The organism is Streptomyces sp. NPDC048718 (genome assembly GCF_043198875.1).
Classification (GTDB): Bacteria; Actinomycetota; Actinomycetes; order Streptomycetales; family Streptomycetaceae; genus Streptomyces.
Genome location: NZ_JBICVG010000002.1, coordinates 172,200 through 285,809, shown reverse-complemented (window position 1 = coordinate 285,809; position 113,610 = coordinate 172,200). Strand labels below are relative to the sequence as shown.

The window sequence follows — 113,610 nt, the reverse complement described above, 5'->3', positions numbered from 1 at the left end:
GCACGGAGAGCATCCGGTTGTCGCCGTTGCTGCGCAGATTCGCCAGATAGCGCACCCGGGCCGCGCTGACCTGGGCCAGGGCCTGCGGGAGGCTGGCCGCGACCAGGAGCGGCAGGAGGACCCAGTGGACCCCGGCCAGTACCACCGCCCCGGCGAGGAAGGACGCCGCCGAGGCGATCAGGTCCTGGCCCTCGTTGATCAGATCGCCGGTGACCCCCGCGCCGCGGTCCGCGGCTTCGCGGTCACGGTTGAACTCGGGTTCGTCGTACGCGCACAGCTCGGCCTCGGCGCAGCCGGTGAGCAGCATCTGCTGGGCCTCGCGCGACATCAGCGGACCCAGTCGGGAGGACAGCCAGTTGACGGTGATCCCCAGGACGGAACGCAGCCCGGCGGCGCCGGCCAGCAAGGCCACGGACGGCCATGCCTGGAGCAGCCGGTGGTAGACGTCCGCGCTGCCCAGCAGCGCGGTGAGGGTGCCGCTGATCGCGACCAGCCCCAGGGCCTGCATCACCCCGGAGACGGCCTGGCACAGCAGCAGACCGAAGGTGGCCCGCCGGTCCACCTTCCAGGCCAGGACGAGGGAGCGGCGCACCAGTTGGGGCAGGCGCCGCGCCATGTCCCGCATCCGGATGGAACGGCCCGCCGCCTCGCGGCTGCCGGTCAGATCGACGTACCGCATCCGCTGTTCGGGTGCGGCGCTCTTCGGGACGTCCTCCGAGACCGGGTCCTTCGTGGTGTTCCCGGACCCGGTCTCGGGGGAGGCAAGGGGCCGGACGGGAGATCCGGCCGTCTGCTGCGCCGGGGTGGCGCGCGGGCCGGGGACGGCGTCGGCTGTCGCATCGGTGGGTTCGGTCATGCCGCCCTCCCCGTATCCGGACGTGTCGCGTGGACGACGGCGGAGGTTCGCGGGGCGGGCGCCGGGGCGGTCCCGGCGCGGCCGGGCACGGTGGCAGGAAGAAGGGGTACGGGGAGCAGGGGCACGGGGCGGGGCCGGGGGTACATGGCGTTCTCCAAGAGGGAGGGGGTGTGGTCTCGGAGAAGTCAACGACGCCGGGCAGGGGAGCGAGCACACTCGATTCGGACGACGTTCGAACCCCGGAACCGAGCGAAAACCCGTTCGTGCGGGGTGCATCGATCCATGGGGCACAGGGGTACCGGCCGATCGCAAGAATGGCCGAAACGCCGCTGGAGCCACGCCTCGCCGGACTGCTCCGGTCGCCGGGCCCGGGGAGGGTCGGCGTGGTCGTGGACACGGGCGTTCCCTCGATGGCCAACTCGGCTGCACCTGGATGAGACGGCCCTGCTCGTCGATTTCGGTCTTGGTTCACCTACACCAAGCAGGACAGGGGAGTTGCCAGCAGCGTCGATGCGCGGGTGGGGCCGAAGCTCGTCGCTGGGCTGAAGACCCAGTTCAGCGTCGGAGCAGGCGGGACGACCCGGGGGCCGGATGGCGCAGCGTGGTCTGCCCGGATGTACGAGTACGGTGCCAAGCAGCGTGAGGGCATCGGCCGGCTCACCGCGGGCGGCTACGACAAGAAGTGGAGGGAGTCCAGCCCTGCCCGGTCGGAATCCCGCGTTACCCGTCCGCGGGCCGCACCCACCGGACGGTCCATTCGGAGCAACTCCCGCCGTACCGGAGTGGCCGGACCAGTGCCGGGACAGGAAGAAGAAGGCCACGGACGTGCCGTCCCAGCGGCGACGCGTCCCGCCCGCACCCGAGCGAGACGGTCTGACAGATGCCGATGCCAACCGCGACCGAGCCGTCCCGGAAGCCGGGTCTCCGGCGGGACATCGGCCTGATCGGGCTGATCTGGACCTCCGTGGGGTCCATCATCGGCTCCGGCTGGCTGTTCGGCGCGCTCTTCGCCGCGCAGGCGGCCGGTACGGCAGCCCTCGTCTCCTGGGGGATCGGGGCCCTCGCCATCACCGTCCTGGCGTTCGTCCACGCGGAACTGGGGGCCATGTACCCGGTCGCGGGCGGCACCGCACGCTTCCCCCACTACGCCTTCGGCAGCGCCGCCGGGGCCTCCTTCGGCTGGTTCTCCTGGCTCCAGACGGTCTCCACGGCACCGATCGAGGTCATGGCCTCGCTGAACTACCTCAGCGTTCACTCCGACTGGGTGCAGACGGAGAAGAACCATCTGACCCCCGCCGGATACGCGCTCGCCGTCGCCTTCATGGCCTTCTTCGTCCTGGTGAACTTCTTCGGCATCCGCTGGCTCGCCCACACCAACAGCGCCGCCACCTGGTGGAAGATCCTCGTCCCCCTGATCACCATCGCCGTCCTGGCGGCGACCACCTTCCACGGCGACAACTTCGGCCACCAGGGTTTCAGCCCGTTCGGGGTCCAGGGCGTGCTCTCCGCCGTCAGCACCAGCGGAATCATCTTCGCGCTCCTCGGCTTCGAACAGGCGGACCAGCTGGCGGGCGAGAGCCGCAATCCGGCGCGGGACATCCCCTACGCGGTGATCGGCTCGATCGTCATCGGCGCGCTCCTCTATCTGGCGCTCCAGGTCGTCTTCATCGGAGCGCTGCCACCCGGCTCCTTCGCCCACGGCTGGGCCGACCTCACCTTCACCGACAAGGCGGGCCCCTTCGCCGGACTCGCCCTGTCCGCCGGACTCGGCTGGCTCGCCGCGCTGATCTACATCGACGCGGTCGTCTCACCGACCGGAACCGGCCTGATCTACACCACCGCCGCCTCCCGTGTGTCGTACGGGCTCTCCCGCAACGGCTACGTTCCCGTCGTCTTCGAACGGACGACGGCGCGCGGGGTTCCCTGGTTCAGCCTGCTCTTCGCCTTCGCGGTCGGGCTCGTCATCTTCCTGCCGTTCCCCACCTGGCAGAAGCTGGTCGGTTTCGTCACCTCCGCGAGCGTGCTGATGTACGCGGGCGCGCCGCTCGCCCTCGGGTGCCTGCGCAAGCAGGACCCGGACCGCCATCGCCCGTACCGGCTCCCCGGCGGCCTGTTCTGGGCTCCCGTCGCCTTCATCGTGTCCAACCTGATCATCTACTGGGTCGGCTGGGACACGCTGTGGCGCCTCGGGCTCGCGATCGTCCTCGGGTATCTGCTGCTGGGAGGCTCGGCGCTGCTCCGGCTCAACCCGCGGACCCCGCACCTGGACTGGCGGTCCGCGCAGTGGCTGCCGGTGTATCTGGTGGGGCTGGGGCTGATCTCCTGGCAGGGCGGCTATTGCAGCGGCGGGCCGGTCCCGACGGTGTCCTGCGGTGCGACCGGCGCCATCCCGCTGTGGTGGGATATGGCGATCATCGCCGTGTTCAGCCTGCTGATCTACTTCTGGGCGCAGTCCGTCCGCCTTCCGGACGCGGCGGCCCAGGCGTACATCGACCCGGTCGACGTACCGGACGGCCCCTGACGACCGACCGGACGGGCGACCGGATGACCGGACGACTGGATGACCGGACGACCGGATGACCGAACGGACGACCGGGGTGAACCGGCCGTCTCGGCCTGTCCGACTCGGCCCGTCCGCGGGGACTCCCGCACCGAGCCGGTCTACAGTCAGTCCCTGTGTCCCTGGGAATGATATGCGCGCTCGCCTCCGCGGTCTGCTTCGGCACCGCCTCCGTCCTCCAGGCCGTCGCGACCCGCGCCGCGGAGCCGGGCACCGGCTCCGACGGAGATACCCCCGCGGGCTCCGCCATCGACCCCGGACTGCTGCTGCGCGCCCTGGCGCAGTGGCGCTTCCTGGCCGGCCTCGCCCTCGACGGCCTCGGGTTCCTGCTCCAAGTCGTCGCCCTGCGGTCCATCCCCCTCTACGCGGTGGGCGCGGCGCTCGCCGCCAGTCTCGCGGTCACCGCCCTGGTCGCCGTCCGGCTCCTCGGCACCCGGCTGAGCGCCGCCGAGTGGTCCGCGGTGGGCACGGTCTGCGCGGGGCTGATGATGATCGCCTTCGCCTCCGGACCGGAAGGGCACGACGCCGGGCCGCCCGCCCTGCGCTGGAGCCTGCTGGTGACCGCCGTGGCCGCGCTTCTCGCCGGCGTGCTCGCAGGCCGGCTGTCAGGGCGGCCGCGCGCGCTGGCACTGGGGCTCGGCGCGGGCGTGGGCTTCGGCGTGGTCGAGGTCGCGGTGCGGCTGATCGACTCCGTCGCGATTCCCCGGATCCTCGGCAACCCGGCCCTGTACGCCCTGGCGTTCGGCGCGGCGACCGGGTTCCTCCTGCTCACCTCGGCGTTCCAACGCGGCTCGGTCACGGTGGCGACGGCGGGCATGGTGCTCGGCGAGACGGCGGGCCCGGCGCTGGTGGGCATCGTCTGGCTGGGCGACCGGCCCCGCGAGGGCCTGCAGTGGCTGGCGGCCGTCGGCTTTCTGGCGGCGGTGGCGGGAGCGCTGGCGCTGACCCGGTTCGGTGAGGCACCGGCACCGGCAGCGGCGCCCGGACCGGAGCCGTCCGAGCCGCTGCGGCGCCGGTAGCGCGCGGGCCGGGGCCCGCGTCAGCGGTACGGCGCTGCCGCGGGCGCGGGCGCCGGTACCGCGTCAAGCACGGTGAACGGACTGCCGGCGTGCGGCAATCGACGCATGCGCCCTTCCTCCCCTCCAGCCATCACCCACCGGGCCGGCCTCCTGGCCGCAAGGTTCCGCAGGTCAGCGCATTGTGACGCCATGTCGGCCTGTTGCGACAGACCGCGCATTTACCGCAACAGCGGCTGTGGTGACCTGCGGAAACGCGACTCCCGGACAAGATCAGGTACCCGCATTTACTGCGGTTGCCTGATCCGGCCGTATTCCGGCTGAGCCCAGGTTGCTGCCGCCTTGCGCGTACGCCAGGACGATGCGTGCCCGCAGGGCCAGACCCTGCGCGGTCGTACGACGCTTCGCCCACCCCTGCGACACCACCCGCTCGTTCTCCGAGAGCACGAGCGGGACCAGTCTGCTGTCGCCCGCACACAGCAGACCGCCGAACCGTCCCGATGCCACCGTCCCCGACCTGATCCGGGGCAGAAGACAACTCACGTGGCGACGCCGAGACTCACGACCGGCTCACTGGGGTTTGGCAACGCGGTTGCTCCGGAGCGCTTACGCGTTCTGCGCTCCGTTGAAGACCTGCCAGGCGGCGTCCCGGTAGTACGCCCAGTAGGCGTCGCCCCAGGACCCGAAGTAGCTGCCGGTCTGGACCGCCGAGCCGTCGTTCTGGTAGTTGACAAGGAACGGGCCGCCACTGGCGCCGCCGCTGAGGCCGTTGCAGTTGCGCAGGCTGACGCCGCCCTGGTTCGAGTCGTACGGCATGCCCTCGCACCAGACGGCGTAGTCCTTGTCGCCCGGTATGCCGATGGCGTGCGCGTAGTTGTTGGTGGCCCAGTTGAAGCCGATGCCCGAGCCGCCGACCACGTCCTGGACGTGCTGCCCGGTGTTGCCGCCGGTGCTCAGGACGATGAAGGCGTTGTCGCCGCCGGGGGAGGTGTCGTCCTCGCGCCAGCCCATGGAGCGCCAGTTCCACCAGCCGTGCGGGGCGTTGCCCCGGTCGTAGCCGGGCGCGAAGCGGAAGTTGGTGAACGTCCGGTGGGTGCCGATGTCGATGACGCAGTGCCGGCCGGTGGAGATCACGTCGTGGTTGTTGCTGGTGACAACGTTGGCGGTGCAGATGTAGTCGCCCTGGCCGGGGACGGTGAACACCAGACGCCCCGTGGTGCCCCAAACGCTGGCGGCTGCGGTGGAGTTGACCGCCTTCGTCGACGGCTTGGTGGCCGGGATGAGTGTCGGCTTGCCGTGAGCGGTGTCGGAACTGCGCGGCGCCTTGGCGGACGGTGCCTTCGCCGGGGCATCGAGCGGCTTGGCCTTGGCGAGGCGCTGCGGGGTCCAATAGGCGTCGAGCTTCGCCTCGGAGGTGTGGTTGACGGCGGTGCCGGCCGTGGATGGCGGGGTGGGGGTGGGGGTGGCGGCCAGGGCGGTGGTCTGGGCGCAGGCGATGAGCGCGGCGGCGGCCGCGGTTGCGGCGAGTGCGGTTCGGCGCACGAGGGTTCCCCTTGGTGGTCGGAAGTCCCGGTGAGGGAGGAGGACCTCGCAATCGTGTGGGGAACCGATCACCAGGCGATAAACGAGTGATGCGCCGCCGCTGCCGGGCCGCTTATCGTGGCGTGCATGAGATGTGGGTGGTTACGTCCGCCGTATGCCGGTGGAGTTTCCATCTGATGAGCAGGGCGTTATCTGTACCTCGTGCGCTCAGTAAGCACGATGGGCCGGGCTCTTGTGTGACTGACAGTGTCAGCCATGAGCTCAAGCAGTGGCGCGGCCTGGCCACCCGCTACGACAAGACCGCCACCATCTACCTCGCCTGTCTCCACCTCGCTGCCAAATTCATCTGGCCAGCAAGGTGATCCGAAGGAGGCGACCTCCCACCTCGTACCAGGGCACCGCGGCCCGCCCCCGACTTCCGTCATTACGCAGAAGTGACGTTCTCCGCCGGCTCCGGCTCCGGCAGCCCAAGGCGCCCCGCCAGGTCCCGATAGGTCGGCTCGTACTCGCGCAGCTCCTCCAAGTACGAGCGCCACAAGAGGTTCCGCTTGGCTCCGAGGTCAGCAGTCGCCTGGTACAGCTTCTCCAAGAGACTGGTCATTGCCCGTCCCCAGCACTGGCTGTTGTCCCACCACGCCCGCAGGACGGAGTTCAGAGATTGGGAATCGAGGAATGAGGCACACGGAAGCACCGCCATAAGTCCACCACCTCGCCTGGGGCGCCCCGGGCCAGGTCGTCCAGCAGGGCGTCGGTCGGCTCCTCCACCCGCGCGGTCATGGCGACGACCGGGCGGGGCGTGAAGGCGCTGCTCACCAGTCGGCGCAGCCGCCGGTGCTCGGCGCCGTGGGCGTTGAACATGTTGCGCACGCTCACCCACAGCGCCGGCGGCCAGGTCCGCACTGCCCGGTCGTAGTCGGGCCAGTGCCGCGGGCCGTCCTTGGACACCCGCGGGTCCTTGAGCAGTTCCTCCAGCAGCAGCGGGTCGGACACCGCCCAGGCCCGGACGCCCAGGATGTCGACCGGGGTGGCCGGACCGCGTGCGAACAGCTCGGCGGTCTCGGCTTCGCGGGCACGCCCGGTCGGGTCGAGCACGATCGGGTCCCGCCCGGTCGGGTCCAATGCGGGACGCTCCACAGGGATCCTCCAGTCGATGCGGTACGAGGGCGCGGTCGTCAGCCGCCGGGGACCCGGCGCGACCCCGCCGGGGCACGGGAAGCCGACCCCGCCGACTTCCCGTGCCCGGCGGGGTCGCCGGGGGCAGGCGGTCAGTAGTCCCAGACCACCGGCACGAAGCGGAAGGTGCCGCTGCCGGCATCCGCCACGTGGCAGACGGAAGGGAAGGGCAGGTGGGTGGCCACCAGTTGCTCGCCGGTCGCCGCCATCTCCCGCAGGAGGCGGGTCCGGACACGGGCCGACTCCTCGGGGTCGTGATCGAAGCCGTTGTGCCAATCGGGCTTGTCGAACCCGCACTGGAACACGGCGTCGCCCGCGAACGTCAGCCGGTCACCGCCGGACTCCAGACGCACGACGCTGTGGCCGGGCGTGTGACCGCCGGTGCGGCGGACCAGGACGCCCGGCGCCACCTCGTACTCCTTCTCGAACGGCCGCAACTGGCCGCGGTACAAGTCCAGGAATTGCGAGGCGGTCCTGCGGAGCACGTCCGGGACCGGTGCGGGCATGTCGGTGCGGGAGAAGTCGGGCGCTGCCCAGAACTCGGCCTCGGCCGCGGCCAGGTGGACCCGCAGGTCCGCGCGCAGCCGACCCCGGAACCCCTCGACGAGCAGCCCGCCGATGTGGTCCATGTGCAGGTGGGTGAGCACCACGTCGGTCACCGACGCGGGGTCGATCCCGGCTGCGGCCAGTCGCGTGGCCAGCTGCCCGGCCCGCGGGAAGCCCGGGAACTCCGTCCCCAGTCCGGAGTCGATGAGCACGGTCCGGCCGCCGCTGCGCACCACGGCCACGTTCAGCGGCCAGTTCATCGACTCCAAAGGCAGGTACATGTCGCCGAGCCAGGCCTTCAGGTCGGCCGTGGGGGCGTTGGTGGCCATGGTCACCGGGGAGATCGGCAGCACCCCGTCGCTGATCACCAGCACGTCGATGTCGCCGACCTTCAACGCGTAGCGCGACGGGACCGGTTCGTCGCGTCCCGGCGCATCGGGACGGGCGAGGTAGAGCTGGGTCATGGGGTTCTCCTATCGAAGGGCGTCAACCGGAGGCTTCGATGGCGCCGCCGCGGGCTGCGCCGTCCGGTCATCCGTATAGACAGACGGGCGGTCCGGTTCGTGACAGTCGCCCCGGCCCGAAGCCGCCACAGCACACGGTCGGCCGGCCCGAGCCATCGACCGGCTGTCTCGCGGCCGGAAGCGAGGAGGCGTCGGAGAGGTGCCGACGAGGTGCCGGGACGAAGTGCCGACGGAATGTCACAGATGCCGTCCGAAGCCGGTCTTCCCGCAGGGGAGCGGACGCCCGGTTCCCGGTACGGATCCGCCGGGCGGGCGGAGCGGGGTCGGGCGGTGCGCTCCCGGCGGTGACCGGGGCGGCCGCCCCGGTCACCGCACGGCCAGCAGCGACTCCAGTGCGGCGGTGTCCCCGGCCCGGGCGGCCGCGACGAAGGCCGCCAGCAGCCGCCGGTGCTCCGTCGGGTCGACGGCCCGCCGATGCTCGGCGGCCAGGCGGCGGCGGGCCCGGCTGGAGATCTGGCGGATGTTGACGACGCTGAGCCCGAGCATTCCGGCGATGTCGCCGTAGGCGTACTCGAAGGCCTCGCGCAGGATGTACACCGCCCGCTCCGCGGGCGTCAGCCGCTCCAGGACCACGAGCAGCGCGGACGCCAGCTCCTCCACCCGCTGCATGCCGGCCTCGGGGTCGGTGCCGGGGTCGACGAGCTCGGGCAGCCAGGGGCCCAGCGGGGTCTGGTAGCGAGACCGGGCGGACCGGGCCACGTTCAGGGCCAGCCGGGCGGTGGCGCGGGACAGGAAAGCCACGGGGCTGATCACCACCGAGCGGTCGGTCAACTGCCAGCGCAGCCATATGTCCTGGACCACATCCTCCGCCTCGACCCTGCTGCCCACGATCCGGTACGCGGTGCCGAAGAGGCGCGGCCGCAGTCCCTCGAAGGCGGCGGCGGTCGCCTCCAGGGTGCCGTCCCCGGCGGTCGGCCGGGTGCCCGGACTCCTGCCGGGCAGGTCTGTCAACACGCTCATCACGGCTCCGATTCGCCTGCGGCATCCGTCGATGCCCTCGGGAACACGCTCCCGCCGCAGCCCCCGCCATGGCGCCCCGGAGTGTGCCTGGTCCGCCGCCCCAGGTGCCCCTGGTCCTCTGCCCCCAGGGCCCCGGGGAGGAAGCCGTCCCACTGGCCGGTACCGCGGCTCAGGCCGTGGCCGCCGTGTCCTCGCGCAGGGCGCCGCCGAGCTGCTTGCGGGAGGTGAGGCCGAGCTTCGTGTACACCTTGCGCAGGTGCCACTCCACCGTGTGCGGGCTGAGGAACAGCTGGGCCCCGATCTCGGGGTTGGTCATCCCGTCCCCGGCCAGGCGCGCGATCTGCGTCTCCTGGGCGGTGAGGGCAGTTCGGGACTCGGCCGGGCGTCGGGGCGCTGTCGCGCCGGTGGCGCGCAGCTCCCGCCCCGCGCGCTCCGCGAAGCCCTCGACCCCGATCCGGCTCAGCGTCCGGTAGGCGGTGCCCAGGTGCTCGCGGGCGTCGGACCGGCGGTTCTCCCGGCGCAGCCACTCGCCGTAGAGCAGGTGGGCGCGGGCGTGGGTGATCCGGACCCCGGTGCGGCCCAGGCGTTCGACGGCCTCCTGGTGGAGGGCCTCGGCGGCCGCTCCCGCGTTCACCTGGGCGCGGACCATGGCGGAGGTGCCGAGGGCCCAGTCGGTGCCGCTGGCCCGGGCCGGCCGGCCGCTGCGGGCGGCGGCCTCGACGAGCTCGACCGTCGACCTGATCGCGAGGCCGAACTCCTGGAGGCCGTCCGCGCCCCGCTCGGCAGCCACGCAGGCCTCCTCGTAGCGGCCGAGCCCGTTGTACAGCACGGCCTTCGCCCACTCGCCGGAACCGGGGGACGTCACTCGGCCCACCGCGGTGCGGGCCGGCGTCCCGGGACATGGCGTCGGCCGCCCTGAGCACCTCGGCCTCCCGGCCCTTCCAGGGTTCCGTCACCAGGGAGGCGTAGTGGGCGAGGTAGCGGCTGCCGGTGGCCTCGCCGATCGCCTGCGCCTCGGCGATGAGCACGTCGGCGTGGTCGAGTTCGCCGGCCAGGACGCGGTTGGAGACGAGTTGCAGCAGGGCCGACGGCAGCACCGACAGCGCGCCCGTCCCGCGCGCCGGCTCGACCAGGCGCGAGGAGAGCACGGTGTTGCTGTCGAAGTCCCAGACGTTGAAGGCCATCCGGGCGGCGAGCGGGAACCAGCCGAGGCCCTCCTCCGCGGAGACCTCCTCGGTGCACAGGGCACCCAGGGCGCGCAGGACCGTGGGCGCGCCCGCTCGGTAGCCGTCGACGGTCATCGCGGCCAGGCCGCGCAGCAGCAGGTCGTTGCGTTCCGGGGGCGGCCCGGGCGGCCCGGGCGGCGCGGCGAGCGCGGCCCGGGCGATATCGGCCAGCGCGGCGCCGCTCGGCGGCCGGTCGACGAGGAGGGCGGCGTGCAGCGCGTCACGGTAGGTCCGCTGGGCGAGTCCGCTGTCCAGCGCATCCAGGCGGCCGGCGGCCCGCACCAGCACCGGCAGGGCGCTGCCGGCGTTCTGGGAGGCGAAGACGATCCGCCCGCGCAGGAGGTCCGCCTGGGCGAGCCGGCGCTCGTCCAGCGGGCCGAGGGCGGCGGCGTCCAGCAGTTCGCGCGCGGTGTCGTAGCCACCGCACCGGTACTTGGCCCGGGCCCCTGCCAGGGCCCCGGCAGCGCGGATGGCCGGGTCGGGGGTGAGTTCGGCCGCCCGTTCCAGGAACGTGGCGACGGCCGCCGCCCCGCCGCGGGCCTGCGCCCGGTCGGCGGAGCGTTCCGGTTCGGCGGCGACATCCTCGTCGGGCCCGGCGGTGGCGTTGGCGAGGTGCCAGGCCCGGCGGTCGGGGTCGGTGGCCGGGGCGGTCGCCTCGGCCAGGGCCCGGTGCACCCGCTGCCGGGCCTCGGGCTCGGCGGCCCGGTAGGCCGCCGAGCGCACCGCGGGGTGCCGGAACCGCACCCTGGTGCCGATCGTGACCAGGCCCGCGGCTTCGGCCGCCGCGGCGGCGCTCCTCGATGCCCAGCCGCGCGGCCGCCGCGGCCAGCAGGGCGATGTCACCGACCGGTTCGGCCGCGGCGAGGAGCAGCAGCTGCCGGGCGGCGGGCGGCAGGGCCTGGATCCGGTGCAGGAAGCTCTGCTCGATCTGCCCGGCCGGCGGCCGCGCGTCGGGGCGTCCGAAGCCGCCGGCCAGCTCCTCGGGGCCGAGCCCGCAGGGCAGTTCGAGCAGGGCCCGCGGGTTGTCCTGGGACTCGGCGACGATGCGGTCCCGGACCCGCTCGTCCAGCCGCCCGGGTACCACGATTCCAGCAGCGCCCGCGCGTCGTCGTCGCGCAGGCCCCGGACCGCGGTCTCGGGCAGCCCCCCGAAGGGGCCGCCGCCCGCACAGGGCGCCGTCGTGCGCGCCGCGAACACCAGCGCCACCCGCTCCGCCGGCAGCCGTCGGGCGACGAAGGCCAGCGGCTGGGCGGAGACCCGGTCGAGCCAGTGGGCGTCGTCCACGACGCAGACCAGCGGCTGCTCCTCCGCCCCCTCGGCCGGCAGGCTGAGCACCGCCAGGCCGACCAGGAAGCGGTCCGGCGCGCTGCCCGCGCTCGACGCGCTCAGGCCGAACGCGACGGACAGGGCGTCGCGCTGGGGGCCGGGAATGCGCTTCAGCCGCCCCAGTAGGGGTACGCAGAACCGGTGCAGTCCGGCGAACGCCGGTTCCATCTCGGACTCGGCGCCGACCGCCCGCAGGACCCGGCACCTGCTCGCCCGCTCCACCGGATACTCCACGAGGGCGGACTTGCCGCCCCCGGTTCGCCGCGCAGCACGAGGACCTGGCCCCGGCCCTCGCGGGCCCCGGCGATCACCTGGTCCAGCGCTCCGCACTCTGCGCCGGCCGCGCAGCCCGCGCCCCGAGCGCCGCCCGCCATCCGCCACCAACCACACAGGTCAAGGTCCGGACCCTGATCGTTCCGGGCCGAACCCATCTCATACACCAGCCCGCGCGGGGCGGACAAACCCCTGCGGGGAGCGGCAGCAGCAGTCCTGGCAGACCGTCACCACTACTGGTGGCCCGTCGCACGCGGCTCACCGGCCCGGGCTCCGGTGCGCCGTCCAGTGCGCCTCCACGGCCGCGGCCACCTCCGCCGGCCGCTGGAGCAGCGGCCAGTGGTTGCAGTCGAGCGCGACGACGCCCGGGGCACGCAGAGCGGCGGCCAGCCGCCGGCCGGACGTGAGCGGGCAGGCGGGATCGCGAACCCCCCAGAACACCAGGCAGGGCGCGGTCACCCGGGCAAGGCCCGGCTCCCACTCGGCCCCCACGGTCACGGCCGAGCGGTAGAGCCCCAGGATGCTGTCCTTCATGGACTCGTCCACCCGGGAGGCCGCCTCCCCGGCCAGGTCGGCCGGCACCTCGAAGCCGGCCGCGAGGTCGGCCGCGAACGCTTCCGGCCGCAGCTCACGCATGAAGCGGTCGCCGTCGGCGGGGTGCTGCCAGACCTTGGCGAGCGGGTGCCACGTGTACGCCGCGTCGACCGGGCCGTTGCCGCCGGCCCAGGTGCGAACGAGGTCGGGCCGCAGGGAGGAGACGCGCGCGGTGAGGATGCAGCCCCAGTCGTGGCCGACCAGGTCGACGGGTTCGCCGACACGCTCCAGCCGGGCGATCAGCCAGTCGACGTACTCCTCCTTGGTGGAGCGGAAGCCGTCCGGGCGCGGGGCGCCGAACCCGGGCAGGTCCCAGGCCTCGACGTCGGTGCGGGTCAGGTGGCGGCGCACGCCGTCCCACACCCGATGGGTGTCGGGAACGCCGTGGACGAGGATGGCGGGCATGCGGCGGGCTCCTCCTTCGTGCGAGGGGGTCGGCGGGGTGGGGCGGGGCCGTCCGACGAGGGGTCGGTGGCCGGGCGAGGCGTGCTCAGCCGGCGTGGCGCGGGGCCCGCAGGTGGGCGCGCCGGGCGAGCTCCTCCTCGGGGACGAGTTCGAGCATGGGCCTCCCGGGGGCACACAGCATGGTCACCACGAACCGGGTCCGCGCGTCGGCCAGCGCGTTGCCGTCCTGGTAATGGATCACGTCGCCACCCGGCTCCCAGAACGTGCCGCCGGCCTCCACGACCCGCTCCGGCTCGCCCTCCAGTTCGAAGCGGACCGCGCCCTCGACGACGTACCCGAACGCGGGCCCGGAGTGGCGGTGCGGCGGGGTACCAGGGTCGCCCGGCGCCCACTCGATGTGGACGGTCATCGCGGAGGCACCCTCGGGGACGGTGAACGGTCCGGCGTCCTGCAGCACCTGCGCCGCGGTCATCCAGCCCGCCGGAGCCGCCGGGTCGCCTCCGGCTCCGTGCACGTGTCCTGCGTGGTGGTTCGACACTGTGGTGCCCCTTCCTCGGGTGTCCGGGTGATCGGCGGGGGCCGTCGCCCCGCTCCCGTCCGCAGTATTGACCGGACGCCCCGCCGATCTGTGACACCCCGGGCCCGGCGTGCTCACCGTGCTGCACATCGGCACCGGCAAGGGGCGCCGCCAGGCTGCCCACTTCCTCCTCGGCCACCTGGCCGGCGACCTCATGTGGGCCCCGCTCGCCCTGATCGCCCTGCGCTGGGTACAGCTCCTGTTCCCCGCAGTTTTCCCTGCCCTGACCGTCGCCGGCGCCCTGTACCTGGTCTACCTCGGCATCCGGGCGCCGGCGGCGGCCTCCGCACTCGACAGCGGCTCCTCCGTCCATGCGCGCCGCCCCCTCGCTCACGGCGCCGTTTTCGGCCTGATCAACCCCAAGAGCCACCCCGTCACCCTGGCCATCTTCACGTCTGTCATCGCCGGGAACACCGGCATGCTCACAGCCGCCACTGTGCCCGTCTTCCTCCCCGCCGGCGCCCTGGGCCGCATCACAGCCGACGCCCTGCTGGCCTGGATCGTCGGTCTGCAAGCCGTCCGTACGCTCTACAGCCGCGCAGCACCCTGGATCACCCGAGGCGTCGCCTTCCTCTTCTTCGGTTTCGCCGCCTCCTCGCTCCTCCATCTCGGGTAGCCCGCTACGGCCCGCGGACGCGAGGTGCCGTGGCAGGTGGTGCTCTGGCCCGCCGCGAGGGTGTGGAGTCGCAGGTCACGTCGCCGACTCGGTCCCGGACAGTCGAGAGGGGTCCGTACGACTCGGCGTACGGGCCCCTCTGTGGGCACCGTCAGAACTGGTTGTCAGTCCAGGAGTCCCGCTTCCAGTCGGCCCGGCCCAGGCCGGTCGGCGTCCACCTCGCCTCCATGGCACGGTCGACCACTTCGTGAACGAGTGCCCTGTCTCCGGGGCGCAGCGGCTCGCTTACGCCGGCGGCCGTACCGTCGGCGGCCGGCCTGGAGGCGAGCCGGGTGACTCAGCGGCAGATGACGTACAGCAGCCACGGGCCGTAGTCCACGCCCCAGGTGCCGCAGGGGACACCAGCGTTGAGCCAGCCGCCGCCCGGGATCTGCGGGTCAGGGACGCAAGAGCTGCCGTCGGCACTGGTCCGGCCGGGGTACTCGTAGCCGACCCAGCCATTCTGCAGGATGATGGTGCAGCTGCCGCTGACAGCGTGAGCCGGCGCGGCGGCGGCGATCATCCCGCAGACCATCGCAGCGGCGGTGAGCAGGTACTTGACCTTACGCATCGGGTGCTCGTCCTCTCGTCGAGTGATGTACCGAACAGGATCGATATCACCCGAAAAAGGCGCGGTAACACCGGCCCGTCGAGAACTCGCCGTCACACCTCGGCCTGGATCACACGGACGGTGCCCGACCACGGTGGCGGTGTTGGTGATCGGACGGGTGGTGCCGTGATTGTCGTGCCCGTCACCGTTCCCGGCGCCCCTTGCCGGCGCGCGGGCCGCAGGTGGTGTGGGCGAGGCAGACAACGTGCGACCCACGCGCGCAGGGGCCATCGATGCCGAGGCGCAGGCCCCACGACGTCCACACCGTTGACACGAGCGGATCCGGCGAGTCTTATACCGGCCGGTATCTTCGGCTCAGCGCACGCCGTCATTCGCTTCTCCGCTCTGCGAACGGCGCCGGCCGGTCCGTTGCGGGGCGCCGCCGTTAGCTCGTACAACTGCGCCGAGGGCTCGCAAGGTGCGCAACACCGGCCCAGCCGGGGCCAACGCCCGACCGTGACGCGCGGGGCGGCCTACGGTGCGCCGGGTGCAAGGCGCAGAGCGGGTTGCCGACTCGGGGGCCGGGACGACGGGGGCCTGCCTCGGCGCGGACCATCTGCGGCTGGCTCCGGCCCTTTCGCCTCGGCCTGCCTTCCAGGGGCGTGTCCATGTCGGACATGGCCGAGTGGCTGGGACACCGTGACCCGCGCATCACGCTCGAGACGTGCGCGCACCGACGCGCCCGAGTGGCTCAGGCCGGGCAGACGGAGCCGACCCTGCCTCTGGAGTTCGACGCGCTCGCCGCAGTGGCCTGACGCCAGTCGATGAGACGTGCGGCCGACAGCCCCCGGGGAGGGCTGTCGGCCGCACGCATTCGCTCCATGGGTGATCATGGAGTCCTTGCCGCCCATCCAGTACATCCGGAAGAACGTCAGCGGATTGGCCGCGACGACCTCCTCGGCCGGCTTGCTCGCGAACGAACTCAGTCCCATGGCCGTGCCCCGGGCAGCCGAGGCCCGGGCCATCGCGACCTCGCCGTTCTGGCACCCCGATTACGACCCGGAGCATTCCGTTCTCGTTCCACGGTTTTCGACGGCTCCAGACTTCAGCAGGGCCGTCGAGATGCTGACAGAGATTTCGCGGCACGAGAAGGCCGGTTGATCAAATCGCCCTGGAGATCTCACGGCAGTTCATCGACATGACTGATTTCAGGGCTGAAGACGACGACATCACCGAGGGAACCATTCCCCTTGTTTCTGGTATCGGTCTATTTGCCTCGTCTCAGCGGCTGATGGTCTCTGCCGCTGCTGCAAAGATTCGCCGGCAAGGCGATTACGGAAAATCGATTCCACGTGCGGCTCACAAGCATGCTCGAAGGCCACGACTCGGCCAGGCCCGACCTGGTTCTTACATCGTTCCTGTCATCAGCAGTGCTCGATTTGGTCAGCTGGTAGGCGAGGGTGTCGATGAGTCGCAGTTGGAGGTTGGGGCCGACGAGTCCTACTTCGAACGACGAATGCTGACAACGCTCTCTCACGCACTAGTGACACCCGCCGAGATGACACTGGTAAGCGGCCGCGCGCCTACTCGGGATGAGATGCGAACTGCCGTGGACGAGGGTGTTTCAAGCGAGCTGTGCGCTGTTGTGCTTGACGTGGTCGGCAAGGGGGGGGCGGAGGCAACGTCCACCAGGCCACCCACGGACCTGCGCTGGTCTGGGGTGGTGGGTCCCAGAGCTCGGGGCCGGTGGTGGTCGTGCCGGGCACCCTGGCGTAGTAGGCGATCGCTTGGCCGCCGGGGGAGGCCTCCGAGCGGTATGGGCTCGCGGCGGCGCCGGATGCCGGCGGCTGCGCGACCGGATGGGCCTGGTGCCGCTGCTTGCGGGTCTGCTCGCGGCGGCCTTGGTGGAGCCGGGCGCACCGGCTGTCCGACGACGGCTCACAGCGGCACCTGGACCACCACGCCCTCCGCCTGGTACTGAGGCGGTCCATCCACAGCGCTGTGAGCAGCGTGCGGCCGACCTGGTGCCACTTCACCAGCACCGTGCCCGGCTCGACCGCGAAGGCCTCCCAGGAGTCGTCGGCCGGAGTCGCCGGCTGCACGTGGCGGACCGGCGAGCCGTCGCTGTAGCCGATGTGCAGTTGCCGGGTGACCGGCAGCGGCTGGCTCAGCCGTACCGTGCCGAAGTTGATCACTCCCGGTTCGACCACCACCTCCGGAGGCGATGTCGGCGGTTCTGGTGCCATGGAGGAGCCGAGGTCGCGCTCGGGTTGGGTTGCGAGCCCTCCGGGGCTGATGACTACCCGCCCGTGAGGCGTACGGGGATTCCCACTGGGTGTTGCGAGCCGTCCAGGGTTGATGCGACCGGCCTCGGCGGCCGGTCGGTGGCCAGGGCCTGCTCAACCGCGTTGGGGTGCGGCTTTCCCGGTCGGCCTTTGATCGGCTTGGTTGAGGTGTCGTCAAGGGCGGGTCGACATCGCCGCGTGGGCCCCGGGTGGGCTGACGCCTGCGCCCCGGACCCGTGCATGTCCCAGAAAATTTCCTGAGCATGACAGGGTGGGCGCAGGCGTCCGCGACGTTGTGCAGCCTGGATCGGGTGCTCAGCTGGCCTTGGCGGTCGGCCGGGCGCCGCTGTGTGGCGGCCAGGCGATCGTCTGGTCCAGCAGCCCGACCTGGTGGATGATGAAACCCGCGTGGAAGCGGTTGCGGGCGCCCAGGTAGTCCATGATCTCCGCGACATGGCGCTGGCACGTGCGCAGCGAAATGCCGAGGCGGCGGGCGATGACCTTGTCCTCCAGGCCCTCGGTGAGGAGGCGGACGATGGTTGCCTTGGTGGCATCCGGGGCCCAGGATGACACGTTGGGCCCAGAGTCGACCAGGAACGGCCGGGCGTAGCTCCATATGTGCTCGAACGCGTCTGCGGCGAACTGGATCAGGCTCGGGTCGCGGATCAGGACGACGCCACTGGACTTGCCCGCCAGCTCGATGACGGCCATGGCGCGGTCGAAGACCAGGAGCCGGCTGAAGTAGTCGCTGACCGTGCGGACCTGGGCGCCCAGGTCGGTAATCCGTTCCACGTAGGCGAGGGTCGAAAGGCTGTACTGTGCGGCGTGCTGGTAGAGGCAGCGCACCTGCACCCCACGTCCGAGCAGTTCGTCGGCCATGGTCAGGCAGCCGTTGACGGTAGCGGCGGGATGGGCACCGCCGGGCTGGCAGACCAGCACCTCGGATTCGGCGTAGGTGATGGCGTTTTTGACGGCGAGGCGGATGTTCTCGGCCGTGTCCAGTGGCTCGACGGCATACTGCTGCAATCGCCGTCGCTCACTCATCTCGAAGATGTCACGCAGGGAGTCGAAGTCCGACCGGATCAGGTCCACTTCCTGCTGCCGTGACATCAGGTCGCGGACGGTGCGGTCGAGCAGCTTCGCCTTGGCGCTGTCCGGTGATATCGCGGTGAAGCGCATCGGTTCTTCGAACAGTCGACTCACCAGTCTGAGCCTTATTAATCGGTCGACGGCGTCCGCGGCCTGCTCGAACCCGAGCCCGGTGTCCGTGCAGACCTGCGCGAGTCCGACCGCGTCGCTCTCGGCTATATGGCGATACACGCTCACATCAACGTCGGTGAGAGCCGGTACTCCGATGGCGTCATAAAAGTCCGGATTGGGCATAGTTGTCTCCCCCTCGTATCCCCGTCATGCGGTGATCGATCATCTACGAAGTTGGCCCTCGAGATCAACCTCGGGGCAGGATGTTTCGAGGGGGCTGTCAAGTTCGAAAACAGGCTCTGACTGGGGGATGTGTCCTGAAGGGGTCGGTTGTGAACGCTGATTGGAGGGCGTCTGTCGGTATTGCGACAGCGTTGTCGCGCCGTCACCCGTGCGGGTCTCGGTCAACCGTCCGCGGCACTTCCCCCAGTGACCGATTCGGTGTTGTCGCACCGGTGCGACGAAACGAGGGATGGATCAATGGCAATCCGGTCGACGGACGAAATAGCCGAGACCGACCTGGTAGGGATCGGATTCGGTCCCGCCAACCTGGCCCTGGCGGTGGCGCTGCGGGAACAGGGCATTGGCGCGAATGCCGAGGGCCCGGTGCGGGCGCGGTTCTTCGAGCGGCAGCCGCAGTTCGGCTGGCACCGGGGCATGCTGATCGAGGGCGCGACCATGCAGGTGTCGTTCCTCAAGGACCTGGCCACCGTGCGCAATCCCACCAGCGAGTACGGGTACCTCTCCTATCTGAAGGAGAAGGGTCGGCTGCTCGACTTCATCAACCACAAGACCTTCTTCCCGCTGCGGGTCGAGTTCCATGACTACCTCGACTGGGCGGCGGCCCGGTTCACCGACGTGGTGGACTACCGCTCCGAGGTGGTGGAGATCCGGCCCGTCACCGACGAGCAGGGCGTCACCAGCCTGCTCGACGTGGTGGTGCGCCAGGACGGGGAGTTGGTCACCCACCGCACCCGCAATGTGGTGGTCGCCACCGGCCTGGTGCCGGTGCTGCCGCCAGGCGCCACGAACGGCGAGCGGACGTGGCACAGCTCCGAAACGCTCACCCGGGTCGAGGAGATCGCCGCGAGGGATCCCCGCCGGTTTGTGGTGGTGGGGGCGGGCCAGAGCGCCGCCGAGGTGGTCGCCTACCTGCACGGGCGGTTCCCCGAGGCCGAGGTGCACGCGGTGCTGTCCCGCTACGGGTACAGCGTCGCGGACGACAGCGCCTTCGCCAATCGGATCTTCGACCCGGCGGCCGTGGACGACTACTTCGAGGCGTCCGGCGAGGTGAAGAACCAACTCCTCGGCTACCACGCCAACACCAACTACTCGGTGGTCGACATGGACCTCATCCAGGACCTCTACAATCGCTCGTACCTGGAGAACGTGACCGGGCGTCAGCGCCTGCACATCCGCAACATCTCCCGCCTGTGCGACGTCGAGTCGACCATCGACGGCGTGCGGGCGCTGATCGAGTACCTGCCGACCGGCGAGGTCTCCGCGCTCGACGCCGACGCCGTGGTCTATGCCACCGGCTACCGGCCGGGCCACCCGGCGGAGCTGCTCGGCGGGCTCGTCACCTCCTGCAAGACCGACGAGCACGGCAGGCTCGAGGTCGGCCGGGACTACCGGGTGGTGACCGAGGAGACCCTGAGGGCGGGGATCTACCTCCAGGGCCCGACCGAACACAGCCACGGCATCTCCTCCGGCCTGCTGTCGAACATCGCGGTGCGGGCAGGCGAGATTGTCGACACGATCACCCTCGGCCTGTCCGGCGCCGCAGTCCCGGAGAGTGCCGAGTGATCAGCCGGATCGACCACATCGGCATCGTCTGCCGGGACCTCGACGACACGGTCGAGTTCTACCGGGCCACCCACGGTTTCGAGCTCTGCCACGTCGAGGTGATCGACAGTCAGGGCGTGCGCGAGGCGATGCTCAAGGTGGGGGCCACCGACGACGGCGCCGCCTCGTACATTCAGCTGTTGGAGCCGGTACGCGACGACTCGGCGGTCTCCGCCTGGCTGGCCGAAAACGGGCCGGGTGTCCACCATATCGCCTTCGGGACGGACGACGTGGAAGCCGAGTCCGAGCGCCTCAAGGCACGCGGCATCCGGCCGATCTTCGACCCGCCCGGTACCGGCTCGCGCGGCACGCGCGTGACCTTCCTGCATCCCAGGGACTGCCACGGGGTGCTGACCGAACTCGTCACCCTGCCCTGAACCCGGCCGGTCGGCCGGCGACCGCGACTCCAGGAGTCCGGCCGGCCGACGACCACCCCAACCCACTGGAGAAGCACATGTTTGTTCCCGACCTCTACCAGGCCGACGGCGAGGCGTGGCCGCGGCGGATCATGCGTGACCACCCGCTCGCCACCCTGACCAGCGGCGGCGGCCAGGCCGCCCCCTTCGCGACCCACGTCCCCTCGCTGCTCACCCCGGGCACGTCCGAGGACGCGCCGCTGGTCGGCCTGGAGCTTATCGGCCACATGAACCGGGCCAACCCTCATTGGTCGGCCCTCAGCGACGGCACCCCCGCCCGGATGATGTTCGACGGGCCGTACGGCTACGTCACCCCGGCGGTCTACCACACCGACCCCGCCGCGCCGACCTGGAACTTCACCTCGGTGCACGTGCAGGGCCGGCTGCGCCTGGTGCAGGACCCCGAGGAGACGCTGCAGATCGTCCGCTGGACCGTGGAGACCCTGGAGCGGCTGTTCGGCGACAAGTGGGACGCCGGCACCTCCATGGACTACTTCCGCAGTATTCTCCCCGGGGTCGGCGCGTTCTACCTGGAGATAGAGTCCGTGGACGCGACGTTCAAGCTCAGCCAGGAGAAGTCAGCCGAGATCCAGGAGCGGGTGATCCAGCGCTTCGAGCAGGACACCGCAGGCGGCCACCGTCAGCTCGCGCGCGTCATGCGCGAGTTCGGGCTCGGCGAGACCGCCAGTCCGACCGCCTCCTGACCGGCGCGGGGCAGCTGGGAATGCGAGGCAACGACGGCCGGAAGATCGACCGGCGCACGCTGGAGGCAATACGGTTGCGGGCCGTCCAGCAGGTGGAGAGCGGGGTCCGGGTCGAGGAGGTGGCCGCTGCGCTGGGGTTTTCCCGGGCCGCGGTGTTTGCCTGGGTGGCCAAGTACAGGTCGGAAGGCGAGCAGTCGCTGCACCGGCGTCCGGCCCCGGGGCGGGCACCGATCCTGGGCGCCCGACAGTTGACCGAACTAGCCCGGCTGGTCGTCGGCGGCCAGCCGCGGCAGTACGGACTCGACGGGGCGCTGTGGACGCGGGAGACGGTCGGCTCACTCGCGGCCGACGCCTTCGGCGTGGCGCTGTCCACAGCCGCTCTCGGCCGAGCGCTGGACCGGCTCGGCCTCGCCCCCCGGCACCCGCTGCACCAGGCACCGGACGCCGACGCCGAGTGGCTCGCCGCCTGGAGGCGGGACCGGCTGCCGGAGCTGCGGGCCGAGTCGGCGCGGCGCGGTGCGGTGTGCTACCTCGTGGGCGGCGGCTCCGTCCTCGGTGCCGAGCCGGTCACCCTGATCTCCGCCGTGACCGGCCGGGCGGGGCTGCGCTTCGCGGCCCTGCCCGGCGCGCCGGGCCTGAGGCTCGCCCAGGAGTTCTCCGCCAGACTGCTGAGCGACGCGGGCGGCCCGGTGACCATGCTCGTCCACGGCGAACTCGCCCCGCTCTTCTCGTGGGCGGCGGCCCTCGAACCGCAGAACCGGCTATGGGTGGTGACCACCCATCCGGTCGTCGAACCGGAGCCTTGCCCGGCGGCCGGCCGCAACTCCGCCACACGCTGGCGGCACCGCGGTGCCGTGCAGGCCCCTGCTCTGCCGGCCACCCGCTTCATTCGCTGTCAAGCCGCGGCCCGACCGGTCCTCACCGCCGAGGGCGGCCGCCGCCGGCCGCTACCGAACATCTAGCCCGAAGGCACGCCGATGACCGAGCCCGCCCGAAACCCCATGAGCGTCCCCGGACTCCCCAGCCTCTTCGAGGACCTGGTCCAGGGAGTCCTCCGCTGGGACCTGCTCTTCCCCTGGCCGCGGCAGGACGAGCAGGACCTCCATCAGGGCGAGCAGACCGCCCGAGTCCTGCGTGAACTGCTCGACGACTGCGCCGACCCGCGGACCGTCGAGGAGACCGGCGCCCTGCCGGACGGACTGGTGGACCGGCTGCGCGAGGCCGGGCTGCTGCACCTCGCGGTCGACCCCGAGCACGGCGGCGCCGGCCTGTCGCCGCGCAATGTCCTGCGGGTGATCGAGGCGGCGGCCGACTGGGCCCCTGCCGCCGGCCTGCTGCTCGCCTTCCACAACGGTCTCGGCGTGCCCGCCTACCTTCCGGTGCTCGCGGAAGGGCCGCTCTTGGACCACCTGCGCAAGGCGATCGCCGCCGGGGCGCTGACCGGAGCCGCGGATACCGAACCCGAGGGGGCCGCCAACGCGGCCCGCCATGTGACCGCCACCCCTGTCGAGGACGGCGCCGCCTACCTGCTGAACGGCCGTAAGATCTTCATCGGCAACGGGCCCATTGCCGATCTGCTGACCGTCACGGCCACCGTCGAGGAGCCGGACGGCAAGCGGATCCGGCAGTTCTTCGTCCACACCACGACCCCCGGGTTCTCCGTCGCCGCGCGCCATGATTACCTGGGCCTGCGCGGGATGCCCAGCGGCCTGCTGGTGTTCGAGGACGTGCGCGTCCCCGCCGAGCTGGTGCTGTCCGAGGAGCAGCCCGGCGTTTGGCGGACCCCGCATCGGAGCTACCCGCTCGCCCGTGGCCGGCTCCAGATCATCGCCCCGCCGTCGGCCGCGATTATTCGGCAGTGCCTGGAGTACGCGCGGGACTTCCTCGCGCGGCGGCGCGTGAACGGACGGCCGCTGGCCGACTATGACGAGATCCAGCGCGGTCTGGCGACCAGCCTGGCCGAGTTGTACGCCCTGGAAAGCGTGGTGGAGTGGACCACGCTCGCCGACGCGGACGGCCGGGAGATCAACCTGGTCTTCGACCGCTTCGCCGCCAAGAACATCACCTCGCTGCTCGCTTGGCGGACCGTCGAGCGCACCCTGACCCTGCTCGCGGGCGAGGGGTACGAGACCGCGCGCAGCAAGGAGCGGCGGCAGGCCGCGGCGCTGCCGCTGGAGCGGATGTACCGCGACGCCCGCGGGCTGCGGATCGCCGGAGGGGTGGAGTCGCTGCTCCAGGCCCGGCTCGGACTCATCGCCCTGAGCTACTTCCCCGTCTCCCCGGCCGAGCCCGCCGGGGGGACGCCGACCGACCCGACCGACCTGGCCGGTCTGTCCGAACGCAACCTCGCGAACTGGCGGGCCGTGGCCGATGGCTCCCGCGAACTGGCCAGGCTCTGCGCCCGGCTGACCGAGCGGTGGCCCGACCGCCGGGAGCTGGCGGCCCAGGACCACCTGCTCGTCCAGCTGGGCTTGATCATCGAGGAACTGCTCACCATGGGGCTCGTGCTGGCCCGCACCGCCGACGGCGCGTGCCCGGAGGGGGCCCGGGACGGGCAGGCCCTGGCGGACCTCTTCTGCGCCGGGGCCGGGCACCGCATCGCCGACGCGCGCCGCCGGATCGACGCGCTGGTGGAGGGCACCGAGCCGGACTGCGCCGCGGTCGCGGCGGGGTGGCTCGCCGAGCGGGGGAGCGGGCAGGCATGAGCACGGCCGAGACCACCGCGGTCGTCGCGGAGCTCAGCAGCCACCAGCGCCGCATGTGGTTCAGCGAGCAGCTCGCCCCGGGAAACATCGGGTACCTGATCCAGCGTGCGCTCCGACTGACCGGTCCGCTGGACATCACCGCTCTCCGGCGGGCGGTCGCCCGGCTGGTGGAGCGGCATGAGAGCCTGCGCACCACCTACCGGCAGACCGGCGACGGCGTCCGGCAGGTGGTCCGGGACAGCGGTCCGGAGGTCTTCGAGCTGCGCGAGCCACTCACGCTCCCGCCGGGTGGCGAGCGGGACGAGGAGCTCCGGGAGCTGATCGAGCGGGCCCGGGAGCGACGATTCGACTTGGCCGCCGGGCCGTTGCTGCGGGTCGAGCTGGTCCCGCTCGGCGAGCAGGAGCACCTGCTGCTGCTGACCATCCACCACATCGCTTTCGACGGCTGGTCGATGGGCGTCTTCTTCCATGAACTCGCGCTCTGCTACAGGGCGTTCGCGGATGGAGCCGAGCCCGGGCTGGACCCCGCGCCCGGCTTCCTGGCGCACCTCGAGCGGGTCGCGGCGCGGCCGAAGGACCCGGCGGCCGCTGAATACTGGCGGCGCACGCTGGCGGGCGCCCCGGCGGACTCCGGGCTCCCGCTCGACTTCCCGCCGGGCCGCCACAGCAGCGGCCGGGCGCACCTGGCGAGGTTCGAGTTGTCTGAGCCGGTGCGGCAGCGGTTGGCCGGCCTCGGCCGGGCCCATCGCTCCACCGCGTTCATCACGGCGCTGGCGCTGTACGCCGGCATGCTCTGCCGGTGCGCGGGCACCGAGGAGATCATCGTCGCGGTGCCGAGCGCCGGGCGCGCCGCCGGGACGGAGGCGGCCGGTCTGGTCGGCTTCCTCGTCAACGTCGTTCCGGTCCGGGTGCGGTGCACGGCGGAGACCACCTTGGACACACTGGTCGACGAGACCCGGCAGGCCCTGCTCGACGCTTTGGAACACCTGCTCCCGTTCGATCGCGTCGTGGCGCTGAGCGACGTACCGCGCCAGGCACACCGCCCGGCGCTTGCCCAGGTCGGCTTCGATCTGCACGCCCCGGCGGCCGTACCCGAGTTCGGCGGTCCGACCGCCGTCGAGTGGCCGATCCCGCCGCTGGTCACCCGGTTCGAGGTGGAACTGCACCTGGAGCACCGGCGGGACCGAACGACCGGGCAACTGCTGCTCTCTGCAGACCTGTTCGAGGCGGACGCGGCCGAGACGCTGGTCGAGGAGCTCACCGCCCTGGCCGACCGGTGGACCCGCGCGCCCGGGCTGGCGCTCGGCGACCTCGACGATTAGCGGGCCGCGGGCCGGCCGGCCCCACCGCGAGAGCCGGCCTGCCGCGCGCCCTGGACGAACCACTAGAGAGGCGCAAGCAATGACAACGCAGTCCGGTACCGGCCTGGTCGAAGTGCTGATCGGCATATGGGAGGAGGCACTCGGGATGGCCGACATCGGTATGGAGGAGAACTTCTTCGACCTCGGCGGTGACTCGATGGCCGCGACCACCATCGCCACCCGCATCCAGCGCGAGCTCGGCCAAGAGGTGCCGATCCGGCTGATTTTCAACCACCCCACCGTGGCCGAACTGGCCGCCGCACTGACCGTGGAGGCCGTGGCATGACCGGGATCTCGCTCTGGGGCGGTGACGCCGACCCCCGCTGCCTCCTGGAGGCCCTGCTGGAGACCGCGGCGACCAGACCCGACGCGATCGCGGTCGTCGACGGGGACCGCGAATTCAGCTACGCCCACCTGGTCGGCTGGGCCAGGGACATCGCGGACCTGCTGGCCAAGCACGGGGTCGCGGCCGAGGACCGGGTCGGAGTGACCGGGCCGCGCGGTGCCGAGGTGGTGGCCGCGATGCTCGGCGCCGCCTTCCTGGGCGCCGCCTATGTGCCGTTGGACCCGGAATACCCGGTGCGCCGCCTGGCCCACATGCTGGCGGACAGCGGGGCGTCCGTGCTACTGCACACCGGCGAGGTGGCGGACCTGGAATCCTCCGCCGTCCGCGTGCCCATCCCGGGGCCGGAGGACTCGCAGCCCCACCGGCCCGGCGACGGCTGGCAGCCGGTCGCATGCCGTCCCGACCTTCCTTTCTACGTCATCTACACCTCGGGCTCCACCGGCTGGCCGAAGGGCGTCGCGATCCCGCACAGCTGCCTGGACAACATGGTTGAGTGGCAGGCCGCCCACTCGCCCGCGCCCGACCTCCGCACCGGCCAGTTCGCCCCGTTGAACTTCGACGTCTCCTTCCAGGAGGTGCTCGGCTCGCTGCGCGGCGCCGGGACGGTGGTGATCGTGCCCGAGCGGCTGCGCCGCGAGCCGGTCCAGTTGCTCGCCTGGCTGGCCGAGAACCGGATCGAACGGCTCTTCCTGCCGTACGTGGCGCTGCAGATGCTGGCCGTCGCGGTCGCGGCCGAGCCGGATCTGGACGGGCTGCGGCTGCGCGAGCTGAACACCGCCGGCGAGCAGGTGGTCTGCAGCCAGCAGATCCGTGCGATGTTCGAGCGGCTGCCGCAGGCCCGATTGGTCAACCACTACGGGCAGAGCGAGTCCGCGATGGTGACCTCGCACATCCTGCCCGCCGCCGTCCAGGACTGGCCGACCCTGCCGCCGATCGGCGTGCCCCTGCCCGGGTGCGAACTCCTGATCGACCCGACCGGCAAGGAGGAGTCGAACGTCGGCGAGCTGCTGGTCGCGGGTCTTCCGGTCTCGCTCGGCTACCTCAACCGGCCGGAGCTGAACGAGGAGCGCTACCGGACCGTCGAGCCCACCCCGTACGGGCACGAGCGGGTGTTCCGCACGGGCGACCTGGTCCGGATCGAGGACGGCGTGGTGCAGTTCCTCTCCCGGCTGGACAGCGACGTGAAGATCCGCGGCATCCGGGTGAACCTGTTGGAGGTAGACGTCCAGCTGCTCGGCCGGCCCGGCGTCGACGGTGCCGCCTGCGTCGTGGTGGAGAGCGCCTCCGGTCTCAAGAGCCTCCGGGCGGCCGTGACGGCCTCGACCGACGGTCCGGAGCCCGATCTGCCGGCGATCCTCGCCCACCTGCGCGAGGTGCTGCCCGAGGTGTCGGTGCCGCTGACGATCACCGTGCTGCCCGCACTGCCCCGCACCCCGAGCGGCAAGACCGACCGGGACGCCGTGGCGAACCTGATCACCGAGGACATCGCACGCCGACGGGCGACCGAGGCGGCGAACCGGGCCGGGGGATCGCGGGCATGACCGTGCTCACGGGGGATCGGGCGGCCGGGTTACCGCCGACCGCCGCGCAGCAGGTGCTGTGGGCGGAGGAACAGGTGGCCGAACTCGGAAGCAACTCCGGGTACTTGGCGGTCACCATCACCGGCTCGGTGACCGAACGGGAGCTGCGCGCCGCCGCCGAGGCGGTCCTGCATCGCCACGAGCCGGTGCGTACCGTCCTGCGCCTGGTCGACGGCGTGCTGCGCGGATTCGTCCTGCCCGCCGCGGAACTCCTGCGCTTCCGTACCGCCGCGCTGCCCTGTTCACCGGGGGAGGAACGGAAGTCGGTACGCGCGTGGATGGCCAGGCACGAGGCACCGCGCCGCTGGGACCTGGCTGAAGAGGGCTGTCTGCAGTTCCTCCTGCTTGACCACGGTGGCGGCCGCCGGACCCTGGCGATGCCGGCCCACCACGCCGGCTTCGACGGCCGCAGCAAGTTCCTGGTCGCGGCCGACTTCACCCGGTTCCTCAGCTCTGTGCGGGCCGGCGAGCCGCTGGACCGCGAGGTCCTGAGTGAGGCGGAGGCCCCGGAGGCGGCGGAGGACGTCTGCGCGGAGGCCGTTGCCCACTGGACCGGGGCCATGGCCGACATCCGGGAGCCGATGGCGCTGCCCGGCACGGTGACCGGGAGGCAAGGGCCCGTGGCGGGGACCAGGATGGTCGACATCGACCCCGCCCACGTTGCCGGGCTGCGCGATCTGGCCGAGCGCCAGGGGGTCAGCACCTTCACCACACTGGTGGCGGCGCTCGGCCTTCAGCTGGCCCGGTACGGCAACCGGCGCTCCGTGCTCGGCATCGCCGCGGACGTCAGCGACACCCGCACGGCCAGGGTCGCCAGTGCACAGATCAATGTGGTGCCGATGCTTCTTGAGACCGATCCGGACGCCTCGGGCGAGACGCTGGTGGCGGAGGCCGCCGCTGCGCTCGGCCGGGTCCGCCGGTACCGCCGGGTGCCCTTCCAGCAACTGGTGAAGGCCCTGCCGTCGGGCAGCGCGGCGCGGTTGATGACCCAGGTCGGCGTCTCCTTCCCGCGCCCGCCGCGCGGGCTGCGGCTGGAGGTCCCCGGGCTCGCGCTGGACTGGGACTTCTTCACTCCCAACCGGGCCTCGACCTTCGAACGGACGCTGCAGATCCGGGCGGACTGGCCGAACTGCCGGGTCCGGCTGGACTACCGGGTGGAGAACACCGGGGAGCACGAGGCCGCGGCCTTCAACGAGCACTTCTGCCGGGCCGTTGAGGCGCTTGTCGAGCGGACCGGCTCGAATGGGCGCGCGCTGCGGCTGCCACTGACGTACGACCGGTCCGCCGAACCGGCGGACGGCCGTGCCGCGCTCACCGCGCTGCTCGGTCGGCTCGCGGCGGAGCGGCCGGCTGCGGCCGCGCTGCGCGGCGAGCGATGGCGGCTCACCTTCGCCGAGCTGGTGCCGCTGCTGCGGTCGGCCACCGCGTCGGACCACGGGGAGACGGCCGAGGTTCTAGCCGCCCTACGCGAGGTGCTGACCGGCCCGGTGAGCGGTGCCGACGCTCTGTGGGCGGCCGCCGACCTCGCGGTTCCGGCCGGACCGGGAGAAGGGACGGCGACGGCCGCGTACCTGCCCGCGCCGGTTCCGGTGCTCGCGGTGGAGGCGGTCGCGGCCTGGCGGCGCGGCGCGGCGCTGGAACTACTGCGCGACCCGGCGGCCGAACCTGGCGAGCGCGTCGCTCGGCTGTACGGGCCGCTCGCGGTCCTCCGGGAGCTCGCGGGCCGACGGCTGTCGCCGGGACCATCCGGCGAGCCGGACGCCCTGGTGGTTCCGCTGGACCAGCTGTGCCCCGCGGCCGAGCTGCTCGACTGGACCGCGTCGGGGCGGGTTCTGCAGGCGCCCTGCCTTGCCGCGGGCCAGGTGGTCGGTTGGGCGGGGCTCGGTGCGCGGCCGTTCGACCCGCCGCGGATCACCGCCGTGCCCGGGCTGCGTCTGGAGGTCCGAAGCGAGGACGGCGAGCCGCTGCCCGAAGGCGTGCCGGGGCGGATCACCGCCGTAGTGAACGGGATGGAGCGGCCGGTGACCGACGGACGGCACGGTGCCGGGCAAGGCCGGGTCACGGCCGAAGGACGGATCGACTACCTGGGAGCCGACGGCCGACGCTGGCTCAGCCACCACGGGTTGATCGACGTTCCGCTGGTCGAGCGGGTGCTGTACGGACTGCCGGGAGTCCACGAGGCGGCTGTGGTGCTGCGGGAGACCCGGCGGGGCTCGGCCGCGGTGCTGGTCGTAGCGGTGGCCGACGCGGTGGAGCCCGTGGATGCGGGCACGATCCGCGCGGCACTGCGCGAGCGGCTGCCGGGGCAGGACCTGCCCGGCCGGATCGAGATCACGCGCGTGCTGCCGCGTGACGACCACGGATCGGTGGACACCGTCGCACTCGGTGCCGCCGGTTCCAGGGAATACGGAAAGAGCTAAGGAGATCGAACCCATGACGGATGTACTCGCCGAGGCTGTGGTGAACGGAGCGGGCCGGGAGGAGCTGGAGAGCCTGCCCGTGCCGAAGGAGTTCACGGCCCTGCACACCAGGATCGAGGACGTGGATCTCTTCCGCGGGGAGAGAGACAGGGATGTCCGCCGCTCTCTCCGCCTGGGCGCGGTGCCGATGCCGGAGCTGGCGCCGGACGAGGTGCTGATCGCCGTGATGGCCAGCGGCATCAACTACAACACCGTGTGGTCGGCCACCTTCGAGCCCGTGCCGACCTATGCCTTCCTGCGCCAGCTCGGCAAGCAGGGCGGCTGGCAGGCCCGGCACGACCAGCCGTACCACGTCATGGGCTCGGACGCGGCGGGTGTCATCGTGCGCACGGGCAGCGGTGTGCGCCGCTGGGACGTCGGTGACCACGTGGTGGTCACCACCGCCTACGTGGACGACCAGGACCCGCTCACCCACCAGGACGGCATGCTGGGCTCGGACCAGCGCGCCTGGGGCTTCGAGACGAACTTCGGCGGGCTCGCCCACTACACGGTCGTCCGGGCCAACCAGCTGCTGCCGAAGCCGGAGGCGCTCACCTGGGAGGAGGCCGCCGCCAACCCGCTGTGCGCCGGAACCGCCTACCGCATGCTGGTCGGCGACCGCGGTGCTCGGATCAAGCAGGGCGACGTCGTCCTGATCTGGGGCGCGGCTGGTGGCCTGGGTGCGTACGCCTCGCAGTTCGTCCGCAACGGCGGCGGGATCGCCGTCGGTGTCGTGAGTTCCGAGGAGAAGGCCGCGCAGGCCAGGTCGCTCGGCTGCCACGCGGTGATCAACCGTCAGGAGATCGGACTCGCCGGCAGTGAGCCGGCCGACCCGAGCGTCGTCGGCAAGAGCCTTGGGAGACTCATCCGCAAGGCGGTCGGCGAGGACCCGAACGTGGTCTTCGAGCACGTCGGACGGGCCACCTTCGGCGTATCTGTCTTCGTCGCCCGCCGCGGCGGCACGGTGGTGACCTGCGGTTCGAGCACCGGGTACCAGCACGAGTTTGACAACCGCTACCTGTGGATGCGGTTGAAGAAGGTGATCGGCAGCCACGGCGCCAACCTGCAGGAGCAGTCGGAGACCAACCGGCTGATCTCGCAGGGGGCGATCAAGACCGCCCTGTCCGTCACCTACCCGATGGAGGAGGCGGCCGAGGCGGCCCGGCTGGTGCAGCAGAACGGCCACATCGGCAAGGTCGGTGTTCTCGGGCTGGCCCCCAAGCCGGGGTTGGGCGTGACCGACCAGGCGCTGCGCGAGCGGATCGGTGAGCTGAACATCGCGCCGCTGCGGCGGTAGTACTGCGTGGGGCCGGGCGCTCGGCCCGGCCCCACGCACCGGTCAGCCGCCGACGGAGAGGTACTCCGCACCCATGGCCTCGGCCCGGGTGCGGCGCTCGGCGAAGACGCCCTCTTTCACCTCGGCCATCTCCTGGAGCACCGAGCGGCGCTGCCGCTTGGAGAGCCGGTCGATGTAGAGCATGCCGTTCAGGTGGTCAGTCTCGTGTTGGAGGCAGCGGGCGAAGTAACCGGTGCCTTCGATGGCCAGTGGGTTTCCGTCCTTGTCGAAGCCGCGGACGACCGTGCGCTCCTCGCGGCCGAGGTCGTGGCGGGGGCCGGGGACGGAGAGGCAGCCCTCGCCGGCCTCGAGCAGGCGCCGACGGCCGGCCGGGTCGTCGATGACCGGGTTCAGGATGTGGCCGACGTGGCGGACGCCGTCGTCGTCGCCGCAGTCGTAGACGAACAGGCGCAGGTCCACGTCCACCTGGTTGGCCGCCAGGCCCGCGCCCTCGGCGACGTACATGGTGAGGAACATGTCGTCGATGAGCTGCGACAGCTCAGGTGTGCCGAACTCCACGGCCTCCTTGCAGGGGCGGTGCAGGATGTCCTCGCCGACCACGGTGACGCGCAGGACCCGGCCGCGCTTGGACTCGGGCGCGAACTCGGGGTAGTCGTCCACGGGTTGCCCCTGGACACGAACCCGGTGGTCCACGGTGGCAGGCTGGAGCTTGGACATGGGCGCGAGAACCTTTCGCGAAACGGTGGGCGCTCGACCTCGACGCCGCACGCGCCCGGTGGGAATGGGCGGCAGCTGGAGTCGGCGGAAGGGTCGGTCAACTGGGCCACTTGACACGTTACTTTGCAAAGGGCGACCCTGGCAACATGAACTCCAGCCATGCAGCAGGTAACTCGGACAGCTCCGCCGTTCCGCTCTTGAACCATCCGGTGCGGGCCGCGCTGATCGAGCTGCTCGGGCAGGTGGAGTCGCTGACGGCCAACGAGGCCGGGCGGCGGCTGGGTCACAGTTCTGGGCTCTGCTCCTTCCATCTGCGTCAGCTGGGCCGGGCCGGGCTGATCGAGGAGGTCCCGCAGAGCGGTGGCCGGGCACGGCCGTGGCGGCTGCGCGGCGGCGCGGCCCGGACCGACGAGGGTGCGGAGCAGACGGAGAGTCCCGAGACCTTCTCGTGCTTCACCCGTGGGCTGGAGGACGAGAGCTTCCGGCGCTGGCTCGCCGAGCGCGACCAGGCGCCCGAGCAGTGGCGGCGGGACGATGCATTCAGCTCCGTCCTGTACCTGACGCCCGATGAGATCGCCGCGCTCGGCGAGAAGGTGCGCCGACTGCTGGCGCCGTACCAGGCGCGGGAGTGGCTGCCTTCCACGCGGCCGGCGGAGGCCGCGCCGGTGGCCGTGATCAGCCGGATCTTCCCGATCCTGCCCTCGACGCCCAGCGAGGACCGGCCTGAGGGTCGCTGACGCCACCTCACTTCCTGCCCGCGGACGCGCCTTCTCCGAGGCGTGCCCGCTGGCATGGCCGTGTGCTCGTGCGGCGATTGACGGCAGGTCAGGCCTTGACAAGGTCTTTTGCAAACCACAATGCTTTGCAAAACTACGTATCACGTCACAGCAGTGGCGGCCGTCGGCCGCCGCCCATCAGGGAGTCCCCATGATTGCCGCCGAATCCGGCGCTGCGGCCGCTACGCCGCCGCCTTCCCCCCTCGCGAAACTGGCCCTCTTCGGTGCCGCCTTCCTCGCCATGCTCGACCTGTCGATCAGTATGGTCGCGCTCCCGGCCCTTCGGGACGGCCTGCAGGCTTCGCTCTCCGGTCTCCAGTGGACCGTCGACGCCTACACGCTCTGCTTCGCCGGCCTCCTCCTGGTCGGCGGCCTCATCTCCGACCGGCTCGGGCACCGGACGGCACTCCTGTTGAGCGTCACGCTCTTCGTGGTGGGCTCCGCCGTCTGCACCGGCGCCCCGAACCTCGGGGTTTTGATCACTGGCCGGGCCATCCAGGGCGCGGCCGCGGCCGTCCTGGTGCCGGGCTGCATGGCCCTGATTGCCCACCTCTTCCCGGACCCGGCCCAGCGGGTGAAGATGCTCGGCCTTTGGAGTGCGCTCTCCGGCATCGCGGTCGCCCTCGGCCCTGTGATCGGCGGCACGTTAGTCGACCTCGCCGGCTGGCGGACCATCTTTGGGATCAACCTGCCGCTCGGCGCCGTGGTCCTGTTCTGCGCCGCGAAGGCTCTCCCCGTCACCCAGGCCCAGCGCGGCCGCCGCCTCGACGTGGCCGGAGTGGTCCTGGGCATCGTCTGGGCCTTCTCGCTGGCGTTCGCGGTGATCGAGGGTGGCTCCCGAGGCTGGGGCTCGCCGCTGATCATCGGCGCGTTCGCGGTCGCCGCCCTCGGCCTGGCAGCGTTCCTGGTGGTCGAGAGCCGTGCCGAGCATGCCATGCTGCCGCTGTCGCTGTTCCGCCTGCCGGTCTTCGCCGCCGCCGGAGCCACCGCCTTCGTGCTGGGCTGCTCGCTCTCCACTGCCTTCTACTTCCTGTCGCTGTACCTGCAGCAGGTGCTCGACTACTCGCCGATGAAGGCCGGTCTGGGCTTCCTGCCCGCGGCCGCGGCCATGGCCCTGGCGGCGCGCTACGCCGCCAAGCTCGCGGCCACGTTCAAGCCCCGAACGATCACTGTGACCGGCCTCGGCGCCGGCATGATCGGCCTGGCGGGCCTCGCCTTCACTGGTCCTGACACCCCGTTCGCCTTGGTGGGCGTCGCCTTGGTGCTGATCGGCGCCGGCCTCGGCATCGCGATCCCGCACAACAACAGCACCGCGCTGGGCTCCGTCCCGCCCACCTCGGCGGGCGCGGCCTCCGGCACCATCCAGACCCTGATGCAGTTCGGCACGGTGATCGGCATCGCCGTCCTCGGCGCGGTGCAGGCGGGTGGCTTCCACGACGCCCTGCGGGAACGGCTCGCCGGCCTCGGCGTGGGCGCCGACGCGGCCCGGCAAGCGGTGGACGCCATCTCCGAGGGGACCGTCCCCGCGCTCGAAGGGGTCCAGCCGAAGACGCTGGTGGAGGCCGTCTCCGACACCTTCGCGCACGGTCTGCAGCACTCCTGGGCTGTAGCGGCCGTGATCGCGGCCGTCGGCGCGCTCGCCGTTCTGCTGGTGCGTCCGGCGCCCGCACCTCCGGCCGCCGCCCCGGCCACCGCGGCCGAGCCCACCAAGGCTGGTGCCGCCAACTAGCACCTCGCGCCGCCCTGTCCGGCGACCTACCCCAAAGCCGCCTCCCCGACCTCGCGCTTCCCCCGTCGCGAGTTCGGGGAGGCGTTTTTTCGCGTGCGCCGGGGAAAGGCCCGAACGGCTGTGATCGCTATCACTTCCCAGCTCGACGGGCCCTCGCTATATTGAATTCCTGATGCCGACTCATGGCATTCGATCTGCTATTTAGAAATCTCGATCGATGATTAGTGGACTCGATTCGGGAGAAGTTTGGGGGAATTGTGGTCGACGCGCATCCGATCGACCGGGGGGACGCGGCCGATCCCGTGCACCGCAGGTTCGAGCATTGGGCCGCCCGGACGCCCGAGGCTCCCGCGCTGTCTCAGGGCGGCCGGGTGACCAGCTACCGCGAGCTCAACGAACGGGCCAACCGGCTGGCAGCGTGGCTGGCCGAGCGCGGCGCCGGTCCAGAAATCATCGTCGGCGTTTGTCTGCCCCGCGGCCCCGAGCTGGCGATGGCCGCGCTCGCCGTACTGAAGTCGGGCGCCGCCTATCTCCCGCTCGACCCGGAGCACCTCTCGCAGCGTTCGGTACGCGCCTTGAATGCGGCCGATTCCCCGCTGGTGCTGACCACCGCAGAATTCGCCGGCGCGCTCTCCGGGGCCCGGGCCGAGGTGGTCGACATAGCTGCCGTGGAGCTGTCCGGATACTCGCCGATGAATTCCGAACGGGAATTCCGGCCGGGCGACCTGGCCTACGTCGTATTCACCTCCGGATCGACCGGTGAGCCCAAGGGCGTCCTGGTGGAGCACGGCTCGCTGGCCAATCTGGCGGCCTGGGACCGCGAGGCCGCGACGCTGGGCCCGGAGGATCGCGGCACCCTGATCGCCTCGCCGGGCTTCGACGCTTCGGTCTGGGAGCTTTGGCCACCGCTGGCCTGCGGCGCGTCGCTCGCGGTACCCGACCGCGAGACGCTGCTGGTGCCGGCGCGGCTGCGGGACTGGCTGCTGCGCGAGGGGATCACCGTCGCCTTCCTGCCCACGCCGTTGGCCGAGCGGCTGATCGGCCTCACCTGGCCGGCCGACGCGCCGCTGCGCGTCCTGCGTACCGGCGGCGACCGCCTGCACCTGCGCCCGGCCGCCGACCTGCCGTTCGTCCTGGTCAACAACTATGGACCGTCCGAGAACACCGTCGTCGCGACCGCCGGCGCGGTCGCCCCGGACGCGGCGGGTGACGCGCTCCCGTCGATCGGCTGGCCCATCGCGGGCACCGAACTGCGCATCCTGGACGCCGAGATGGCGCCTGTCGCGGACGGGGTCGTGGGGGAGATCTTCCTGAGCGGCCCCGGCCTGGCCCGCGGGTACCTGGGCCGACCGGACCTCACGGCCGAGCGCTTCGTCCCGGACCCGCGCCCGGTGATGCCGGGCGCCAGGCTCTACCGCACCGGTGACCTCGGGCGCCGACTCCCGGACGGCTCGGTAGAGTTCGCCGGCCGGGGCGACGACCAGGTCAAGATCCGCGGCCGCCGGATCGAGCCCGGTGAGGTCACCGGAGTGCTGCTCGGTCTGCCCGGGGTGGCCGCCGCGCACGTGGGCGTGCACGTTCCCAGGCCGTCCGCCGACCCGGAGTTGGTCGCGTACGTGGTGCCGGCCGGTGGACCGGGCGACCCGGCCACGCTGCGGGCCGAGCTGGCAAGAGCCCTGCCTGACTACTTGGTGCCGCGTCACCTGGTGCTGCTGGGGGCCCTGCCGACCAACGCCAGCGGGAAGGTCGACCGCCGGGCGCTGCCGCCCGTCGACCGTTCGGCCGCCCCCGCCGCGGCCGAGCGGCCCGGCGGATCGCCGAGCACCGACCTAGAACGGAAGATCGTCGCGATCTGGCAGGAACTGCTGCATCTGGACGCCGTTGGCCTGGACGATGGCTTCTTCGAGCTCGGCGGCCACTCGCTGCTGCTGGCCGACGTGCACAGCCGCCTCTGCGTCGAATACGGGCCCGGCCTGCCGCTGGTTGCGCTGTTCGAGCACCCCACGCCGCGCAGCCTCGCCGGCTACCTCCTCATCCGCGGTTCGGCCGGGGAGGCCGACCCGGCCGCGCCCCCGGCACAGCCCGCCGCCGACACCGGGAGCGTGGCCGGCCAGTCCCGGCTCGGCGGCCGTTCCCGGCTGCGCAGCGCGGCCCAGGCCCGCCGCCGCAGCCTGGCCGAAGCCCCGACGGAACAGTGATGGAGAACAGCATGACCGAACTGACAGCCGCCGAACCGACAGCCGAGTACGACAGCCCGTTCCTCGCCGTCGTCGGCATGGCAGGCCGGTTCCCGGGCGCGGCCGACGTGGCGGAGTTCTGGACGAACCTGTGCGGCGGCGTCGAGTCGATCACCCGGATCGGCCGGGACCCGGACAACGGCCCCGGCGGCGCGGACGGGTACGTCCCGGCCTACGGACTGCTGGACGACGCGGACCTCTTTGACCCGGAGTTCTTCGGCTTCTCCCAGCGGGAGGCCTTGATCACCGACCCGCAGCACCGGCTGTTCCTGGAGTGCGTGCACCAGGCGCTGGAGAACGCCGGGTACGACCCCGCGGCCTACCCGGGCGAAATCGGCCTGTTCGCTGGCGGCAGCACTACCCGCTACCAGGCGGCCCTGGAAGCCCAGCGTGAGGCGATGCCGTTCCTGGACGACTGGCAGATCCGGCTGGCCACCGCACCCGACTTCCTGGCCACCCGGGTCGCGCACAAGCTCCGGTTACGGGGCCCGGTGGCGACCGTGCAGAGCGCCTGCTCGACCTCGCTGGTCGCGATCCACCTGGCCGCCCAGGCCCTGCTGGCGGGGGAGTGCACCATCGCCTTGGCCGGTGGCGCCGCCGTGCACCCGCAGGCCCCGCGCGGCTCGTACACCGAGGGCGGCATCGTCACCAGCGACGGCAAAGTCCGGGCGTTCGACGCGGCCGGTGCCGGCACGGTCGGAGCAAGCGCCGTGGGCGTGGTCGTGCTCAAGACGCTGAGCGACGCGCTCGCGGACGGCGACCGCATCCACGCGGTGCTGCGCGGCACCGCGGTCAACAACGACGGCGGCGACAAGATCGGCTTCACCGCGCCGAGCGTGGAGGGCCAGGCTAAGGCCATCCGCGCCGCGCACGTGGTGGCCGAGGTCGACCCCGCCACGATCACCTACGTCGAGGCGCACGGTACCGGTACGCCGCTCGGCGACCCGATCGAGGTCGCCGCACTGACCAAGGCGTTCCGGGCCGGCGGCGCCGAGGGCCGGGGCTTCTGCGCGCTCGGCTCGGTGAAGACCAACATCGGCCACGCCGACGCCGCGGCGGGCGTCACTGGCTTCATCAAAGCCGTCCTGTGCGTGGAGCATGGTGTCCTGCCACCGAGCCTCAACTTCGAGCACCCCAACCCGCAGATCGACTGGGCGGACAGCCCGTTCAGCGTGGTGACCGAGCGGACCGAGTGGAAGCCGGCCGGGCTGCCCCGCCGTGCCGGGGTGAGCGCGCTGGGGCTGGGCGGCACCAATGTGCACGCCGTCCTGGAACAGCCGCCGGCCCGGCCGGAGCGCGCGCCGGACGGTCGTCCGCAGCTCGTCCCGCTATCCGCCCGCAGCGAGGCCACCCTGAAGACCGCGGTCGGGCTGCTCGGTGCCCGGCTCGCCGCGCGGCCCACCCTGCCGCTGGGCGACGTCGCCTGGACGCTCCAGCAGGGCCGCGCGGCCCATCGGGTGCGCGGGTTCGCCGTTGCCCGGGACACCGCGGACGCGGCGCGGATCCTCTCCGGCGGCGAACCGGGCCGCCTGGTCCGCGGCACCGCCCCGGCCGAGGTGTCGGTGCCGGTCTTCCTGTTCCCCGGGCAGGGTAGCCAGCACGTCGGCATGGCGCGCGAACTCTACGCCCGGGAGCCCGAGTTCCGCCGCCGGCTGGACGAGGGCTGCGAACTGGCCGCCCGGACCCTCGGGTTGGACCTGCGGGACGTGTTCTTCCCGCAGGAGCGCGGGAGCGACTCCGACGAGGCGGAACAGCTGCTCGGCACCATCCGGGTGAGCCAGCCCGCGGTGTTCGTGGTCGAGTACGCGCTGGCCATGCTCTGGCGCTCGTGGGGCATCCGTCCCGGTGCCGTCGTGGGCCACAGCCTTGGCGCCTGGGCCGCCGCCTGCGTGGCCGGGGTCTTCACCCTGCCGGACGCCGTCCGCCTGGTGGTCGAGCGCGGCCGACTGCTGCAGGGCCTGCCGCAGGGCACCATGCTGGCGCTCGAATTGCCCGAGCACGAGGCCGCCGTACTACTGCCGGAGGGCCTTTCGGTCGCGGCGGTCAACGGGCCGGGCCGGTGCACCATCTCCGGGCGCAGGGAGTTGATCGAGCAGTTCGCGACCGACCTCAAGGAGCAGGGCATCGAGGGGCGCCTGCTGCACATCGCGACCGCCGGGCACTCGCCGCTGGTCGAGCCGATCATGGCGGAGTTCGAGGCTGCAGTCGCCGCAGTGCCTCGGCAGCGGCCGCAGGTCCCCTTCCTCTCTGACACCACCGGCGACTGGGTCACCGACGAGGTCACCAACCCGTCCTACTGGTCCGCGCACCTGCGGCGGCCGGTACGCTTCGGTCAGGCGCTCACCACCCTGTTCGACGGCCCGGACCGGATCCTCTTGGAGGTCGGACCGGGCCGGACGCTGGCCTCGTTGGCGCGGCAGCACCCAGGCATCGGCGCCGGCCACCGGGTGATCCAGTCCCTGCCCCACCCCAACGACGAGTCCTCCGACCACGAGGCGTTCCTCACCGCGGTCGGACGGCTGTGGCTCGCGGGCGTCGCCGTCGACTGGGCCCGTATGCAGGGGGGCCGCGGTCACCACCGGGTCGAGCTTCCCGGCTACCCGTTCGAGCGGCGGCGGTTCCTGGTGGAGCCGGCCCGGCCTGGGCGCTCGGCGGCGGGCGCCGTCCACCTGGGCGAGGCCGAGCCTGGTCCGGCGCAGGTCGGGGCCGACCCGGCGGACGGCTCCGAGGCGCTCTCCGCGCTCGCCGGGGACGGTCCGGAGAGCCGGATCTCCGGCGCGTTCGCCGAGATCCTCGGGCTGTCACACCTCGACCGCCACGAGAACTTCTTCGACCTGGGCGGGGACTCGCTGATCGCTACCCGGCTCGCCGGGTGGATCAGGGACGAGTTCGCCGTCGAGCTGTCCGTCCGGGACGTGTTCCTGGCACCGACGGTCGCCGGTCTCGCCGCAGCCGTCGAGGAACGCCTGGCCGGCTGACCTGATGCCCAGACCCGCCCAATTCACCGATCGGAAAACCATGTTCGACGACAACCCCGACCGCCGGTTCCGGGTGCTCCGCAATGCCGAGGACCAGTACTCGCTCTGGCCGGAGGACCGGACCGCGCCCGACGGCTGGGCGGACGCGGGCCCACGAGGCACCCGTGACGAGTGCCTCACCGCAATCACCGGGCTCTGGACAGACCTGCGCCCGCTGAGCCGGCGAGAGGCGGCGGCGCGATGACCGACGTCCGGCCCGGCGCCCGTCGCGTTGGCTCACCCTGGCTGATCGGCCGCAAGTGGCCCGACGGTACGCCGGTGCGGCTGTACTTCTTCCCGCACAGCGGCGGCTCACCGGGGGAGTACATCCGCTGGGCCGGGCAGCTGCCGGAGGCCGAGGTCTGGGGGATCCAGGCCCCCGGCCGCGGCTCGCGGATCGCTGAGGCGCCGCTGACCGCGATGCCCGAGCTGGTGGAGGACCTGGTCCGGTCCGCCGAGTTCGGGACGCCCGCGGTCTTCTTCGGGCACAGCCTGGGCGCGCTGACGGCCTTCGAGACCGCCCGGGCGCTGCGCGCGGCAGGGCTGCCCGGTCCATCGGCGCTCGTGGTGTCGGCCTGCCCGGCCCCCGATCGCAAGCGGGGCCGTGCGTCGGTGCGCGACCTGCCTGACAGTGAACTGCTGGAGATCATCAACCAGCGGTATGGCGGCTTGCCCCCGGAGGTCACCCGGGACCAGGCCCTGCTGGAGTTGATCATGCCCTACTACCGGGCCGACTTCACCGTCTACGAAACCTACCAGTACGCACCGGGTGAGCCGCTGGGCGTGCCGCTGCACGTGGTCGGCGGCGATCAGGACATCCCCACCGAACTCCTGTCCGCCTGGGCCGGGTTCACCACCAGTGACTCGTCCCTCACCATCCTGCCCGGCGGCCACTTCTACTTCCGCGACCCCGCCCAGCACGCCCGGCTGCTCCGGCTGCTGACGGACGTCACCGACGCCGCGCGCCGCTGACGGCGGCGGGCCCGGACCCGCCCACGGACAACACCCCCCCGGTTACCCGGTCGGGCACTACCCGTGCCCGACCGGTCGCCGGGCTGCTCGCGCGGCTGCGCACCCGCGCCGCGCCGAGCGCACATTCCGCTGACACATGGAGGAATCGACCATGCCCCTCACCGACGTCATCAGCGGCATGCACCGGGAGATCGGGGCCCGCAAGGCCGTCCCGCGCCGCCTGCTGATGTGCCGCCCGCAGTACTACGGCGTGACCTACCGCATCAACCCCTGGATGCACCCGGACAAGCCGGTCGACACCGACCTCGCCCTGCTCCAGTGGGAGCAGCTGCGCGAGCTGTACGAGTCGCTCGGCCACACCATCGAGGTGATCGACCCGATCGACGGCCTCCCGGACATGGTGTTCGCGGCCAACGGCGCCACCGTTGTGGACGGCAAGGTCCTTGGCGCCCGGTTCCGGCACGCGGAGCGGACCGCCGAAGGGCCCGCGTACCTGGACTGGTTCGTCCGCAACGGCTACCAGGACGTCCTGTGGCCGGAGTACATCAACGAGGGCGAGGGCGACCTGCTTCTGGTCGGCCGCCGCATCTTGGCCGGCGCAGGCTTCCGTACGGACCAACGCGCGCACGCCGAGGCGCAGGAGTTCTTCGGCCTGCCGGTGACCAGCCTCACGCTGGTGAACCCGAACCACTACCACCTGGACACCGCACTCGCGGTGCTCTCGCCGGACGAGGTCATGTACTGGCCGGAGGCCTTCACATCCGGCAGCCAGGCGGTCCTGCGTGAGCTGTTCCCCGATGCCGTGCTGGCCTCCGAGGAGGACGCTGCGGTGTTTGGTCTGAACGCGTTCTCGGACGGCCGGAACGTCCTGCTGCCGTCGGCCGCCACCGGCCTGATCGACTCCCTGCGCAAGCGCGGCTTCAATCCGATCGGGGTGGAGCTCGGCGAGCTGCTCAAGGCCGGGGGCAGCGTCAAGTGCTGCACGCTGGAGCTGCGTTCCGCCTGACCGGCATCCCGGCGACGGTACGGGGCTCCCGCTGTCCTTGGCGTCCTCGCCAGCCTACTCGGACGGCGTCTCGGCCCACTCGGCCGAGGCGCTCCCTGACCCCGTCGACCATGGAGGCGGCGGGGTGCCCGGGCCGAAGATCTCGGCCACGCCCAGTTCCTTGAACGGCGGGATGTCGTCCTCGGGGACGATCCCGCCGCCGAACACCCCGATGTCCTCGGCCTGCTGCTCCTTGAAGAGTTCGGTGACCCCTTGAACAGCGGCAGGTGGGCGCCGGAGAGGATGGACAGGCCGATCCCCGCCGCGTCCTCCTGGACGGCCGCGTCCACGATCGACTCCGGGGTCTGCTTGAGCCCGGTGAGGATGACCTCCATGCCGGCGTCCCGCGGTGCCCGGGCGATCACCTTCGCGCCGCGGTCGTGGCCCTCCAGGCCGGGTTTGCCGATCACCACACGGATCGGCTCGCCGCGGACGGAGGGGTCAGTGGTCGTGGTGCCTCCGGAGTCGTGTCTGCCGTGATCAAGCTTCACCAGGCCGGCGACGGTTGGCGGGGGCGCCCGGCGGAATAGGCATGGAAGACTGGATTGTCAGAAATACCCTGCCGTCGCATCGCTGCAGTGCGGCGAAACGACGGCTCCCGGCGGTGATCATCGACGAGCCGGTGGGAGAGCATGGGACACACGACGGTTCCCCGTCGTCCTCGGCCCGACCCGCTGCACCGCCCGTATCCCGGGTGTTCGACGGCAGCCGGTCGTCGTGGGCCACCCAGCAGCGGTCAACCGAAGGAGCAACCATGGGCGTGCCGGGTCGGTACCCGTTCGATGCCGGTATCCACCCGACCGGCTACACCACCAAAGTGTGGACCATGCGTCAGCTCGCGGGCCTGCGCAGCGCGACCACCACCAATGAGCGTTTCAAGTACCTGCTGGGGCTGGGTGAGACGGGCCTGTCGCTCGCCTTCGACCTGCCCACCCAACTCGGGCTCGACCCGGACGACCCGCAGGCCTACGGCGAGGTCGGCCGCACCGGTGTGTCCATCGCCACCGTCGACGACTTGGCGGAGGTGTTCCGCGAGATCCCGCTCGATCAGGTGTCGGTGTCGATGACCATCAACGCCACCGCGCCGATGCTGTTGGCGATGTGGATCGTCGTTGCCCAGGAATCGGGTGTAGACCCGGCGAAACTGCGCGGCACGCTGCAGAACGAGATGCTGAAGGAGTTCCTTGCCCGCAAGGCCTTCGTCTTCGACATCGACACCAGTATGCGCTACTCGCTGGACGTGCTGGAGCACTGCATCCACCGGCTGCCCGGAGTCAACGGCGTCTCACTGTCGGGCGGGCACGCCCGTGAGGCCGGCGCCAATCGCAGCCTCGAAGTGGCCTGCGGCATCGCCGACGCGGAGACCTACCTCGAGGGCATGATGGCCCGGGGGCTGTCCGCCGACGCGGTGGCCCGGCGGTTCAGCTTCATCTTCGGCGCCCACATGGAACTCCTGGCCGAGGCGGCGAAGTTCCGCGTCGCCCGGTCGGTGTACGCGCGCCGGCTGAACGAGCGCTACGGCGTCACCGACGAGCGGGCGATGAAGATGCGCATCCAGGTCAACACCTTCGGCTCGACGCTCGCCCACCAAGAGCCGCTCAACAACGTGGTCCGGGCCGCCCTGCAGGGGCTGGCCGCGGTGCTCGGAGGCGTCCAGTCGCTGCACATCTGCAGCTTCGACGAGGCCCACCAGACGCCCGGCGAGCTCGGTGCCCGGATCGCCCTGCGGACCCATCAGATCCTCGCGCAGGAGACCGACGTCGCCCAGTACGTGGACCCGCTTGGCGGCTCTGAGGTGATCGAGCGGATCACCACAGAGCTGACTGTGGAGGTCGAGGACTGGCTGAAGCGGATCGAGGACCGCGGCGGCATGCTGGGCTGCATCCGCAGCGGCTGGCTGGAGGGCGAGGTCGAGGAGCTCGCGTACCGGGACACTGGTCCGAAGGTCGGCGTCCAGGACGAGCTCAGGTCTGAGCTGGAGCAGGAGATTCTTCGCCGCGAGCGTCACGAGGCGCCGCAGGCCGTCCAGAGGACCGTCGTGCGCCGTGAGTGCGGTCCCGAGCTCGCCCGGCTCCGAGAGGCCGCACTGGCCGGGGTCAATGTGCTGCCGGCGCTGATCGACGCCGCCCGTGCCCGCGCCACGATCGGGCAGATGCGCGAGGCGATGGCGCCGGAGGATTGAGACGTCGTTTCTTATGGCGTGATCGTTCTTTGATTCTTTCATGGCGGATCTGGTCGAGCGGTTGGTGCCGGACGAGTTGCGGGCTGTTCCGGCGGGTGGTGCCGCCGACAGTGGTGATACGTCGCAGGGCGGGGGCCGACGTCGAGCAGGTGACCGCGAGGTTCTGGCCGCGATCATCTTCGTGGCGACCTCGGGTCGCACCCGGCGGCAACTGCCGCCGGTGTTCGGCCCGGCCTGGCACACGGTCTACCGGCGATTCGCCCAGTGGAGCCGGGACCGGGTCTGGGCCCGGCTCCATCGCGTGATCCTCGACGAACTCGGAGCGCGAGGCGAGCTGGACTGGTCGCGGTGCACGATCGACTCGGTCAGTCCGAGGGCAGCAAAAGGGGGCCTTTGACTGGACCGAATCCGACCGACCGCGGCAAACTCGGATCGAAGATCCACCTGATCACCGACCGGAACGGACTGCCGCTGTCCCTGGGCATCTCCGGTCCGAACACGCACGACAGTCAGGGTTCGGAGCCGCATGTCCGGGGCATCCCGCCCATCCGTTCCCGCCCGCGGCCCTCGGCGCCGGAAGCCGGCGAAACTGCACGGCGAAAAGGGATACGACTACGACCACCTGCGCCGGCGGCTCCGCGAGCACCGCATCGCGCGCAAGGGCATCGAGTCCTCACAACGGTTGGGCCGTCACCGCTGGGTGGTGGAGAGAACCGTGTCCTGAAGCGGCACGCCGTATGTCGGTTCAGTTCCGCGTGAGCGGAGCGGACCCTTCCATCAGGCACTCCCAGACCTGATTGAGCGGACGACGATGTCGGCCGTGTAGAGCCGCACGAGATCGTACGACCCACGCGCGCAGGGGCCACCGATGCCGAGGCGCAGGCCCCACGATGTCCACGCCGTTGACGCGAGCGGTTCCGGCGAGTCTTTTGCAGGCCGGTATCTTCGGCTCAGCGCACGCCGTCATTCGCTTCTCCGCTCTGCGAACGGCGCCGGCCGGTCCGTTGCGGGGCGCCGCCGTTAGCTCGTACAACTGCGCCGAGGGCTCGCAAGGTGCGCAACACCGGCCCAGCCGGGGCCAACGCCCGACCGTGACGCGCGGGGCGGCCTACGGTGCGCCGGGTGCAAGGTGCGGAGCGGGTTGCCGACTCGAGGTCCGGGACGACGGGGGCCTGCCTCGGCGCGGACCATCTGCGGCTGGCTCCGGCACTTCTTCGCCTCGGCCAGCCTTTCCAGGGGCGTGTCCATGTCGGACATGGCCGAGTGGCTGGGACACCGCGACCCGCGCATCACGCTCGAGACGTGCGCGCACCGACGCGCCCGAGTGGCTCAGGCCGGGCAGACGGAGCTGACCCTGCCTCTGGAGTTCGACGCGCTCGCCGCAGTGGCCTGACGCCAGTCGATGAGACGTGCGGCCGGCAGCCCCCGGGGAGGGTTGTCGGCCGCACGCATTCGATCACCCATCGCCATCCGGTCCGTGTCTGAATGCCCGAGTTCAAATGCTCCGTAGTCAGCACCAAGACAGCACGGGAGAGGTGGGCAGGGGTGCTGACATGGGCTTTCAGGTCAGCACCCAACCAGCACGGGAGCCGGAACCCCACCGTCAAAACAGGGCACCCACTGCCATACCTGACATGAGTCTGTGGGGGCTGTCGACCGACATTCAGGAGGCTCTCGACCGGATCGGAAGGCTTCCGCCGCGCCCCACATGGTGCCCGCCCGCACCCCCGTACCCCGAACTATGGTGTCCCGCCACATACGCGGTCGACCTGGGCGTTCCTACGGTGTGGCGACACGCAAACGTCCCCCCGTATCCGCTCGGAAGTGGTGCACATGGCCGCCGCAACACACGCTCCCACGCCGCCCGGCTCGCTCAAGCGCATCGTCGCCGCGAGCCTCATCGGCACCACCATCGAGTGGTATGACTTTTTCTTGTACGGGTCGGCCGCGGCGCTGGTGTTCAACAAGCTGTTCTTCCCCGACTCCGATCCGCTCGTCGGCACGCTGCTGTCGTTCCTCACCTACGCGGTGGGGTTCGCCGCGCGGCCGCTCGGGGCGCTGGTGTTCGGGCACTACGGGGACCGGCTCGGGCGCAAGAAGCTGCTGGTGCTGAGCCTGCTGATGATGGGCGGGGCGACGTTCGCGATCGGGCTGCTGCCGACGCACGCGACCGTGGGTTCCGCCGCGCCGCTGCTGCTGACGGCGCTGCGGCTCGTACAGGGCTTCGCGCTCGGCGGCGAGTGGGGCGGCGCCGTGCTGCTCGTCTCCGAGCATGGCGACGCGAAGCGGCGCGGGTTCTGGGCGTCGTGGCCGCAGACCGGCGCGCCGGCCGGGCAGTTGCTCGCCACCGGTGTGCTGTCCGCGCTGACCGCGCTGCTCTCCGACGAGGCGTTCGGGGCGTGGGGCTGGCGCGTGCCGTTCCTGCTCTCCGGCGTCCTCGTGATGGTCGGCCTGTGGATCCGGCTGTCCGTCGACGAGTCGCCCGTCTTCAAGGCCGCGCTCGCCGCCGCCGAGGAGCGCAAGACAGGCGCCGCCGAGGCCGAGAAGATGCCGCTGGTCGCCGTGCTCCGGGACCACTGGCGCGATGTGCTCATCGCGATGGGCGCCCGGATGGCCGAGAACATCTCGTACTACGTCATCACCGCGTTCATCCTCGTCTACGCGACCGCCCACACCGGCCTGTCCAAGCAGACCGCCCTCAACGCCGTCCTCATCGGCTCCGCCGTCCACTTCGCCGTCATCCCGGCGTGGGGCGCGCTGTCCGACCGGATCGGGCGGCGGCCCGTCTATCTGATCGGCGCGGTCGGCGTCGGCCTGTGGATGTTCCCGTTCTTCGCGCTCATCGACCACGGCGCCTTCGGCAGCCTGCTGCTCGCCGTCACCGTCGGCCTGGTCCTGCACGGTGCGATGTACGCCCCGCAGGCGGCCTTCTTCTCCGAGATGTTCGCGACCCGGATGCGTTACTCCGGCGCCTCCATCGGCGCCCAGTTCTCCTCGGTCGCCGCCGGTGCCCCCGCCCCGCTGATCGCGACCGCGCTCCTCGACGGCTACGACGACTCCACCCCGATCGCGCTGTACGTGATCGCCGCCTCGCTCCTCACGATCGTCGCCCTCGTCTGTGCCCGCGAGACCCGCCACCGCGACCTCGCCGACGTCGCCGACGACCGGACCTCCGCCGCCAAGGCCCACGCCGAGGTCTGACCCCCAGGCGGCCCCACGCGGCCCCACGCCTCCACAACGCGGGTACGACGGCGCGGCCAGGACCGACGGAAGGGCCCCTCATCCTCCCGAGGGGCCCTTCCGTCATGCCGTCACGCCGTCATGCGGCCGTGCCGTCACGCGGTTCCACCGGCGCGCGGCCCGCGGCGCGCACTCCGGTCCGCTCCGGCGGCGAACCGGCGTACGGTCACTCGCACGTCACCTTGTCCCGTGGTGTGTAGTGCGTCGCGAACGTCTCGCGCTTCACCTCGGTGCCGCCGTTCTTGAACACCCGGTCCACCGTGATGTCGAAGCCCTCCAGTGGATCCTGTGCCTGGCACGTGGCGCCGCTGCCGGTCCGGACCCCCGGCGCCGTGATGTGGGTGCGCGGGCCCGCGACCGCCTCCACCGAGTCGTACTTCTTCGTCCCGAGGAAGGTCACCGTCACCGACGAATCCGTCGAACTCGCCTTGATGTAGAGCGGCTTGCCCGTGTCGTTGCGGAACCTCAGGTCCAGCGAGCCCCAGGCCACCGTCGCCTCCCGGCCCGCCGGGTAGCGCTCGATGTAGAAGGAGTGGGCGCCGTGCTCGACCGGCTGGACGCCGGCGAAGAAGAGCGCGTTGTAGACGGTCGTCGCCACCGCCGAGACACCGCCGCCCGGCGCCAGCTGGTAGCGGCCGTCGAGGATCATGGTGCCGTCGACGAAGCCGTTGGCCGGGGTGCGTTCGCCGACCGTCCGGTTGAAGCTCCACTCCTCGCCCGGCTGGACCAGTGAACCGTTGATCAGCTCGACCGCGCGGCCGATGTTGGTCGTCCGGTACGGGGCGGTCGGGAAGTTCACCGTGAACGTCGACATCTGCTCGGTGATCCCAAGCTGCGCCAGGCTTCCCGAGGACAGCCGCGGCGGGGTGGCGGTGGTCGTGACCGGGCCGGTACGGGCGGCGTCGCCCTTCTTCGTGAGCAGCGGTTCCACCGCCGCGCCGAGGGCCTCGGCGCTCACCTGGCGACCGGACCGGCCCTCCTGCTCCACGACCACCTTGCCGTCCCGCACACCGAGCCGGGCCTCGACGGGGCTGCCGGTGAAGGAGTCCAGTCGGCGGGCCACGGCGGGGTCCTTCATCAGACCGGAGGCGTCGAGCGACGAGCCGAGCCGGCCTTTTTCCGCCGTCACCTTCAGATGGGCGGAGAGCGTGGCCGGCGAGATCGACAGCCGCTGGTCGCCCGAGGTGAGGGTGACCGGCCCCGACACGGCGGGCTCGGCGAAGTCCTTCACGAACCGGGCGATCTCGGCGGCCCGCACCTTCGGGTGGGTGACCGACACCGGCAGCAGGACGGGAGAGGCGCCCGCGCCGACCGGGGGGTAGGCGGTACGCAGGGCGTCGACCGCCTTGTCCGCGTCCAGGCTCTGCCCGTCGCGCGGCCGGGTCACCACGGTCTTGCCGTTCTCGAAGGCCACCGCACCCTCGCGCACCGTGCGATCCGTCTTCTTCGCAACGGCCGCGACCGCCGCGTGCGCCTTCGGGACGTCGAAGGACACGACCGGCTCGATGTCGCGGCTGCCCGGCGAGAAGAGCCGGCCGATCACCGTGACCGGGTCGCGGGACGGGTCGGCGGCCCGCTGCGCCGTGGCCGCGGCGTCGATGGCGAGCCCGACGGACTCCGGGGCCACCGTGGTCGTCGTGTCGCCGATGGCGACCTTGATCGGATCGTTCCAGGCGGCGGGGGCGGCCGAGGCCAGCCGGGCGGCGGCCTCGGCGCGGCTCAGGCCGCCGATGTCGATCCCGCTCACCCGGGTGCCCGCGGATATGTCGTCCCCGGTGGCGACGAGACCCGCCACGTACAGTCCGCCGGCCGCGGCGGCGACCACACCGGTCGCGAGGGCCGTCTTGCGCAGAGGGCGGCGGCGTCCGTGCCGGCCTCTGGCGGCGGTACGGACGTTGGTCGTGGAGCGGTGCACACACCCTCCCGGTGCGAAATGGGATCGGAAGGAACCGGCCGCCGCACGAACCGGGCGCACTCCGGCCTTGAGGAGCCGAAGAGAGCGAGGAGACCAAGAGGCAGAGGCGGCCGAGGAGGCCGGGCCGAGCCAAGGGGAATCCGGGCGTGCGCGAGCGGAGCCGGGGCAGGTTCCGTGCGGGGGCAACCCGGCCACGATACGCCGAATGGGGTAAACGGTCTATATGATCTCTTTCTTCCGTCGGCGACTCCGGTCTCGCCGCCTCTCGATCTAAGGTGGATCGGTGTCCACGTCTCCGATCGGTCCCCAGTCAGTCGATCGCGCGCTCGCTCTGCTCGATGCCGTCGCCGACGCCGAGCGACCCGTCGGAGCCAAGACCCTGGCCCGTACCCTCGGCTGCGCGTTGTCGACCGTCTACCACCTGGCCGGCCCCCTGATCGCCCGCGGTCACCTCGTCCGCACCCCCGAGGGCTACGCGCCCGGACCGCGCGTCCCCGCCCTGCACCGCGCCTACCAGCGCCACCACGGCCTCGGCGGCCCGGTCGCCACCCTCCTCGGCCATCTGCGCCGCACCGCCGGCGCCGAGGCGTACTTCACCACCTACCGGGACGGCCGCATCACCGTCCTCGACACCACCGCGCCCGTCACCGACACCGGCCACCCCTTCACCCCCGGCCCCGAGTCCCGCGCCCACGCCACCGCCCACGGCAAGGTCCTGCTCGCCGGACTGCCTCGCGCCGCGCGCCGCCGCTACCTCGACGAGCACGGCATGGCCCGGTTCACCGACCGTACGATCACCAGCCCCGAACGCTTCGAGGCGGAACTGGCCCGGGTACGCGAGAGCGGCGTCGCCGTCTCGGTGGGGGAGGCGGACCCCGCGTACACCTGCCTCGCCACCGTGCTCCCCGAGCGCGCGGACGGCATCACGCACGCGCTGTCCGTGTCCCTCCCCACCGCCGACTTCCGACGGCGGCACGGCGAGGTACGGGCCGCCCTGGCCCGGGCCGTCCCGCTCTTCGTGCCGTTCCTCGACGCGGGCGGGGATCAGGCCCCGCCGGAACCGTGCGGGATTCCGACCCTGCCGGAATCCTGAGCCGCCCGGCTGGCGGCGGGCCCGGGCAGGCCGCACCGTGGAGGCATGATCTTCATCGCCGTACGATTCACCGCCCGCCCCGACGTCGCCGACGCCTGGCTGGAGCACGTCGCCGACTTCACCAACTCCACCCGCGCCGAGCCCGGCAACCTCTTCTTCGACTGGTCGCGCGGTGTCGAAGACCCGAACCAGTGGGTTCTCCTGGAGGGCTTCGCCGACGACGAAGCCGGTGCGACGCACGTCGCCTCCGACCACTTCAAGGCCGGTCTCGAGACCATGGGCGCCCTGATCGCCTCCACCCCCGAGATCATCCACGTGAACTCGCCGGAGCTGCAGGGCTGGGGCCCCATGGGCGAACTCGCCCGCTGAGTCCGCTGAGTCCGCGACTCGGCCGGGTCCGTCGAGTGCGCTGGTCCGCCGGGCCGGCCGAGCCGCCTGAGCAGGTAGTGCCCGCCGCCCCCCGGCGTACTCGCCGAACCCGCCGGAGTTCCCCGGGCGGTTGCCGCACACGGCGACCGCCCGTCTCCGTTTTCCGGGCCCCGAGGCTTCCGACGGGCCGACGGGCCGACGGGCCGACGGGTCGGCGGGTCGACGGGTCGACGCGTCGCCCGGCGGGTTCGCGAGCTGGGAAGACCCCCTGCCGACCCCGGCGAAATCCGAGTGCGTCCGTCGTGCCGGCCGTGCCACGATGACGCCGGAAGGCGAGGTCCCGTGGGCGGATTGATGCGATTCGAGGAGGCACTGGTCACCTGGGTGGCCGGTGGACCCGAGGCGGAGCGGGCGGCGACGGCCGCCCGTGAACTGGCCGGCGGGGTACGCGCGGCGGTGCTGGTCGAGGGGGACAGCGACCGGGCCGCCATCGAGACGCTCGCCGCCCGCCACGGCCGCGACCTCGGCGCGGAAGGAGTCGCCGTCGTTCCGCTCGGCGGCGCCACGAACATCGGGCACTACCTCGACGTATGCGGCCCGCCCGGGCTCGGCCTCCCGCTCGCCGGGCTCTGCGACCTCGGCGAGGAGCGGCACTTCCGGCGTCATCTGGAGCGGGTCGGACTCGCGGAGCCGGGGCTCACCCCGGACGGCCTGGAAGACCTCGGCTTCCAGGTGTGCGACGCCGACCTGGAGGACGAGCTGATCCGCGCGCTCGGCGCCGACGGCGTACGCGACGTGATCGACGGCCAGGGCGAGACCCGCCCGTTCCGTACGTTCCAGGGCCAGCCCGCCCAGCGGGACCGGCCCGTCGCCCATCAGCTGCGACGCTTCATGGGTACCCACAGCGGACGCAAGGAACAGTACGCGCGGGCGCTCGTCGCCCACCTCGACCTGGCCGTCGGCGTCCCCCGCCCGCTGGAGCGGTTGCTCGCTCGCGTCTGACCCGGCCGGGCCGCCGCGGTGACCCGGACCCTCCCGGCCCCGTTCGCTGCGGCGTGCCATGCCATGATCACCCCAAACGGGCGGAAGCGTCCGGACGGAGGGGCGGTATGCGGTACCTGATGATCTTCGTCATCGCGGCTCTGGGTGTCGTGCTCGGCGCCGGCGGCATCGCCGCCCTGCGCACCGGCTGGATCCTTCCCTGGCACCGGCGCCACGTCCGGCGCCCCGTGCTCCACGGCTGGGCTCTGCTGGTCATGGGCGTGGCGTTCGCCGCCCAGGCGGCGGTTCTCCTGATCTCGTTCGAGTCCGGGCGCCTCCCGCAGACACTGCCCCTGGCCGCCTCCGGCATCCTCGTGGCAGGCGTACTGTTGCTCGGCCTCGCGCAGCGTGGCCCTTCCCGCCGCTGACCCGGGAAGGCACCGCCCGCCGCGCCGGGCTCACACCGTCCGGCCAGGAAGCGGCGCGCCGCCGGGCGATGACGTAGCACCGCGCGATGTCGTCCCGCCCCGTGGTGCCGCACCGTCACCCGGCGCCGTACCACCACGCGGTGCCGCACCGACTCCGCCCAGAGGAGGGACCGAGCCGGGCGGCCGTGCCCCGCCCTCCGAGCCGTTCGGGTGTCTCCAGCGGGCGCGCCGGCGCGCCGCGCGGTCGAATCGAGGCATGGCCCCCTTCGACAGGACCCGTACCGGCGGCTCCGTGCCGAGCGTCGCCGCCCAGGGCACATGGTGGTACGCCGCCATAGCCGGCGAGGCCGCCGACTCGTTCAGAGCCCGTGTCCGGATACGCATGCGGCGGGCCTGCCTCGCCGCGATCCTGCTGCTCACCCTCGCCTACGCCGGGCTCGTGCTCACCGCCACCGGCCGGCGCTGGGGCGACGCCGCGGTGGCCGGCCGGCTCGCCGATCCGATCGTCGCCCGCCTGCTGCGCGAGCATCCCTCGGCCCAGGGCCTGTCCACCCTCACCCTGATCCTCGCCGTCCTGCTGCTCGCGGCGACCGGCCTCCTGCGCAAGCGGTACGCGCACACCGGCGCCGCCCTCGGAACCCTCGCCGCCGCCCTCCTGGTCGCCGAACTCCTGAGGCGTTACGCGCCCGGCCCCCGCCTCGCCGGCGCCTCCGGCGCCACCGTCCCCAGCGGCTTTCCCAGCGTCTCCGGCGTGATCGCGGCGGGCGTCGCCCTCGGGCTCCTCCTCGTCGTCCCGTACCGGCTGCGCTCCGTCGCCGTCGGCCTCGGCGCCCTGTGGGCCGCCGCCCTCGGCGCGTACGGCATCGCGGCCGGCCACCACCGCCCCGGCGACGTCATCGCCGCCGATCTGCTCGTCCTCGCCGCCTACGCCGCGGCCGTCGGGGTGCTCGCCCGGGGCGGCAAGGTACGCCCGGCGCCCCGGCGCGGACTGCCCCCGCAGCGGCTCCTGGTCACCCTCCCGCTCGCCGCCCTCGCCGTCGCGGGGCTCGCCGCGGGCGGGTACCTCCTCGGCGCGAGCCTCCCCGGCTCCGGCCCCGGGCCCCTGCCCGCCGAACTGCCCCGGATCGCCCACCGCTGCGGCCAGGCCCTCGCCGCCGGAACGGGCGCCGCCGTCGCCCTCGCCCTACTGGGGATGCTGCGCCGCGTGGAACTCGACCCGGAGCCCGTCCCGTACCGGCACGCGCCCTCCGAGGCCGACCCCGACGCGGAGTTCGACCCCGACGCGGAGACCGACCCCGGCCTGGGCTCCGGCCTCGGCACCGGCCTCGCCTCCCGCCTCGGCACCGACTCCGGCCTCGGCACCGACTCCGGTCGCGGATCCGGTCTCGCCTCCCGCCGCGATACCCACCTCGATGCTCGCCACGGCGCGGGCCCCGGCACCGACGCCCCGCGTCCCGTCGATCCGCTCCGCCGGATTCCCTGGATTCCCCGGATTCCCAGGTACCCCTTTTCCCGGGGACGGGATCACGAGATATCTTGATGTCGAGCAATCTTGTAGACGCAGACACAGACGCAGACGTGGAGCGGAGCACACCCGGTGACTGACTCGACCATCATCTACACGCACACCGACGAGGCGCCCGCCCTGGCGACGTACTCGTTCCTGCCCGTGATCCAGGCGTACGCCTCGACCGCCGGCATCAACGTCGAGACGCGTGACATCTCCCTGGCCGGGCGCATCATCGCCAGCTTCCCCGAGCGTCTCGAGGAGGGTCAGCGCATCGAGGACGCCCTCGCCGAGCTGGGCCGCCTGGCCAAGACGCCCGAGGCCAACATCATCAAGCTGCCGAACATCTCGGCCTCGATCCCGCAGCTGAAGGCCGCGATCGCCGAGCTCCAGGCCCAGGGCTACGCGCTTCCGGACTACCCGGACGACCCGCGGACCGACGAGGACAAGGACGTCCGCGCCCGTTACGACAAGATCAAGGGCTCGGCCGTCAACCCGGTCCTGCGCGAGGGCAACTCCGACCGCCGCGCCCCCGGCGCCGTCAAGAACTACGCCAAGACCCACCCGCACCGCATGGGCGCCTGGACCGCCGAGTCCAAGACCAACGTGGCCACGATGGGGCAGAACGACTTCGCCTCCACCGAGAAGTCGACCGTCATCGCCGAGGACACCACCCTCCGCTTCGAGCACGTCGCCGCCGACGGCACCGTCACCGAGCTGCGCGCGCCGCTGAAGGTCATCGCCGGCGAGGTCGTCGACGCCTCCGTGATGCGCGCCGCCGCGCTCAACACCTTCCTGTCCGAGCAGGTCGCCCGTGCCAAGGCCGAGGGTGTGCTGTTCTCCGTGCACCTCAAGGCCACGATGATGAAGGTCTCCGACCCGATCGTCTTCGGTCACGTCGTGCGCGCCTTCTTCCCGGCCACCTTCGCCAAGTACGGCGAGGTACTGGCGGCCGCCGGCCTGTCCCCGAACGACGGCCTCGGCACCATCCTGGGCGGCCTGGAGGCCATCCCGCACGGTCTCGGCGCCGAGATCAAGGCCTCCTTCGACGCCGAGATGGCCGAGGGCCCGGCCCTCGCCATGGTCGACTCCGACAAGGGCATCACCAACCTGCACGTGCCGTCCGACGTCATCGTCGACGCCTCGATGCCGGCCATGATCCGTACCTCCGGCCACATGTGGGGCCCGGACGGCCAGGAGGCCGACACCCTCGCCGTCCTCCCGGACAGCTCCTACTCCGGCGTCTACCAGGCCGTCATCGAGGACTGCCGCGCCCACGGCGCCTTCGACCCGGCCACCATGGGCTCCGTCCCGAACGTCGGCCTGATGGCGCAGAAGGCCGAGGAGTACGGCTCCCACGACAAGACCTTCGAGATCGAGACGGCCGGTACCGTCCGCCTCGTCGACCCGGCCGGCAACGTCGTCCTGGAGCAGGAGGTCGCCGAGGGCGACATCTTCCGCGCCTGCCAGACCAAGGACCTGCCGATCCAGGACTGGGTCAAGCTCGCCGTCACCCGCGCCCGCGCCACCGGCGCCCCGGCCGTCTTCTGGCTGGACGAGAACCGCGCCCACGACGCCCGCCTGATCGCCAAGGTCGGCACGTACCTCGCGGACCACGACACCGAGGGCCTGGACATCAAGATCCTGTCCCCGGTCGAGGCCACGAAGTTCTCCCTGGAGCGCATCCGCCGCGGCGAGGACACCATCTCGGTCACCGGCAATGTCCTGCGCGACTACCTGACCGACCTCTTCCCGATCCTGGAGCTGGGCACCAGCGCCAAGATGCTCTCCGTGGTCCCGCTGATGGCGGGCGGCGGCCTCTTCGAGACGGGCGCCGGCGGCTCCGCCCCGAAGCACGTCCAGCAGCTGGTCAAGGAGAACTACCTGCGCTGGGACTCGCTCGGCGAGTTCTTCGCGCTGGCCGCCTCCTTCGAGCACCTGGCCACCACCGCGGGCAACACCCGCGCCCAGGTCCTGGCCGACACGCTGGACCGCGCCACCGGCACCTTCCTCAACGAGGACAAGTCGCCGACCCGTCGCCTCGGCGGCATCGACAACCGCGGCAGCCACTTCTACCTGGCCCTCTACTGGGCCCAGGAGCTGGCCAAGCAGACCGCCGACGCGGAGCTGGCCAAGGCCTTCGCCCCGCTCGCCGAGACGCTCTCCGCCAACGAGGCGAAGATCGTCGACGAGCTGATCGCCGTCCAGGGCGCCCCGGCCGAGCTGGGCGGCTACTACCAGCCCGACCCGGCCAAGGCCGCGGCCGTGATGCGTCCGTCCGCGACCTTCAACGAGGCCATCGCCTCCCTGGCCTGAGGCCAGGGCCGGTGTCCGCGCGGACACCGGCGGTGACACCGTGACACCGGGGCCGCCCCGGCCGGGACCCTTCCGGCCGGGGCGGCCCTGTCGGTGGCGCATCCGCCGTTCGGGTGTGAGTCTGGATGGATGAGTTGGGCATCATGGACGACCACTGGTGTGTACACCGGTGGGGGCGGGGTGCTGACCGACGAGGTGGGTGTCCTCACGGGTGACGTGACGGTGCACACCACCTTCGCCGACGGAGAAGCACGCGTGGCCGTGCAGTACAGCGGAGCGTCCGACTGGTTCACCATGTCGGGCAGCCCCGTTCCCTGCGGATCGGAGTCCGAGAGCCGAGATCTGCACGACGCTGTGGTGGAGGCCGTACGGGAAGCCGTACGGGAAGGAGGCGGAGCGATCGTGCCGAGCATGCCGCATCTGTCCGGATAGGGTCCGCCCGTGCCGAGGCCGCATGCGCGGGCCTCGGCGGCGAGCGCGGTCCCGGGTTCCCTGTCAGGGCCCCGGGCCTTTGGCGACCCTTGGCGGCGCCCCGGAGCCGCCGGTGAGAAACCGAGGGGTGGGGGGGGGGGGGGGGGGGGGGGGGGGGGGGGGGGGGGGCGGGGCGGGCCGGGGGCGGGGGGGGGCGCGGGCGCGGGGGGGGGCGGGCGGCGGGGCGGCCCCGCGCCCGGGCGGGGCGCCGGCGCCGGCCCCGCGCCCCCCCGCCCGCGCCCCCGCCCCCCCCGGCGCCCCCCCCCCCCCCCCCCCCCCCCCCCCACCCCTCGGTCATGCCGATACGGTCGACGAGCGCCGACAGGGCCGAGACCGCCGGTTTTCCGGGGCACCCGGGAAACCGGCGGTCTTGTCGCTCGTCGGCCGTCAGGCCGTCAGGCCTGGGAGTTGTCTTCCCCGTGCGGCGCCACCACCACCGGGCACGGCGCCAGGTGCAGCGCCGCGTGCGCCACCGACCCGATCCGCCGGCCCAGCGCCCCGCGCCGGGACCGCCGCCCCACCACGAGCAGCTGCGCCGCCCCGGCCTGCGACAGCAGCACCTCACCGGCGCTGCCCATCTCCACGTGCTCGGTCACCGGCACGTCCGGGAACCGCTCCCGCCACGGTGCCAGGGCCTCGCGCAGCGCCTTCTCCTCGTACGGGACGAGCCCGCCGGCCTCGTCGGCGACCCGCAGCGACCCCGGGCTGAACGCGAACAGCGGCGGCAGGCTCCAGGCCCGTACGGCCCGCACCGCCGCGCCGCGCGCCGCCGCCGTCTCGAAGGCGACCTTCAGCGCGGGCGCGCTGTCCTCGCCGGTGCCGGTCTGGCCCACCACGATCTCGCCGCCGGCCGGTTCGGGCGCCTCGCCGTCGCGGGAACGGACGGCGACGACCGGGACGGGGGAGGCCGCGATGAGCTGCTGTCCGTACGAGCCGAGGATGAAGCCGACCAGCGCGCTGTGTCCGCGCGAGCCGATGACGAGGAGGTCGGCGTCCTTGACGGTGTCGAGCAGCGCGGCCACCGGGGTGTCGCCGAGGACCTGCGCGGACAGCGGACGGTCGGGGTGACGGGCGGCGATCTCGGCCTCGGCCTGGTGCAGCAGATCGCTCGCGGCTTTCTGCTGGACCGCCGGGTCCTGGGCGAGCGGCAGGTCGAGGGGCTCCCAGCGCCAGGCGTGCACCAGCCGCAGCGGCAGGCCCCGGTACGCGGCTTCCCGGGCGGCCCAGTCGGCCGCGGCCAGGCTTTCGGGGGATCCGTCGACTCCCGCGACGATCTCACGACTCATCAGGATGCCTCCGTCGGTTCGGCGCGGGGCCCGCCGGGCGGCGGACCCTCTTGCTGTGACCAGCTTGATCGTATCGGCGGCGAAAGAAGAGGGACCTACGTCCCGAGCTGCCTCGCCGACCGGCCTGAACTGGCCATTCGCGGAATCCGACGGTGTTGCGGCGGGTCGGTTGGCGGTGCGAATCGAGGGACGGACTAGACCGGGAGGGTGAGCCGGGCGTGGGTGCCGTGCAGATAGTGGTCGCCGATGTCGCGCAGCCGGTGGTCGGGGGAGACGGGGGCGGTGAGCGCCCGGACGTTGCGCCAGAAGCGGTCGAAGCCGGGGTCCGCGCCGAGGGGGTCGGCGGGGGAGTGCGGGGCGACGAGTTCCAGGACCCGGGTGGTGATGTCGCCCGCCGCGCGGTGGGCGACGGTCTCGGCGGCGGCGACGAGGACGGCGATGTCGGAGCGTTCCGTGACACCGAGGCCGTGCGCGGCGAGCAGGCCGTGCGCCAGGGCCTCGGTGGCCCGGTCGGCCACGGCGGCCGCGGTGTGCGCGGCCGTCGCCGACTCCCCGTAGGCGAGCAGCAGATACGGATCGTCCTCGGGCGCGGGGCCGACGGGCGAGGTCGGCTCCTTTGGCCCGGTGGGCGGGGGCGGCGCGCACCGGGAGGCCCGACTGACGTCCCGCGCCTCGGCGAGCGCCCCTTCGGCGATGCCCAGCGTGACATGGACGAGCAGCAGACGCAGGACGAGCGGGGCGAGGGTGGCGTACGGGGTGACGGCGTGTTCGTCGTACGGCAGGACGCCGAGGATCCGTTCCGCGGCGACGGGCAGCCGGTCGAAGGTCACCGTGCCCGCCCCGGCGAGGCGTTGGCCCAGCCGCTCGGTGTACGGCTCGGTGGAGACGGCCGGGTGCGCCGGGTCGGCCAGGACGACGAGGACGTCCCCGCTCGCGGTGTCGCGGGCGCCCACCAGGAGGCGGTCGGCGACGGCGACGCCGGAGGTGAAGAAGCGCCGTCCGGTGAGGTGGTACGTGCCGTCGCCGGCGGGGGTCAGGGCGAGTCCGGCCGGGCCGCTCTCCGCGCGCGGAGGCTCGGCCGATCCGGCGAGCAGCCCAGGCTCCCCGATATCGTGCGCGGCGAGGCCGGGGGACAGGAGCCGTACGGTCCAGGACAACGCGCAGTGATGGGCGAGGAGTTCACCGATCGAACCGTCCGCCGCCGAGATCTCGCGGATCACCCGGCAGGCGGTGTGCCAGTCGGCGCCGGGCCCGCCGGGGCCGGGAGCGGTGAGCAGACCGGGCAGGCCCGCCTCCCGGAGCCGGGCGGCCTCGTCGAAGGGCACCTTGCCGGCGCGGTCGCGGTCCCGGGCATCGGCGGCGAGGTCGTCGGCCAGCTCCCGGACGACCAGCGGCCAGACCGTGTCGTCCGCGAGGCGGTCGGGCGGTGTGACGGAGTCGGGTCGTCGCCTCGCCTGCTTCCGGGTCCTCATGTCACCTCACCGGCCTTTCCGCGACTATCCCCACTGGACTGGTAGGGATAGTCGCAGAGAGGGCTTTCCGCGCCCAAGAGGCGCCCGCATGGCGGACGGTGCCGTATCAGGGTGTGGAAGGGCCTTGCCCGGAAGGTGAGTTGGCGTACGCCGGACGGTCAGGGGTTGGCCCAGGCCTCCGGGGCCTCGGCGAGTGCCGTGATCTCCGACGGCAGCCGCCCGGCGGCCACTTCGGCGAGCGAGACACCTTCGAGCACCTGGCGCACATTCGCGCGCAGCGCGACCCAGACCGTCAGGAGCGAGGCGGCGGGGCCGGTGTACGACAGCTCCGGGGGCCGCTCGCCCCGCACCGACACCAGCGGACCCTCGACACAGCGGATCACGTCGGCCAGCGAGATCTCCCCGGCGGGCCTGGCCAGCCAGTACCCGCCGTTGCCGCCGCGCTGGCTCAGCACCAGACCGCCCTTGCGCATGTCGCCGAGGATGCCTTCGAGGAACTTGTGCGAGATGCCCTGGTGTTCGGCGATGGCCTCCGCCTTCAGCGGGCCGGCGTCCCGGGCGGCGGCGAGCTGAAGGGCGGCGCGCACGGCGTAGTCGGCCTTGGCTGAAATGCGCATACGCGCATTATGCACAGCCGCCCGGGGCCCCGGACGCCGGGGAAACCCATGCCGGGGGAGGGAGTGCCGCAGCCGTTGCACGAGGCGGCAGCGGGCGGGTGGGCAGGGGGCGAGCCCGGGGAGACAGGCATGACAGGCAGGGGCGTGGACGCGGCGGGCGGACCGCGACGGGGGCGGCCCCCGCTGGTGCCGCCGCCCCCGTACCGATCCGCCACGACAGGCGCCGCCCGCACCGCTGCGGCCACGACCCGGTACGGCTCCCGCCACCAGTCGGGCGCCCACCGCGGCAGCGGCCCGGCGCGTGGCCCGGCCGGTCGGCCGAAGCACCCGCCGGTCAGCCGAAGCGCCCGCCGGACAGCGGCGCGGTGGCGTCGCCGCCGCCCGCGCGCACCCCGCGCAGGAACGCCCCCAGTGCCTCCAGCGAGGTCCGGGACGGCTCCCAGTCCAGTTCCCGGTGCGCCCGCCCGGTCGCCATCACCGGCAGCCGCAGCACCGCGTCGAGCAGGTCGGGCGAGGCGTGGGCCACCCGCATCCGCCAGGCCGCGGCCAGCGCCGCGCGGATCGCGGGCACCGGCACCGTCACCGGCCGCGCGTCGAAGAACCGTGCGAGCAGCTCCCCGTCCACCACCGGCTCGGCCGCCAGGTTGAACGCGCCGCGGACATCGCGCAGGACCGCCCGCGCGTAGCCGTCGGCCGCGTCGTCCGTGTGCAGGAACTGCAGGCGCAGCCCCGGGAGTCCGGGCAGCAGCGGCAGCAGATCCGGCCGGATGAGCTGCCCCGGGAACCAGCGGCCCGCGAAGATGCGCCGCTGCCCGCTCGCCGACTCCTCCTTGAACTGGAACGCCGGCCGCATCCGCACCACCCGGGTCTGCGGATGATCGCGTTCGAAGGTGTCGAGGACCCGCTCCAGATAAGCCTTCTCCCGGGTGTAAGCGGCTCCCGGCCAGCCGTGCGCGGGCCAGGACTCCGACACCGGCCCCCCGCCGGCCGGGCCGGGCGAGTAGGCGCCCACCGACGAGGCGTGCACCAGGGCCGGGACACGTGCGGCGGCGACCGCGTCGAAGACCCGGAGCGAACCGAGCACATTGGTCCGCCAGGTCGTCACCGGATCGCGGACCGGCTGGAACCGCCAGGCCAGATGGACGACCGCGTCGGCGTCCGCCACGTACCGGGCGAGCCGTCCGGCGTCCCCCTCCATGGACAGATCGACCTCCGCCCACTCGGTTTTCGCCAGGGACAGCCGGGGCCGGCGTCGGGCCAGGCCCAGGATCGAACCGACCCGGGGCTCCCGCGCCAGGGCCCGTACCACGCTCGTGCCGACGTTCCCGGTGGCGCCGGTGATCACGACCCGCAGTCGCTCGCTCGCGTTCATGTACCGACCTTCCGCCATCGCGCCGGTGCCCGCACGCGGACCGCGCCGGTGACGGACGGTGAAGCCGTCGGACGCGGGGTGGACGACAGCGGCTCCGGGGGCCGTGCAGTGCCGGGAACAGTGCCGGGAAGACCGGAAGACCGGAAGGCCGTATGCGGCCCCCGGCCGAACCGCCGTGCTGCCCCGCCTGCTGTGGGCCTCCCGGACTCAGGAGTGGGTGGGGCCCGCCTCCGGCGGTTCGAGGGCGCCGCGCCCGTGCCCGCTCTTACGGCCGTGGCCCGTGGCCGTGGTGCTCCGGCCCCTGCTCGCCAGGCGTCCGCTGTCCCGCAGGCCCCACGCAGACCTCCGCTCTCCCCTCCCCCTCCTCGGGTCTTCGCCCGGGCCCCGGCCTCCCGTCCGGCATGCCCCGGAACCGTGCGTGAGCGGTTCGACGCACCCGAGCGGGGGTACCCGCCGAGTAGCCACCGGCTTGGCCACAGGCCGCATGGGCATGCCCCGACGGGAGGTGTCGACATGGACGGCTCACGGCTCTCGCCGCGCGAGCGGCGGATCCTCGACGAGATCGAGCACGACCTGGCCGAGGACGCCTCCCTCGCCCGCCTGCTCGGCACACCCGCGCCGGAGGCTCCTCGTCACGGGGGAAGGCCGCGGCGCCCTTCGTTGCGGCGGCCACTCCGCCCCGCCGCGGTCGCCGCCGTCCTGGCGCCCGTCGTCCTCGCGCTCCTCGTCGTCGCCGTGGTCACCGGGGCCCCGGGCCTCGTGTGGGCGTTCGCCGCCGTCTGGGCGCTGAGCCTGGTCCTCCTGACGCGGCTGCTCCTGCGCTGGTCGCGCCGCCATTTCACCGGTGACGAACGCCCCCGTCCCGACCAGGGGGAGATCCGCTGACCTCAGTCGGCGCCTCGCCGCCCCGGCCCCCGCCCCCGGACCGCCGCCCCAGGCCCCTGACCGACTGCCCCCGCGAGCCCTCGTGGCCCGTCCCCGACCTCGTACCCCTACGGGTTCAGTTCCCCCGCGTCCCGAACCGCCGCCACAGCCACAGCGAGAGCGCTGCCCCGAACGCCGCCCCGATCAGGGCGAGCGGCAGCCGGGCGGTCGATCCCGACGGCACCCCGTCCCTCGGCGCCTCACGCGGCCCCGTCGCCGCCGCCTCACGCGGATTTCGCCGGCTGTCGCCGCCGTCCTCGGGACCAGCCTGGGCCTGTGTCCGGTCCTGTCCCTCCTCCGGCTGCTTGTGCGGCTGCTGCTCGGCGGGCTTGAGGGACCCCACCGGTGTCACCCGGCCCCAGGCGCCGAACCCCCAGTCGAGCAGCTCGCGGGTCTCCTCGTACACCGCGAAGCCGTCGCCGCCCTGCGGGTTCATCACCGAGACCACCAGAGTTCTGTCGCCGTGCCGGGCCGCCGCGACGAGGGTGTTGCCCGCACCGCTGGTGTATCCGTTCTTCACCCCGATCAGGCCGGGATAGGGGGCCACCCCGTCCGCACCGGTCAGCAGCCGGTTGGTGTTGACGATGCCGTACGACCAGGAGCCGGCCGGGAAGTCGGCGTACGGCGTCGAGCAGTAGCGGACGAACCGGGGGTCCTGGAGTCCCGCCCGGCCGAAGACCGCCAGGTCGTACGCCGAGGAGACCTGGCCCGGCGCGTCGTAGCCGTCCGGGGAGACCACCTGGGTGTCGCGGGCGCCGAGCTCGCGGGCCTTTCGCTGCATCTTCGCGGACATCGCGTCCCAGCCGCCGTTCATCGCGGCGAGCACATGCACGGCGTCGTTGCCGGAACTGAGGAAGACTCCGTTCCACAGGTCCGACACCTTGTAGGTGTAGCCCTCCTTCACCCCCACCAGGCTGCTGCCGTCGCCGATGTTGTACAGCTCCTCGTCGAGGACGGTGTGCTGTTCCTCCGGGTCGTGGCCCGGCAGCGCCGTCAGCGCGAACAGCGTCTTGAGGGTGCTGGCGGGCGGCAGCGGCTCGTGGGCGTTGCGGGCCGCGAGCACCTCGCCCGTCGACGCGTCGGCCACCACCCAGGACAGCGCCGAGACGGCGGGCGGCTCCGGGGCTCCGCGCAGCGGCTGCACCTGGGTGCCGGAGCGGTCGAGCCGGGCGGGATCGACGGCATGGCGCGCGGGCGGGGTGGGCTCCGCGACGGAGGCGGCCGAGGCCGCCGTGACCGGCAGGGCGAGCAGCAGCGCCGCGGCACCGGCGGCGGTGTGACGGACAGCGGGCGTGACGATCATTCAGCCACCGTAGAAACGGCGCCGGGGCCGCGCAGAACGGAGTGCGCCGTCCGGCGTAGCCGCCGCGGCGGGCCGAAGAGCCGTCCCCGGACCCTCTCCGCACCGCCTACGGCCCCCGACCGCGGTGGCCGCCCCCGTCGCCCCGGGGCATCGGGGCCGCCGTCCGCGCCCCGCTCCGGGCGGAGTACTCCGCCCGCGCCCCGGTCGGCTGTCGGAGTGACAGGGCATCCTGGTGACGTGTCCTCATTTCCGTATCAGAGCAGGTCCGTTGGGCCAGCCGGCGCTGCCGCCCCCATGTCCGAACATATGGTCGTCTGTGGTGACGACGTCCTTGCCCAGCGCCTCGCGGCCGAGCTGCACGAGATGTACGGGGAGCCCGTCACCCTGATCGTTCCGCCGCCCGACGACGGACCGGACGGGCGGCCCGCCTCGCGGACCGGACGGGCGATGGCACTCTTCGGACGGGTGACGGCGGCGGTCACCCGCACCACGGGAGCCGGGACCCCGTCCGGACCCGGAACGGGGGCCGGAACCGGCGGCCCCGGCGGCGGGCCGGGGCAGTCGCGGCCGGCCGTCCGGCTCATCGAGGCCGCCGACGCCGACGACACCGTGCTGCGCGACGCCGACGTGGCGCGGGCCACCGCGCTCGCCCTCGTCTACGAGGACGACGAGCGCAACATCCGCGCCGCGCTGACCGCCCGCCGGCTCAACCCGCGGCTGCGTCTGGTCATCCGGCTCTACAACCGCAAGCTCGGCCAGCATCTCGCCACCCTTCTCGACCAGGCCGCGACCATCGCCGACCCTGGTCTGGACCCCGAGAAGCCGGACGCGGCGACCACCGTGCTGTCCGACGCCGCCACCGCCGCGCCCGCGCTCGCCGCCACCGCCGTCGTCGGCAGCAAGAAGGTCATCCAGGCCGGCGGCCTGCTGCTGCACGCCGTCGACCGCAACCCGCCCGGCCCCGGCGAACTCGCCGCCCCCGGCCTGTGCACCCTCGCCCTGCTCTCCGCGACCAGCACCGACCCGGCCGGCAGCGAGGGATCCGACCTCAGCGGCGACCAGGCGCCCCGGCTGCTGCCCGGCGACGACGAGGTGGCCGCCGCCACCGGGCGGGCCACCCTCACCCTCGAACGGGTCGGCTACGAGGGCCCGTCGCGGGCGGGCGGCTGGCTGCGCGCCGTCCGGCTGCCGGTCGGCTCGCTGTTCTCGCCGCGGGTGCGCTGGTCGGTCGCCGGGGTCGTCGCGGCCGTCGCCGCCCTCGCCGTGGCGTCCACCCTCACCACCGGAGACAACCCGCTGCACTCCGCGTACCTGATCCTGCTCGACATCTTCGCCATCGGCGATCCGGCCGTCGACGAGCCGACCGGCCGCCAGGTGCTCCAGATCCTCGCCGGACTCGTCGGACTGCTCCTGCTGCCCCTGATGATCGCCGCGATCCTGGAGGCGTTCGGCACTTTCCGCAGCGCGACCACTCTGCGCCGGCCACCGCGCGGACTCTCCGGCCATGTGGTGCTCCTCGGCCTCGGCAAGATCGGCACCCGGGTCCTCGGCCGGCTGTGCGCCATGGACATCCCGGTGGTGTGCGTGGAGGCCGACCCCGAGGCGCGCGGCATAGCGCTCGCCCGCCGGATGCGGGTCCCGACCGTCGTCGGCGACGTCACCGAGGAAGGCGTCCTGGAGGCCGCCCGCATCCACCGGGCCCGCGCCCTGCTCGCGCTCACCAGCGTCGACATCACCAACCTGGAGGCGGCGCTGCACGCCCGCTCGATCAGCCCCGGCCTGCGGGTCGCGCTGCGCCTGTACGACGACGACTTCGCCACCGCCGTCTACCGCACCCTGCGCGCCGTCCACCCGCACGCACTCACCCGCAGCCGCAGCGTCTCGCACCTGGCGGCGCCCTCGTTCGCCGGGGCGATGATGGGACGCCAGATCCTCGGCGCGATCCCCGTCGAGCGCCGGGTGCTGCTGTTCGCGGCGCTCGACGTCGCGGAACACCCGCTGCTGGAGGGCCGGACGATCGCCGAGGCGTTCCGGCCCGGCGCCTGGCGGGTGATCGCCCGGGGCGACGCCGGTGTCCCGTCCGACCGCGCCGGGTTCGGGCCCCTCGGTGAAGTACCCGACGACGTGGTCCTGCGCCCCGGCGACCGGGTGGTGGTCGCCGCCACCCGCCGCGGCTTCGCCGAACTCCACGGCCGTATGCCCCAGCAGGGCGGCTCGGACGGCGGCGCCCGCAACCCGTCCCGCGCCCCCGTCGGCTGACGGCGGGTGCGGGGGGCGGGTGGGGTGGTTGGGCGTTTGGGGCCTGTGGGGGCCGGGAACGCTCGGGCGGACCCGCGGGGGAGCCCCGGTGTCAACACCGTGAACAGAGCCGGGAGATGACCCTTTGGGCAGCGGCCCTCAGACCCCGCCTGTCGCCGTCCGTAAAGTCATGGGCATGCCCGGCCTCCGTCACTACGATGCGTCCGGAGCCGTGGACGGGCGTGCCGTCACCTGGCGCGGCGGACAGGAGGACGGGTGGACGGGCGGCACACGCACACCGGACTCCCCATGCGAGGGGCCTGCCCCGGCGCGCCGCGTCCGGTGGAGTTCCCGGGCCGCCGGACGAAGGCCGGCGGGACCGGTGCCTTGACCGTTCCGCTGTGGGCCTCACCTGCCCTGTTCACCCCAAGGGCGGGACGCATAACCGTCTTTCCGCTCACGATGACGGCCGGCGTGGCGGGTGGGACCGTCGGGCTGCCCGCCGCTCCGCACGGCGGCCGGACCCGGCTTCCCGGACTGCCCGCCGCCGTCCGGCCCTCGGTACCGGCGGCCTGTCCGGCTCGGCCGTCTGACGCTGGGGCGTTCCGGCGCCTTCCTCCCGGCCGTCGGTGGCCGGGGGCCGGTGGCCGCGCGGCCCGTACCCGCCCGGGTACGGGACCGCCGCCGTGCGCGCGCTCGTCAGGCCGCCGTACCCCATGGCCGACCGCCGCCCTCCGCGAAGCCCCGCGGACCCGGTTGCCTCCTTCCGCCTGGTCACCGCCGTGCTCGCGGCCGTCTGCCGTCGGTCGTACGAGGCCACGGTCCGGCCTCGCACCCGCGGTGGCCCGCCGCGCTTGCGCGGGGGGATCGCCCTGGCCGGCGGTGCCTTCCCCACACGGGACCACGGCACCGAGCATGGTGACCGCCGGCTTCTCGGCCTCTTCACCTTCACCGGCCCCGCCGCGGTCCAACCGTGCCGATCCGACAGGGAGTCGCCGAAGCCCGGCCGGTCTCGCCGGACGCCATACGCACGGCACGCCCCCGGGACCGAGGCGGGCGCCAGCCACCCGCCCGAAGCCCCACCCGCCCCTTCCTTCCCGCCTCCCCACTCCCTCTCTCCCTCGCTCCCTCGCTCCCTCTCTTCTTCTCTTCCTCCCGCACCGATCGAGCCGTCAGGAGTTCCCGCCGTGCCCGCACCCACCCCTCCCACCGCCCCGCAGGACAGACCCCCCTACCGCCCCGACCCGGCCGGCGGCTGCCCGCATGCCGCCAACGCCCGGCTGCTCGCCCAGGGCGCGGTGACCCCGGTCGTGCTCCCCGGCGAGGTCGCGGGCATGGCCGTCCTCGGCCACGACGCCCTGCGCGACTTCCTCGGGCACCCCGACGTCGCCAAGGGCGCACGGCACTTCACCGCCCTCGCCGAGGGCCGCGTCCCCGACGGCTGGCCGCTGCTCACCTTCGCCACCGTCCCCGGCATGTCCACCGCCGACGGCGCCGACCACCGGCGGCTGCGCTCCCTGGTGAGCGGCGCCTTCACCCCGCGCCGTGTCGAGGCGCTGCGCCCCCGGGTCGCGGCCGTCACGGCGGAACTGCTCGACGACCTGGCCGCCGCGGCCGAGGCGGGCGGCGGCGTCGCCGATCTGCGCCGGCACTTCGCCATGCCGCTTCCGCTCCGTGTCATCTGCGAACTGCTGGGGCTCGCCGGACACCGGCAGGAGTCCCTGCACCACCTCTCCCAGCGGATCGTCGCCACCGACACCACCCCCGAGCGGGCCATGGCCGCCAACCGTGAACTCGTCGCCCTCCTGACCGCCTTCGTCGCAGAGAAGACGGAGGCGCCCGGGGACGACCTCACCAGCGCGCTGATCGCGTCCCGCGACGAGGAAGGCGACCGGCTCACCCACGCCGAACTCATCGGCACCCTGGTGCTCCTGGTCGTCGCGGGCCACGAGACCACCCTGAACCTGGTCGGAAACGCCGTACGCGCGCTGTGCGCCCACCGCGACCAGCTCCTGCACGTCCGCGAGGGACGCGCCGGCTGGGCCGAGGTGGTGGAGGAGACCCTGCGCTGGGACAGCCCGTTGGGTTACTTCCCCTTCCGCTACCCGACCCGGGACCTCGTGGTCGACGGCACACTCATCCCGCGCGGCACCCCGGTGCTCGCCGGATACTCGGCGGCCGGCCGCGACCCCAAGGCGTACGGCCCGGACGCCGACCGCTTCGACGTCACCCGCGTTCCGGCCGTCAGGCATCTCTCCCTCGGCCACGGCGCGCACTACTGCCTGGGCGCCCCGCTCGCCCGCCTGGAGGCCACCCTCGCCCTGGAAGCCCTCTTCACCCGCTTCCCGGACCTCGACCTGGCCGCCCCCGAGGCCGAACTGCCGCGCCACGCCAGCTTCGTCGGCAACAGCGTCCGCACCCTGCCGGTCCGCCTCGGCTGAGCCGGCGACCTCCGCGCCCCCGCCCGGATTCCGCCGGGCGGTGGGCCGCCGGGCCGGGGGAGTGGCGGGCCCGGGGAGCGGCGGCTCAGACCGCTCTCCCCCGCTCGCCGGCGGGGAAGGCGGACGAGTCCCGCAACGCCGCCACCAGACCGAGCAGCCGCTCCTCGTTGCCCGATAGACCCGCCTCACGCAGCGCCGCGTCCGCCTCGGCCATCGGATGCGTCAGCATCGCCGCCGCGTACGGCTCCAGACGCGGATCGGAGAGCACGGCCCGGGTGGATTCGAGCAGCCGCAGATACGCCTGGGCGGCCGCCCGCTCGCGGCCGCTGATCGTCGTCGTCATGTCGGGCTCCCTGGAAGACGGTTCGGGACTGGCACCGTCCACCCTCTCGCACGGGTCTGACAATCAGGCCCCGGACGCGTCGGGATGCGCCGCGAGCCGCTCCAGGAACACCCGCTGACCGGCCACCAGCAGCGGCTCGGCCTCGGCGAGCGGGAACCAGCCGAAGCGGTCGATCTCCGGAAATTCCCGCAGCACGCCCGAGCCGCGCGGCCACTCCATCGTGAACGTCCCGGGCGTCGCCCGCGCCGGGTCGAGATCCGCGCGGACGGCCCAGACGGTGACGGTCTTTCCGCTGCGCTGCCGGCTCTCGCCGAGCGCGATCCACGCCCCGTCCGGCACGGCCAGGCCCAGTTCCTCCTCGAACTCCCGCCGCGCCGCCGCCTCGGGCTGCTCGTCCGCCCCGTACTCGCCCTTGGGAATCGACCACGCGGCCGCCGACCGCCCGGACCAGAACGGGCCGCCCATGTGCCCGATCAGGACCTCTGTGACACCCTCCGGTGTCCGGCGGAAGAGCAGCAGGCCGGCACTGCGCGCGGGAGGCATGCCGCCAGTGTGGCGGACGGCGCGGCGAGGGCGGGGTGACGCGCCGGGCGCGTGGCTGGAGGCGGGCGACCAGGACACCAAGGGGGCGGACGGTCCGGAGCGCACGGCCGGGGCCTCCCGGCGGCGCGGGTGCCCGCCGGCGCCGGGCTCAGCCCCCGTACTCGTAAGTCCATGTCCGGCCATGCGCCGCGAGGTCGATGTCCGTGATCTCCAGGGCGTGCCCGTGCTGGTCGCTCACCACCCGGTGGACGCTCAGCCGGGACGCCCCGCGCCCGGCGTCCTCCGCCTCCCGCTGCGGGCCCTCGGGCGCCGGAAGGCCGACCGACTCGCGGTGGGTGGTGCGCAGACCCGCCAGGCGCATCCAGTGGTACAGCAGTCGCAGATCCGGCTGCCGGAACCGCTCGGCGCCCCGCCGGAAGCGGCCCAGTTGCGGCACCTCCGCGAGCGCGGGCCGGGAGAACCAGGAGACCGAGCGCTGTACGGAGGCGCCGGCCGGGGTCAGCACCGTGTGCCGGTGCACCAGCGTCGGCTCCCCGGGCGTCAGGCCGAGACGCCCGGTCAGTGCCACCGGCGGCGCCTCCCAGGACAGCGACGTGCGGACGAGGGCGTCGGCGGCCCGGGGCCCGCCCGGGAAAGGCCGGTGGTACGGGGCGATGGGCCCGCGCCATGCCCGGTCCGCGCCGTCCGCCGCGGGCCTGACGAGCCGAGTGGGATCGGAGGGATCGGCGGGACCGGCCGGATCGGCCCGATGAGCGGCGAAGGTGCCGCGCCGGTCGGTGAGCACCAGGCCCTCCTCGCGCAGCAGTTGGAGCGCGCTGCGGACGGTCTGCCGGTTGACCCGGAAGCGGAGCGCGAGATGCCGCTCGGAGGGGAGCCGGGAGCCGGGGGCGGGCCGGTGGTGGAGGAGACCGTCGCGCAGCGCGGAGGCGACCTCCAGATAGCGCGGGACCGACGTCCTGGGCCCCCGGTCGATTGCGGCCTCGGTCATGTCTCGGGTCCTTTCGGTTGCGTACGGTCGGTGTCGGTGTCGGTGTCGGAGTGGGCGTCGGCGCGCGGACGAGGTCGTACCGGTGCCGCTGTGACGCCGTGGTGCACGTCACGACGCCCGTCGTGCCAGGTTCAACCATTTGTGGGCGTACCCCTCCGAATCGAGAGGCGATCCCTTCCTAGCATTGGTCTAAACCATTGAGGAAGTCCCGCCGGCGAGAGTGGCCGAAACGAGCGGCGCGCCGTGTAATGGATCGCATCGCACAAACCGCGTGTTCGAGGCGGTGGAAGAAGCGGGTGAGTCGGGATGACGACGCCGTCCGAAAGGGCCGAGAGGGGCAGGGCCGCCCGCAAGCGCGCCCCCCGCACCTCGCACGGCCGCTGGATACCCTCCTCCCAGCGCCCCGACCCGCTGACCGTCCTGGAGCGCCAGTCCGTCGACCGGCTGACCGACCTCGTGCCCATCCGCTACGGACGGATGGCCGACTCGCCCTTCGCCTTCCTGCGCGGCGGCGCCGCCGTCATGGCCGCGGATCTCGCCGCCGTCCGGCACACCGGACTGACCGTCCAGTTGTGCGGCGACGCCCATCTGCTCAACTTCGGCGTCTACGCATCACCCGAACGGTCGCTTCTGTTCGACGTCAACGACTTCGACGAGACGCTGCCGGGCCCCTTCGAATGGGACGTCAAACGCCTCGCCGCCTCCCTGGCCGTCGCCGCCTTCCAGAACGGTGCCGGTGAAGCCAAGGCCCACCGTGCCGCCCTGGCCGCCACCGAGGCGTACCGCGGCGCGATGCGGCGCCTGGCCGGGCTCGGCGAACTCGCCGTCTGGTACGAGCGGATCACCGCCGAGGACATCACGCCCCTGGTGAGCGGCGCGCAGCGCGAACGGGTGGAGCGCCGGCTGTCCCGGGTCCGCGGCCACGACAGCCTCCAGGCGCTGGGGAAACTCACCGTCCAGGACGACTCCGGCCGGCACATCGTGCACGCCCCGCCCCTGCTGGAGCGGACAGACGACATCGACCGGGTCTCGCTCGGCAAGATCTTCAGCGACTACCGCAGCTCGCTCTCCGAGGAGCGCCGGATCCTCCTCGACCGTTTCCACTTCGTCGACGCCGCCCGCAAGGTCGTCGGCGTCGGCAGCGTCGGCACCCGCTGCTTCGTGCTGTTCCTGGAAGGCCGTGACGAGGGGGACCCGCTCTTCCTCCAGATCAAGGAAGCCGTCCCCTCGGTCCTGGAGCGATATCTGCCGGCCGGCCGGTTCGATCACCAGGGGCGCCGGGTGGTCCTGGGGCAGCGGCTCATCCAGGCCGCCAGCGACATCTTCCTCGGCTGGATGACCGGACCCGAGCAGCGCCACTTCTACTGGCGCCAGTTGCGCGACATGAAAGGGTCGGCCGAGGTCGAGACCATGCCCCCGTCCATGCTGCGGGAGTACGCGCGGCTGTGCGGCCGGGCCCTCGCCCGGGCCCACGCCCGATCCGGCGACCGGATCGCCATCGCCGCCTACCTCGGCTCCTCGGACGTCTTCGACCGGGCCATCGCCGACTTCGCCGTGCGCTACGCGGCGCAGAACGCCGACGACTACGCGGCCCTCGGCGCGGCCATCGCCGCCGGCGTGGTGACGGCGGCCCCGGACGTCTGAGCCCGGGCCACCGCCACCGTCATCGCCGTGACCGCCACCGCAGTCACCGTGACCACCGCCGGCGCGTGGCGTTCGGCGGTGCTACGCCTCCGGGCGGTGCATCGGCGGCTCCGTGAGGGTCTTCGGGTCCGGGGCGAACAGCACCGCCCGGGCCACGGACGGCGCGAACAGCGCGCTCATCGGAGCGTCCAGGGCAGCCACGGCGCGGAAGGCCGCGCCGACCACCGGGTGGGTCGGGGTCAGCTGTAGCACCCGGCCCATGTACCAGTCGGTCAGTCTGTCCTGGGGCTTGGCCCGTGCCGCGTCACCCGTCGCGCCGGGCATCTTCTTGTCGGCGCCCGCCGAGATCTCCCAGGCCTGCCGCGACGCGTCGAACAACGCCTTCTGGACGCGCCGTGTGGTCGGCACCCGCTTGCGGTCGGCGAGCGCGTCGCGCAGCGCGACCGCGCTCAGCGCCGCGACGGCCATGCCCTGCCCGTAGATCGGGTTGAAGCAGCACAGCGCGTCGCCGGTGGCGAGGAATCCGGCCGGGCGGCGCCCGGGACGGTCGTAGCGGCGGCGGATGTTGGCGGTCTTGCGGAAACCATGGACCGGGGACAGCGGTTCGGCCTTGGCGATCCAGTCCGCGATCACCGGGTGGGGCAGCTTGCGCGCGTACGCCTCGAACAACTCCTCGTCCGCGGGAGGCGGATCGTCGCGCAGCCCCGACAGGGTGGCCAGATGGCGGCCGTCGCCGAGCGGCAGCACCACTCCGGCGTACACCTGGCCGGGGTTGGGGACGACGTAATAGCCGAGAGCGTCGGTGGACGGATCCTCGGCGGGGGAGCGGAACACCCGGGTGGCGTAGGCGAGACCGGTGTCCAGGGTCTCCTCGTGCGGCGCCTCGGCGCCGATGCCCGCCAACCAGTCCGCCGCCTTCGAGGAACGGCCGGAGGCGTCCACCACCAGGTCGGCCTCCAGCCGGCGCGGCTCCCGGCCGGACTCGCCGCCCGCCCCGCGCTCGCGCAGCAGCACACCCCGTACCCGCCGGGAATCGCCGATGAGCCCGGTGACCTCGGCACCCTCGATTCGCTCGATGCGGGGATCGGCGAATACCCGCTTACGGGTCAGCCAGTCGAGCTGCGCGCGGGGCCCGGCGTAGAAGTGGACCATCGGCTCGGTGCGCGGGACCCATTGCCCGTCCTGCCACTGGACCATGTCCTCGGGCGATCCGAGCCGGGGTGCGCCCAGCGCGCTCAGCTCGTCGACGAAGCCGGGCAGCAGCTCGTCGAACGCCCGCTGGCCGCCTTCGATCAGTACGTGCAGATGGCGTCCCTGCGGGACACCGGGCCGGGCGTCCGGCCCCTCCGGGAAGCGGTCGCGCTCCACGACCGTGACCCGCTCGGCGTGTTCGCTGAGCACCCGGGCGGCCAGCAGACCCGCGAGACTCCCCCCGACGACCACCGCGTGACGTGTCCTGCGGGGCCTCAACTCGTCGACCATCCTCGCCCTTTCGCGTGGTGGATCCACGCCCGTGGATCCGTCCGGTCTCGGTGCGACCAGTATCCACGGCGGTGTACGGCGAGGAGCGGATTCAGGCCTCGTGGCCGACGTCCGTCGGTCGGGCCGTCCCACCGTTTCGGACCTCCGGCAACTCGGCCAGCGCGTGCGTGAGCCAGCCCACCCAGAATCGTTCCAGGTCGATGCCGCCCCGCAGGACGAGATGGCGCAGCCGGTCGGGCTCCGCCGTCCGGCGCGCGGGCGGGAAGTCCCGTGCCTCGATGTCCAGATACTCGTCCAACTGACTCTGATGCAAGGCGAGATGGCGTTCGAGTTCGGACCGCAGGCCATGACCGCCGACGACGGCCGCCGCCCGCATCCGCAGCAGCAGCGCCGAGCGTAGCGGCTTGGGATCCTCGCTGGCCTCCACCCAGGCGGCCAGCTCGGCCCGCCCGGCGGGGAGCACCTCGTACTCCTTCTTCTGCCCGCGCGCGGGGACGGGAGCGGGCAGGGCGCGGATGTGCCCCGCCTGCTCCAGCTTGCCGAGCTCGCGATAGATCTGCTGGTGCGTGGCCGACCAGAAGTAGCCGATCGACCGGTCGAAACGGCGCGTCAGTTCGAGACCGGAGGACGGCTTCTCGAGCAGGGCCGTGAGGATCGCGTGCGGGAGGGACATGCACGCATCCTAGATACGGCCCGTGGAGGGGGCGGGGTGCCGGTCATCGGGGCGCCGGTGTGCCGACGTACCGGCCGGCCGTGCGGGTGTCGATGCGCCGGCGTACCGGCCGCGAGGGGGCCGGTACTGGGCGGTTCGGCGGGTCCGGCGGTTCGGCCGTCCGGCCGAGGGGCCGGTTCGCCGACCGGCCGGGGCCCGGGGCGAACCGGGCCCTCGGCGTGTATGGGCCTGTCGGTCAGAACGTGGCGGCGAGCCGCGTGCCCTGGTCGATCGCCCGCTTGGCGTCCAGCTCGGCGGCGAGGTCCGCCCCGCCGATCAGGTGCGCCGTGCGGCCCGCCGCGGTCAGCGCCTCGTACAGGTCGCGGCGCGGCTCCTGACCGGTGCACAGCACCACGGTGTCGACCGGCAGGACCTGCCGCTCGCCGTCGACGGTGAGGTGCAGCCCCGCGTCGTCGATCCGCTCGTACGTGACGCCCGCGACCATGGTGACGCCGCGGTGCTTCAGTTCGGTGCGGTGGATCCAGCCGGTGGTCTTGCCGAGGCCCGCGCCGACCTTGGTGGTCTTGCGCTGGAGCAGGTGGACCTGGCGCGGCGGACGGGGCCGCTCGGGCGCGCGCAGTCCGCCCCGGGAGGCGTAGGCCGTGTCGACACCCCACTGGCGGAAGTACGTCTCCGGGTCCTGGCTCGCGCCCTCGCCGCCGTCCGTGAGGAACTCGGCGACGTCGAAGCCGATGCCGCCGGCACCGAGGATCGCGACCCGCTCGCCGACCGGGGCGCCGTCGCGCAGCACGTCCAGGTAGCCGACCACGCTCGGGTGCTCGATACCCTCGATGGCGGGGACACGCGGGGTGACACCGGTGGCCACGACGACCTCGTCGTACTCCGCCAGGTCGTCCGCCGTGACGTACGTGTTCAGGCGTACGTCGACACCGCGCTCGGCGAGCTGGACCCTGAAGTAGCGCAGGGTCTCGTCGAACTCCTCCTTGCCGGGCACCCGCCGGGCCACGTTCAGCTGCCCGCCGATCTCGGCGCCCGCGTCGAACAGGGTGACCGTGTAGCCGCGTTCGGCGGCCGACACCGCGCAGGCGAGACCGGCCGGACCGGCGCCGACGACGGCGATCCGCTTGGCGAGCCGGGTGGGGGCCAGGACCAGCTCGGTCTCGTGGCAGGCCCGCGGGTTCACCAGACAGGAGGTGATCTTCAGGCTGAAGGTGTGGTCGAGGCACGCCTGGTTGCAGCCGATGCAGGTGTTGATGGTCTCCGGCCGGCCGGCCGCGGCCTTGGCGACGAACTCCGGGTCGGCGAGGAACGGGCGGGCCATGGAGATCATGTCGGCGCGGCCCTCGGCGAGGACCTGCTCGGCGACCTCGGGGGTGTTGACCCGGTTGCCGGTGACCAGCGGCACCGACACCGCGCCCATCAGCCGCTTCGTCACCCAGGTGTAGGCGCCGCGCGGCACGGAGGTGGCGATGGTGGGGATCCGGGCCTCGTGCCAGCCGATGCCGGTGTTGATGATCGTGGCGCCGGCCGACTCGATCTCCTTGGCGAGGGCCACCACCTCGTCGAGGGTGGAGCCGCCGGGGACCAGGTCGAGCATGGAGAGCCGGTAGACCACGATGAAGTCGTCGCCGACCCGCTCGCGGATGCGGCGCACGATCTCCAGCGGGAAGCGCGTCCGGTTCTCGTACGAGCCGCCCCAGCGGTCGGTGCGGTGGTTGGTCGCCGAGGCGATGAACTCGTTGATCAGATAGCCCTCGGAGCCCATCACCTCGACGCCGTCGTAGCCGGCCTCCCGGGCCAGCTCGGCGCAGCGGGCGTAGTCCTCGACGGTCTGCTCGACCTCGGCGTCGCTCAGCTCGTTCGGTACGAAGGGGCTGATGGGGGCCTTGAGAGGGCTGGGCGCGACGAGGCCCTCGTGGTAGGCGTACCGGCCGAAGTGCAGGATCTGCATCGCGATCCGGCCGCCCTCGGCGTGCACGGCGTCGGTGATGAGCCGGTGCTCGGCGACCTCCTCGGCCGAGGTCAGCTTCGCGCCGCCGTCCCAGGGCCGGCCGGCCTCGTTGGGGGCGATGCCGCCGGTGACGATGAGCCCGACACCGCCGCGGGCCCGCTCCGCGTAGAACGCGGCCATGCGTGCGAAGCCGTGCTCGGCTTCCTCCAGGCCGACGTGCATGGAGCCCATCAGCACCCGGTTGGGCAGGGTGGTGAAGCCGAGGTCGAGCGGGCTGAGCAGATGCGGGTACGGGGTGTTCGGGGCCATGGGGGCGCCTCCTCGCGCGGGGTCGTCATCGACTGTTGTAGACGACCGGCGGAGGCTTGTGCAACAAGTTGCATAACGGGGGTGGGGCGATGTGCCCGACGCCACAGAAGCGGCCCACCCGGCATGCCACCCCGCGGCGGGCCGGTGCCGGTGTGTCCCGGCCCGTACCCCGTCCGCCCGACGTGAGGGACGGACGGGGTCCGGGGTACGGCCCGGGGCGGCGGCTCACACCTTGCGGTAGGCGTACGCCTCCGAAGCCGCGGCCACCACCGCGTCCAGATCGCCCCCGGCGCTGGCCGTCACCAGCGCCGCCACCGCGCCCTCCACGAACGGAGCGTCCACCAGGCGCGAGCCCTCCGGCAGCTCGTCGCCCTCCGCGAGCAGCGCCTTCACCGTGAGCACAGCGCTGCCGAGATCGACCAGAAGCGCCACCCCGGCGCCTCCATCCGCGCTCTTGGCCGCCTCGGCGATCAGCTCCGCGCTGGTGCCCAGACCGCCGTCCGGCAGTCCGCCCGCCGCCACGACCGGCGCCGTGTCCCCGCCGCCGGCCAGCCCCCGGGCCAGCTCGGCGACCGAGGCGGCGACCGCCGCGCTGTGCGAGACCAGCACGATCCCGACCCGGCCCGCGGACCCGCCGCCGCTCGCCGTGGCGCCCATGCCATCCGTACCGCCCGTACTGCTCATGTCATCCGTGCCGCTCATGCCGCCACCTCCGCGAGCGCGGCGATCAGCAGCGCCGACGAGGTCGCGCCGGGGTCCTGGTGCCCGCGCGACCGCTCGCCCAGGTAGCTGGCCCGGCCCTTGCGCGCGAGCAGGGGTACGGTCGCCAGCGCGCCGGCCTCCGCCGCCTCCCGGGCTGCCGCGAACGACGTCCGAAGGGCCTCGGCGGCGGGCGTCAGCGCGTCCAGCATCGTCTTGTCGCCGACCTGGGCCCCGCCGAGCTGCGCCACCGCCGCGACCCCGGCCGTCAGTGCCTCGGCGAGCGTGGTCCGCGACACCGCGGGGGCCTCGCCCAGCGCCTTGCCGGTGCGCCGCAGCAGCGTCCCGTACAGCGGACCGGACGCGCCGCCCACCGTCGAGATCAGCTGCCGCCCGGCGGTGGCGAGCACCGCGCCGGGCGTGGCGGGCGGCTCCTTCTCCAGGGCCGCGCCGACCGCCGCGAAGCCCCGCTTGAGGTTGGCGCCGTGATCGGCGTCGCCGATCGCCGAGTCCAGCTCGGTCAGCCGGTCCGCCTCCCGGTCCATGGCGACCGCCGCCGCCGTCAGCCAGGCGCGGAAGAACTCCGCGCCGTACTCCGTCTGCGTCTCCGGTTCCCCGGCCATGTCCGCCGCCCTCTCCGTCGTCACGTCTGCCTCGTCCGTCCTGGTCGTACCGTCTTCGTTCCGTTCCGGCACGGCCCGCTCACCGTCCCCAGCGCAGCGCGGGCGTCCGCACCGGCGCGTCCCAGAGCCGCAGCGTCTCCTCGTCCGCCTCGCACAGCGTCACCGAGCAGCCCGCCATGTCCAGCGAGGTCACGTAGTTGCCGACCAGAGTGCGCGCGACCGGCACCCGGCGCTCGCCGAGCACGCGGTGGACCTCCGCGTTGAACCCGTACAGCTCCAGAAGCGGGGTCGCCCCCATCCCGTTCACCAGCGCGAGCACCGGCCCGCGCGGGCGAAGATCGTCCAGGACCGCGTCGACGGCGACATCCGCGATCTCTCCCGAGGTCATCATCGGCCGCCGCTCCCGGCCCGGTTCCCCGTGGATGCCGATGCCCAACTCCAGCTCGCCCGGCGGGAGATCGAAGGTCGGCGAGCCCTTCGCCGGGGTGGTGACCGCGCTCAGCGCCACCCCGAAGCTCCGCGAACGCTCGTTCACCCGGCGGGCGATCGCCTCGACGCGTTCGAGCGGGGCGCCCTCCTCGGCGGCGGCGCCCGCGATCTTCTCCACGAACAGCGTGGCACCGGTACCCCGGCGCCCGGCCGTGAACAGACTGTCGGTCACGGCCACGTCGTCGTCGACGAGAACCTTGGCGATCCGGATGCCCTCGTCCTCCGCGAGCTCCGCGGCCATGTCGAAGTTGAGCACGTCGCCGGTGTAGTTCTTGACCACGAACAGCACTCCGGCGCCACTGTCGACCGCGGCCGCCGCCCGTACCATCTGGTCCGGAACGGGACTCGTGAAAATCTCGCCGGCCGCTGCGGCGGCGAGCATTCCGGGACCCACGAACCCGGCGTGCAGCGGCTCGTGCCCCGACCCGCCGCCGGACACCAGTGCCACCTGACCGGCGACCGGTGCGTCGCGCCGCAGCACGACCCGCCTCTCCACGTCCACGGTCAGCTCGGGATGCGCGGCGGCCATCCCGCGCAGCGCGTCCGCGACCACGGTCTCCGGCACATTGATCAGCATCTTCAAGGTGTCTCCTCGTGCGGTGGGCAGGTGGGCAGGCGGTCCACGGCGCTCCGGGGCGGACTCCGTCGGCGCTGATGATGCCGAGCGGTCGCCGTGCCTGGCGCCGGGGTGGGCGGGCTGGACGGTCTCTCGTCGGCAGTATCGGCCTTGCGGCGGTGAAGGTCAGGTAAATCTGACAGATGTGCGGCTCGGATCGACGGGGGCGACGTGCCGGTGCGGCGACCACCGCGAGGGACGGCCCCGGATGATCGGGCTCTCTGCCGCCCCCGACCTCGCTACTTCGGCAGGGCCTTGGCGACCGTCTCCGCCATGACGCGGTAGCCGGCGTCGTCGGGGTGCAGGCCGTCGCCGGAGTCGTAGGCGGGGGCGAGGCGGTCGGGGTCGGTGGGGTCGGCGAGGGCCCGGTCGAGGTCGGCGTAGGCGTCGTACTCTCCCGAGTCGCGGATCCAGTCGTTGACCTCGTCACTGACCTTCGCGGAGTGCGGGCCCCAGTGGTCGCCTCCCTTGAAGGGGAGCAGGGTCGCGCCGACGGCCTTGAGGCCCTTGGCGTGCGCGGCGTCGATCAGTGCGCGGTAGCCGTCGATGAGTTCCCTGGCCGAGACGACGGGCGCGGGCTTGTACATGTACGGGGGGTGCTCGCCCTTGGAGGCCTCGCTGTAGCCGAGGTCGTTGAGGCCTTCGAGGATGACGACGGTGGAGACGCCCGGCTGGTCCAGGGCGTCGCGGGAGAAGCGGGCGGTGGAGCGCTCGCCGAACCAGGCCGAGTCGTTGAGGACGAGATTGCCGCCGATGCCCTCGTTGACGACGGGGCGCCCGGTGAGCTCGGTGAGGACGTCGGTGTAGCGGTGGTTGGCGTTGGGAGTCGAGGCGAAGCCGTCGGTGATGGAGTCCCCGAAGGCGACGATCCCGCTCTTGCCGTTGTTCTGCTTGCCGTTCGCGGGTCCGGTGGCGCCCGCGCGGTCCGCTGCGCCGACTTCGACGCCGGAAAGGTAGTACCAGGACTGGGTCTTGTCGGTGTAGGCGGCACCCGAGGCGTCGGCCCGGTGGTCGCCGTCCGCGCGGTAGGTGTCGGTCCACCCTTGAGAGTGGAAGGTCGCGGGGCCCGTGGTTCCCTCGAAGTAGAGGGTGATCGAGACGGATTCCAGGGGCTTGAGATCCAACGAGGCCGCGTCGCCGCGCAGTTCGCCGTGAGCCGGTATCGCGACCGAGTGCCGGCCGCCGAAGGTGAGCGGGCGGATGGAGTCCTTCTCGACGGCCGCGCCGTGCGTGGTGCGCGCGATCGTGGCGCCCGTGATCTTCAGCGGGGAAGTGCCGTAGGCGTTGGACAGCCGGATCCTGACCGCGTCGCCGCCGTCGGTGACGCGGACGACCTGGCGTACGGACTGGTGGGAGAAGCCCTCGCGTGACCAGTTGGGAGTGAAGCCCTCGCTGGGGAGCTGGGGGGAGGCGCCCCAGGCGGCGGACCAGTCGACGGGGCGGGCCTGGCTCGTATCGGCCGCGCCCGGATGGGCCGGTAATCCGACCGCGAGGGCTCCCGCGACGAGAGGGGCGACGACGAGGCGAAGGGTGGGGCGAGACTTCACGACCAACTCCTAATGGGGCTTGCGTTCCGTTAACTTGGGCGAGCGTAACAGGCCATCGCCAACTAATGGAACCCCGGAGCCATTTAGGGGTAAGTGAGGGCTGACGTGTCGCGGACGTCCTGGTCGTCGTCGGGCTCCCCGCGGTGGACATGCGAGAAGCCGACCCCCGTCCGGATGGACGGGGGTCGGCCTCTTGGTCGCACATGCGCATGGCGCGTGCGGGCTCTGCGCTGCCCGGCCCTGGGCTCGGCCTGATGTGGCCTTCCAGGGGCAGTCGCGAGAGCGGAGATGTCGTCAGGGGGTGGTCCGGGTGCCTCCATCCGGGCCGGCCGGGGCGGTGCCGGTTTCCGTGTCGTCGCGCAGGGCGCGGGTCTCGCTCTTGAGGATGCGCAGGGACTTGCCCAGGGATCTCGCGGTGTCCGGCAGCCTCTTCGAACCGAAGAGCGCGATGAACGCGATCACCACGAGCAGCAGATGCCACGGTTCCAGTGCGTTGCGGAGCATTCGGCCACTTCCTTCTCGTCCGCTCGGGCAGTGCGCCGCTCGCTCGTCTCCGAGCTGACGCTTGCTTTGTTGCGCAAGTGTATAAGCGGGTGGGGGTGTCATGGGGGGAGAGGGTCCGGCGGACGGAGTCGCCTCGGGGGTGCCCTGTTTCTTGGCGGGCCGTCGGCGCACGCCGGAAGGCCGGTCTTGGGGCTCGTGGCGTGGCGTGACCTGGGCGGGCATGGCGCGGAGGTTCGGTGCCGGAGGGCGCCGACGCGGGGTCCGGACGGAGGCTCAGCCGGGCAGGGCGATGAGCAGGATGAGCGTGGCCAGGACGAGGGCGGTTGCCACGGGGAGGCCCGCCATCCGGTGCCGCCGGTCGCCCACCGTGGCCAGTGCGAGGCAGCCGGACCAGACTCCGCCCGCGACGGTGGCAGCCCACATACCGCCGGTCGATCGCGCGACACCGAGCAGAACCGGCGCGAAGACGACCGTCGGCGTTATGACCGCGATCCTCGGGCTGATGTCCAGCACCTTGCAGACGACGGCCAGGACGGTCAGTCCAGCCGCGAAGGTGACGGGGATCGCGGCCCAGTCCCACCACGTCCAGCACAAGCCGTCGACCGCCGCGCAGCTCTGCTCGTGCCGGCGGTCCGTCGCGGCGAACAGGGAGCAGGCGGCCAAGGCCACCGACCCACCGGTGACGGCGGCACCGGCCGCTCGCAGGTTCACCGGCAGTGGTTCTGAGTGAGGGGTGTTCATGGCGGAACACTCACAGGTCCGGAGGTCGGGGGCCTGAGTCGATGTACTCAGATTCCGGAAGCCCGGTTGTCCCTTCGTCCCTTCGGCCGCTCACCTCAGGTGGTGAGGTATCGCTGAAGGGCCGGGCCGGTCAAGGCGATGACGGCAGCGTCTGCTGCGTTTCGCGCGGGAAGATGAGCCCGGTCCGCTTCCTCGCGGAGGGCCACCGGCATGTCCGTAGGGGTGACACTCGCTCCGAGGCGGTCCACCAGCTGGGCCAGGATGTCGAAAAATTGACCCGGTGGGAAGCGGCTGACGGCGACGCAGAAATCATTGACGTCCACGTCGACCTCGCGACCGTCGGCCGTCCGGAGCAGCACGCCGTTTCCGATCTCCTCGGCAGCGGCGGTGATGTACGGCGACAGGACTTCCCGGACAAGCTCCAGGTCAAGGGGCTCAGGTTCGCCGTTCCGGTAACGGAGTACGAACAATGTGCGGCTCATTCTTTGATCCTCGCCAAAGTGATTCCGAGGCGACGGGAGTGACGCCTTTGGTGCACCCCCCATCGCCCGCTGCTGGTAAGCGGAGGCTGCGGCGGACTTGCCCGTACTTTCCGCGATCCGGAACCCCGCCCGAAGCCGGGCGTGGCGGGACCCGTCGAGGACCGGCCCGCGGGCTCACGCCCCCCACGGACGGCGCCCGGTCGCGCGCGGCCCTCGGCGGGAGCTCGTAGCCTTGCCCCATGGCGGAAGCCACCTCCGGCGGCGGGCCGGACGAGAGCCATGGGAAGGGTGACTCCTCCGCGCGAAGCCCTTCCGGCGGCCGGGCGCCCACGGAACCCGCCGCCGAGGCCGGGGACGACGCCGGAGCCGGCCGGTTCCCGGTGTGGACCAAGGTCCTCGGCTGGTGTGGGGTCGCCGGGCTGATCTATCTGCTGATCTGCGCAGTGAGCATCATCAGCCGCGGCTTCGCGGGGCTGGGCAGCGACGCGGCGCACGCCATGTTCGCCTTCGCCGCCAACCCGTGGGTCGGGCTGAGCGTCGGCGTGCTCGGTACGGTCCTGATCCAGTCCTCGACCACGACGACAGCCATCGCCGTCACCGCCGTGGGCTCGGGCGCGCTGCCCATCCAAGGAGCGATTCCCATCATCCTGGGCGCGAACGTCGGCACCACCGTGACGACGAGCCTGGTCGCGCTGACCTTCGTCCGAAACCGCGCGGAGTTCCGCAGGGCGCTGGGTGCCTCGACCGTCCACGACTTCTACAACTGGCTCGCGCTGCTGATCTTCTTTCCCATCGAACTGATCTGGCATCCACTGCGACACCTCAGCGGGGCGCTGACCCACGCGCTGTACGGCACGGACTGGCTGCCGAATCCGTCGCACTTCAACTTCATCCGGGCGGCCACCAGGCCCGTGGAACACGGAGTGATCCACGCGACCACACACATCAGCAGCACACTCGGCCCGCTGTTCACCATCGTGATCGGCGCCGTGCTGATCCTGGTCGCCGTCCGCTACCTGGGAAAACTGCTCAAACTTCTCATGGTCGGCAGAGCCCGCGACATCCTGATCCGGGCCGTCGGCCGCAACGCCTACCTCGCCATGGCGTCGGGGATGGGAGTCACCGTCGTCACCCAGTCCTCGACCATCACCACATCCGTGCTGGTCCCCTTCGCGGGAACGGGCATCCTGACGCCGGCGCAGGTGTATCCCGTCGTCGTCGGCTCCAACCTCGGGACCACGTTCACGGTGGTCTTCGCGGCGTTCGCGGGCGTCGGGCCGGACGCGGAGATCGGCCTGCAGGCGGCCTTCGTCCACCTGGTCTACAACCTCTTCGCGATCGTCGTGATCTATGTGATTCCGTTCCTGCGCCCCGTGCCGCTGTTCTGTGCCGAGAACCTCGCCCATGTCGCCTCCGAGCACCGGTGGGTCCTCGCCGTCTACCTCGGCACCGTCTTCATCGCCCTGCCCGCCCTGGTCATCGTGCTGGTGGGCGTGGTCTGAGGAGCCCCACCGCGGCGGGCGGCGCGAGGTCAGAGGTGCCGGAGCGTGAATTCCGGACTGGCGAACACGCCGCCCTGCGGTTGGTTCCCCTCCTCGTCCCCTTCCCGGGCCAGGCGCGGAGCGAAGGGTTCCGAGTCGTCCACGGGCGTGTACCCCAGAGCCGTCGCGGCCTCCAGGTCCCAGAACCGGCGTTTGTTGGCGGAGACGGCGTAGACGGCCGCGAAGCCGATGTCCGGAGCGGTGAGAGCGGCCCGGACGAAGCCGAGACAGTCACGCGGGCTCAGCCAGGTGGCGAGATGGCGCGGCTCGCTCGGCACGTCCTCGAAGCTCCCGATGCGCAGACAGACCACGGACAGACCGAACTTGTCCGCGTACAGACGCCCCAGGGTCTCGACCGCCACCTTGCTCACCCCGTAGAGCCCGTCGGGCCGCGGCGGCATCTCGGGCGTGACCATCGTCGAGACCGGATAGAAGCCGGTGAGCCGGTTGCTGCTGGCGAGGACGACCCGCCTCACACCCTGCCGGCGGGCACCTTCCAGCACATGGTGGGTGCCCAGCACATTGCCTTCCAGCAGCTCCGGCAGCGGCGCTTCGTCCGGCACTCCGCCCAGGTGCACCACGGCGTCCGCGCCTTCCAGGGCGGCGGTCACCGCGTCGGGGTCGAGCAGGTCGAACCGCCGGACCTCCTCGACGGGCGACTGCGCGGTGAGGGCGACGCGGTCGGCGAGCACCAGGCGTTCCGCTTCTTCGCGCAGCCCGATCCGCATAGCCGATCCGATGCGTCCGGCCGCCCCGGTGATCATCACGGTCCCGAGATTCGTCTTCATGGCGGCAAGTGTGCCCCAGGTCACTGACAGCCGGCCCCTGCGTGATCCTCCCGACCGCGATATCCCCGCCCGCGATTCTCTCGCACGGGCTCTCGCCGATGCGAGGACACGGGGGGCATGGAGGGGGAGTGGAGTAGCGCGGGGGAAGCACACCAGGCAGCGGGCGATCATCGCGTGGCGGCGTCGGGCCGGTGGCGGGACCATGGGAGGGAGAAAGGCCGCGCGGTACTCGCGCGCGGCGAAGGGCACGAGGAGGCAGGCCATGACACGGCACCTCGAGTGGAAGGTCGGCCTGGACCTGGTCGAGGACGGCGGCAGGACCAAGGCGAAGGCCCGCCTGGACACCGGTACGTCGACCCTCACCGGGCACGGCTCCGCCCGGTGCAACCCGGCGGACGTGGATGTACCGGCGATCGGCGACGAGCTGGCAGCCGGGCGGGCCATGAAGGACCTGGCCGGTCAGCTCATGAGAGAGGCAGACCGGGGGATGGAGGCCGCGGGCGCCGGCACCGTGCCACGGCGCACCGGCCCGGGATACGGCTGGCCCGAGGCGGCCCAGTAGCCCCGAAGCCTACGAGTCGGTCGGCGGAAGCCTACGAGTCGGTCGGCGCGGGCGCGTCCTCGTACGTGAGCCGGTCCACGACCTCCACCACGCCGTCCACGTCCTCGCACAGCCGCAGGAAGATCGGCGCGAGGCTCTTGCGCGGCAGGACCCCGCTGAGGGTGACCCGGCCCTCCGTGACGTCGATGTGCAGGGAGGCGGGGGAGAGCCGGAGGATACGGGTGACCACGTCCTCCACGATCTCCTCCTGGATGGACCGGTCCCGCCGCAGGAACAGCTGGAGCAGATCGCTGCGGCTGAGCACCCCGATCAGCTGCCCCTGCGGGTCCACCACCGGCAGCCGCTTCACGCGGTGCCGTTCCATGACGCGGGCCGCCTCCACGGCCGTCCAGGACGGGCGGGCCACGACCACGGGGCTCGTCATCATCGCCTCGGCGCTGCTGGGACCGTCTTTGACGGTGTGCCGTCGCATGAGGTCCGCCTCGGAGACGACGCCGATGGGCCGGTTCGCCTCGTCGACCACGGGGACGGCGGTGATGCCGTATTCGTCGAGCAGCCGGGCGATCTCCTTGAACGGAGTCCCCCGCTGCACCGCGACCGCGGTCGGTGTCATGAGGTCGGCGACGTTGCGGTGCCTCATCTTCGATCCCGTCCCTTCTCGGATCCTTTGTCCATGATCCCTCACGGGCAGGGGTCCGCGGGACCGGGGCCGCACGGATCCGGCCAGGGAGGCCGGATCGCGGTCAGGAGCCCGGTGCGGTCTTTGAGGAACCCGGGGCTGTCGAACCCGGCGAACCCGGTGCGGTCGGTCTCAGGAGCCCGGCGCGCCGGGGGACGGGGAGGACGCCGGGGGCGGTGTGGCGCGGGGGGCGGTCGGCTCGGGCAGGTTGTAGACGTGCCGGGGCGTGACGATCCGGGTGATCGCCTGGCCGAAGAGGGTGCTGGGCTCGGTCTGGTTCACCTGGATGTCCGTGTTGAGCAGGACGACCAGGGTCGCCTGGTGCTCGGGCAGGTAGAGCGTCAGGGACTCGTACCCGGGCAGCGAGCCGTTGTGGCCGATCCAGCCCTGTACGTTGAAGATGCCGAGGCCGTACCCGGTGCCGGGGATCCCGGAGGGCGGGGTCTTCAGACGTTCCGCCTGGGTGTGCGTGCTCAGCAGGGTGCCGGTGGCGACCACCCGGGCCCAGGTGCGCAGGTCCGGGAGGTCGGAGATCATGGCCCCGGCCGCCCAGGCCCAGGACGGGTTCCAGTCGGTGGCGTCCTCGACCCGCCCCGAGGCGGTCTGGTCGGTGTAGCCGCGGGCGTGCGGCTGGGGGAACGCCGCGTCCGTCGGCAGAAAGGTGTGCCGCAGGCCGGCCCGTCCGATCACGTTCTTCGCCAGGAACTCGTTCAGCGGCATCCCGCCGGCCTTCTCGACCACGAGACCCAGCAGCACGGCGTTGGTGTTGCTGTACTCGAACTTCTGGCCGGGCTGGAAGTTCACCGGATGCCGGAAGGAGTAGGACAGCAACTCCTGTGGCGTGAACGGGCGTCGGGGATCGGTGGTGAAGGCCTTGAAGAAGGCGTTGTCGGCCGTGTAGTTGAACAGGCCGCTGCGCATGTCGGCGAGTCGGCGCAAAGTGATGCGGTCGCCATTGGGTACGCCGTCGACGTACTTCCCGATCGGGTCGTCGAGGCCGACCTTGCCCCTGTCCACCAGTTCGAGCAGGGCGGTCACCGTGAAGGTCTTGGTCTCGCTGCCGATGCGCATGTTGAGACCGGGGGTCATCGACCGGCCGCTCTGTTTGTCGGCGACACCGAAGGAACGGATGTACTCGCCCTTGCCGGGGGCCGACAGGGCCGCGATGACACCCGGGACATGCGCCTGCCGCATGACATGCTGTACGGCGCCGTCGAGTTGGCCGGTGACCGAGCGGTCGAGCGTGGCGAACGTGTCGCCCGCCGGCGGGGTCGGAGTCGGGTTCGGGGACGGCGGTTGCGGCGTCGCGAGAGCGGCGGAACCAGGCGGCGTGTACGGGCCGGTGGCCGGCGTCCCGTACGCCGGGTGCGCGAGGGCGGGCAGCGACAGCGCCCCCGCCAGAACCGCGCCGACGCAGAGCCTGCGCCGGCGCGCCGTCGTCGGATTCCTCACGGCAGTCCTCCTGCCTGACGAGGGCGAAGTGCTCTCCCAAGGCTAGGCCCGCACCCCTGGTCGCGCGCGGCGAGTCCGACGCCCCCTCGCCACCGCGCCCGACACCCCGTCCACCGCCCTCGGGTACGCGCCTGCGTACCCGTGCGCCAGGCCCGCCCCCGGATCCGCGCATCCTCGGCCCCGCGCCCCTTCAGGCTCGTGCACTTCCAGGCCCGCGGCCCCGAGGACGGAGGAGGACAGGGCCCGCGTTCACGCCAGGTCGAGCACCTCGCGCAGCGCCGCCACCGCGTGGTCGCGGTGCCGGTCCAGCCACTCGACCAGGGCCGCCGAGTCGCCCGCGGCGACCGCCGCGACGACCTCCCGGTGTTCGTCGACGGCGAGCGCGCGATGCGGATCCTCCGCGTAGTAGAGGGCGCGGTACGCGTCGGTCGCGTCCCACAGGGTGGCGATCAGGCGCACCAGGCGCGGCATGCCGGACGCCTCGATCAGGGCGAAGTGGAAACGCCGGTTGGCCCCGGCCATCGCGCAGACGTCGCCCGCGTCCGCCGCCCGTTCCACCTCCCGCTGGATCCGCTCCAGGGAGCCGGCGAGCGAGTCCGGCCGCCGGGCGAGGGCCGCGAGCACCGCCTCGGTCTCCAGGATCCGGCGGATCCGGTAGATCTCCTCCAGGTCCGCGAGCGACAACTCGGCGACGAAATACCCCCGGTGGACGTGGTGCACCACAAGTCCCTCCGCCTCCAGGGACTTCAGCGCCTCGCGCAGCGGAACCCGGCTGACGTCCAGCCGGGCCGCCAGCGCGTCCTGCCGGATCGGGTCGCCCGGCCGCAGTTCGCCGGTGGTGATGGCGCGCCGCAGCTCGGCGAGGACGAACTGCTGGGCGGTCGGCGGCCGTTTCCGCTCCACCGTGCTGCTCATCGGCTGTGCCCTTTCGCTCGCTGGCGTGGCGTTCATTCTCTTACGGGCCGCTCGCCGGGCCGCTCGCCGGACCGGTCTTCGGTACGGTCGCCGAGCTTCTCGCCGAGCCGCTCACCGGGGAGTCCGGCCCCCGCGAGCCCGGTCTCCGCCAGCCTTGTCTCCGCCAGCCTTGTCTCCGCGAGCCCGGCTCCCGCGAGTCCCGTCCCCGCGAGCCCGGCCCCCGCCAACTCGGCCAGGACCTCGGCGGTGTGCTCGCCCAGACGCGGGGGAGCGGAGTGGTAGACGGCCGGGGTGTCCCCGAAGGTGACGGGATGGGCGACCTGGCCCGGGCCCGCCTCCGTCTCGGCCAGACGGGCCCCGAGCCCGAGCCGGTCGGCGAACGCGAAGGCGCCGGCGAGGTCGTTGATCGGTCCGCACGGCACCCCGGCCGCCGTCAGTTCCTCGAACCAGGCGTCGGCGGTACGGCCGGCGAGCGGCCCGGCCAGCGCGGCGGTCAGCTCCTCCCGGTGCGCGACCCGGGCCGTGTTGGTGGCGAACCGGGGGTCGTCGGCGAGCCCGGGACTGCCGATCCGCGCGCACAGTGTGCGGAACTGCCGGTCGGTCCCGACAGCGAGGACCAGCGGCTGGTCGCTCGCCTCGAACACCTCGTACGGTGTGATGCTGGGGTGCCGGTTGCCCAGGGGGCGCGGGACGGTCCCCGTGGCGAGGTGGGCGGCGGCCTGATTGGTGAGCGCGGACAGCAGCGAGGTCAGCAGGGAGACCTCGATCCGCTGGCCCCGGCCGGTGCGTTCACGGTGCCGCAGCGCGGCGAGGACGCCGAGCCCGGCGAGCAGACCGGTGACGACGTCGACGAGCGCGACACCCGCCTTGGTGCCGGGGCCGCCGGGCTCGCCGGTCACGCTCATCAGCCCGCCCATGGCCTGCACCAGCAGGTCGTAGCCCGGCAGATGGGCGCCCCCGTCCGAACCGAAGCCGGTGACGGAGCAGTAGACGAGGCCCGGATTGGAGACCCGGACCCGCTCGTAGCCAAGGCCGAGCCGGTCCATGGTGCCGGGGCGGAAGTTCTCCACGAGGACGTCGGCGCGGTCGACGAGCGCGCGGGCGGCCGCCAGGCCCTCCGGATCGGTCAGATCGAGGGCGACGGACCGCTTGTTGCGGTTCACCCCGAGGAAGTAGGTGGCCTGCCCGTCCGCGAACGGCGGGCCCCAGGTCCGGGTGTCGTCGCCGGTGCCGGGGCGTTCGATCTTGACGACCTCGGCGCCGAGGTCGGCGAGCAGCATCGTCATGTACGGCCCGGCGAGGACCCGCCCGAAGTCCGCGACCACGAGGCCCGACAGGGCGCCCGGTGCGAGCGCGCCGGGCCCGGCCGGCTCCTGCCGCGCGGGCCGCTTCGACTGCCGGGGCTCTTCCGTCCGCTGAGGTTCCTCCGGCCGGGCCGGAGCGTCCGGCGGTGCCGGATCATTGGTCTGTGCCGGTTGTTCCGCGTGCACTTCCGCTCTCCCTCGTCGGCGATGGGTCGGCCATGCGTCGGTGATCGGTGATCGGATCCAAGCGGAACGTACGGGGAGAGGGCCGGATATTCAATACTGGATCCAATATCCGATCTGGCGCTAGGCTGCGGCTCGCCGAGTCGCCACAGCAGCACCGCAGCCAGGAGGCCGTTCGTGAAGTCGTCGCCGCAGTCGCCCCGTTCGTCGCAGTCCTCGCCCGTCCACCCGCTCGATCTGCTCGCGATCGACGGGCTGCTCACCGACGAGGAGCGGGAGATCCGCCGAACCGTACGGGCCTTCGGCGAGCGCGAGTTGCGCCCGCATGTCGCCGAGTGGTTCGAGAGCGGCTCGATCCCCGCCCGCGAACTCGCCCGTTCCCTCGGCGGACTCGGCGTCCTCGGCATGCACCTGGAGGGCTACGGCTGCGCGGGCACCGACTCCGTCGCGTACGGCCTGGCCTGCATGGAACTGGAGGCCGTCGACTCCGGACTGCGCTCGCTGGTCTCCGTCACCGGCTCGCTCGCCATGTACGCCATCTGGAAGTACGGCTCCGAGGAGCAGAAGCGGCACTGGCTGCCGGGCATGGCCGCCGGCGAGTACCTCGGCTGCTTCGGTCTGACCGAGCCCGACGCCGGTTCCGACCCGGGCGCCATGCGTACCCACGCCAAGCGCGACGGCGCGGACTGGGTGCTCAACGGCACCAAGATGTGGATCACCAACGGCTCCGTCGCCGATGTCGCCATCGTCTGGGCCCGCACCGAGGACGGCGTTCGCGGCTTCGTCGTGCCGACCGACGCGCCCGGTTTCAGCGCGCCCGAGATCAAGCGGAAGCTGTCCCTGCGCGCCAGCGTCACCAGCGAACTCGTCCTGGAGGACGTGCGGTTGCCCGCCGACGCGATGCTTCCGGAGGCCCGCGGCCTGTCCGGCCCGCTCGGCTGCCTCAACGAGGCCCGCTTCGGCATCGTCTTCGGCGCTCTCGGCGCCGCCCGCGACTGCCTGGAGACGGCGCTCTCGTACGCGGCCGACCGTACCGTCTTCGCCCGGCCGCTCTCCTCGTACCAGCTCACCCAGCAGAAGCTCGCCGACATGTCCCTGGAGCTGGGCAAGGGCATGCTGCTCGCCCTCCACCTCGGCCGGCTCAAGGACCAGGGCGTCCTCACGCCCGAACAGATCAGCGTCGGCAAGCTCAACAACGTCCGCGAGGCCATCGCCGTCGCGCGCGAGTGCCGCACCATCCTCGGCGCCAACGGCATCACCCTGGAGTACCCGGTGCTGCGCCACGCCAACAACCTGGAGTCCGTCCTCACCTACGAGGGGACGAGCGAGGTGCACGCCCTGGTCATCGGCAAGGCGCTCACCGGCGAGCAGGCCTTCCGCTGACGGGTACGGGACCGTACCGCGTACACCGCCGACCGCCGACCGCCGACCACGAGGCGCGGGCGGCGGTCGGCGGGCGCGAAGGGGGTTCTAACCGGCGAGGATCCGGTTCACGAAGGCGTCGAGATTGCCCGTCATCCGGGCCACCCGCTCCTCCAGCGACAGCGACTCCTCGTGGCGGCCGGCCCGCAGCTTGGGCTGGCGCACACCGCGCACGTACAGAGGGCACGCGAGATCGGCGCAGAGATACTGGCCGATCGTGTTGCCCTCGCGGCCCCGGGGGCCCGCCAGCGGGGCCGCGAGCAACGTCACGCCCGAGGCGGCGTGCGAGGTCAGGCAGATCTGGCACATGCTGGACTTCGTCACGCTGGTCCGGCCGGTGGCCGGAACCCGCAGCGTGACGCCGACCGGGCCGTCGGGACGGGGAACGACGAGATGGGCGCGCAGCGGCGCGCCCGGATCGACCCAGCCGAGGAAGTCCAGCTTGGGCCACGGCAGCTCGGCGAAGTCGAGCGGCAGTCTCATCCGGGCCGCGTCACCCTTCGTGCAGTTCACAAAAGACGAGCGGATCTCTTTGTCGGTCAGTGCGTCCACCCGGCCGACCGTACACACTGCGCCGCCGCCCGGGCCATTCGTTTCTTGGCCCGCGCCGGTGACGGCGGTGCGGGGCTGGGGCCCGGGGTACGGGGGCCGCCGGGCCACGGGTACGGGTCAGCCGGCGTCCTCGGCGGCGGGCGCCTTCCCCGTGACTCCTCCCGGGGCCGGGGCCGGGGCCGGGGCCGGGGCCGGGGCCAGGGTGCCGGGCGAGCCGTAGGACGGCGGAGGCGGCGTCTCACCGGTGGGGGTCGCCGGTGCCGTCGGCGCGGTCGGCGCGGTCGTTGTGGGCTTGGGTGCCGGGCCGGTCGGCGAGGTGCCCGGCGGGGTCGGCTGAGTGGGGGTCCCTGGCGCGGTCGGCGAGGCGGGGGACGCGGGCGAGGTGGGGGCCGTCGGCGAGGGCGAAGGCGACGGGGCCGTGGTGGGCCGGTCGCGTCCGCCCGTATCGCCCGGCGGACGGGCGATCCAGCCGGCCGACCGCTCGTCGTGGAGCACGAAGACCTCGATCGGCTTGGCCGCCGGCCGCACTACGACGACGTTGCTCGCCCGGTAGCCGGGCCAGGGCGTGCCCACCTGCTTCGGCGACTTCTGCGCCACCGGCGGAGTCAGCGGATTGCCGCAGGCACAGCGGACCCGGGGAACGCCCCGGTCGTCGACGAGCACCGCCGTACCCGCCTGGAGTACCGCCTGGAAGGCCACCGGACGGCCGTCGCGGTAGCCGTGGTTGGTCACCCGGGTGTCCACCCGCAGCTGGACCGGTGTCAGGGACCGCAGATAGTCCGGGACCTCCCCGGCCGTACGCCCGAGGACCGAGGCGAACGCGGCGGTCTTGGCCGGTTCCTCGGTGAGGTAGTTGATCTGGCGCTCGACGTCACAGCTGGCGATGTGGCGGGTGCCCCCGTAGAGCCCGGGCGTCGACCCCTGCACGCTGCGCGCCGCGTAGGCGGTGGTCCCGGTGGGGCTGGGGAGCGCCGGAGGAGACTCCGCCGTGCCCTGGGTGTGGGCCGTGGAACGGGTGAAGGGGTCGGGGCCGGTCGAGGAGGTGCTCTGCAGGAACACCTCGCCGCCACCCGGCGCCGCCTGGTTCGATCCGCCCCCGCCACCCCCGCCGCGCTGGGTGAGGACGACGACGAGCGCGACCACCGCCACCAGGACCGCGGCCAGCGAGGCGACCTTGGGTACGGAACGCCACCACGGGCCCCCGCCTCCGCCGCCTCCGCTTCCCGTGCCTCCTCCACCGCTCGCGGCGCCCCCGCCCGTACCGCCGCCGTCACCCCTGCCGCCGCGGCCCGCGCCTCCGCCCGTACCGTCGTCGGACGGCGGCCCGGAGGCCGGCGGGGGAGCGGCCGGACCGGGCCGCGCGCCACGGTCCGAGAGCGGCCCCGACGGCGGCCCCGTGGGAGGCACCGAGGGGCGGTCGGACGGCAGGTGCGACGTCACATCGATTCCCTTTCTTCCGTTCCGCGCTCATTGTGTGCGCCGCCCGGACGCCGCCCGCAAGCGGACCGCGTCCGCCCGTATTAGCGTGACCGGCGTGAGCCCACCGCTCCCCGCCCCCGCCGTACCGCCCGCCCCCGCCGACCCGTCCGGGCGTCTCGTCCACGGCCTGACGGCCGCCCTCGGCGCGGTCGTCACCGGCTTCGTCGCCATGGGCGTCACCGCCGCCCTCGGCCTGTGGGCGGCCGGCGCCACCGGACTGCCCGGCGGCACAGACGCCTTCACCGCCGTCGTCGCCGCGGCCGTCGTGATGGCCGCGGGCGGCCAGGTCGCCCTCGCCGGCGACGCGAGCAGCCTGGCCGGCGCCCGGGGAGAACTCACCGCCATGCCGCTCACCGTCACCCTGGTGGGCGCGCTCGTCACCGGCGCCCTGTTCCTGCGCCCGCTGCGCCACCACGCCGTCGCCCGCGCCCGCGACCTGCTCGCCCTGGCCGTCCCCACCGTCGTGTTCTGGCTGGCCGCGCTCGCCGGCCTGGCCACCCTGGCCCGCCACGACTTCCCGCTCACGTTCGGCGCCGGCGAGAAGCCCGCCGGCGACCTGGGCGAGCTGGTACGGCAGCTCCTCGCCGCGGCCCGCCCCGCCATCGGCTTCAGCACCGACCTCGGCCCCACGCTCTGGTACGGCCTGCTGTGGATCCTCGGCGTCCTCGTCGTCGCCGTGCTGGTCTCCCGTCGCACCCCGCTCCCGCCCCGCTTCATCCGCCACCACCGGGCCGTCCGCCCCGCCGCGTCCGCGGTCCTGCTGCTGTTCCTCGGATACGTGGCCGCCGGCCTGGTCGTCGGGCTCGTCGTCGCCGCCACCAGAGGGCACCCCGCCGAGACCCTCGCCGTACTGCTCCTCGGACTGCCGAACGTCTGCTGGCTCGCCCTCGGCGTCGGCATCGGCGGCTCCTGGGAGGGCCGGGCCGAGGGACCGTTCGGGCTGCCCATGCCGCAGCTCCTCGACCGTGTCCTGCGCGGCGGCGACGGCGGAAGGGAGCTGTCGACCGTCGATCTGTCCACCCTCGCCTCCCACGACGGGCGGGCCTGGTGGCTGCTGCCGATCGCCGCCGTGCTCGTGCTCGGCGCGGCCTTCGTCATGGCCGCCCGCTCACCGGCCGGCGTCCGCCCCGGGCGGCACGCCCTGCACCTGGGGGTCGCCTTCGCCGTCGCGATGCTGGTGATCGCCCCGCTGACCCTGGTCGAGGCCCGCTTCGGCCTGTCGGTCATCGGCATCGGCGACCTCGCGGCGCTCGGCGCCGTGGTGCTGCTCCGCCCGCACATCTGGGGCCTGGTCGGTCTCGCCCTGCTCTGGGGTCTCGTCGCCGGATTCCTCGGCGGGCTCCTCGCGGCCCCGCTCCGCCGGCGCGCCGGGACCGGGATGCCCTGACTCGCCGGACCGCACCCGGGCCCGAGAGGGCGGCGGAGATCGCGGCGCGACGTCGGGGGTGGTGCGGCGCCGGTACGCTGCTCACAGCTCCCGGAACACCGGCCGCGCCCAGCCGGGCGGCTCAGGCGGCGGGCCCGGCGCCCCGCCCGCACCGGCCCCCGCGGAGATGCGCGCACCCGCCCCCGGTGTCCCGCCCTCCAGCGCGGCCCGCAGCTCCGAGGCGAACTCCAGGCACGTCCCGTACCGCTCCTCGGGCGCCTTGGCCAGCGCTTTCGCCAGCACCGCGTCCACGGCCTCGGGCAGCTCTTCGCGCTCGGCCGACAGCGCGGGCGGCGGATCGTACTGGTGCGCCCACAGCAGCGCCATGTCGTCGTCCCGGCGGAACGGCGGCGCCCCCGCCAGCGTCTCGAAGACCACGCACGCCAGGCTGTACACATCGCAGCGGCCGTCCACCGGCCTGCCGGAGATCTGCTCCGGCGCCACGTAGTCCAGCGTTCCGACGAACTGCCCGACCGTCGTGAACCCGGTCAGCGACAGGGACTTCTTCGTCAGGCCGAAATCGGTCAGGTAGACGTGCTCCGGATGGTCCCGGTCGGTGCCCTCCGCCACCAGGATGTTGCCGGGCTTCACATCCCGGTGCACCAGATCGTGGGCGTGCGCCGCGTCCAGGGCGGAGGCCACCTGCACCGCGATCCGCCCTGCGGCCACCGGCTCCAGGGCGCCCCGCCGGTCGAGCAGCGCCCGCAGGTCGAGCCCGGGGACGTACCGCATCGCGATGTACAGCACCCCCTCCGTCTCACCCGCCTCGAAGACGGGCACGATGTGCGGATGGTCGATCGCCGCCGCCACCCGCGACTCGTGCGCGAACCGCCGTCGGAAGGTGTCGTTGCGGGCCAGCTCGGGCGCCAGCAGCTTCAGCGCCACGGTCCGGTCCAGACGCAGATCGCGCGCCCGGTAGACCACGGCCATGCCGCCGCGCCCGATCTCCGCCTCCACGCGGTAGCCGGCGATCCGCCGGCCGATCAGCTCCGACTCCCGCCCGGCGGGCAGCTCCGGCCCGGTGCCGCTCATCCGCCCTCACCCTGATCGCCGGGCCGGCCGGGCGAGGGCTCGCGCACCACGCGTGTCGGTTCGTGTACGGGGTCGGCGGCGCGGCCCGGGGCGGGGCCGGGGTCCGGTGCGCGTACGGTGACGGTCCCGCCGGGCGGCCCGGGCTCCGTCCCCGCTGCCGGTTCCTGTTCCGTCTCCGGCTCGGGCTCCGCGTCCCGCCCCTCCCCCTCCTCCTCGGGCGCCGATGCCGTCGAGGGCGGTGCCGAGGCCGCGTACGTACCGAGCGCCCTGCCGTCGCAGTACACCCACCGCTCGTGCTCCGCGTCGTACAGCCACAGCGACTCCCCGTCGACGACCATCCCCACCCGCAGCCCCCGGGTGCGCCGCCGGAAGGTCTCGCCGTCCGACCGCCCCGCCGCCAGTCCCTCCGCCGCCCGCCGGTAGCGGGTCAGGGCGTTTGCCGCCCGTCCGATCAGCGGGCGCGGATCGGCCGTCCGGGTGAGGGGGCCGCTCGCGGCGGGCGGATCGGCCGGTACGGAGACGAGGAGCCGGGCGTCGACCCAGGTCGACCAGCCGTTCGAGCACAGCACCCGGCCCCAGTCGCCGGCCCGGTCGATCAGCCGCACCGGCAGGAACGCGTCCAGCGGCTCCGCCGGCAGCGCCGGATCGGGAGCCTCCCAGGTGGGCAGTCCGTCGCGCGGGACCACATGGGTGGGCCGGAAGGCGGTCTCGTCCGCACCGTTCCCCTCGCCGATCCGCGTCGTCGCGGACTCTGGCGGGTACCCCGGGACGAGCCGGGTCGGCTCGCCGTCGGCGGCGGGCCCGGGGGCCGCGCCTCCGGGTGCGGTGGACCCGGCTTCTGTTGTCGTACGCGTGGCATCGTCGGCGCCCGGACCGCCCGGACCGCCCGGACCGCCCGGACCGCCCGGACCGCCCGGACCGCCCGGACCGCCCGGACCGCCCGGACCGCCCGGACCGTCCGTACCACCCGTGCTTTCCGTACCGTCCATGCCTTTCAAGGGCGTCCTACCTCCGCATCACGACCGGCTCGTGGCGCCGCAGCAGCCACGCCACCACGAGCCCGAGCACGACGCACAGCGCGACCAGCATGCCCATGTCGAAGAGCCAGGCGCCCACCGTGTGCGCCATCAGCGGGTCCGCCGTCCGCGGGCCCGGCACGGTCGCGTGGATGTCGATCGTCGCGCCCATCGCCGCGAACGCCCACCGGGACGGCACCAGCCAGGCCAGCTGTTCCAGGACCGGGGTGCCCCGTACGTCAAGGAGCGCTCCGCAGAAGACCACCTGCACGATCGCGAGGAGGACGAGCAGCGGCATCGTCACCTCCTCCTTGCGTACCAGGGCGGAGACGAACAGCCCGAGCATCATGGCGGTGAACGCGAGCAGCGCCACCGCCAGGGTCAGCTCGACGAGCGGTGGCAGCAGCACGCCCCGCCCGCCGGGCGCGCCGAGCGGGACCCCGACGAGGGCCACCAGGGTCAGGACCACGGCCTGCACGACCGTGACCGTGCCGAGGACGACCACCTTCGACATCAGATACGCGGAGCGGGACAGGCCCACGGCTCTCTCACGTCGGTAGATGGAACGTTCCTTGACCAGCTCGCGCACCGCGTTCGCCGCGCCCGTGAGCACCCCGCCCACACAGAGGATGAGCAGGACGTTCATGGTGGAGTCGGCGTTCAGGTGCCCCTCGGACAGGGCACGGGCCATCGCGCCCATGACGAAGGGCAGCGCCACCATGATGACCAGGAAGGTCCGGTCGGCGGACAGCGCCGCCGCGTACCGCCGGACGAGGGTACGGAGCTGGGAACCCCAGCTCTGCGCCTTCGGCGGTGCGAGCCGCGTGGCCTGCTGTGCCCTCGATCTGCCGCCAGGAGGCCCCGTGCCGGGTTCCGGTGCGCCGCCGGAACGCGGGGCGCCGGGCGGCCCGGCAGAAGTACTTGCCTCCTCGACGTAATGGCGGTGGATCGGGGAGCGGCGGAACAGACCGGCCCAGTCGCGGTCCCGGTCGTGCTCGAAGGCCTCGAACGCCTCCGGCCACTGCGTGTAGCCGAAGAAGCCGAGCGCGTCGCCGGGCGGCCCGTAGTACGCGACCCGGCCGCCGGGCGCGAGCACGAGCAGCCGGTCGCAGACGTCCAGACTCAGCACACTGTGGGTGACGACGATGACGGTACGGCCGTCGTCGGCGAGCCCGCGCAACATGTGCATCACCGAGCGGTCCATGCCCGGGTCGAGCCCGGAGGTCGGCTCGTCGAGGAAGAGCAGAGAGGGCTTGGTGAGCAGCTCCAGGGCCACGCTCACCCGCTTGCGCTGTCCGCCGGACAAGCTGTGGATGGGCAGCGCGGCCCGTTCCGTCAGCCCCAGTTCGCCGATCACCTCGTCCACCCGGTCACGCCGCTCGGCGGGGGTCGCGTCCTCGGGGAAGCGCAGCTCGGCGGCGTAGCCGAGGGCCCGGCGGACGGTCAGCTGGAGATGCAGGATGTCGTCCTGCGGGACGAGACCGATCCGGTGCCACAGCTCGGGATAGTCCTGGTAGAGGTCGCGGCCGTCGTACAGGACGGTGCCCCGGTCGGCGGGGCGCAGACCGGTGAGCGCGTTCAGCAGGGTCGACTTGCCCGCGCCCGACGGGCCGACGACCGCGAGCAGGCTCTTCTCCGCGACGGGGAAGGAGACCCCGTCGAGCAGGGTCTTGCGGCCTCGGTCGACGGTGACGGCCAGTTCCCGGACGTCGAGCGAGACCTCGCCGGTGTCGGTGAACTCGACGAGCGAGCCGCCGATGAGGCAGTACGCGCGGTGGCCGATGCCGACGAGATCCTCGGCGGTCACCCGCGCGTCGGTGACGGGCCGGCCGTCGAGGAAGGTGCCGTTGTGGCTGCCGAGGTCGTGGATGCGGTACGTGCCGTCGGGTTCGGCGATCAGCTCGGCGTGCCGGCGCGAGACGGTCAGATCGTCGATCACCAGGTCGTTGTCGGGGGCCCGGCCGATCCGCACGGTGCGGGCGGGCAGCGGCCGGACGGAGGTGGGGCGGCGGAAGGCGCCGGTGAGGGCGGGGGACGCGACGGCGGCGGAGGAGGGCCGGGGAGTGGAGGGGACGGGGGCTGCCGGCGGCTCGGCGGGTGGCTCCGGAGGCTGCGGTTCGGCGGCGGCAGGTTCGGCGGCCGGCTGATCGGCGCCGGGAGGTCCGGGGGCCGGGGCGTGCGGTGACGGCGGTACGGGAGGAGGGGGCGATGGCGCTGCTTCCCATATGCGTACGGGCTCGGAGGCCGGGGCGTCGGGTGCCGGGGGAGTGGGCGGTCGCAAAGCCGCCCTCGGACCGTCCTCGCGATGGCCGAAGCGGAGGACCGTTCCCGCGCCGACCACGCTGAGCCCCACCCGATGACCGTCGGCGAACGTGCCGTTCGTACTGTCCTGGTCCTCCAGCGTCCAGTGGCCGCCCACCGCCCGCAGCACCGCGTGGTGCCAGGACACCCGGGCGTCGGCCAGGACGATGTCGCTGGTGGGGTCGCGTCCGATGCGATAGACGCGGCGCGCGTCCAGGACGGTCGCGTCCCCGTCGGTCGTCAGGACCAAGGCGGGCGCGGAGGGCGCGATAGACCGCTCTCCCATACGTCAAGCCTATCGTCGGCGGTCGGACCGTGCCCGGGATGGGCGCCGGTATCGTGAGCGGCCGACCCACCTGCGGCCCGCCCCGGCCGGGGAGCGAAGGAGAACCACCCGTGCCGAAAGGTGTCACCAAGCGCCGGCCCCGGACCCGCGCGGCCCTGCTGCGGGCGGCCCTGGAGACCTTCGCCGAGCACGGCTTCCACGCGGTGTCGATCGAACAGATCTGTGAGCGCGCGGGTTTCACGCGTGGCGCGTACTACTCCAACTTCGCCAGTAAGGAAGAACTCTTCCTGGCCCTGTTCGACGAGCACGGCGCGCGCGTCGTCGAGCGCCTCGCCGCGTCGGTCGACGCGCTCGCACCCGAGGAGTGCACCCTGGAGCGGCTCGCCGAGCTGGTCGCGCGGATCGAACCGGACGAGCGCGACTGGTATCTGGTGAGCATGGAGTTCACCCTGCACGCCATCCGCGACCCGGTGGCCGCCCGGGTCCTCGCCCGGCACGAGGCCCGGCTGCGCGCCGAGATCGCCCGGGGGCTGGAGCTGGTCGTACGCCGGGGCGGCCGTGAACTGACCGTGGACGCCGATCGGTTCGCCCGCCTTGTCGTGGCCCTGCGCGAGGGTGCTCTCGCGCAGAGCTATGTCGAACCGGACGTACTTCCGCCGGGCAGTCTCGAACGCGCCTTCCTTCCACGGCTGTTGGAGTCGGTCACCCGGCGGGCGTAGGGACGGGCCGGACGGTGGGCGCCGCGCCGTGAGCGGTCAGCCGTTGCCGATCGCGTTCAGGCTGTCGATCTCCGCGTCGGTGAGCCGGAGTTCACCGGCCGCCAGGTTGTCGACGAGATGGTCGGGGTTGCCCGTGCCGGGGATGGCCAGGACATGCGGGCCCTGGTGCAGCGTCCAGGCGAGACGGACCTGGGCCGGGCTCGCGCCGCGCGCGCGGGCGACCGCGAGGACCGCGTCGTGCTCGTCGGCGGCGGTGCCGGCCTCGCGCCCCGCCCCCGCGATGGAGAAGAAAGGGACGAAGGCGATGCCCAGTTCGCCGCAGGTGCGCAGGAGTTCCCCGTCGTCGCGTGCGTCGAGACCGTAGCGGTTTTGCACGCACACCACGGGAGCGATCGCGCGGGCCTCGTCCAGGTGCTGCGGGCGGGCGTTGGACAGGCCGAGATGACGGACGAGTCCGGCGTCACGCAGCTCGGCGAGCGCCCCGAAGTGCTCGCTGACCGAAGGCTGGCTCATGACCCGCAGGTTGACCAGGTCGAGGTGGTCGCGGCCCAGCTGGCGCAGGTTCTCCTCGACCTGGCCGCGCAGCTGGTCGGGGCGGGCCGAGGCGACCCACTCGCCGGAGGCGTCCCGGGCCGGACCGACCTTCGTGGACAGCAGGAGATCGTCCGGGTACGGCGCGAGCGCCGAGTTGATCAGCTCGTTGGCCGACCGCAGCCGGGAGAAGTAGAAGGCGGCGGTGTCGATGTGGTTCACGCCGAGCTCGACGGCGCGGCGCAGGACGGCGATCGACCGGCTCCGGTCGCTCGGATCACCCAGGTGGAAGGCGGCGTTCCCGGTCAGCCGCATGGCGCCGAAGCCGATCCGGTGGACCGTGTGGTCGCCGAGTGTCCAGGTACCCGAGGCCGCCGCCGGGGCCGTGCGCGAGGTCATCCGTTTCCTCAACTCCCTTTCGAAGGACCGCCGCGCCCGACGGGCTCGGGTGCGGCGGCAGTGGAGTATGCGCAGGTCGCGGCCGTGACGAACAGGTCCGGTGGGGCAGGGGAATGTCACAGCCCCGGACGGGAACTTCGCGCGAGGAGGCGAACGTTCTCCAGGAGTGAACCCGGTGGGGGACCCAGCCGGGTTCGGCCGGGTTCGGCCGTCAGCCGAAGAGGTCGGGATCCGAGGCCGTGATCTGGTCCCACAGCGGACGGGCCTGGTACCAGCCGGCGATCGAGGACCCCACCTGGCCGCGGGTGAGCAGCGCCGTCTCCCGGTCGATCACATGCGGCGTCCCCGCCGCCATCGCGAGCAACTGGGCCTGGCAGGAACGCTCCATGGTGACGAACCACCAGACCGCCTCGGCGACCGACTGGCCGACCGTGAGCAGCCCGTGGTTCTTGAGGATGACCGCCTTGTGCGAGGCGAGCGCCTTGGCGACGCGCTCACCCTCCTCCCGCTGGTTGACGACACCCCGGTAGTCGTCGTAGATCCCGTGGTCCTCGAAGAACGCGCAGGCGTCCTGGGTGATCGGATCGAGCGGGACGCCGAGGCTGGAGAACGCCTTGCCGTACAGGGAGTGCGAGTGCGCGGCGGCGATCGCGTCCGGGCGCGCGCGGTGTACCTGGGCGTGGATGACGAACGCGGCCCGGTTGACCGGCCGTACGCCGTCCAGCACCCGTCCCTCGTGGTCGACCCGGATCAGGTCGGACGCCTTGATCTGGCCGAAGTGCATGCCGAAGGGGTTGACCCAGAAGGTCTCCGGCTCCCCGGGGTCGCGCACGGTGATGTGCCCGGCGACGCCCTCGGAGAAGCCGAACCGGCCGAAGATCCGGAAACCGGCGGCCAGTTGCTCCTTGCGGTACTGACGCTCTTCGTCGACCGAATCGAAGGTGGGCGGCAGCGGCACGACGGCCCCCTCGGGCAGGGGGCCGATGGCGGCGGAGAGCAGTTCGGCGAGTTCGGGCGACAGATCGGTCATGGGAACCTCCGGCGGTGCGGCAGGTCGGGCATGCGGGCGCGCCAAAAGATACAGAGCTGTATCCGATACGACAATGTCTCCGACGGTGGCGGTGACCGCTCGCCGAATTGGTCGGAGACCCACCCTTCGGAGTCTTCGGAGTCTTCGGAGTCTTCGGAGCCTTCGGAGCCCTCGGAGTCCTTGGAGCCCCCGGTTCCCCGGTCGCGACCGTTCCTGAGCCCCGGTCCCGCCCGGACGGGAGCCCGGCGCCCACCGCTGTGGCGTCTACCGCTCCGGCGCCCCGAACCGGGCCAGCAGATGCCAGACCCGCTTCACCTCCTGCCGGTCGTACCGCCCCGACTCGGCGGCCTCCTGCACGATCCGCGCGTCCAGCCACCCGTCCACGGCCAGCGCGGCGCCCAACTCCACGTACCGCGACCCCCGGTAGTCCGGATGGCGCCCGAGCTCCCCTACCGACAGCCGGAAGCCCCCGTGCCACGCGAGGGGACACGGCAGCGCACGGGCCGCGGCTTCCACCTCCGTACCGCGAAAGGCCGGGTCGAGAACCAACTCCTCGACGTCCCGGGCCAGTTCGACCGGGCCGTGTATCTGGGCCTCCACGTAGTCGTCCAGCGCGTCCCGACCGTCGGCGACGGCGAGCGCGACGAGCCGAGCGGCCCGTCCGGCGACACCGAAGTCGGCCGGTTCGAGGACGCTGTCCGGATAGCAGAAGGTCGTCCTGGCCAGGGTGGCGGAGGTCAGCCGCAGATGCGCGGAGCCGAACCGTGGCGCGGCACCGAAGGAACGGCGCCGGTGGTCGAGCGCGCCGTACACGGGCCGTTCGACCGCCGGGGCGTCGTCGTACGCCCCGCCGAAGATCCGGCTCTCCCAGTGCCATCGGTCACCGCCGGGGCGCGCGGTGAGACCGCCGTTGCCTGTGCCCGTGACGAACTGGGAACGGTAGACCCCGTCCTCGGCGAGCCGGCCGAGGAAGACGGGATGGAAGTTGAGGGTGACCCGCAGCCCGGGATCGAGAGGGCCGCCCGCGGCACGGGCGGAGACATGGGCGAGCGCGCGGCGCGACCGGGGAAGGAGATCCATCGCCGCAGTCTGCCGGAAGGACGGACCTTGCGGCGCGGGCATTTCGCTGGCTACGGTCGGCCGGACGGGCGCGAAAGCGCTTGCCGACGGCGGGGGAGAGCGGAGGACACCGCGTGGCGGACGGCGACGACAGCGGAGCCACCGGACGGTCCGGACACACGGGACGGGGCGGACCCGTCAGGCAGGACGAACCCACGGGACGGGCCGGCGGCCGGGCGGACCGGGGACCCCGGCGCGGCGGCGACGTCCTCGTCTACACCCGCACCACCGGCTACCGCCACGAATCGATCCCCGCCGGCGCCGCCGCCCTGGCCACGCTGGCCCGCGCCGCCGGGCTCACCCCCGAGACCACCGAGGACCCCGGCGCCTTCACCACCGCCCGGCTCGCCCGCTGCGCCGCCGTCGTCCTCCTTTCCACCACCGGCACCGTCCTCACCGACGAGGGGCGGACGGCCTTCGAGGCGTACGTACGGGGCGGGGGAGGCGTCCTCGCCGTGCACGCGGCGGCCAACGCCGAGCCCGGCTGGCCCTTCTACGGCGAACTCCTCGGCACCCGCTTCGCCGGACACCCCGCGCTCCAGCCCGGCGTGGTGTGCGCCGAGGACCCCGGCCATCCGGCGACGGCCGCGCTGCCGGCCCGCTGGGAGTGGACCGACGAGTGGTACGACTTCACCGCCCACCCGCGGGCCGCCGGCGTACGGGTCCTCGCCCGCGTCGACGAGAACTCCTACCGCGGCGGCACACTCGGCGCCGACCATCCCCTGGTGTGGTGCCGGGAGGCCGTGCCCGGACGGGGGCGCTTCCTCTTCACCGCGCTCGGGCATGCCACCGAGGCGTACGCGGACCCCGCCTTTCGCGCCCACCTCGCGGGCGCCCTCGGCTGGGTCGCCCGCACGGCCGGGTGACCCCGGTCCACGGCAGACGCCCCGCAGCCCCATTCGTCCCGTCCCGATTGCGCGCGCGCCCGGTCCGCGAGAGGTTGACCCCGGGGGAGCGCGGCACGGGGGCGGAGGCCTGGAGGAGACGACATGGGTATCGCCACCGTGAACCCGGCGACCGGCGAGACACTGCGCACCTATGAGGCGCAGGGGCCCGCCGAGATCGAGCGGCGCATCGACGCCGCCCACGAGGCGTACCGCCGCTACCGGACCACCCCTTTCGCCGAACGCGCCCGGCTGATGCGCGCCGCCGCCGCCCTCCTCGACGAGGACGCCGAGGACATCGCGCGCACCATGACCACCGAGATGGGCAAGCCGATCGTCGCCGCCCGCGCCGAGGTCGCCAAGTGCGCCAAGGCCATGCGCTGGTACGCCGATCACGCGGAGGAGCTGCTCGCCGACGAGCGGCCGGCGCAGCACGACGTCCAGGACTCGGGCGCCGACTTCGCGCGCGTCCGCTACCGGCCGCTCGGCCCGATCCTCGCCGTCATGCCGTGGAACTTCCCCCTCTGGCAGGTCGTCCGCTTCGCGGCGCCCGCCCTCATGGCCGGCAACACCGGGCTGCTCAAGCACGCCTCGAACGTGCCTCAGACCGCGCTCTACCTCGGCGAACTCTTCCGGCGCGGCGGATTCCCGGCGGGTTGCTTCCAGACCCTGCTCATCGGCTCCGGGGCCGTCGAGAGCGTGCTGCGCGACCCCCGGGTCGTGGCCGCCACCCTCACCGGCAGCGAACCGGCCGGCCGGTCCGTCGCCGCGATCGCCGGGGACGAGATCAAGAAGACCGTGCTGGAACTCGGCGGCAGCGACCCGTACATCGTCATGCCCTCCGCCGACCTGTCCCGGGCCGTCAAGACCGCCGTCACCGCCCGCGTACAGAACAACGGGCAGTCCTGCATCGCCGCGAAACGGTTCATCGTCCACCGCGACGTCTACGACACCTTCGCCGAGCGGTTCACCGCCGCCATGAACGCCCTCACGATCGGCGACCCGCTCGACGACGACACCGACGTCGGCCCGCTCGCCACCGAGCAGGGCCGCGCCGACCTGGAGGCGCTCGTCGACGACGCCGTGGCCGCCGGGGCCACCGTGCTGTGCGGCGGCGGGCGGCCCGACGCCTTCCCGCGCGGCTGGTTCTACAAGCCGACCGTGCTCACCGGCATCACCCCCACGATGCGCGTCCACCACGAGGAGGCGTTCGGGCCCGTCGCCACCCTCTACCCGGTCGCCGACATCGAGGAGGCCGTCGCCGTCGCCAACGACTCGCCTTTCGGGCTGAGTTCGAACGTGTGGACCCGTAAGGAGGAGGACATCGCCTTCTTCGTCCGCGACCTGGAGGCGGGCGGCGTCTTCGTCAACGGCATGACGGCCTCCCACCCCGCCCTGCCCTTCGGCGGGGTGAAGCGTTCGGGGTACGGCCGCGAGCTGGCCGGGCACGGCATCCGCGAGTTCTGCAACGCCACCACGGTCTGGCAGCGCGCCTGATCCGCCACGGAACGGGGCCCCGCCCCTGATCCGCCACGGAACGGGGCCCCGCCCCTGACCCGCCGCGGAACGGCCCCGCCCCTGCGTCTCCTCGGGCGGCCCGACCACTCGTTCCGACGCCCGGCCTGCCCTGGTCCGCGACCGCCCGACCGCCCGACCGGCGGTCCGGCGGTCCGCTCGGTGGTCCGGCCGATGTCCGTCCGGCCCGGCGCGACCCGCCCCGCCCGCCGGACGAATTCGCTTGCGGCGGCCCGGGGCCGCCCGCTGAGCTGGAACCATGGACACGACTCTCCCCACCCTCCCCGAGCGCTTCGCGCGGGCGCGCGGCGCGGTGCTGGGGGCGCTGATGCTGGGCGCCTTCGCCTTCAACACGGCCGAGAACCTGCCCATCGGGCTCCTCGACGTCCTCGCCGGCCGTCTGGACGTGTCCGTGCCGGCCGCCGGACTGCTCGTCACCGGCTACGGCCTGACGGTGGCCGTCGTCTCTCTGCCGCTCACCCACGCGGTACGGGCCGTGCCCCGCCGCCACGTCCTGACCGGCGTGTTCGCCGCTCTGGCCGTCTCCAGCCTGGCGGCCGCGCTGCTCTCCTCGTACGGACCGCTGCTCGCCGCGCGGCTGGTGACCGCGCTCGGCCAGGCCCTGTTCTGGGCCGTGATGGGTCCGGTCGCCGCCGGACTGTTCCCGCCCGGCGTGCGGGGGCGAGTGATCGGGGCGCTGTCGGTGGCCGGTTCGCTCGCGCTCGTCGTCGGGGTGCCCGGCGGCACCTGGCTCGGCCGGCACGGCGGCTGGCCGCTGCCGGTCGCCGTCCTGGCCGTGCTGGGGCTCGTCCCGATGGTGACGGTCGCCGCCCTGCTGCCCACCGCGCGCCCGGAGACGGAGGCCGCCGCGCGGGGCACCCGCCCCGACCGCCGCCGGTTCGCCGTCGTGCTGGCCGCCGGGACGCTCTCCGCCACCGGCGCGTTCGCGGGATACACCTACCTCGTGCCCTTCCTCGGGGACGTGGGCGGGTTCCGGCCCGAGACCACCGGCGTCCTGCTGTTCGCCTTCGGGGGCGCCTGCCTGGCCGGGGTGAGCCTCGCCGGTCCGCTGCTCGACCGCTTCCCGCACGGTGTCCTGACCGGCGCCGTGGCCGTCCAGGCGACGGGACTGCTCGGCCTGTCCGCGTGGGGTGCCCGGCCCGCGGCGGCCGTCCTGTTCCTGGTGCTCACGGGCGGCGCGCTCGGACCCGTCTTCATGGCCACCCAGCACGCGATGCTGCACTGTGCCCCCGGCCGGACCGACCTCGCCTTCGCCGCCAACTCCGGTGCCTACAACGTCGGCATCGCCGCGGGCGCCGCCCTCGGCGGGCTGATCCTGCCGTACGCCGGGGTCCGCGCCGCCTTCCTGGCCGGCGGGCTGCTGGCGGCCACCGCCTGCGCGGTCCTCCTGCCCGCCCGGCCCCGCCAGGCGCGGTCGTAGCCGGCGGACCAGGGCAACGAAAAACGAACAGCGGCGCCGGACGCCGGGCGTCGCGGGAGCCGCCCTCGGCCCGCCCCCGTGGCCCTCAGCCCCGGGTCCACTCCAGCAGCCGGTCCGCCGGCCAGGTGTTGATCACCCGCTCGGCCGTCACCCCGCATTCCTCGGCCCGCGCGCAGCCGAGGATCTGCCACTCCAGCTGCCCCGGCGCGTGCGCGTCCGTGTCCACCGCGAAGCGGACCCCGCACTCCACCGCCTCCCGCAGCAGCCGCAGCGGCGGGTCGAGCCGCTCGGGACGGCTGTTGATCTCCACCGCCGTACCGGACTCCGCACACGCGGCGAACACCCGTTCGGCGTCGAACTCCGATTCCGGCCGCTGCCGGCCGTCGCCCACCAGCCGCCCCGTACAGTGCCCCAGCACGTCCATCAGCGGATTGCGCACCGCCCGTTCCATCCGCCGGGTCATCGCCCGTTCGTCCATCCGCAGCTTCGAGTGCACGGAGCCCACCACCAGGTCGAGCCGGTCGAGCAGGCCGGGCTCCTGGTCGAGCGAACCGTCCTCCAGGATGTCGCACTCGATGCCGGTGAGCAGCCGGAACGGCGCCCATCGCTCATTCAGCCGGGCCACCACGTCCAGCTGCTCGCGCAGCCGCTCGGGGGAGAGCCCCCGGGCCACCTTCAGACGCGGCGAATGGTCCGTGAGCACCATCCACTCGTGGCCGAGACCGGCCGCCGCGCGCCCCATGTCCTCGATGGTGCTGCCGCCGTCCGACCAGTCGGAGTGCACATGGCAGTCGCCGCGCAGCGCCGCCCGCAACTCCTCGCCGCCCGACACCTCGGGCACCGGGAGTTCCCGTTCCAGCCGCTCCAGATACTCCGGCACCCGGCCCGCCAGCGCCTCGCGCACCACGGCGCCCGTCTTCGGGCCGATGCCCTTCACCGACTCCAGGGTCCCGGCGGCCGCCCGCTGTTCGACCTCGTCCGGGCCGAGGGCCGTCACCGCCGCCGCGGCCGTACGAAACGCGCGGACCCGGTACGTCGGCTCCCGCGAGCGCTCCAGCAGGTACGCGATCCGGTCCAGCGCCGCCACCGGGTCCATGGGAACGCACCGTCCTTCCCTCGGCGGGGAGCGGCCGGCCTGTCGCCGTCCGGCCGCGCCGTCCGCTCAGCCCTCGTCCTCGATCCAGTCCGCGGCGCGCCGCGTGGCTTCCCCGCTCGCGCCGCCCCCATCCCCGCCCCCGTCGATGCCGCCCCCGCCGCCACCGCCCGTACCACCGCCGCCCGCGCCGCCGTCCCGCCCGTTCCCGCCGCGCGGCTCGACCGGCTCCAGCTCGCACCACACCGCCTTGCCCTCGCCGCGCGGCTCCACACCCCACCGGGCGGCGATCGCGTCCATCAGGAGCAGCCCGCGCCCCGAGGTCGCCGCCTCGCCCGGGGTGCGCCGGCGCGGCCAGCCGCTCGACCGGTCCTGCACGGACAGCCGGACCCGCCGTACCGGCTCCGGCAGCACCTCCAGGGTCAGTACCGCCCCGCCCTCCGTGTGCAGAAGTACGTTCACCAGCAGCTCGCCCGTCAACAGCTCGGCGTCGTCGGCGAGTTCGGGCATGCCCCAGTCCACCAGGGTCTGTCCCACCGCCGCCCGCGCGTCCGACAGCCCCTGCGGATCGGCCTGGTGGATGTACTGGTGGATCCGCGGTGCCCGGGGCGTGCCCGGGTCCGGACTGCGCCGCAGCACCAGCAGGGCCACGTCGTCTCCCGCCCCCCACCGCTCCCACAGCCGGTCCGACAGATGGTCCGCGAGCGCCTCGGCCTCCGGCGGGCCGCCGCCCACCGCCGCCGCCAGCTTCGCGAGCCCCGCCTCCAGATCGGTGCCGGGCTGCTCGACCAGCCCGTCCGTGTACAGCACCAGCGTCTCGCCCGGCACCAGGTCGAGCCGCGTCTCCGGGAACTCCTCCTCGCCGAAGACCGTGGCCAGTCCCAGCGGCAGCCCGCCGCGCAGCTTCGGCCGGCCCACCCGTCCGTCCGTATGCCGGATCAGCGGCCCCAGATGCCCCGCCCGTACCCCGCGCACGGTGCCACCGGCCAGGTCCACCTGTGCGTACGCGCAGGTCGCGAAGCGATCGGTGTCCAGTTCCGCGAGGAAACGGGAGGCCCGGGCCAGCACCGTCGACGGAGGGTGCCCCTCGCCCGCGTACGCCCGCAGCGCGATGCGCAACTGCCCCATGATCGCGGCGGCGTGGGTGTCGTGCCCCTGCACATCGCCCACGACCACCCCGACCCGGCCGCGCGGCAGCGGGATCACGTCGTACCAGTCGCCGCCGACCTGCCGCCCGCTCCACGCCGCGTGATAGCGCACGGCTATCTCGCCGCCCTCGATCTTCGGAATCCGGCGCGGCAGCATCGTCGCCTGGAGCCCGGTGGCCAGCTCCCGCTCCTCGTCGAAGAGGATCGCGCGCTGGAGCGACTGGGCGACGATCGCGGCGAGCCCGAGCAGCAGATTGCGCTCGTCCGTGTCGAACCGGTTGCGCCGCCGGTAGAACAGCGCCATCCCGCCCAGCGAGCGGGCCTGCGCCACCAGCGGCAGATAGCAGGCGGAGTGGTACGGCATCCGGTGCACGTACGGCACCAGGCGAGGGAAGTCCTGCTCCACGTGCTCGGGGAACTCGGACACGAATCGGGCCTCGCCGCTGAGCACCGCCTCCGCCAGCGGCAGCCCCGGCTCCAGCGGGCGGCTGCGGAAGTCCTCGAAGACATCGATGCCCTCACCGCTCAGCGCGATCAGGTCGAGGTTGCCGTTCTCGACGAGCCCCAGCCCCAGCCCGTCCGCGCCGAGCCGCCCGAGCCCGGCCGGACCGGTCAGCGCGGCCGTCACGTCGTCCACGGTCACCGCCCGCGACAGCGCGTGCGTCGTGCGTTGCACGATCGTGGTCTGCACCTCCTGGCGCTTGGCCAGGTTGAGGATGAACTCCGAGTTCGTGACCTCGGTGGTGGTGTCCCGTACGACCCCCACGACCCGGTGCGCCGTCCCGTCCGCCCGGCGCAGGATCCGCGCCTGCACATGTGTCCACTGAGGCGGGCCGCCGGGTGGACCGAGGCGGATGTGGGCCGCGTACGAGGTGCTGTCCCCGGAGACCGCCTCCTGGATCAGCCGGTTCAGCCGGTCCCGCTCGGCCGGGTCGAGGCCACGCATCAGCGACGCGGCCCGCCTGTCGAAGCCCTCCGGATCCACCCCGAGGACCAGTAGGCCCGCGTCGTCGACATCGATGGCGTCCGTGTCGAGATCCCAGTCGAAGCTGCCGGTTCGGTTCATGGCGAGGCGCTCGGCCGGCCCGATCTCACCGCCGCGCGCGCTGTACTCGTCGTCGGTCATCCTCCTCATTGTCGAGCCGGGCCCCCGCCGACGCCACGGCGGCGACAGCACGGCCCGCGGGCGATTTCGACGGGCCGGCGGCCCCGGATGCGGGACCCCGGCCCGGACACGAGAATGGCCAGTACTTGTGGAACCGTGCGGAACGCCAGGAGGCGCCATGACCGGAGACACCGACAAGACGTCCCGGGGGGCCCGGGGGGAGACGCCCACCCCCGACAAGCTGCTGCACGCGGGGTCGGAGGGCGAGTTCTCCGCCGAGGACCTGGTCCTCGCCTCGGGCCGCGACCTGAACCCGGAGAACCTCGCGTGGGCGGAGCGGCGGATGGAGCGGAAGGGGGCGCGCGCCTCCCTCGACGAACTCCTGCCCTGAAGACCGCGTCCCCGCCACCGGGCGGGACGGGAAGGGAAGGTCCGTACGCCACCGGCCGGCGCACGGGCCTTCCCCCTTTATGGAACACGTTCTACCGTGGCTCGCCGCACAGGACGGTCCGCGCCGCGGCGTACCGCGCCGCACCGCCCGCACCGCCCCGCGCCGAGGACCGAGCCACGGGAGACGCCATGCATCTCGACTACACGCCCGACCAGCACCGGCTGCGCGCCGAGCTGCGGGCCTACTTCGCGACGCTCGTCCCCGACGACGTCCACGTCCGTACCCGCGGTGCCGCCCCCGCCGAACGGAAACGCTTCTACCGCGAGACAGTGCGCCGTCTCGGCACCGACGGCTGGCTCGGCGTCGGCTGGCCCACCGAGTACGGCGGCCGCGGCCTGACCCCGATGGAACAGTTCGTCTTCTTCGACGAGGCCGCGCAGGCCGGCGTCCCGCTGCCGCTGATGGCGCTCAACACCGTCGGACCGACGATCATGCGCTACGGCACCGACGAGCAGAAGGCGTACTTCCTCCCGAGGATCCTCTCCGGGGAGATCGACTTCGCCATCGGCTACAGCGAACCCGACGCCGGCACCGACCTCGCCGCGCTCCGGACCCGCGCCGTGCGCGAGGGCGACGAGACGGACGGCCACTACATCGTCGACGGACAGAAGATCTGGACCACCAACGGCGACACGGCGGACTGGGTCTGGCTCGCCGTCCGCACCGACCCGGCCGCTCCGCCGCACCAGGGCATCACCATGCTCCTGGTCCCGACCGCCGACCCCGGCTACTCCTGCACCCTCATCGACACGCTCGCCTCCCACGACACCACCGCGAGCCACTACGAGAACATCCGTGTCCCCTGCTCCCGCCGGGTCGGCGCCGAGAACCAGGGCTGGCGGCTGATCACCAACCAGCTCAACCACGAGCGCGTCACCCTCGCCGCCCACGGCACCATGGCCATCCGCGCCCTCCACGACGTCCGGCGCTGGGCCGCGGCCACCAAACTCGCCGACGGCCGCCGCGTTCTCGACCTCGGCTGGGTCCGCCGCGTCCTGGCCCGCACCCATGTCCGCCTCGACGCGATGAAGCTCCTCAACTGGCAGATGGTGAACGCGGTCCAGGACGGCACCCTCACCCCCCAGGACGCCTCCGCTGTCAAGGTGTACGGCTCCGAGGCGCGCCGCGACGCCTACGCCTGGCTCCTGGAGGTCACCGGCGCGGCGGGCGCGCTCAAGGAGGGCTCGCACGGCGCCGTCCTCCACGGCGAACTCGAACGCGGCTACCGCTCCGCCGTCGTCTTCACCTTCGGCGGCGGCAACAACGAGATCCAGCGCGAGATCATCTCCTGGATCGGCCTCGGCATGCCCCGCGTCCGCCGCTGACGGTTCGTGACGCGTGAGGTGTGGCGCCCATCGCTCTTTCTTCGGCACGGCATGGCAAAGGGCGGCCGGGAGAAGGCGGTGCGCGAGGCGGCCGAGGCGGCCCTCCGCGAGGTTGTCGCATCCTCCTCGGCCTCGGCGGGGGCGGGGAGGACGGGCCTCCCGAATGTCCTGGCGGTGATCGACGCGGACGCGGCGAAGCTGACCGAAAAGCGCTCCGGAGAATGCGGTCGACGCATTCTCCGGAGCGCTTTTCTGATGCCGCACCGCCCGTCCGGAACAAGCCGGGAGCGGCCGCCGGTAGGAAACAAGCCGGGAGTGAGGTAAATAAGCCTCTCCGGTACCGCCGCCTTGACGCGTCACAGTCAAGGGTCGTTTCCTTTCCGGTGTCCACTTCACAAGAGTCGACCGGAGGAACACAGTGAGAAAGTACCTGGGAGCAAGGTCGGTCGCGGCGTTGGCCGCCGCGGCGCTCATCGGCCTGATGGTTCCGGGCGTCGCCGACGCCGCGCAGGGGTCCGCCGATTCCGCTTCCTACACGAGGTGCAACAGTGGAGGCGTGGAGCTGGCGACGGCGGCGGAGGCCGTGACCGTCCGAACCGGCCCCAGCGTCAGCGCCGCCGTGGTGACCACCGCCCAGAAGGGCACCACCTGGTGGTGCCGGGGTTACGCCGTGGGGGACCGCTACAACGCCTGCGGGGTCACGCAGGCGAACGCCTGGATTTACGTGTTCAACAACAACTACGCCGGCTATTCCGCGATGACCTGCTGGAACTGACGGTGCGTATTGCCTCGCCGAACGGCGAAGGTAATGTGATTCCCAAATCCCGGCAATTTCCGGTCCGGTGAATTGCCGCCTTGGAGGCGCCCGATACGGGCGCCTCCAAGGGCGTGTGGGGTGCTTTCCGGTGGATCGGCTCGGCCGAGGAGTCAAAACCCGCCCGACAGGATTACCGCCCCCCTTTCGCGCGTGGCGCGCTCGGCTCTCCTCATAGGGTCCCCGCCCGAGGCCCCCGCGCCGCGTCCGCCGGTGCCGACGTGCCGACGGCGGGTCCGGCGGCGAAGTGGACGTACTCACGCGTCAGCCGGAAGCCCGCGGTCCAGGCGAGCAGCCGGCTTGGGCGGTTGTCGCGCGAGCAGGACCAACTGGCGCGGTGGCCGCGCGCCGTGATGTCGGCGGTCAACCCGGTGACACAGGCCAGGGCGAGATGCCGGCGGCGTTCGCCGGGGCCGGTGGCGCAGGCGACGTCCTCGTAGCGGCTGCCGAGGAAGCGGGTGCAGGCCAGGGCGAGGATCCGGCCCCGGCGGAAGGCGGCCCAGGCCAGGCCGGATTCGGCGAGGGCGGCGGGCCCGTCCCAGGTGTCGTGGAGCCAGGCCGCCGCCGGATCCAGGCCGGCGAGCGCGGGAGCGTCCCGGGGCGCGAGGCGGCGCACGATCACCCCGGTGGGGACGCGCGGCGCGACGGGCTCGGCCCGGTGGACGTAGAGCATGCGCTCCCAGGGGTGGAGGTGGCCGAAGGCCGCGCCGAGGACCGGCAGGAAACGGTCCGGCGCCTCGACGTAGTGCCCGGCGAGCGGGGCCAGCAGCTCCGGGGCGGCGGCCCCGGGGTCCCCGGTGAGCAGGGCGTACCCGCCGCAGGTCACGGCCACGACGCGGGGTTCTCGCGCCCGGTCGGTCCACCACCGGCCGTGGCCGGTGGCGAGGACGTGCTCGGCGAGCGCTCCGGACCCCGGGGTGCCGGAGAGGAACACCCGGGCGGGCGCGGGAGGTTGGTGGGACGCGTGGGGGATCACGGGTGCTCCTGGTACGGCGGGGACGAGGAGGTACGGGGCGGGACGCGGAGCCGGAAGCGGTGCGGAGGGCAGTGCCGGGGGCGGGGCGAACGCGAGGTCGAACGCGGGGCGGCGCCGGCCGGCGGTTCGGCCGGCGGGCGCGGAGGAAGCGCGGGTACACGGGTACGGAGCAGGGGCACCGGACCGCGGGTCGCGACGCCCCGGCGGTCAGGGCGGCGGGGAATCCGGTCGGCCGGGCATACGGACGGGACGTCCGCCGGCGCGGTACGCCGGATGGGGGCCGTGTGCTGTGTGCGCCTCCATGGAAACCGAGCGCGCGGGAGTCCCGCAAGACCGCCGGAAGGGCGCCCTTCTCTTCACGGCGCCACCTCGACGCCGTGCACCAACGCCTTTGAGACGCCTTCGAGGCGGCTTCGGGGCGCCCCGGGACGCCTGCGGGCGGCGTGGCGACGGCTCCGCGTCCGCGTCGGGACACCGCACCGGCACCGCCGGGCCCCGCGCCCCGCCCGCTCGTTCACCTGCCCGCGGTGCCGGCGCGCACCCCGACCTCACCCTGGCCGAAACGCCCCCGCCGTCTTTCCACGGCGTCCGCGCCCGAACCCGTAGAGGACGCGTCAAGACCGGACCCCCAGGCGTCAGAGGGGCGTCAACGGCAGCGGCGGCGTGGCTGATATGCGGTTCGCTCCTCGTGTCCGAGTATTCGATTCCCTTCCTCATTCTCCGGGAGCTCACGATGGCCGACGTGGCCTTCGTCCTCGCCACGGTCGCGATCTTCGCGCTGGTGGCGTTCATCGCCAAGGGGGTGGCCAAGCTGTGACTGCCGAGAACATCGTCGGTCTCGTCGTGGCCGTCGCCCTGC

At 72.9% G+C, this 113,610-nt stretch carries 97 protein-coding genes and 4 pseudogenes (2 of these 101 running past the window's edge); 51 read left to right on the top strand and 50 right to left on the bottom strand.

Annotated features, from left to right (window positions below; translation table 11 throughout):
* Positions 1-679 carry the beginning of an ABC transporter ATP-binding protein gene (locus ACGFRB_RS04315; RefSeq protein ID WP_363004310.1) on the bottom strand. The gene continues 1,184 nt to the left of window position 1, outside the view, so 679 of the gene's 1,863 nt are visible here — the first part of the coding sequence; its start codon is at positions 677-679; its stop codon lies beyond the left edge, outside the window.
* Positions 680-1,736: 1,057 nt separating this feature from the next.
* Here ACGFRB_RS04315 and ACGFRB_RS04310 point away from each other — a divergent pair.
* Positions 1,737-3,377 carry an APC family permease gene (locus ACGFRB_RS04310; RefSeq protein WP_393238774.1) on the top strand — a complete coding sequence of 547 codons (1,641 nt, stop codon included), beginning with the start codon at positions 1,737-1,739 and terminating at the stop codon, positions 3,375-3,377.
* 167 nt (positions 3,378-3,544) lie between these two features.
* Complete coding sequence (locus ACGFRB_RS04305; RefSeq protein ID WP_393239442.1) at positions 3,545-4,435, top strand: hypothetical protein; 891 nt, start codon at positions 3,545-3,547, stop codon at positions 4,433-4,435.
* Between the two features lie 327 nt (positions 4,436-4,762).
* Here the strand turns inward: ACGFRB_RS04305 and ACGFRB_RS04300 are convergent.
* Positions 4,763-4,891 (bottom strand): annotated as a pseudogene (locus ACGFRB_RS04300) (IS630 family transposase); the annotation flags it as partial.
* Between the two features lie 147 nt (positions 4,892-5,038).
* Positions 5,039-5,974: a trypsin-like serine peptidase gene (locus tag ACGFRB_RS04295; protein ID WP_393238771.1), complete on the bottom strand. Its 936-nt coding sequence runs from the start codon at positions 5,972-5,974 to the stop codon at positions 5,039-5,041.
* Between the two features lie 254 nt (positions 5,975-6,228).
* On the opposite strand from ACGFRB_RS04295, the pseudogene ACGFRB_RS04290 reads away from it, so the two are divergent.
* Positions 6,229-6,336 (top strand): annotated as a pseudogene (locus ACGFRB_RS04290) (IS5/IS1182 family transposase); the annotation flags it as partial.
* A 62-nt stretch (positions 6,337-6,398) separates the two neighbouring features.
* On the opposite strand, the gene ACGFRB_RS04285 reads toward ACGFRB_RS04290, so the two are convergent.
* The 7 genes from ACGFRB_RS04285 to ACGFRB_RS04255 form a co-directional block, all read right to left on the bottom strand.
* Positions 6,399-6,575, bottom strand: coding sequence for a hypothetical protein (locus tag ACGFRB_RS04285; RefSeq protein ID WP_363003877.1), 177 nt, complete (start codon positions 6,573-6,575; stop codon positions 6,399-6,401).
* Between the two features lie 50 nt (positions 6,576-6,625).
* On the bottom strand, positions 6,626-7,108 hold the full coding sequence (locus ACGFRB_RS04280) for a hypothetical protein (protein WP_393238768.1): 483 nt from the start codon (positions 7,106-7,108) through the stop codon (positions 6,626-6,628).
* A gap of 131 nt (positions 7,109-7,239) precedes the next feature.
* Positions 7,240-8,157 carry an MBL fold metallo-hydrolase gene (locus ACGFRB_RS04275; RefSeq protein ID WP_393238765.1) on the bottom strand — a complete coding sequence of 306 codons (918 nt, stop codon included), beginning with the start codon at positions 8,155-8,157 and terminating at the stop codon, positions 7,240-7,242.
* Between the two features lie 366 nt (positions 8,158-8,523).
* Positions 8,524-9,177: a sigma-70 family RNA polymerase sigma factor gene (locus ACGFRB_RS04270; protein WP_393238762.1), complete on the bottom strand. Its 654-nt coding sequence runs from the start codon at positions 9,175-9,177 to the stop codon at positions 8,524-8,526.
* Between the two features lie 169 nt (positions 9,178-9,346).
* Positions 9,347-10,042, bottom strand: a complete 696-nt coding sequence (locus ACGFRB_RS04265) for a LuxR C-terminal-related transcriptional regulator (RefSeq protein WP_393238759.1) — start codon at positions 10,040-10,042, stop codon at positions 9,347-9,349.
* 2,218 nt (positions 10,043-12,260) lie between these two features.
* A complete protein-coding gene (locus ACGFRB_RS04260) occupies positions 12,261-13,001 on the bottom strand; it encodes an alpha/beta fold hydrolase (RefSeq protein WP_393238756.1) in 741 nt (246 codons plus the stop codon).
* A gap of 85 nt (positions 13,002-13,086) precedes the next feature.
* The gene (locus tag ACGFRB_RS04255) at positions 13,087-13,473 is read right to left on the bottom strand and encodes a cupin domain-containing protein (RefSeq protein WP_363004306.1); all 387 of its coding nucleotides are present in this window, start codon (positions 13,471-13,473) and stop codon (positions 13,087-13,089) included.
* 175 nt (positions 13,474-13,648) lie between these two features.
* On the opposite strand from ACGFRB_RS04255, the gene ACGFRB_RS04250 reads away from it, so the two are divergent.
* Positions 13,649-14,194: a LysE family translocator gene (locus ACGFRB_RS04250; protein ID WP_393238753.1), complete on the top strand. Its 546-nt coding sequence runs from the start codon at positions 13,649-13,651 to the stop codon at positions 14,192-14,194.
* 337 nt (positions 14,195-14,531) lie between these two features.
* Here the strand turns inward: ACGFRB_RS04250 and ACGFRB_RS04245 are convergent, their stop codons facing one another.
* A complete protein-coding gene (locus ACGFRB_RS04245; protein ID WP_363003863.1) occupies positions 14,532-14,804 on the bottom strand; it encodes a hypothetical protein in 273 nt (90 codons plus the stop codon).
* A gap of 512 nt (positions 14,805-15,316) precedes the next feature.
* The gene (locus ACGFRB_RS04240) at positions 15,317-15,775 is read right to left on the bottom strand and encodes a hypothetical protein (RefSeq protein WP_393238750.1); all 459 of its coding nucleotides are present in this window, start codon (positions 15,773-15,775) and stop codon (positions 15,317-15,319) included.
* Between ACGFRB_RS04240 and ACGFRB_RS04235 the strand changes: the two genes are divergently transcribed.
* On the top strand, positions 15,669-15,944 hold the full coding sequence (locus ACGFRB_RS04235) for a hypothetical protein (protein WP_393239485.1): 276 nt from the start codon (positions 15,669-15,671) through the stop codon (positions 15,942-15,944). The genes ACGFRB_RS04240 and ACGFRB_RS04235 overlap by 107 nt on opposite strands.
* Before the next feature lie 840 nt (positions 15,945-16,784).
* Positions 16,785-16,913, top strand: coding sequence for a hypothetical protein (locus ACGFRB_RS04230; RefSeq protein WP_393238747.1), 129 nt, complete (start codon positions 16,785-16,787; stop codon positions 16,911-16,913).
* Positions 16,914-17,383: 470 nt separating this feature from the next.
* On the opposite strand, the gene ACGFRB_RS04225 is transcribed toward ACGFRB_RS04230, so the two are convergent.
* Positions 17,384-18,394 (bottom strand): LuxR C-terminal-related transcriptional regulator, encoded by a 1,011-nt coding sequence (locus tag ACGFRB_RS04225; protein ID WP_393238744.1) that lies wholly within the window; start codon positions 18,392-18,394, stop codon positions 17,384-17,386.
* Between the two features lie 354 nt (positions 18,395-18,748).
* Here ACGFRB_RS04225 and ACGFRB_RS04220 point away from each other — a divergent pair, with 354 nt between their 5' ends.
* From ACGFRB_RS04220 to ccrA, 10 genes are all read left to right on the top strand, one after another.
* Positions 18,749-20,074: a lysine N(6)-hydroxylase/L-ornithine N(5)-oxygenase family protein gene (locus ACGFRB_RS04220; protein WP_393238741.1), complete on the top strand. Its 1,326-nt coding sequence runs from the start codon at positions 18,749-18,751 to the stop codon at positions 20,072-20,074.
* Positions 20,071-20,490: a methylmalonyl-CoA epimerase gene (gene mce, locus ACGFRB_RS04215; protein ID WP_393238738.1), complete on the top strand. Its 420-nt coding sequence runs from the start codon at positions 20,071-20,073 to the stop codon at positions 20,488-20,490. Before ACGFRB_RS04220 ends, mce begins: the two co-directional genes overlap by 4 nt.
* 77 nt (positions 20,491-20,567) lie before the next feature.
* Positions 20,568-21,233, top strand: a complete 666-nt coding sequence (locus tag ACGFRB_RS04210; protein WP_363003849.1) for an FMN-binding negative transcriptional regulator — start codon at positions 20,568-20,570, stop codon at positions 21,231-21,233.
* Positions 21,234-21,253: 20 nt separating this feature from the next.
* The gene (locus ACGFRB_RS04205) at positions 21,254-22,195 is read left to right on the top strand and encodes a helix-turn-helix domain-containing protein (protein WP_393238734.1); all 942 of its coding nucleotides are present in this window, start codon (positions 21,254-21,256) and stop codon (positions 22,193-22,195) included.
* Between the two features lie 15 nt (positions 22,196-22,210).
* Positions 22,211-23,938, top strand: coding sequence for an acyl-CoA dehydrogenase family protein (locus ACGFRB_RS04200; protein WP_363003845.1), 1,728 nt, complete (start codon positions 22,211-22,213; stop codon positions 23,936-23,938).
* The gene (locus tag ACGFRB_RS04195) at positions 23,935-25,260 is read left to right on the top strand and encodes a condensation domain-containing protein (RefSeq protein ID WP_393238731.1); all 1,326 of its coding nucleotides are present in this window, start codon (positions 23,935-23,937) and stop codon (positions 25,258-25,260) included. Before ACGFRB_RS04200 ends, ACGFRB_RS04195 begins: the two co-directional genes overlap by 4 nt.
* Positions 25,261-25,339: 79 nt before the next feature.
* Positions 25,340-25,585: a phosphopantetheine-binding protein gene (locus tag ACGFRB_RS04190; RefSeq protein ID WP_393238728.1), complete on the top strand. Its 246-nt coding sequence runs from the start codon at positions 25,340-25,342 to the stop codon at positions 25,583-25,585.
* Positions 25,582-27,186, top strand: a complete 1,605-nt coding sequence (locus ACGFRB_RS04185) for an AMP-binding protein (RefSeq protein ID WP_363003839.1) — start codon at positions 25,582-25,584, stop codon at positions 27,184-27,186. The genes ACGFRB_RS04190 and ACGFRB_RS04185 overlap by 4 nt, the downstream gene beginning before the upstream one ends.
* Complete coding sequence (locus ACGFRB_RS04180) at positions 27,183-29,645, top strand: condensation domain-containing protein (RefSeq protein WP_393238723.1); 2,463 nt, start codon at positions 27,183-27,185, stop codon at positions 29,643-29,645. The genes ACGFRB_RS04185 and ACGFRB_RS04180 overlap by 4 nt, the downstream gene beginning before the upstream one ends.
* Before the next feature lie 13 nt (positions 29,646-29,658).
* The gene (ccrA, locus tag ACGFRB_RS04175; RefSeq protein WP_393238720.1) at positions 29,659-30,981 is read left to right on the top strand and encodes a crotonyl-CoA carboxylase/reductase; all 1,323 of its coding nucleotides are present in this window, start codon (positions 29,659-29,661) and stop codon (positions 30,979-30,981) included.
* Positions 30,982-31,023: 42 nt separating this feature from the next.
* Here ccrA and def read toward each other — a convergent pair whose 3' ends face one another.
* Positions 31,024-31,698: a peptide deformylase gene (gene def / locus ACGFRB_RS04170; RefSeq protein ID WP_393238717.1), complete on the bottom strand. Its 675-nt coding sequence runs from the start codon at positions 31,696-31,698 to the stop codon at positions 31,024-31,026.
* A gap of 146 nt (positions 31,699-31,844) precedes the next feature.
* Here def and ACGFRB_RS04165 point away from each other — a divergent pair, with 146 nt between their 5' ends.
* From ACGFRB_RS04165 to ddaH, 7 genes are all read left to right on the top strand, one after another.
* Positions 31,845-32,435 (top strand): helix-turn-helix domain-containing protein, encoded by a 591-nt coding sequence (locus ACGFRB_RS04165; protein WP_363003831.1) that lies wholly within the window; start codon positions 31,845-31,847, stop codon positions 32,433-32,435.
* A gap of 190 nt (positions 32,436-32,625) precedes the next feature.
* Positions 32,626-34,203, top strand: coding sequence for an MFS transporter (locus tag ACGFRB_RS04160; protein ID WP_393238714.1), 1,578 nt, complete (start codon positions 32,626-32,628; stop codon positions 34,201-34,203).
* Between the two features lie 257 nt (positions 34,204-34,460).
* Positions 34,461-36,401, top strand: coding sequence for an amino acid adenylation domain-containing protein (locus ACGFRB_RS04155; protein WP_393238711.1), 1,941 nt, complete (start codon positions 34,461-34,463; stop codon positions 36,399-36,401).
* A gap of 11 nt (positions 36,402-36,412) precedes the next feature.
* Entirely contained in the window at positions 36,413-39,418 is a 3,006-nt protein-coding gene (locus tag ACGFRB_RS04150) for a type I polyketide synthase (protein ID WP_393238708.1), read from the top strand.
* Positions 39,419-39,458: 40 nt separating this feature from the next.
* Positions 39,459-39,662: an MbtH family protein gene (locus ACGFRB_RS04145; RefSeq protein WP_363003823.1), complete on the top strand. Its 204-nt coding sequence runs from the start codon at positions 39,459-39,461 to the stop codon at positions 39,660-39,662.
* Positions 39,659-40,429, top strand: coding sequence for a thioesterase II family protein (locus tag ACGFRB_RS04140; protein ID WP_393238704.1), 771 nt, complete (start codon positions 39,659-39,661; stop codon positions 40,427-40,429). Before ACGFRB_RS04145 ends, ACGFRB_RS04140 begins: the two co-directional genes overlap by 4 nt.
* A gap of 151 nt (positions 40,430-40,580) precedes the next feature.
* Complete coding sequence (gene ddaH / locus ACGFRB_RS04135; protein WP_393238701.1) at positions 40,581-41,435, top strand: dimethylargininase; 855 nt, start codon at positions 40,581-40,583, stop codon at positions 41,433-41,435.
* A gap of 94 nt (positions 41,436-41,529) precedes the next feature.
* Here ddaH and ACGFRB_RS04130 read toward each other — a convergent pair.
* Positions 41,530-41,893, bottom strand: a pseudogene (locus ACGFRB_RS04130) (cobalamin B12-binding domain-containing protein); the annotation flags it as partial.
* Positions 41,894-42,228: 335 nt separating this feature from the next.
* On the opposite strand from ACGFRB_RS04130, the gene ACGFRB_RS04125 reads away from it, so the two are divergent.
* The 4 genes and pseudogenes from ACGFRB_RS04125 (at position 42,229) to ACGFRB_RS04110 (ending at position 46,857) form a co-directional block, all read left to right on the top strand.
* Positions 42,229-43,656 carry a methylmalonyl-CoA mutase family protein gene (locus ACGFRB_RS04125; protein ID WP_393238698.1) on the top strand — a complete coding sequence of 476 codons (1,428 nt, stop codon included), beginning with the start codon at positions 42,229-42,231 and terminating at the stop codon, positions 43,654-43,656.
* Positions 43,657-43,696: 40 nt separating this feature from the next.
* Positions 43,697-44,377 (top strand): annotated as a pseudogene (locus ACGFRB_RS04120) (IS5 family transposase); the annotation flags it as partial.
* A 519-nt stretch (positions 44,378-44,896) separates the two neighbouring features.
* Positions 44,897-45,049 (top strand): hypothetical protein, encoded by a 153-nt coding sequence (locus ACGFRB_RS04115; protein WP_393238695.1) that lies wholly within the window; start codon positions 44,897-44,899, stop codon positions 45,047-45,049.
* A 440-nt stretch (positions 45,050-45,489) separates the two neighbouring features.
* The gene (locus ACGFRB_RS04110; RefSeq protein ID WP_363012668.1) at positions 45,490-46,857 is read left to right on the top strand and encodes an MFS transporter; all 1,368 of its coding nucleotides are present in this window, start codon (positions 45,490-45,492) and stop codon (positions 46,855-46,857) included.
* A 205-nt stretch (positions 46,858-47,062) separates the two neighbouring features.
* On the opposite strand, the gene ACGFRB_RS04105 is transcribed toward ACGFRB_RS04110, so the two are convergent.
* A complete protein-coding gene (locus ACGFRB_RS04105; protein WP_393238692.1) occupies positions 47,063-48,811 on the bottom strand; it encodes a VanW family protein in 1,749 nt (582 codons plus the stop codon).
* A 283-nt stretch (positions 48,812-49,094) separates the two neighbouring features.
* Here ACGFRB_RS04105 and ACGFRB_RS04100 point away from each other — a divergent pair, with 283 nt between their 5' ends.
* From ACGFRB_RS04100 to ACGFRB_RS04070, 7 genes are all read left to right on the top strand, one after another.
* Positions 49,095-49,904, top strand: a complete 810-nt coding sequence (locus ACGFRB_RS04100; RefSeq protein ID WP_393238689.1) for an IclR family transcriptional regulator — start codon at positions 49,095-49,097, stop codon at positions 49,902-49,904.
* A gap of 45 nt (positions 49,905-49,949) precedes the next feature.
* Positions 49,950-50,273 (top strand): putative quinol monooxygenase, encoded by a 324-nt coding sequence (locus tag ACGFRB_RS04095; RefSeq protein ID WP_363012665.1) that lies wholly within the window; start codon positions 49,950-49,952, stop codon positions 50,271-50,273.
* Positions 50,274-50,627: 354 nt separating this feature from the next.
* Positions 50,628-51,275 (top strand): TOPRIM nucleotidyl transferase/hydrolase domain-containing protein, encoded by a 648-nt coding sequence (locus tag ACGFRB_RS04090; protein ID WP_393238685.1) that lies wholly within the window; start codon positions 50,628-50,630, stop codon positions 51,273-51,275.
* A 107-nt stretch (positions 51,276-51,382) separates the two neighbouring features.
* Positions 51,383-51,682, top strand: coding sequence for a hypothetical protein (locus ACGFRB_RS04085; RefSeq protein WP_393238682.1), 300 nt, complete (start codon positions 51,383-51,385; stop codon positions 51,680-51,682).
* Between the two features lie 256 nt (positions 51,683-51,938).
* Complete coding sequence (locus tag ACGFRB_RS04080; protein WP_393238679.1) at positions 51,939-53,222, top strand: phosphoesterase; 1,284 nt, start codon at positions 51,939-51,941, stop codon at positions 53,220-53,222.
* A gap of 57 nt (positions 53,223-53,279) precedes the next feature.
* Positions 53,280-55,505 (top strand): NADP-dependent isocitrate dehydrogenase, encoded by a 2,226-nt coding sequence (locus tag ACGFRB_RS04075; RefSeq protein ID WP_363012661.1) that lies wholly within the window; start codon positions 53,280-53,282, stop codon positions 55,503-55,505.
* Between the two features lie 129 nt (positions 55,506-55,634).
* The gene (locus tag ACGFRB_RS04070) at positions 55,635-55,937 is read left to right on the top strand and encodes a hypothetical protein (protein ID WP_363012660.1); all 303 of its coding nucleotides are present in this window, start codon (positions 55,635-55,637) and stop codon (positions 55,935-55,937) included.
* Positions 55,938-56,371: 434 nt separating this feature from the next.
* Here ACGFRB_RS04070 and ACGFRB_RS04065 read toward each other — a convergent pair whose 3' ends face one another.
* From ACGFRB_RS04065 to ACGFRB_RS04050, 4 genes are all read right to left on the bottom strand, one after another.
* The gene (locus ACGFRB_RS04065; protein ID WP_363012599.1) at positions 56,372-57,262 is read right to left on the bottom strand and encodes a universal stress protein; all 891 of its coding nucleotides are present in this window, start codon (positions 57,260-57,262) and stop codon (positions 56,372-56,374) included.
* Positions 57,263-57,456: 194 nt separating this feature from the next.
* The gene (locus tag ACGFRB_RS04060; protein WP_393238674.1) at positions 57,457-58,734 is read right to left on the bottom strand and encodes an acyl-CoA dehydrogenase family protein; all 1,278 of its coding nucleotides are present in this window, start codon (positions 58,732-58,734) and stop codon (positions 57,457-57,459) included.
* Between the two features lie 158 nt (positions 58,735-58,892).
* On the bottom strand, positions 58,893-59,351 hold the full coding sequence (locus ACGFRB_RS04055; RefSeq protein WP_361233140.1) for an Rrf2 family transcriptional regulator: 459 nt from the start codon (positions 59,349-59,351) through the stop codon (positions 58,893-58,895).
* 334 nt (positions 59,352-59,685) lie between these two features.
* Positions 59,686-60,723 carry an NAD-dependent epimerase/dehydratase family protein gene (locus ACGFRB_RS04050; protein ID WP_363012596.1) on the bottom strand — a complete coding sequence of 346 codons (1,038 nt, stop codon included), beginning with the start codon at positions 60,721-60,723 and terminating at the stop codon, positions 59,686-59,688.
* 513 nt (positions 60,724-61,236) lie between these two features.
* On the opposite strand from ACGFRB_RS04050, the gene ACGFRB_RS04045 reads away from it, so the two are divergent.
* Positions 61,237-61,608 (top strand): DUF3040 domain-containing protein, encoded by a 372-nt coding sequence (locus ACGFRB_RS04045; protein WP_393238670.1) that lies wholly within the window; start codon positions 61,237-61,239, stop codon positions 61,606-61,608.
* 115 nt (positions 61,609-61,723) lie between these two features.
* On the opposite strand, the gene ACGFRB_RS04040 is transcribed toward ACGFRB_RS04045, so the two are convergent.
* A complete protein-coding gene (locus ACGFRB_RS04040; protein ID WP_393238667.1) occupies positions 61,724-62,950 on the bottom strand; it encodes a D-alanyl-D-alanine carboxypeptidase family protein in 1,227 nt (408 codons plus the stop codon).
* A 294-nt stretch (positions 62,951-63,244) separates the two neighbouring features.
* On the opposite strand from ACGFRB_RS04040, the gene ACGFRB_RS04035 reads away from it, so the two are divergent.
* Positions 63,245-65,209 (top strand): NAD-binding protein, encoded by a 1,965-nt coding sequence (locus ACGFRB_RS04035; protein ID WP_393238664.1) that lies wholly within the window; start codon positions 63,245-63,247, stop codon positions 65,207-65,209.
* Between the two features lie 1,166 nt (positions 65,210-66,375).
* Positions 66,376-67,629: a cytochrome P450 gene (locus ACGFRB_RS04030; RefSeq protein WP_393238661.1), complete on the top strand. Its 1,254-nt coding sequence runs from the start codon at positions 66,376-66,378 to the stop codon at positions 67,627-67,629.
* Between the two features lie 85 nt (positions 67,630-67,714).
* On the opposite strand, the gene ACGFRB_RS04025 is transcribed toward ACGFRB_RS04030, so the two are convergent.
* From ACGFRB_RS04025 to ACGFRB_RS04015, 3 genes are all read right to left on the bottom strand, one after another.
* Positions 67,715-67,972, bottom strand: coding sequence for a hypothetical protein (locus tag ACGFRB_RS04025; RefSeq protein ID WP_361233158.1), 258 nt, complete (start codon positions 67,970-67,972; stop codon positions 67,715-67,717).
* A 63-nt stretch (positions 67,973-68,035) separates the two neighbouring features.
* Positions 68,036-68,515 (bottom strand): NUDIX domain-containing protein, encoded by a 480-nt coding sequence (locus ACGFRB_RS04020; RefSeq protein WP_393238658.1) that lies wholly within the window; start codon positions 68,513-68,515, stop codon positions 68,036-68,038.
* A gap of 148 nt (positions 68,516-68,663) precedes the next feature.
* Positions 68,664-69,503 carry a GntR family transcriptional regulator gene (locus ACGFRB_RS04015; RefSeq protein ID WP_363012590.1) on the bottom strand — a complete coding sequence of 280 codons (840 nt, stop codon included), beginning with the start codon at positions 69,501-69,503 and terminating at the stop codon, positions 68,664-68,666.
* 306 nt (positions 69,504-69,809) lie between these two features.
* Here ACGFRB_RS04015 and ACGFRB_RS04010 point away from each other — a divergent pair, with 306 nt between their 5' ends.
* Positions 69,810-71,147: a DUF2252 domain-containing protein gene (locus tag ACGFRB_RS04010; RefSeq protein WP_363012589.1), complete on the top strand. Its 1,338-nt coding sequence runs from the start codon at positions 69,810-69,812 to the stop codon at positions 71,145-71,147.
* 81 nt (positions 71,148-71,228) lie between these two features.
* Here ACGFRB_RS04010 and ACGFRB_RS04005 read toward each other — a convergent pair whose 3' ends face one another.
* The 10 genes from ACGFRB_RS04005 to ACGFRB_RS03960 form a co-directional block, all read right to left on the bottom strand.
* Positions 71,229-72,629 carry an FAD-dependent oxidoreductase gene (locus ACGFRB_RS04005; protein ID WP_393238653.1) on the bottom strand — a complete coding sequence of 467 codons (1,401 nt, stop codon included), beginning with the start codon at positions 72,627-72,629 and terminating at the stop codon, positions 71,229-71,231.
* A 91-nt stretch (positions 72,630-72,720) separates the two neighbouring features.
* Positions 72,721-73,302 carry a PadR family transcriptional regulator gene (locus tag ACGFRB_RS04000; RefSeq protein WP_393238650.1) on the bottom strand — a complete coding sequence of 194 codons (582 nt, stop codon included), beginning with the start codon at positions 73,300-73,302 and terminating at the stop codon, positions 72,721-72,723.
* Between the two features lie 235 nt (positions 73,303-73,537).
* Positions 73,538-75,562, bottom strand: coding sequence for an FAD-dependent oxidoreductase (locus ACGFRB_RS03995; RefSeq protein ID WP_393238647.1), 2,025 nt, complete (start codon positions 75,560-75,562; stop codon positions 73,538-73,540).
* A gap of 225 nt (positions 75,563-75,787) precedes the next feature.
* The gene (locus ACGFRB_RS03990) at positions 75,788-76,219 is read right to left on the bottom strand and encodes a PTS-dependent dihydroxyacetone kinase phosphotransferase subunit DhaM (protein WP_393239439.1); all 432 of its coding nucleotides are present in this window, start codon (positions 76,217-76,219) and stop codon (positions 75,788-75,790) included.
* Positions 76,220-76,260: 41 nt separating this feature from the next.
* Positions 76,261-76,884: a dihydroxyacetone kinase subunit DhaL gene (gene dhaL, locus ACGFRB_RS03985; RefSeq protein WP_393239436.1), complete on the bottom strand. Its 624-nt coding sequence runs from the start codon at positions 76,882-76,884 to the stop codon at positions 76,261-76,263.
* A gap of 79 nt (positions 76,885-76,963) precedes the next feature.
* Positions 76,964-77,956, bottom strand: a complete 993-nt coding sequence (gene dhaK / locus ACGFRB_RS03980; RefSeq protein WP_393238644.1) for a dihydroxyacetone kinase subunit DhaK — start codon at positions 77,954-77,956, stop codon at positions 76,964-76,966.
* 272 nt (positions 77,957-78,228) lie between these two features.
* Positions 78,229-79,536, bottom strand: a complete 1,308-nt coding sequence (locus ACGFRB_RS03975) for an SGNH/GDSL hydrolase family protein (protein ID WP_393238641.1) — start codon at positions 79,534-79,536, stop codon at positions 78,229-78,231.
* A 294-nt stretch (positions 79,537-79,830) separates the two neighbouring features.
* Positions 79,831-80,040 carry a Sec-independent protein translocase subunit TatA gene (gene tatA / locus ACGFRB_RS03970; protein WP_393238638.1) on the bottom strand — a complete coding sequence of 70 codons (210 nt, stop codon included), beginning with the start codon at positions 80,038-80,040 and terminating at the stop codon, positions 79,831-79,833.
* Positions 80,041-80,313: 273 nt separating this feature from the next.
* Entirely contained in the window at positions 80,314-80,781 is a 468-nt protein-coding gene (locus tag ACGFRB_RS03965) for a hypothetical protein (RefSeq protein WP_393238635.1), read from the bottom strand.
* Between the two features lie 95 nt (positions 80,782-80,876).
* Positions 80,877-81,263 (bottom strand): hypothetical protein, encoded by a 387-nt coding sequence (locus ACGFRB_RS03960; protein WP_393238632.1) that lies wholly within the window; start codon positions 81,261-81,263, stop codon positions 80,877-80,879.
* Between the two features lie 239 nt (positions 81,264-81,502).
* On the opposite strand from ACGFRB_RS03960, the gene ACGFRB_RS03955 reads away from it, so the two are divergent.
* The gene (locus ACGFRB_RS03955) at positions 81,503-82,765 is read left to right on the top strand and encodes a Na/Pi symporter (RefSeq protein ID WP_393238629.1); all 1,263 of its coding nucleotides are present in this window, start codon (positions 81,503-81,505) and stop codon (positions 82,763-82,765) included.
* 29 nt (positions 82,766-82,794) lie between these two features.
* On the opposite strand, the gene ACGFRB_RS03950 is transcribed toward ACGFRB_RS03955, so the two are convergent.
* Entirely contained in the window at positions 82,795-83,592 is a 798-nt protein-coding gene (locus ACGFRB_RS03950) for an NAD-dependent epimerase/dehydratase family protein (RefSeq protein ID WP_393238626.1), read from the bottom strand.
* A gap of 262 nt (positions 83,593-83,854) precedes the next feature.
* On the opposite strand from ACGFRB_RS03950, the gene ACGFRB_RS03945 reads away from it, so the two are divergent.
* A complete protein-coding gene (locus ACGFRB_RS03945) occupies positions 83,855-84,154 on the top strand; it encodes a DUF1876 domain-containing protein (protein WP_393238623.1) in 300 nt (99 codons plus the stop codon).
* Between the two features lie 31 nt (positions 84,155-84,185).
* Here the strand turns inward: ACGFRB_RS03945 and ACGFRB_RS03940 are convergent, their stop codons facing one another.
* The 4 genes from ACGFRB_RS03940 to ACGFRB_RS03925 form a co-directional block, all read right to left on the bottom strand.
* Positions 84,186-84,794, bottom strand: coding sequence for a CBS domain-containing protein (locus ACGFRB_RS03940; RefSeq protein WP_361233197.1), 609 nt, complete (start codon positions 84,792-84,794; stop codon positions 84,186-84,188).
* A 171-nt stretch (positions 84,795-84,965) separates the two neighbouring features.
* Positions 84,966-86,285 (bottom strand): serine hydrolase domain-containing protein, encoded by a 1,320-nt coding sequence (locus ACGFRB_RS03935; RefSeq protein WP_393238619.1) that lies wholly within the window; start codon positions 86,283-86,285, stop codon positions 84,966-84,968.
* 249 nt (positions 86,286-86,534) lie between these two features.
* Positions 86,535-87,200, bottom strand: a complete 666-nt coding sequence (locus ACGFRB_RS03930) for a GntR family transcriptional regulator (protein ID WP_363007999.1) — start codon at positions 87,198-87,200, stop codon at positions 86,535-86,537.
* Between the two features lie 32 nt (positions 87,201-87,232).
* Positions 87,233-88,537 (bottom strand): CaiB/BaiF CoA transferase family protein, encoded by a 1,305-nt coding sequence (locus ACGFRB_RS03925; protein ID WP_393239433.1) that lies wholly within the window; start codon positions 88,535-88,537, stop codon positions 87,233-87,235.
* 327 nt (positions 88,538-88,864) lie between these two features.
* Here ACGFRB_RS03925 and ACGFRB_RS03920 point away from each other — a divergent pair, with 327 nt between their 5' ends.
* Positions 88,865-90,070, top strand: coding sequence for an acyl-CoA dehydrogenase family protein (locus ACGFRB_RS03920; RefSeq protein ID WP_393238614.1), 1,206 nt, complete (start codon positions 88,865-88,867; stop codon positions 90,068-90,070).
* Between the two features lie 87 nt (positions 90,071-90,157).
* Here ACGFRB_RS03920 and ACGFRB_RS03915 read toward each other — a convergent pair whose 3' ends face one another.
* Positions 90,158-90,661: an FBP domain-containing protein gene (locus tag ACGFRB_RS03915; RefSeq protein WP_363008003.1), complete on the bottom strand. Its 504-nt coding sequence runs from the start codon at positions 90,659-90,661 to the stop codon at positions 90,158-90,160.
* Between the two features lie 117 nt (positions 90,662-90,778).
* Complete coding sequence (locus tag ACGFRB_RS03910; RefSeq protein WP_393238611.1) at positions 90,779-91,810, bottom strand: DUF6777 domain-containing protein; 1,032 nt, start codon at positions 91,808-91,810, stop codon at positions 90,779-90,781.
* 376 nt (positions 91,811-92,186) lie between these two features.
* Between ACGFRB_RS03910 and ACGFRB_RS03905 the strand changes: the two genes are divergently transcribed.
* Positions 92,187-93,527, top strand: a complete 1,341-nt coding sequence (locus ACGFRB_RS03905) for a streptophobe family protein (protein WP_393239430.1) — start codon at positions 92,187-92,189, stop codon at positions 93,525-93,527.
* An 81-nt stretch (positions 93,528-93,608) separates the two neighbouring features.
* Here the strand turns inward: ACGFRB_RS03905 and ACGFRB_RS03900 are convergent, their stop codons facing one another.
* The 3 genes from ACGFRB_RS03900 to ACGFRB_RS03890 all read right to left on the bottom strand — a co-directional run bounded on the left by ACGFRB_RS03900 (position 93,609) and on the right by ACGFRB_RS03890 (position 98,201).
* A complete protein-coding gene (locus ACGFRB_RS03900; RefSeq protein ID WP_393238608.1) occupies positions 93,609-94,598 on the bottom strand; it encodes a serine/threonine-protein kinase in 990 nt (329 codons plus the stop codon).
* Positions 94,595-95,332 carry a hypothetical protein gene (locus tag ACGFRB_RS03895; RefSeq protein WP_393239427.1) on the bottom strand — a complete coding sequence of 246 codons (738 nt, stop codon included), beginning with the start codon at positions 95,330-95,332 and terminating at the stop codon, positions 94,595-94,597. The genes ACGFRB_RS03900 and ACGFRB_RS03895 overlap by 4 nt, the downstream gene beginning before the upstream one ends.
* Before the next feature lie 271 nt (positions 95,333-95,603).
* Positions 95,604-98,201, bottom strand: a complete 2,598-nt coding sequence (locus tag ACGFRB_RS03890; RefSeq protein WP_393238606.1) for an FHA domain-containing protein — start codon at positions 98,199-98,201, stop codon at positions 95,604-95,606.
* A gap of 110 nt (positions 98,202-98,311) precedes the next feature.
* On the opposite strand from ACGFRB_RS03890, the gene ACGFRB_RS03885 reads away from it, so the two are divergent.
* A complete protein-coding gene (locus tag ACGFRB_RS03885) occupies positions 98,312-98,920 on the top strand; it encodes a TetR/AcrR family transcriptional regulator (protein ID WP_393238603.1) in 609 nt (202 codons plus the stop codon).
* Positions 98,921-98,956: 36 nt separating this feature from the next.
* Here ACGFRB_RS03885 and ACGFRB_RS03880 read toward each other — a convergent pair whose 3' ends face one another.
* The 3 genes from ACGFRB_RS03880 to ACGFRB_RS03870 all read right to left on the bottom strand — a co-directional run bounded on the left by ACGFRB_RS03880 (position 98,957) and on the right by ACGFRB_RS03870 (position 101,960).
* Positions 98,957-99,850, bottom strand: coding sequence for an oxidoreductase (locus ACGFRB_RS03880; RefSeq protein WP_393238600.1), 894 nt, complete (start codon positions 99,848-99,850; stop codon positions 98,957-98,959).
* Positions 99,851-100,061: 211 nt separating this feature from the next.
* Positions 100,062-100,880 (bottom strand): class II aldolase/adducin family protein, encoded by an 819-nt coding sequence (locus ACGFRB_RS03875; protein ID WP_393238597.1) that lies wholly within the window; start codon positions 100,878-100,880, stop codon positions 100,062-100,064.
* Between the two features lie 264 nt (positions 100,881-101,144).
* On the bottom strand, positions 101,145-101,960 hold the full coding sequence (locus ACGFRB_RS03870) for a DUF3626 domain-containing protein (protein ID WP_393238595.1): 816 nt from the start codon (positions 101,958-101,960) through the stop codon (positions 101,145-101,147).
* Between the two features lie 113 nt (positions 101,961-102,073).
* Between ACGFRB_RS03870 and ACGFRB_RS03865 the strand changes: the two genes are divergently transcribed.
* The 3 genes from ACGFRB_RS03865 to ACGFRB_RS03855 all read left to right on the top strand — a co-directional run bounded on the left by ACGFRB_RS03865 (position 102,074) and on the right by ACGFRB_RS03855 (position 105,839).
* The gene (locus ACGFRB_RS03865; protein WP_393238592.1) at positions 102,074-102,865 is read left to right on the top strand and encodes a ThuA domain-containing protein; all 792 of its coding nucleotides are present in this window, start codon (positions 102,074-102,076) and stop codon (positions 102,863-102,865) included.
* Between the two features lie 123 nt (positions 102,866-102,988).
* On the top strand, positions 102,989-104,380 hold the full coding sequence (locus ACGFRB_RS03860) for an NADP-dependent succinic semialdehyde dehydrogenase (RefSeq protein WP_393238589.1): 1,392 nt from the start codon (positions 102,989-102,991) through the stop codon (positions 104,378-104,380).
* Positions 104,381-104,726: 346 nt separating this feature from the next.
* On the top strand, positions 104,727-105,839 hold the full coding sequence (locus ACGFRB_RS03855) for an MFS transporter (protein ID WP_363008273.1): 1,113 nt from the start codon (positions 104,727-104,729) through the stop codon (positions 105,837-105,839).
* Positions 105,840-105,924: 85 nt separating this feature from the next.
* Here ACGFRB_RS03855 and ACGFRB_RS03850 read toward each other — a convergent pair whose 3' ends face one another.
* Positions 105,925-106,935, bottom strand: coding sequence for a PHP domain-containing protein (locus ACGFRB_RS03850; RefSeq protein ID WP_363008027.1), 1,011 nt, complete (start codon positions 106,933-106,935; stop codon positions 105,925-105,927).
* A gap of 66 nt (positions 106,936-107,001) precedes the next feature.
* On the bottom strand, positions 107,002-109,206 hold the full coding sequence (locus ACGFRB_RS03845) for a SpoIIE family protein phosphatase (protein WP_393238586.1): 2,205 nt from the start codon (positions 109,204-109,206) through the stop codon (positions 107,002-107,004).
* Positions 109,207-109,363: 157 nt separating this feature from the next.
* On the opposite strand from ACGFRB_RS03845, the gene ACGFRB_RS03840 reads away from it, so the two are divergent.
* The 3 genes from ACGFRB_RS03840 (at position 109,364) to ACGFRB_RS03830 (ending at position 111,736) form a co-directional block, all read left to right on the top strand.
* Positions 109,364-109,576, top strand: coding sequence for a hypothetical protein (locus ACGFRB_RS03840; protein WP_363008031.1), 213 nt, complete (start codon positions 109,364-109,366; stop codon positions 109,574-109,576).
* A gap of 188 nt (positions 109,577-109,764) precedes the next feature.
* On the top strand, positions 109,765-110,961 hold the full coding sequence (locus ACGFRB_RS03835; RefSeq protein ID WP_393238583.1) for an acyl-CoA dehydrogenase family protein: 1,197 nt from the start codon (positions 109,765-109,767) through the stop codon (positions 110,959-110,961).
* Between the two features lie 418 nt (positions 110,962-111,379).
* Positions 111,380-111,736 carry a hypothetical protein gene (locus ACGFRB_RS03830; RefSeq protein WP_393238580.1) on the top strand — a complete coding sequence of 119 codons (357 nt, stop codon included), beginning with the start codon at positions 111,380-111,382 and terminating at the stop codon, positions 111,734-111,736.
* A 211-nt stretch (positions 111,737-111,947) separates the two neighbouring features.
* On the opposite strand, the gene ACGFRB_RS03825 is transcribed toward ACGFRB_RS03830, so the two are convergent.
* Complete coding sequence (locus ACGFRB_RS03825; RefSeq protein ID WP_393238577.1) at positions 111,948-112,751, bottom strand: GNAT family N-acetyltransferase; 804 nt, start codon at positions 112,749-112,751, stop codon at positions 111,948-111,950.
* Between the two features lie 688 nt (positions 112,752-113,439).
* Between ACGFRB_RS03825 and ACGFRB_RS03820 the strand changes: the two genes are divergently transcribed.
* Positions 113,440-113,568 carry a hypothetical protein gene (locus ACGFRB_RS03820; protein WP_393238574.1) on the top strand — a complete coding sequence of 43 codons (129 nt, stop codon included), beginning with the start codon at positions 113,440-113,442 and terminating at the stop codon, positions 113,566-113,568.
* Positions 113,565-113,610: the 5' portion of a K(+)-transporting ATPase subunit F gene (kdpF, locus tag ACGFRB_RS03815; RefSeq protein ID WP_361234660.1), read on the top strand. It continues 44 nt past the right edge of the window; the window shows 46 of its 90 coding nt (coding positions 1-46); its start codon is at positions 113,565-113,567; its stop codon lies beyond the right edge, outside the window. Before ACGFRB_RS03820 ends, kdpF begins: the two co-directional genes overlap by 4 nt.

Excerpts from the sequence above, each read along its gene's own strand:
- ACGFRB_RS03965 (WP_393238635.1), bottom strand. The coding sequence starts at position 80,781 with ATGAACACCCCTCACTCAGAACCACTGCCGGTGAACCTGCGAGCGGCC.
- ACGFRB_RS04260 (WP_393238756.1), bottom strand. The coding sequence starts at position 13,001 with ATGCCCGCCATCCTCGTCCACGGCGTTCCCGACACCCATCGGGTGTGG.
- ACGFRB_RS04145 (WP_363003823.1), top strand. The coding sequence starts at position 39,459 with ATGTTCGACGACAACCCCGACCGCCGGTTCCGGGTGCTCCGCAATGCC.
- ACGFRB_RS03940 (WP_361233197.1), bottom strand. The coding sequence starts at position 84,794 with ATGAGGCACCGCAACGTCGCCGACCTCATGACACCGACCGCGGTCGCG.
- ACGFRB_RS04020 (WP_393238658.1), bottom strand. The coding sequence starts at position 68,515 with ATGCCTCCCGCGCGCAGTGCCGGCCTGCTGCTCTTCCGCCGGACACCG.
- ACGFRB_RS03835 (WP_393238583.1), top strand. The coding sequence starts at position 109,765 with ATGCATCTCGACTACACGCCCGACCAGCACCGGCTGCGCGCCGAGCTG.
- ACGFRB_RS03900 (WP_393238608.1), bottom strand. The coding sequence starts at position 94,598 with ATGAGCGGCACCGGGCCGGAGCTGCCCGCCGGGCGGGAGTCGGAGCTG.
- ACGFRB_RS04090 (WP_393238685.1), top strand. The coding sequence starts at position 50,628 with ATGCGATTCGAGGAGGCACTGGTCACCTGGGTGGCCGGTGGACCCGAG.
- ACGFRB_RS04010 (WP_363012589.1), top strand. The coding sequence starts at position 69,810 with ATGACGACGCCGTCCGAAAGGGCCGAGAGGGGCAGGGCCGCCCGCAAG.
- ddaH (WP_393238701.1), top strand. The coding sequence starts at position 40,581 with ATGCCCCTCACCGACGTCATCAGCGGCATGCACCGGGAGATCGGGGCC.
- tatA (WP_393238638.1), bottom strand. The coding sequence starts at position 80,040 with ATGCTCCGCAACGCACTGGAACCGTGGCATCTGCTGCTCGTGGTGATC.
- def (WP_393238717.1), bottom strand. The coding sequence starts at position 31,698 with ATGTCCAAGCTCCAGCCTGCCACCGTGGACCACCGGGTTCGTGTCCAG.
- ACGFRB_RS04125 (WP_393238698.1), top strand. The coding sequence starts at position 42,229 with ATGGGCGTGCCGGGTCGGTACCCGTTCGATGCCGGTATCCACCCGACC.
- ACGFRB_RS04060 (WP_393238674.1), bottom strand. The coding sequence starts at position 58,734 with ATGAGGACCCGGAAGCAGGCGAGGCGACGACCCGACTCCGTCACACCG.
- ACGFRB_RS04165 (WP_363003831.1), top strand. The coding sequence starts at position 31,845 with ATGAACTCCAGCCATGCAGCAGGTAACTCGGACAGCTCCGCCGTTCCG.
- ACGFRB_RS04045 (WP_393238670.1), top strand. The coding sequence starts at position 61,237 with ATGGACGGCTCACGGCTCTCGCCGCGCGAGCGGCGGATCCTCGACGAG.
- ACGFRB_RS03950 (WP_393238626.1), bottom strand. The coding sequence starts at position 83,592 with ATGAAGACGAATCTCGGGACCGTGATGATCACCGGGGCGGCCGGACGC.
- ACGFRB_RS04005 (WP_393238653.1), bottom strand. The coding sequence starts at position 72,629 with ATGGTCGACGAGTTGAGGCCCCGCAGGACACGTCACGCGGTGGTCGTC.
- ACGFRB_RS03890 (WP_393238606.1), bottom strand. The coding sequence starts at position 98,201 with ATGGGAGAGCGGTCTATCGCGCCCTCCGCGCCCGCCTTGGTCCTGACG.
- ACGFRB_RS04200 (WP_363003845.1), top strand. The coding sequence starts at position 22,211 with ATGACCGAGCCCGCCCGAAACCCCATGAGCGTCCCCGGACTCCCCAGC.
- ccrA (WP_393238720.1), top strand. The coding sequence starts at position 29,659 with ATGACGGATGTACTCGCCGAGGCTGTGGTGAACGGAGCGGGCCGGGAG.
- ACGFRB_RS04110 (WP_363012668.1), top strand. The coding sequence starts at position 45,490 with ATGGCCGCCGCAACACACGCTCCCACGCCGCCCGGCTCGCTCAAGCGC.
- ACGFRB_RS04245 (WP_363003863.1), bottom strand. The coding sequence starts at position 14,804 with ATGCGTAAGGTCAAGTACCTGCTCACCGCCGCTGCGATGGTCTGCGGG.
- ACGFRB_RS03955 (WP_393238629.1), top strand. The coding sequence starts at position 81,503 with ATGGCGGAAGCCACCTCCGGCGGCGGGCCGGACGAGAGCCATGGGAAG.
- ACGFRB_RS03870 (WP_393238595.1), bottom strand. The coding sequence starts at position 101,960 with ATGGATCTCCTTCCCCGGTCGCGCCGCGCGCTCGCCCATGTCTCCGCC.
- ACGFRB_RS03860 (WP_393238589.1), top strand. The coding sequence starts at position 102,989 with ATGGGTATCGCCACCGTGAACCCGGCGACCGGCGAGACACTGCGCACC.
- ACGFRB_RS03850 (WP_363008027.1), bottom strand. The coding sequence starts at position 106,935 with ATGGACCCGGTGGCGGCGCTGGACCGGATCGCGTACCTGCTGGAGCGC.
- ACGFRB_RS04025 (WP_361233158.1), bottom strand. The coding sequence starts at position 67,972 with ATGACGACGACGATCAGCGGCCGCGAGCGGGCGGCCGCCCAGGCGTAT.
- ACGFRB_RS04180 (WP_393238723.1), top strand. The coding sequence starts at position 27,183 with ATGACCGTGCTCACGGGGGATCGGGCGGCCGGGTTACCGCCGACCGCC.
- ACGFRB_RS03945 (WP_393238623.1), top strand. The coding sequence starts at position 83,855 with ATGACACGGCACCTCGAGTGGAAGGTCGGCCTGGACCTGGTCGAGGAC.
- ACGFRB_RS04085 (WP_393238682.1), top strand. The coding sequence starts at position 51,383 with ATGCGGTACCTGATGATCTTCGTCATCGCGGCTCTGGGTGTCGTGCTC.
- ACGFRB_RS04080 (WP_393238679.1), top strand. The coding sequence starts at position 51,939 with ATGGCCCCCTTCGACAGGACCCGTACCGGCGGCTCCGTGCCGAGCGTC.
- ACGFRB_RS04240 (WP_393238750.1), bottom strand. The coding sequence starts at position 15,775 with ATGGGACTGAGTTCGTTCGCGAGCAAGCCGGCCGAGGAGGTCGTCGCG.
- ACGFRB_RS03840 (WP_363008031.1), top strand. The coding sequence starts at position 109,364 with ATGACCGGAGACACCGACAAGACGTCCCGGGGGGCCCGGGGGGAGACG.
- ACGFRB_RS03995 (WP_393238647.1), bottom strand. The coding sequence starts at position 75,562 with ATGGCCCCGAACACCCCGTACCCGCATCTGCTCAGCCCGCTCGACCTC.
- ACGFRB_RS04185 (WP_363003839.1), top strand. The coding sequence starts at position 25,582 with ATGACCGGGATCTCGCTCTGGGGCGGTGACGCCGACCCCCGCTGCCTC.
- ACGFRB_RS04205 (WP_393238734.1), top strand. The coding sequence starts at position 21,254 with ATGCGAGGCAACGACGGCCGGAAGATCGACCGGCGCACGCTGGAGGCA.
- ACGFRB_RS04160 (WP_393238714.1), top strand. The coding sequence starts at position 32,626 with ATGATTGCCGCCGAATCCGGCGCTGCGGCCGCTACGCCGCCGCCTTCC.
- ACGFRB_RS04210 (WP_363003849.1), top strand. The coding sequence starts at position 20,568 with ATGTTTGTTCCCGACCTCTACCAGGCCGACGGCGAGGCGTGGCCGCGG.
- ACGFRB_RS04255 (WP_363004306.1), bottom strand. The coding sequence starts at position 13,473 with ATGACCGCGGCGCAGGTGCTGCAGGACGCCGGACCGTTCACCGTCCCC.
- ACGFRB_RS04035 (WP_393238664.1), top strand. The coding sequence starts at position 63,245 with ATGTCCGAACATATGGTCGTCTGTGGTGACGACGTCCTTGCCCAGCGC.
- ACGFRB_RS03960 (WP_393238632.1), bottom strand. The coding sequence starts at position 81,263 with ATGAGCCGCACATTGTTCGTACTCCGTTACCGGAACGGCGAACCTGAG.
- ACGFRB_RS04070 (WP_363012660.1), top strand. The coding sequence starts at position 55,635 with ATGAGTTGGGCATCATGGACGACCACTGGTGTGTACACCGGTGGGGGC.
- ACGFRB_RS04270 (WP_393238762.1), bottom strand. The coding sequence starts at position 9,177 with ATGAGCGTGTTGACAGACCTGCCCGGCAGGAGTCCGGGCACCCGGCCG.
- ACGFRB_RS03930 (WP_363007999.1), bottom strand. The coding sequence starts at position 87,200 with ATGAGCAGCACGGTGGAGCGGAAACGGCCGCCGACCGCCCAGCAGTTC.
- ACGFRB_RS04310 (WP_393238774.1), top strand. The coding sequence starts at position 1,737 with ATGCCGATGCCAACCGCGACCGAGCCGTCCCGGAAGCCGGGTCTCCGG.
- ACGFRB_RS04305 (WP_393239442.1), top strand. The coding sequence starts at position 3,545 with ATGATATGCGCGCTCGCCTCCGCGGTCTGCTTCGGCACCGCCTCCGTC.
- ACGFRB_RS04140 (WP_393238704.1), top strand. The coding sequence starts at position 39,659 with ATGACCGACGTCCGGCCCGGCGCCCGTCGCGTTGGCTCACCCTGGCTG.
- ACGFRB_RS03845 (WP_393238586.1), bottom strand. The coding sequence starts at position 109,206 with ATGACCGACGACGAGTACAGCGCGCGCGGCGGTGAGATCGGGCCGGCC.
- ACGFRB_RS04050 (WP_363012596.1), bottom strand. The coding sequence starts at position 60,723 with ATGAACGCGAGCGAGCGACTGCGGGTCGTGATCACCGGCGCCACCGGG.
- ACGFRB_RS04065 (WP_363012599.1), bottom strand. The coding sequence starts at position 57,262 with ATGAGTCGTGAGATCGTCGCGGGAGTCGACGGATCCCCCGAAAGCCTG.
- ACGFRB_RS03990 (WP_393239439.1), bottom strand. The coding sequence starts at position 76,219 with ATGGGCGCCACGGCGAGCGGCGGCGGGTCCGCGGGCCGGGTCGGGATC.
- ACGFRB_RS04275 (WP_393238765.1), bottom strand. The coding sequence starts at position 8,157 with ATGACCCAGCTCTACCTCGCCCGTCCCGATGCGCCGGGACGCGACGAA.
- ACGFRB_RS04195 (WP_393238731.1), top strand. The coding sequence starts at position 23,935 with ATGAGCACGGCCGAGACCACCGCGGTCGTCGCGGAGCTCAGCAGCCAC.
- ACGFRB_RS03875 (WP_393238597.1), bottom strand. The coding sequence starts at position 100,880 with ATGACCGATCTGTCGCCCGAACTCGCCGAACTGCTCTCCGCCGCCATC.
- ACGFRB_RS04220 (WP_393238741.1), top strand. The coding sequence starts at position 18,749 with ATGGCAATCCGGTCGACGGACGAAATAGCCGAGACCGACCTGGTAGGG.
- ACGFRB_RS04015 (WP_363012590.1), bottom strand. The coding sequence starts at position 69,503 with ATGACCGAGGCCGCAATCGACCGGGGGCCCAGGACGTCGGTCCCGCGC.
- ACGFRB_RS04150 (WP_393238708.1), top strand. The coding sequence starts at position 36,413 with ATGACCGAACTGACAGCCGCCGAACCGACAGCCGAGTACGACAGCCCG.
- ACGFRB_RS04190 (WP_393238728.1), top strand. The coding sequence starts at position 25,340 with ATGACAACGCAGTCCGGTACCGGCCTGGTCGAAGTGCTGATCGGCATA.
- ACGFRB_RS03880 (WP_393238600.1), bottom strand. The coding sequence starts at position 99,850 with ATGACCTCGCGCACGGCCCCGGCGGCGGCCTCGGGTACCTGGACACTC.
- dhaL (WP_393239436.1), bottom strand. The coding sequence starts at position 76,884 with ATGGCCGGGGAACCGGAGACGCAGACGGAGTACGGCGCGGAGTTCTTC.
- ACGFRB_RS04055 (WP_361233140.1), bottom strand. The coding sequence starts at position 59,351 with ATGCGCATTTCAGCCAAGGCCGACTACGCCGTGCGCGCCGCCCTTCAG.
- ACGFRB_RS03855 (WP_363008273.1), top strand. The coding sequence starts at position 104,727 with ATGCTGGGCGCCTTCGCCTTCAACACGGCCGAGAACCTGCCCATCGGG.
- ACGFRB_RS04095 (WP_363012665.1), top strand. The coding sequence starts at position 49,950 with ATGATCTTCATCGCCGTACGATTCACCGCCCGCCCCGACGTCGCCGAC.
- ACGFRB_RS04000 (WP_393238650.1), bottom strand. The coding sequence starts at position 73,302 with ATGTCCCTCCCGCACGCGATCCTCACGGCCCTGCTCGAGAAGCCGTCC.
- ACGFRB_RS04285 (WP_363003877.1), bottom strand. The coding sequence starts at position 6,575 with ATGACCAGTCTCTTGGAGAAGCTGTACCAGGCGACTGCTGACCTCGGA.
- ACGFRB_RS04040 (WP_393238667.1), bottom strand. The coding sequence starts at position 62,950 with ATGATCGTCACGCCCGCTGTCCGTCACACCGCCGCCGGTGCCGCGGCG.